This is a genomic window from Sphingomonas sp. NPDC079357, assembly GCF_044901155.1.
Taxonomy (GTDB): Bacteria; Pseudomonadota; Alphaproteobacteria; order Sphingomonadales; family Sphingomonadaceae; genus Sphingomonas.
This window is the reverse complement of record NZ_JBJDOM010000001.1, coordinates 960,824-1,076,166: the sequence shown is the minus strand read 5'-3', so window position 1 is coordinate 1,076,166 and position 115,343 is coordinate 960,824. Positions and strand designations below refer to the sequence as shown.

The following is a 115,343-nucleotide window of genomic DNA, read 5'->3' as shown; positions in this document are numbered from 1 at the left end:
GCCACGCCCGGAGGAAGGAAGAAGCGGGGCCCCGGGTCAAGCCCGGGACGACGCAGAATGGGGAAGGTGAGGACAACCAAGCGGCATAGTGAATAATTACCCCTGCTTGGCGAGCCACTCCTCCAGCCACTTGATCGTGTACGCCCCTTCGCGGAACTCGGGATCATCCAGCAGCGCCTGATGCAGCGGGATGGTGGTCTTCATCCCCTCGATCACGAACTCCTCCAGCGCGCGACGCAGACGTCGCAGCGCGCCCTCGCGGGTGGTGCCGTAAACGATCAGCTTGGCGATCATGCTGTCGTAATAGGGCGGCACCTTATAGCCCGCGTACAGCCCCGAATCGACGCGCACATGCATCCCGCCCGGCGCGTGATACTGCTTCACCAGCCCCGGCGACGGCGCGAAGGTGCGCGGGTCCTCGGCGTTGATGCGACATTCGATCGCATGGCCGCGAAACACCACGTCTTCCTGACGCAGCGTCAGCGGGTGCCCCTCGGCGACGCGGATCTGCTCGCGCACCAGATCGAGCCCGGTGATCGCCTCGGTCACCGGATGCTCGACCTGCAGCCGGGTGTTCATCTCGATGAAGTAGAACTCGCCGTTTTCCCACAGGAACTCGATCGTCCCCGCGCCGCGATACGCCATGTCGGCCATCGCCTTGGCGACGATCCCGCCCATCCGCTCGCGCTCCTCCGCGGTGATGACGGGTGAGGGGGCCTCCTCGACGACCTTCTGGTGGCGGCGCTGGAGCGAACAGTCACGCTCTCCGAGATGGATCGCATGGCCGTTGCCGTCACCGAACACCTGGAACTCGATGTGCCGAGGGTTGCCGAGGTATTTTTCCATGTAGACGGTCGCGTCGCCGAACGCCGCCTTCGCCTCGCTGCCCGCCTGCTGCATCAGCGTCTCGAGCTGGTCGGCTGATTGGCACACCTTCATGCCGCGCCCGCCGCCGCCGCTCGCGGCCTTGATGATCACTGGATAGCCGATCTCTTCGGCGAGCGCCTGCGCCTCTGCGACGTCGCTGATCGCGCCGTCCGAGCCCGGCACCAGCGGCAACCCGAGCGCGCCGGCCGTGCGCTTGGCCTCCACCTTGTCGCCCATCACGCGGATGTGCTCCGGTTTCGGCCCGACGAAGATCAGGTTATGCAGCTCGACGATCTCGGCGAACTTGGCGTTCTCGCTGAGGAAGCCATAGCCGGGATGGATCGCGTCCGCGCCGCTGATCTCGGCCGCCGAGATGATGTTCGGAATGTTGAGGTAACTGTCCGCCGCGGCGGGCGGCCCAATACAGATCGCCTCGTCCGCGAGCCGCACGTGCATCGCATCGGCGTCAGCGGTCGAGTGCACCGCGACGGTCTTGATGCCCATTTCGTGGCACGCGCGGTGGATGCGCAGCGCGATCTCGCCGCGGTTGGCGATCAGCAGTTTCTTGATCTGCGGCATCCGCTTACTCGACCACCACCAGCGGCTGGTCGAACTCGACCGGCTGGCCGTTGTCGACCAGGATCGCCTTGACCACGCCCGCCGACGGCGCGGTGATCGGGTTCATCACCTTCATCGCCTCGACGATCAGCAGCGTGTCGCCTGCCGCGACGCTCTGCCCGACGCTGGAGAACGGCTTCGCGCCCGGCTCGGCGGCGAGATAGACGGTGCCGACCATCGGTGAGCGCACCGCATTAACGTCGGACGCCGCCGACGGCCCCGCGACATCGACCTGCGGCGCGGCCGGCGCTGCCGGTGCGGCAGGCGCCGGTGCGTAATGCACCGCCGGCGCGGCGCTGACCGCCGCCGCCTTGCGCGCGACGCGGATCTTGCGATCGCCGTCCTCGACCTCGATCTCGGTCAGCTGCGTGGTATCCAGCAGCTCGGCGAGCTGGCGAACCAGATCGACATCGACCTGCATCGACCCGCTATTGTGTGAAATGTCAGCCATTGAACCCCGATTATCCCTGACCTTTGGTCGCGGCTCCTGTCAGAAGCGGGCCGCGGCTTCAAGCGCGAGCTGGTACGACAGTGCGCCGAAACCGGCAATGCTGCCCTTCGCGGCGCGCCCCACGAACGACGTGTGGCGGAATTCCTCGCGCGTGTGCGGGTTCGACAGATGCACCTCGATCACCGGCGTTTTGATCGCCTTGATCGCGTCGTGGATCGCGATCGAGGTATGCGTGAACGCCCCGGCGTTGAGCAGCACCGCGCGCGCATCATGCGCCTGCGCCTCGTGCAGCCAGTCGAGCAGATGTCCCTCGTGGTTGGATTGGCGCATGTCGATCGCCAGCCCCAGCTCGCGCGCGCGATCCTCCAGCGCGCCAGCGATATCGTCCAGCGTGTCGTAGCCATAGATGTCGGGCTCGCGCATGCCGAGCAGGTTCAGGTTCGGTCCGTTGAGGACATAGACAATGTCGGTCATCGCCGCGCACCATCGCACCCGGCGCGGAGCCGCGCAACATTGCCCCCCGGCATCCGCGCGCCTAGATGGGCCGGATGGCACATACTGACGGCACCATCACCATTTCCGTGAACGGCGAGCACAAGCGCGTGACCGCCGGGATCACCCTCGCCGCGCTGGCGGAGTCGCTCGGGCTGGTGCCCGAGAAGGTGGCGGTCGAGCGCAATCTCGAGGTCGTGCCGCGCTCGACACTGACGCAGGTGGTGGTCGAGGATGGCGACGAGCTGGAGATCGTCCATTTCGTCGGCGGTGGCGATCATGTGCAGCCGATCGCGGACGATACATGGACGGTCGCGGGCCGGACGTTCCGCTCGCGACTGATCGTCGGCACCGGCAAGTACAAGGACTTTGCCCAGAACGCCGCTGCGGTGGCCGCCTCGGGTGCGGAGATCGTCACGGTGGCCGTGCGCCGCGTCAACGTCAGCGATCCCAGTGCGCCGATGCTGACCGACTATATCGATCCGCAGAAGGTCACCTATCTCCCCAACACCGCCGGCTGTTTCTCGGCCGAGGACGCGATCCGTACGCTGCGGCTGGCGCGCGAGGCGGGCGGTTGGGACCTCGTCAAGCTGGAGGTGCTGGGCGAGGCGCGCACGCTCTATCCGAACATGCGCGAGACGCTGAAGGCGACCGAGGTGCTGGTCCGCGAAGGCTTCAAGCCGATGGTCTATTGCGTCGACGATCCGATCGCCGCGAAGCAGCTTGAAGAGGCCGGCGCGGTGGCGATCATGCCGCTCGGTGCGCCGATCGGCTCGGGGCTCGGCATCCAGAATCAGGTGACGATCCGGCTGATCGTCGAGGGCGCGAACGTGCCGGTGCTGGTCGATGCCGGGGTCGGGCAGGCGAGCGATGCGGCGGTGGCGATGGAGCTGGGTTGCGACGGCGTGCTGATGAACACGGCGATCGCCGAGGCCAAGGATCCGGTGCTGATGGCCGCGGCGATGAAGGCCGCGGTCGAGGGCGGGCGGATGAGCTATCGCGCCGGCCGAATGGGCAAGCGCCGCTACGCCGACCCCTCGAGTCCGCTGTCCGGATTGATCTGAAACTAGGTTTGTCCTGCCGTTACGGAACTGTGTTATCGCAGCACCGTTCTATCGTCACAGGGTTTCGAACAAGGAGATCGACGATGGGCGAGCTGACCGACAAGATCAAGGGCAACGTCAACGAGGCGATCGGCAAGGTTAAGGAAGCCGTTGGCGATCACAACCGCGATCCGAATCTCGCCGCCGAAGGCAAGGCCCAGCAGGCCGAAGGCAAGGGCGAGCAGTTCAAGGGCAAGGTCAAGGGCGCGCTCGGCGACGACATCTGACCTGATCAACGCCTAAAACGAACAATAGGCCGCTTTGTGAACAACGAAGCGGCCTTTTGTTATTCGTCATCCCAGACCTGATTCGGGATCCCGCTTCTTCTTTCTGAGTCGAAAGAAAGCGGGCCCCGGATCAAATCCGGGGCGACGGCACATATTTCCTGTAATTGCGAGCATAGCGAAGGAATCCAGTGCCGGACCAAGGCGCCCAGCATTGCTTCGCTACGCTCGGAACGACGAACCGGCGCTAACCCCGGCCACTCCACAGTCCCACGCCGACCCCGACCGCCGCCATTGCCAGCAGCGTCGCGACGATCATCAACAGACCATCACGCACTGTGATCGCCAGTCCGAAGGCCGCAATCGCCAGCATCGGTATGGTGGTCGCGAGCGGAAGCAATTCGAGCGGCGGCACCGCGCACGCCAGCACCATGACCCCGATCGCCGCCACCCGCACGAATGGCCCGCGCGTCAGCGCCGGCAGGCGGCCATGGAACCAGCGATCCATGAACCGCGCGACACCTCGTGTCTTGTCGACCGCCTTGCGGACCTTGCTTGACGACACCGCGCGTCGTCGCACGAAGCCGGGCAGCCACAAATGCGCGCGGCCCAGCGCCATCTGCACCGCGATCAGCATGATGATCGCGGCCATGGCGGTCGGCAGGCCGGGAATGCTGCCGATCGGCGAAATGTCGATCAGCGGCATGACGATCAGGAACGGCCCAAAGCCACGCGCGCCCAGCGATTCGACGACATCGCCGACCGCCACCTCGTCTCGATCGTCCGCCAACGCACTGATTGCGTCGAGGATGTCGCCGACGCTGTGAGGTTCATCCGCCATCGCCGATCAACCGACCGGCGCGGCGCAGGTTGCCTTCCGCGGGTGAACGGAAGGCCCGGACGGCTTATGCCTGCGACGCCGCCACCGCGCCCGCCTTCTGGAACAGCTCCGCCAGCTCGCCGGCCTCGTACATCTCCATCATGATGTCCGACCCACCGACGAACTCGCCGCCGACATAGAGCTGCGGGATCGTCGGCCAGTCCGAATAGCCCTTGATGCCCTGACGGATCGCCTGATCCTGCAGCACGTCGACGCTCTCGAACTGCACGCCCAGCCGCTCGAGGATCGCGATCGCGCGGCTCGAAAAGCCGCACTGCGGAAACAAGGGCGAGCCCTTCATGAACAGCACCACCGGGTTGCTCTTCACCAGCGCGTCGATGCGGGCGTTGGTATCGTCGGTCATATCGTCTTCCTTGCGAATTCGGTCGTGCGTTACCCGCTTACTTCGGAACGGCGGTCGTCAACTGCAAGGCGTGGAGCACGCCGCCCATCCGTCCGCCCAGCGCGGCATAGACCGCCTGATGCTGTTTGACCCGCGGCATTCCCGCGAACGACGCCGCCACGACGCGCGCCGACCAATGGTCACCGTCGCCGGCCAGATCGGTCATCTCGACCTCGGCATCAGGGATGCCGGCCTTGATCAGCGCGGCGATCTCGCTTCCTTCCATCGGCATCCGCGTTACTCCGGCTGCATCAGCTGGCGGCGCGCCTCGATGGTCTGCTCCGCCAGCGCCTGCCGAACCGCCGCCTCGTCGACGTCGACGTTCGCCGCGGTCAGGTCGCCATAGACCTTGCGGACCACGTCCTCATCGCCGGCTTCCTCGAAATCGGCCTGCACCACCGCCTTGGCATAAGCGTCGGTTTCGGCAGGGGTGAGCTGCATCAGCTGCGCCGCCCACTGCCCGACCAGCCGGTTGCGGCGCGCGATGATGCGGAACGCCACTTCCTCGTCGCGGGCGAACTTGGCCTCGAACGCGCGTTCACGATCGTCGAAAAGGGTCATGCTGGCTCCAATGCTCTATGAGCGATGGATAGTGCGCGCCCCGCCGACATTCAACGTCACGCCTGGGCAACCCCGCTCAATCGGCGACGCGCACCACCAGCTTGCCGATTGCGCTGCGCTGACCCAGCCGGGCGATCGCCGCGCCGCCCTGTTCGAGCGGGAAAACTTCGGTGACGCGCGGTGCGATTCGGCCGGCTTCCCACAGGTCGAGCAGGTGAAGGATATGCGCGCGATTGGCCGCCGGCTCGCGCCCGGCGAACGCGCCCCAGAACACCCCGCACACGTCGCAGCTCTTCAGCAATGTCAGGTTGAGCGGCAGCTTGGGGATGCCGGCCGGGAAGCCGACCACCAGATAGCGCCCCTCCCAGCCGATCGCGCGCAACGCCGGCTCGGCATAATCGCCGCCGACCGCGTCGTAGATGACCTGAAAACCGTGCGCGCCGCCGGCCTGTTTGAATCGCTCCGCCAGCGCCTTCGAGGACGGCTTGTCGAATGGCGCGTGCGGGTAGACGATCACCTCGTCGGCACCGGCCGCGCGCACCGCCTGCGCCTTGTCCTCGCTCGAGACCGCGCCGACCACCTGCGCGCCGAACGCCTTGGCCAGCTCGACCGCCGCCAGCCCGACGCCGCCCGCCGCGCCGAGCACCAGCACGCGGTCGCCGGTCTTCACGCGCCCGCGGTCGACCAACGCATGGATGCTGGTGGCATAGGTGAGCAGCAGCGCCGCGCCTTCCTCGAACCCACGCCCGTCGGGTAGCGGATACAACGCATCGGCGGAGATGGCGCGTCGTTCGGCGAGTCCGCCCATCAGCACCGTGCCCATCACGCGGTCACCGACGCGCCATTGTGTCACGCCCGCGCCGATCTCGGTGACGATGCCGGCGATATCACCGCCGGGCGCGAAGGGGCGGGGTGGCTGGAATTGGTAGCGGTCCTCGATCACCAGCACGTCGGGATAGTTGATCGAGCACGCCTTGATCGCGACCACCACCTCGCCCGGTCCCGCGACCGGATCGGGCAGCTCGCCGACTTCCAGAGTTTCAGGTCCGCCCGACGCCCTCGACAGCAAAGCCCGCATGTGCCGCATCTCTCCTGATCCAGGGCCGCTCGTTATCGAGCCGCTCCTCGAATTTCGAAATCGCGGTATCCTTTGCCAGCGTCAGCCCGACCTCGTCCAGCCCTTCCATCAGGCAGCGACGACGAAAGGCGTCCAGCTCGAACGGGAAGCGGTCCTGATAGGGGGTGGTGACGGTCATCGTCTCCAGATCGATCGTGACCGGATCGGGCTCTGTCGAGTTTTGGGCCACCTCGATCAGCCGGTCGACCGCTTCCTGCGGCAACACGACCGCGACGATGCCGTTCTTGAACGCATTGCCCGAGAAAATGTCGGAGAAGCTCGGCGCGATCACCGCCTTGATGCCCATGTCGCCCAGCGCCCAGGCGGCATGTTCGCGGCTCGATCCGCAGCCGAAATTGTCGCCCGCGATCAGGATCGGCGCGCCGGCGTAAGCCGGATCGTCGAAGATGTTGCCCGGCTGCGCGCGCACCGTCTCGAAGGCGCCCTTGCCAAGTCCCGAGCGCTTGATCGTCTTCAGCCAATGCGCCGGGATGATGACGTCGGTGTCGATATTCTTGGCACCCCACGGATAAGCGGTGCCCGAGACGCGCGTGACCGGCTCCATCAGCGCGCCGGACGGCTGGCCGGGATCGCGGGGCGCGCGATCGCGGCATAGGCGGCGACCCCGCTCAGCACCGAGCCGGCGATCAGGAAAACGAATACCTTCTTCATGACGCGTCCCCTTATCCTCAACCCATCAGTTCGCGCACGTCGGCGAGCCGTCCGGTGACTGCCGCCGCCGCCGCCATTGCCGGCGACAACAAATGGGTGCGGGCGCCAGGTCCTTGACGTCCCACGAAATTTCTATTGCTGGTCGAGGCGCAGCGCTCGCCCGGCGGCACCTTGTCGGGGTTCATCGCCAGACACATCGAGCAGCCCGGCTCGCGCCATTCGAACCCCGCCTCGGTGAAGATGCGGTCGAGCCCCTCGGCCTCGGCCTGCCGCTTGACCAGCCCCGAGCCCGGCACGACCATCGCGCGCACGCCGTCGGCGACGTGCCGCCCGCTCGCCACCCCGGCGGCGGCGCGGAGGTCCTCGATCCGGCTGTTGGTGCAGCTGCCGATGAAGACATGCTGGACCGACACGTCCTGCATCCGCATCCCCGGGGTCAGCCCCATGTAATCGAGCGACTTCTGCGCCGCCTCGCGCTTCGAGGGATCGGCGAAGCTGTCAGGGGCGGGGACGAAGCCGGTGATCGGCACGACATCCTCGGGGCTGGTGCCCCAGGTCAGCGACGGCGCGATGTCGGCGGCGTTGAGCACCACGCTCTTGTCGTAGCGCGCGCCCGCATCGCTCGGCAGCGTCCGCCACCAAGCGACCGCCTTGTCCCAGTCGGCGCCCTGCGGCGCGAGCGGACGACCCTTGAGGTAGGCAAACGTCGTCTCGTCGGGCGCGATCATCCCGGCGCGCGCGCCGCCCTCGATCGACATGTTGGCGACCGTCAGCCGGCCCTCGACCGACAGGTTGCGAATCACCTCGCCGGTGAATTCAATGACATGGCCGGTCCCGCCGGCCGCGCCGATCCTGCCGATAATCGCGAGCACGACGTCCTTGGCACTGACCCCGAAGCCGAGCGTACCGTCGACGCGCACTTCCATCGTCTTCGACGGCGACAGGATCAGCGTCTGGGTGGCCAGCACATGCTCGACCTCGCTGGTGCCGATCCCGAACGCGAGCGCGCCCAGCGCGCCATGCGCCGAGGTATGGCTGTCGCCGCACACCATCGTCGTGCCGGGCAAGGTGAAGCCCTGTTCCGGCCCTACGACATGGACGATGCCCTGCTTGGCCGACAGCGCGTCGATATAGGGCACACCGAACGCGGCGACGTTCTCGCGCAGCGCCCCCAGTTGCTCGGCGCTTTCGCGGTCGGCGATCGGCAGCTCGTGGCCGTTCGCATCGACGCGCGCGGTGGTCGGCAGATTGTGATCCGGCACCGCGAGCGTCAAATCAGGGCGCCGCACCCGCCGCCCGGCGGCGCGCAGCCCCTCGAACGCCTGCGGGCTGGTCACCTCATGGACGAGGTGTCGATCGATATAGATCAGGCAGGAACCATCGTCGCGACGCTCGACCACGTGAGCGTCCCAGACCTTCTCGTACAATGTGCGGGGAGTGGAGGACATGATCCGCGGCTGTTAACCGAAAAGCATCGCGCGTCCAAGTTCACGCGTAACAAAATGGCGCGAAGTATCAGGCGCGACGATCCTCCGTCACCGTACCGATTGCCGCGATCTCCGCCTCATGCGCGTCTTCACGGAAAGTCTCAGTCAAAGCAGCATCTTCCCACGCGCGCATCGCGGGCTGTTCCAGCATCCGTTCGACCGAGCGAGCACCCACCGCACTGACAACGATGCCATAGCTTCGCACCCGAAGACGACGGGCGCGAAGAAGGCATCCACCGCACCGAAGCGTTCGCCCGCGAGGAACGGCCCGCCGAAGCGCGCGAGTCCTTCGCCCCACAGTTCCGCCAGCCGCGCGACATCGCGTGCGAGTCGCGGCGACGTGTCGTGCGGCGTCACGCGCTGCCCGACCGTCATCGTCCGCACGCCCCGTAGCGCGCCGAACCCGCCGTGCATCTCGGCGGCGGCGCACATCGCCCAGGCGCGCGCGGCTGGATCGTCCGGCCACACGCCGTCGTGCCGCTCACCCAGATAGAGTGCGATGCCGAGCGAGTCCCACACCGTCCGCTCGCCGTCGATCAGCACCGGCACCTGACCCGTCGGCGAAAAGGCGCGAAAGGCGTCGTAATTGTCCATCGCCGCGAACGGCTCGACGCGATCCTCGAACGCAATGCCGAGCGTGGTCATCAGCACTCACGGGCGCAGCGACCAGCTTGAATAATTCCGGTTCGCGGTGATGAGCGTATAGGCCATCCGCGTCAGACCACGTAATGCGCCGCCGTCTTCGCCGCGACCTCGTCCGCGGTCACGCCGGGCGCCAGCTCGATCAACCGAAACGGCGAGTCATGGTCTGGGCGCTGGAACACCGCCAGATCGGTGACGATCATGTCGACGACGTTCTTCCCCGTCAGCGGCAGCGAACAGGCCGGCAGGAACTTCGGGCTGCCGTCCTTGGAGACATGCTCCATCACGACGATGATCTTCTTGACGCCCGCGACCAGATCCATCGCGCCGCCCATGCCCTTGATCATCTTGCCGGGGATCATCCAGTTGGCGATGTCGCCGCCCTCGGACACTTCCATCGCGCCCAGCACGGTCAGGTCGATATGCCCGCCGCGGATCATCGCGAAGCTCTGCTCGCTGCCGAAATAGGCGGACGAGGGTAGCTCGCTGATCGTCTGCTTGCCGGCGTTGATCAGGTCGGGGTCGACCTCGTCGTCATAGGGGAACGGCCCGATCCCCAGCATCCCGTTCTCGGACTGGAGCGTCACGGTCATGCCATCGGGGATGTTGTTCGCGACCAGCGTCGGGATACCGATGCCGAGGTTGACGTAATAGCCGTCCTTCAGCTCGCGCGCGGCGCGCGCCGCCATGCCGTTACGATCCCAGCCCTTCACTTCCTGCGACATCAGTTCAGGCTCCCGTCCTGGATGGTGGTGATCTCGGTCGCCTGCTCGCGCAATTGCGCGCTCAGCCCGGCGACGATCGCCTGCAATGCCTCGTCCTCGGTCATGCCATAGGTGCCGGCATAGGCGCGCGCGGCGTGACGGATCGTATCGGCCATCAGATAGCCGAAGACTTCCGCCTCGCCCAGCACGCCGGCGTTGATCCACACCGATGCGCCCGCGCCATCGGTGACCCAGATCCGCGCGACCTCCGCCGAACGGTCGGTCAGCACGTCGCCATGCTCCAGCGAGATCGCGCCTTGGGGCTCGTCGGTCATGGCACGTCCTTCCAGCGTTTGTCGGCCGGGAAGGTCTCGTCCCAGCCACTGCCGAGCCCGGTGCCGTAGACCGGGTTGGGCAACACAAACCAGCCATTGCCCCAGCGAGCCTCGATCGGCGCGACCGCGGTCAGCATCCGCCGCCCAATCGCGGGGGCGGGGCCGGGCGGGTTGAACAGGTCCGCGAAATCGCCAAGCTGGTCGCCGGCCAGCGCGACGACGCAATATTTCGCTGCGATCGCCGCGCGCCGCCCGTCCTTGCCCGACTTGCCGTCGGCATCGCCCTTCAGGAACAGCGTCTCGCCGTGGCGGAACTCCCCGAGCCCGGCATTGGCGAGCGCCTGCGCGGTCGCCTCGGCATTGCCGATCGAACGGTTGGTGTTGATGACCATCGTCACCCCCATCGCACGCAGCGCATGGAATGCCGCCACCGCGCCCGGCACCGCGGCCACCCGCGTTGCGCCGGCCTTCTCCCAGCGCTCCCAGCGCTGCTGGTCGAAGCCGCGTGCAGTCTGCGCATCGTCATATTCGTAGCCGAGGTTGAGCACCGCGGTTTCGTCCATGTCGAGCACCACCGCGGGGGGCAGCGTGCCGCACGGCAGCGTCTCGGCGCTCGCCGCGGTCGCGCCCGGTGCGAGCACTGCCGACGCCGGCCAGCGCGGCAGCGTGCCGGCGGGGCGCTGCGACGGCAGCCGTCCGCGCCGGTCGCGCGCACTGGCCAGCACGTCGCGGACATAGCGGACCATGCCGTTATACGCCTGTTCGGACAGCGCCGCCGCCTCGCCCGAGCCATAGAGCCACGCCATCGCCGGCGGCACGCCCGGTGGCGCGGGCGGGTCGACCGCAGGCGGCGGCGCGCTCGGCCGCCCGAGCAGCACCTGTCGCTGCGCCGCGCAGCCGCCGAGCGTCGCGGCGAGCGCCAGCAGGACGCCCGCGTGCTTCACGCCGCTTGCACGCGCGGGCGGGTGGTGCGGAACTCGATCTTCTTCTCGTACGGCGCGCCGACGATCATCCGCTTCACATAGATGCCGGGCAGATGGATGTGATCGGGGTCGAGCGTGCCGACCGGCACCACTTCCTCGACCTCGGCGACGCAGATCTTCCCCGCGGTCGCCATCGGCTGGTTGAAATTGCGCGCGGTCTTGCGGAAGATCAGATTGCCGCTCTCGTCGGCCTTCCAGCCCTTGATGATCGACAGATCGGCGCGGATGCCGCGTTCGAGGATATAGTCCTCGCCGTCGAAGACCTTCACTTCCTTGCCATCGGCCACCTGCGTGCCGACGCCGGTCTTTGTGTAGAAGCCGGGGATGCCCGCGCCGCCCGCGCGACACCGCTCCGCCAGCGTGCCCTGCGGGCAGAATTCCACCTCCAGCTCGCCAGACAGGAATTGCCGCTCGAACTCCTTGTTCTCGCCGACATAGGAGGAGATCATCTTTTTCACCTGCCGCGTGCGCAGCAGCTTGCCGAGCCCTTCGCCATCGACGCCGGCGTTGTTGCTCGCGATCGTCAGGTCCCTGGTGCCCGCCTCGCGGATCGCGTCGATCAACCGCTCGGGAATGCCGCACAGTCCGAACCCGCCGGCGCAGATCGTCATCCCGTCGAACAGCAGCCCGTCCAGCGCGGCGGCGGCATCGTCGTACACCTTGTTGACCACGGCTTGCTCTCCGGTCCGGCCTCGAATGTCGCGCGCCCGGTGCCCCGTGTCGCGCACCCACGCTCCTTAGCGCCGCGCTGGGCGAAGGCAACGACAACCCTCATCCTCCCCTGCAAGGGGAGGGGGACCACCCGCAGGGTGGTGGAGGGGTTGCCCCACGCGGCGCCGTCTCAAACCTCAGCACCCCTCCGTCAGCCTTTCAGGCTGCCACAGCACGGGGTCGGATCGTCCACAGGACGATCCTCGACCATGCGGGGCATGGTCGACCCCATGCTCCTTGCAGGGGAGGATGAACCTCCGACCATCAACCCCCTTGCGGCCCCACCACCACACGATAGGTTGCGCGCCCATGACAAGCCTTAGAACCGGCGGCCGAATTCTGGTCGACCAGCTCGTCGCACAGGGCTGCGACCGCGTGTTCACCGTGCCGGGGGAGAGTTTCCTCGCGGTGCTCGACGCGCTCCACGACACGCCCGCGATCGAGGTGGTGACGTGCCGGCAGGAGGGCGGGGCGGCGTTCATGGCCTGTGCCGACGGCACGCTGACGCACCGCCCCGGCGTCGCCTTCGTCACCCGCGGGCCGGGCGCGACCAATGCCGCGATCGGCGTCCATGTCGCGCATCAGGATTCGCAGCCGATGATCCTGTTCATCGGCGACGTCGATCGCGGCACCCGCGACCGCGAGGCGTTTCAGGAGATCGATTTCGCGGCGATGTTCGCGCCCTTGTGCAAATGGGCGGCGCGGATCGACGATGCGCGGCGCATCCCCGAATATGTCGCGCGCGCCTATGCCACCGCGGTCAGCGGGCGGCCCGGCCCGGTCGTGCTCGCGCTCCCCGAGGACATGCTGCTCGATGCGGTCGAGGCGACCGATCGCGCACGCGTCGACCGCGTGGCGCAGGACGTCGATGCCGATACGCTCGACCGGCTGCGCGACCTGCTCGCCACTGCCGAACGCCCGCTCGCGATCGTCGGCGGGGCAGGGTGGGACACCGCCGCCGCGGCCAACGCCTTCGCCGACTGGGCGACGCGCGCGGGCGTGCCGGTCGCCGCCGCCTTCCGCCGACAGGATGCGATCGCCAACGACTGTCCGGCCTATGCCGGCAACCTCGGTTATGGCCCCAACCCCGCGCTGGTCGCGCGCGTCCGTGATGCCGATCTGCTGCTCGTCGTCGGCGCGCGGCTGGGGGAGGCGACCACCGATGGCTATGCGCTCGTCACCCCCGATCATCCCGGCCAGCGGCTGGTGCACGTCCACCCGGATCCGGCGGAATTGCACCGCGTCTATGCCACCGATCTCGCGATCTGCGCCGGCATGGCGGAGTTCGCCGAGGCTTTGGTCCCGCTCGACGGCGGCGCGCATCCGCATGCCGCCGAGGCGCGCCGCGATTACGAGGCATGGACGGTGCCGCAGCCGCGCGACGGCGTCGCGCTCGATCTCGGCCCGTGCGTCGCGGCGATGCGCGAGGCGCTGCCCGCCGACACGATCATCTGCAACGGCGCGGGCAATTTCTCGGGCTGGTGGCATCGCTACTGGCGCTATGCCGGGCCGGGAACGCAGCTCGCGCCGACCGCTGGCGCGATGGGCTATGGCCTGCCCGCCGCAGTCGCCGCCGCATTGCGCAAACCGGGGCGCAGCGTCGTCGCCGTGGCCGGCGATGGCGACTTCCTGATGAACGGGCAGGAACTCGCCACGGCGGTCCAGCATCATGCCGACCTGCTCGTGATCGTCGTCGACAACGGCACCTATGGCACGATCCGGATGCACCAGGAGCGTGAGTACCCCGATCGCCCCGCCGCGACCCGGCTCCGCAACCCCGACTTCGCCGCGCTCGCCCGCGCCTATGGCGCGACCGCCGAGACGGTCGAGCATACCGCCGACTTCGCGCCCGCGCTCGACCGGCTGCGCGCCGTCGCGGGCGTGCGGCTGCTCCATTGCCGCACCGATATCGAGCAGATCACCCCCGCCACGACGCTGACCGCGATCAAGCAGCGCACGCTGTAAGGAATAACCCGAACCAGCCCGTCGCCAGCTATTGACTACAGACGTAATCGAGATGATTACAGCTGTAGTCAATAAGCCTGACGAGGGAGCGAGTCGTGGTCGAACGGATCAGCGATGCCGAACATGCGGTCATGGAGGTGCTGTGGGACGAAAGCCCGCTCACCGCACAGGATGTGGCCGAGCGGGTGGACCCGGAACGCGGCTGGAGCGCCGCCACCGTCAAGACCCTGCTCGGGCGGCTGCTCGGCAAGGAAGCGGTGCGCCACGAGGTCGACGGCCGCCGCTATCTCTACAGCCCGGCGGTGCGCCGCGAGGAGTATGTCGCGCGTGAGTCCGACCGGCTGATCGACCGGCTGTTCGGCGGCCGGCTGACCCCGCTGGTCGCGCACCTCGCCGAGCGCGATGCGCTCAGCGATCAGGACATCAGCGAGATCGAGGCGCTGCTCAAGGCGCTCAAGCAATGATTGGCTGGGCGATCGAAGCGATGCTGGCATCGGCGCTGCTGATGCTGGCGGTGCTGGTCCTGCGCGGACCGGTTCGCACCGCGTTCGGCGCGCGCGTCGCCTACGCGCTCTGGGCGCTGCCCGCGCTGCGAATGGTGATGCCGCCGCTGCCCGCGGGCTGGCGCGGCGAGGCGCTGCCTATGCTGCCGTCGCCGGAGCCGATCGTCATCATGCTCGGCGACCCGGTCGCGACCCTCCCGGTCGAGACCACGCACACCGCGCTCGGCTGGCCGCCGGTCGCGCTGGGATTGTGGCTCGGCGGCGCCGCGCTGCTGCTCACATGGCAGGCGGTCGGCTATCTCCGCTTCCGCTACAACGTGTTGCGGCTCGGAATCGCGGTCGATCGCGTCGGCTCGATCACCGTCGTGCAGAGCGCCGCGACCGACGGCCCGCTCGCCTTCGGGGTGTTCGACCGCGTGGTCGCCTTCCCGCGTGACTTCGCGGCGCGCTTCGACCCCGAGGAACGCGCGCTCGCGCTCGAACACGAGCTTGGTCACCACGCGCGCGGCGATCTGGTCGCCAATTGGGTCGCGCTGGCGGTGCTCGCGCTCCACTGGTTCAACCCGCTGGCGTGGACGGCCTTCCGCAAGTTCCGCGCCGATCAGGAAATGGCCAATGACGCGCGCGTACTGACGCGCACCGGCGGCGCGGCGCGCCACGCCTATGGCTGTGCGATCGTCAAGGCCGCGCATGGTCGCGCGGTGTCGCCCGCCTGCCACCTCAACACCGTCAAGGATCTGAAAGGAAGACTGAAGATGCTCGGCAAGGAGAAAGCCACGCGCGCGCAGACCGCGACCGGCGGCGTGGCGATCATGGCGCTGGCGATCGGTGGCCTCGCCTTCACCGCCTCGGGCACGCAGGCCGCCGAGCGCGTCCGCGCCGGGATGGAGGATGCGACGGGGATTGAGATGACCATGCCGGAAATGCCCGAGACCCCCGAAACGCCCGGCGTGCCCGACATGGCGATCGAACCGGGCACCCGCCATATCAGCGTGCAGACGGACAAGGGCCCACACACCACGGTCATCGTCACCAAAGACGGCCGCACCACAACCTACACCGGGGACGCGGCCGAACGGTATCTCGCCGCCAACCCTGCGCCGGTGCCGCCAGCGCCGCCGGCGCCGCCGGTGCCCGCCACCGGGCCGATGCCGCCCGTCCCGCCGATGCCGCCGGTCCCGCCGGTGCCAAATGAAGCCGACGTGGCGGCGCTGGACGTGCACGCCGCAGAACTGGGCCGCTCCGCGGCGCATCTGGCGGCAATCGACGCCGCGCGCCTGCAGCGGCAGGCCGCGCTGCTCCAGCGCAACGCCGCCTTCGACTCGGCGCGCATCGAGCGGCAGGCCGCGGCGATGGCGCGGCAGGCGGCGCGGATGGATGCGATGCGGGTGCGGCTCGATGCGGACCATCTGCGCCGCCAGTCGCTGCGCACCGCGCTGGCCGGTCTGGAAAGCGCCCGCGCCGGGCTGGCGATCAATCGCGATCTCTCGGACGCGCAGCGCGCCGAAGCGCTGGCGTCCATCGACAGCGAACTCGTCAAGATGCGCCGCCGCATCGCCGAGCGCGACTGAGCCAGCCCCTCCCACCGTCATCCCGGCCTTGAGCCGGGATCCCGCTTCTTTCCCCGGCTGCCAAGAAGAAGCGGGCCCCCGGCTCGAGGCCGGGGCGACGGATGGGGGGCCGTCCACCCTTGCACCCACCGCGCACCGCCGCCATGTGAAGCACAGATGGCAGACGAGCTTCCCACCGGCGTGGCCGTGACGCTGGAACCGTTGGTGACGCGCGTTCTCGCTCCCAATGCCAGCGCCTACACCTACACCGGTACGCAGACGCACCTCGTCGGCATCGACGACCTCGCGATCATCGACCCCGGTCCCGCCGATGACGCGCACCACGCCGCGCTCATGCGCGCGATCGCCGACCGCCCGGTCCGCGCGATCCTCATCACCCACCACCACCGCGATCATTCCCCCGCCGCGCGCCGCCTCGCCGCCGCTACGGGCGCGCCGATCGTCGGGTGCGCGCCGCTGGTCGTCCGCGACGCGGGCGAGCAGGCCGACGTCGCCTTCGACGCCGATTACGCCCCCGATCACGTGCTGACCGACGGCGAGCAGGTCAGCGGGGAAGGCTGGACTCTTCAGGCGCTCGCCACGCCCGGCCACACCGCCAACCACCTCGCCTTTGCGCTGCCCGAAACTAACGCGCTGTTCTCCGGCGATCATGTGATGGGCTGGGCGACCAGTGTCGTCTCGCCCCCCGACGGCGATATGGGCGACTATATGGCCAGCCTCGAAAAGCTGCTGCTGCGCGACGACCGCATCTATTATCCCGGCCATGGCAAAGCGGTCGAGCGCCCGCAGCGGCTGGTGCGCGGGATGCTCGGCCACCGCAAGCAGCGCGAGGGCCAGATCCTGCGGCTGCTCCGCGAGGGGCCGCAGCCGATCGCGGCGATGGTGGCGCGGATGTACGTCGGGCTCGACGCGCGATTGCTCGGTGCGGCGTCGCGCTCGGTGCTCGCGCATCTGATCGATCTCGCACGGCGCGGGCTGGTGGTGGAGGAGGGGGACATATGGCGGAGCATCTGACCGGGCTCGGCAAGCTGCTGGTGTCGCTGGCGATCGCCACTGCGATCCTCGTCGCGACCTTCGTCGGCTATCGTTACTTCACCGAGAAATACACCGTCGCCACCGATGCGAGCGGCGTCGCGGTCGCGCGCGTCGTCGCCGGGCGTTTGTATGGCAGCAACGAACTGCGCGTCAGCCATCTCTCCGGCACCGTCCAGTCGACCGCCTCCGCCACGCGGATGTTCGGCTGGCTCAAATATGTCCGCGTCATCAAGGCGCCGTATGACGTCGACTATTTCGTGCCGCTGGGCAGCCTGCGCCCGCGCGACTTCCGCTACGACGAGCGCCGCCGCCGATTGTTGGTCGAGGTGCCCGACGTCACGGTCGGCGCGCCCAATATCGACGAGAGCCGCGTGACGATCGACACAACCACCGGCGTCCTTCCCCCGCGCGGCGCGATGGCCGAGTTGCAGAAGAAGGTCTCCGCCAAGGCCACCGACGTCGTCGCCGCCAAGGCGCGCGAGCCCGACAACATCGCCAAGGCACGCGAGAACGCCCGCGACGCCCTCGAACGGCTGTTCGAGGGCACGTTGGAAGCGGCCAATCTGCCGGTCAACGTCGAGGTCCGCTTCGCCGGCGAGGCCCGCCCCGACAACCGCGACCAATGGGACCTGACCCGCTCGCTGGAGGAAGTGCTCGGCAACGCGCGTTAGGTCGGCGATAGGCCTTTTCCTAAATCGGGGATGACGGCTAAGCGTTCCTGCTGATCCTCACCCCGTTCGTGCTGAGCTCGTCGAAGCACGTGCCCCAAGCGAAACGCCCGCAACACGCACGTCGACAAGCTCAGTGCGAACGGCTGCATGATCGGCACGCTCCACTCCCGCGCATCGTTCCGCTTGATTGCGCCACCCGCACAGGCCATCTGCTGCGACATGGAACAGCCGACGAACCTGACGGGCCTCGACCTGCGCGCCGAGATCGACCGCCTCCGCAAGGAGCGCAACGCCGTGATCCTCGCGCATTATTATCAAAAGCCCGAGATTCAGGACCTCGCGGACTTCGTCGGCGACAGCCTCGATCTCAGCCGCAAGGCGCAGGCGACCGACGCCGATGTCATCGCCTTCTGTGGCGTGCGCTTCATGGCCGAGACCGCCAAGATCCTCTCGCCGCACAAGACGGTGATCCTCCCCGACATGGATGCCGGGTGCAGTCTGGAGGACAGCTGCCCGCCCGATCAGTTCGCCGCGTTCCGTGCGCAGCACCCCGATGCGATCGCGCTCACCTACATCAACTGTTCGGCGGCGGTGAAGGCGCTCAGCGACGTCATCGTCACCTCCTCCTCGGCCGAGACGATCCTGTCGAAGATCCCGCCCGAGCAGAAGATCATCTTCGGCCCCGACCGCAACCTCGGCGGCTACCTCGCGCGCAAGACCGGGCGGGACCTGATCCTGTGGCCGGGCGTGTGCATCGTCCACGAGGCGTTCAGCGAAACCGAATTGCTCAAGCTGCGCGCGCAGCACCCGACCGCACCGATCGCCGCGCACCCGGAATGTCCGGCGGTGATCCTCGACCATGCCGATTACGTCGGTTCGACGCGCGGTATCCTCGACTATGCGATGGCGATGCCGGGCGACACGCTGATCGTCGCCACCGAGCCGCACATCATCCACCAGATGGAGAAGGCGCTGCCGGGCAAGACCTTCATCGGCGCGCCCGGCGCGGACGGAAACTGCAATTGCAACATTTGTCCATACATGGCGCTCAACACGCTCGAAAAGCTCTACGTCGCGCTGCGTGACCTGACCCCCCGCATCGAGATGGACGAGGGGTTGCGCGTGCAGGCCAAGAAGAGCCTCGACGCGATGCTGGAGATGGCGAGCACGACGGTCGGGCAGGGTGATCTCGGCCCAGCGAAAGTGACCGGCGACTGACAACCGCCGTCGCCCCTGCGCAGGCAGGGGCCATGTCTATTCCGTCACGGGTAACGCCGACCCGACATCTGGCGCGTCTGTGTCAAATCGCACACTCTGACGACCAAGCCGGAGGCTCCTGCGACAATCCGCGCATCACCTCGCAAACATCCACGACGCCTTGCGCACCACTCCGGCAAACATCCGCCTCCCATTTCAGCAACTTGACGCCTTGGCATCACTCGCGCCCCGCGTTTTCGCGCAACCTTCGCCAACATCCGCCGCGGCGCTTCCTATCCCCGGCTGCCGCCGCTACGTTGGTCACCGATGAAACGTCTGTTCCCGCTCGCGCTCGCCCCGATCGTCCTCGCCGCCGCCCCCGCCGCCGATCCGTACCTCTGGCTGGAGGACATCGAAGGCCCTCGCGCGCTCCAGCAGGTCAGGGCATGGAACGCCGAAACCGAGGCGCTGCTCGCCAAAAGCCCGCGCTATGAACAGGATCGCGCCCGCGCCCGGGCGATCCTCGACGACGAGGCACAGATCGCCGACGTCGATACGGTGCTTGGCGATCGGGTCACAAACCTTTGGCGCGATGCGAAAAATCCGCGCGGGCTTTGGCGCGTCGCGGCGCTCGCCGACTATCAATCCGGCAAGCCGAACTGGCGGACGCTGATCGACGTCGACGCCCTCGGCAAGGCCGAGGGCAAGAGCTGGGTGTGGCACGGCGCCAGCTGTCTGGAGCCCGATTACGCGCGCTGTCTCGTCCGGCTCAGCCCCGGCGGCACTGACGCGCAGGTGGTGCGCGAATTCGACCTGACCACCGGCCGTTTCGTCGACGACGGCTTCGTCCTACCCGAGGCGAAGAGCGACGTCGTGTGGGTGAACCGCGACACGTTGCTGGTCGCAACCGACTGGGGCGCCGGCGCGCTCACCACCTCGGGCTATCCGCGCATCGCAAAATTATGGAGGCGCGGCACGCCCTTAGCGGCGGCGACGACCGTCCATGAGTCGCCGGCCAGCGCGGTGCAGGTCGGCGCGGCGGCGTTCGTTGACGCCACCCGCCGCTGGCCGATGGTCAGTGTCGGGCATACCTTTTTCGAGCGCGAATTGCTCGTGCAGGCGGCCGACGGCAAGTTCATCCCGCTCGGCCTTCCCAAGGGCGCCGACGTCACCGACGTGATTGGCGCGCGCGTGGTCGCGAAGCTCAACAAGCCCGCCGACGGCTTCCCGGCCGGCGCGCTGGTCGCCTGGTCGCTCCCCGACATCATCGCGGGGCGACACCCCAAGGGTGAGCTGGTGATGGCGCCGGACGCGACGCAGGCTATCGAGGAAGTTTCCGCCAGCGACAATGTGTTGTGGGTCAAGCTGCTCGACGACGTCTCGGGCCGGCTGCTCGCCTTGCAGCGACAGGCGGACGGGCGTTGGACGCAAACGTCGGTGGCGCTGCCCGGCAACAGCACGCTCCACCTCGGCGCGACCACGGGCAAGAGCGATGAGGCGTTCGTCACGGTCGAGGGGATGCTCACCCCGCCGACGCTCTATGCCGTGCGCACGGGCATGAAGCCACGCGCGGTACAGGCGCTTCCGGCACGGTTCGACGCGACGAAATATAATGTGGTGCAACGCTTTGCGAGGTCGCGCGACGGCACGCGCGTACCCTATTTCCTCGTCACGAAGAAGGGCGCGACCGCACCGGCTCCGGCGTTGATCCACGCTTATGGCGGGTTCCGCAGCGCGCAGACGCCGACCTATCTCACCGAGCAGCCGTATCGCGCCGGTCCGTTAGCGCTGTTCTGGGTGGAGCAGGGTGGGGCCTATGTGCTCGCCAATCTGCGCGGCGGCGGCGAATATGGGCCGCGCTGGCATCAGGCCGGGCTGCGCGAGAAGCGCCAGAACGTATTCGACGACCTCCATGCGGTCGGCGACGATCTGGTCCGTACCGGTGTGTCGATCAAAGGAAAGATCGCGATTTCAGGACGTTCGAACGGCGGATTGCTGGTCGGGGTGGCGATGCAACAGCGGCCCGACCTGTACGGCGCGGTGATTGCGGGGTCGCCGCTGGAGGATATGCAGCGCTATTCGCATCTGTCCGCGGGGGCGTCGTGGATCGATGAATATGGCGATCCCGATAACGCGGCCGACTGGGCGTTCATCCGCCGCTACTCACCGTATCAGAACGTGAAGGCGGGTGTCCGCTATCCCCCTGTGTTCTTTTACCTTTCGACCAAGGACGACCGGGTGCATCCGGGGCATGCGCGCAAGCTGGCGGCGTTGCTCAAGCAGAACGGGAACACCGTTTACTTTCACGAATATCTGGAGGGCGGGCATTCGGTTGGGGCCGATCACGCCGAGGATGCGCGGCGTGCGGCGCTGCTGAATGCGTTCCTGGGACGCGAATTGATGCGAAAATAGCCTAGACGGTGCGCTCGTCGGCGAGCGTACAGGCGGTGCCGGTTTCGATCTGTACCGTCGTATGGCCGATACCGAAGCGTTCGTGCAGCAGCGCCTGCACGTCCTCCAGAAACGCGTCGCCCGGATGCCCGGCCGGGATGCGCAGATGCGCCGTCAGGCTCGGTTCGGTGGTCGACATCGGCCAGATGTGGAGGTCGTGCACGGCCTCGACGCCGGGCAACGCTTCGAGCGCTTCCTTGACCCGATCATAGTCGATCCCGCGCGGTACCGCCGACAGCGACATTTCGACCGTCTCGCGCAGCAGCCCCCAGGTCTGCCAGAAGATCACCACCGCGATGACGAGGCTGACGAGCGGGTCGATCCACGCCGCGCCGGTCAGCCAGATGACGACCCCGGCGGCGACCACGCCAGCGGAGACCAGCGCGTCGGCGAGCATGTGCAGATAGGCGCCGCGCACGTTGACGTCACCCTTGCGCCCGCGCGCGAACAGCCAGGCGGTGATCGCATTGACGACGATGCCGAGCGCGGCGACGGCGGACACGGTCAACCCCGGCACTGCCGGAGCGGAGCCGAAGCGGTGCACTGCCTCCCACGCGATCGCGCCGATCGCGACCAGCAGCAGCAGCGCGTTGGCGAGCGCGGCGAGGATCGTCGATCCCTTCAGCCCGTAGGTAAAGCGCTTCGACGGCGCGGTTCGGGCCAGTGCTGCCCCGCCCCACGCCACCGCCAGTCCGAGAACATCGGACAGATTGTGCCCCGCGTCGGCGAGCAGCGCGACCGAGTCGAACATCCAGCCGGCCACGCCTTCCGCGACGACGTAGATGAGGTTGAGCGCGATCCCGATCGCGAACACATGATCCCAGCGCTCCGGCGGGGTGGCATGTGCATGGGAATGGCCGTGATCATGGTCGTGCCCGTGATCGTGACGGTGGTGGTGATGGTGGTGCCCGTGACCCATGCGCGGGCTCTACCATCAGCCTCAGAAGGGCGACAGTCGGTTAGTATGGGCTGCTTGCGGAGATCGGAGTTGTCACCCCTCGCCCAATGCGTGCCGTCACCCCGGCGAAGGCCGGGGTCCAGTTGGGAAGGTCCATGTAACTAGGCGTGATGCGCCTCATCAGCGTCCCCCAACTGGGCCCCGGCCTTCGCCGGGGTGACGACGTTTGGGGGTAAGCGGGAATTGGCGACCGAGCCTAGCGCCGCGTGCCGAACCAGATGACGTGGGTCGCGCCCTTGCCGTTTTCGCGCGCGCGGACCTTGACCTCGTCGACCGCGAAGCCGCTGTCGGCGAAGCGACGAGCAAAGCGCGGGTCGGGTGCGGCCGACCAGACCGCCAGCACGCCGCCGGGCCGCAAGGCCGCACGCGCCGCAGCCAGTCCACGCGGGCCGTAAAGACCATCGTTGGCGGGGCGGGTCAGCCCGTCCGGGCCGTTGTCGACATCGAGCAGGATCGCGTCATAGCGTCCGCCGCCCGCGGCGATTGCTGCGCCGACATCGCCCATGTGCAGCGTCACGCGCGGATCGTCGAGGCATCCGTCGGTCAGCGCCGCCATCGGGCCGCGCGCCCATTCGATGATGCCGGGGACCAGCTCAGCGACCGTGACCTTCGCCTCCGCACCCAGTCGGGCGAGCACCGCGCGCAGCGTGAAGCCCATGCCGTAGCCGCCGATCAGCAGGTGCGGCGCGGAACGGTCAGCCAACCGGTCGCAGGTCATCGTGCCGAGCGCGACTTCCGAGCCGCTCATCCGCGTGCTCATCAATTCGTTGCGCTCAAGCACGATCATGAAGTCGGCACCGCGACGGAACAGCCGCAACGGCGGTCCGTCCGGTACCTCCGCAACCCCGAGCAGTTCGGGGCGGATCACTTCTTCTGGCGGGCCTTGCGCGCGGCGTAGCGCGCGTCGCGCGCCGCCTTCATCTCGGCCGCGGTCGGCATGACCGGTGGGCGCTTGGCGGCAGCGGCAGCTTCGGCTGCGGCAGCCTCTTCGGCAGCAGCCTGCGCACGCGCCTCTTCCTTGGCGGCCTTTTCAGCGGCGATCGCCGCCTTGCGCTGCTCGCGCTTCTCGGCCTCCGCAGCTTCCTTGGCCTCGCGCGCGGCGAGACGGGCGGCGACCTCTGCAGGATCGGGGGCGGCCTTGTTCTTCAACGCCTCGAGGGCGCGTGCCTTGGCGTCGCGGGCGGCGGCGGCGCGCTGGTTGAAGTCCGGGGCCTTGTAACCTGCCATGCTGCGAAATTCTCCTTGGGGAACGACAACGCCGAAACCGGCGCAAAGCACAACGGCCCCGCATCGCTGCGGAGCCGTCGAAAAGCCGATAAAGCAAAATACTAGACCAGCCGCATCCGAATATACGAGCCGGGGGTCATTCGCGCAACCGCTTTATCGGACGCCGTCCACCGCCAGCCGCCCCAGCGCCGGATCGTCGGTGAAGAACGAGTCGATGCCGAGCGCGATGTAGCGGCGCATCTCGGCGACCGACCCGGCGTCATGGCGCGCGTCCGGCCCGGCGGTGCTGCGGAAGTCGGCGGCAAGGAAGCGGTTCTCGGGACGGAAGGTCCAGGGGCAGACCTCAAGGCCGCCGGCATGGGCGTCTTTGACCAGCGACGTCGGTGCGGCGAGCCGTCCGTCGTCGGCGAGCGGGATCAGCATCCGCGTGTTCGGCGCGACGATATCGGCATAACGCGCCATCTCGCGCAGGCCGGCGGGCGACACCATCGTCCGGTAATCGAGCGCGCCGCCGGCCTTGACCACGTCGGCGGGCTTCTGCGCCGGATCGCCGATCAGCTGGACGAGGCGGACGTTGCCGCCTTTCGGCAGCTTGCCGCGGACATAGCGCAGGTTGGCGACCTCGAACGACTGCAATTGCACCGGCGCGCGCCGGGTGTAGGCGTGCGCGGCGAGCACGGCGAGGAAGCGGTCCTCCACCGGCAGGCCGATTCCGGCGAAATAGGTCGAATGCTTCAATTCGGGCACCAGCCCGATCGTCCGCCCGCGCGCCGCCGCCTCGGCCGCGGCGAAGTCAATGACCTCGTCGAAGGAGACGATCTGGAAATGACCGTCATAGCTGCGGCTTTCGGGACGGATCGCGCCGAGCCGTTCCTTCGCGCGGAGCGTCTTCAGCTCGGTGAGGGTAAAGTCTTCGGTGAACCAGCCGGTCTGCGCCTCACCATCGATCGTCTTCGTCGTGCGGCGTGCGGCGAATTCGGGATGGTCGGCAACATCGGTCGTCTCGGCGATGTTGTTCTCGTGCCGCGCGACCAGCACGCCGTCCTTCGTCGGGACCAGATCGGGCTCGATAAAGTCGGCGCCGTCCGCAATCGCCTTGGCATAGGCGCCAAGCGTGTGTTCGGGGCGCAACGCCGAGGCGCCACGGTGTGCGAACACCAGCGGCTTCTTCGCGGGCGACGCCGCGCCGGCGGTGGAAGCCACCCCCAGCGCGATCGCGGAGCCGAGCGCGGCGCGGCGGGTCATCACGCTCAGAAGCCCGCGCTGAGCGTGACGAACGCCTGACGCGGCGCGAGCGGGAAGAAATTGTACGTCCCCGATGCCGCGCCGACGCTGATCGTCGAATAGGCTTTCTTGTCGGTGATGTTGGTGACGTTGAGGCTGACGTTCAGCTTCTTCGCCAGGCCCTCGCCCGACAGCGGCATGTCGAAGCCGATGCGACCCGACAGGGTGAAATAGCCCGGCACCTTCAGATCGTTCGTGAACGTGGCATAGCGACGACCGATATAGTCGCCGATCAGCTGCAGCTCCACCCCGTCGCCGTTGAGCGTGGCCACGGTCTTGTTGAGCCAGTCGGGCGAGCCGGGGACCTTCTTGCCGGCGGTCGGCACGACGGTCTGCGCTGCGCCGACCGTGTAGTTATCGGCGTAGCGCGAATTGTTGTACGACAGTGCATTGTAGAGCGAGAAGCGATCGCCGAAGCGCAGCGTCGCCGCCGCATCGACGCCGTCGGTCTTCACGCTGCCGACGTTGGCGATAATCGGTGCGCCGCTGATGATCGCGGTGATCGTCGTGGTCGGGCTGATCGCCAGCAGTCGGTTCGAGAAGTCGACGTGATAATAGCTGATCTGGCCCTCGAACCCGGTCAGCGGCCCGAGATCGAGCGCGCGGCGGGTGCGGATACCGGCTTCATAGGTCCAGCTCGTCTCCGGCTTGGTGTTGTCCTTGAAGAACTCGAACAACGTCTGGCTGCCGAGCGCGAACGGCGACAGGCCGGCGGCGGCGCTGGTCTGGAATTGGCGGATGTTCTTCTGCGCGTTGACGAAGACCTGTTCGTGGTCGGTCGCGTCCCACAGCACGCCGACCTGCGGCAGGAACCATTCGTCGGTGTTGATCCGCCCGACCGGCAGCTCGCGCGAGCCGGTGAACGAGCCCGGGATCGGCTGCACCGGTACGCGCTGGCGTGCGTGCTGGAAGGTGCTCTTGAACCCGGCCTGGAGCGTCAGCGTGGGGATGATCTTCCATGCGTCCTGGATGTGCGCCTGGATCTCGGTCACGCGGATCTCGCTGCCATATTGCGTGATGAGCGGATCGGCGAGGTCGCGCGGGCGCTCATAGGGCGAGGACGGATTGTTGACGTCGAGCGCGTACCAGCGGCGATAGGCGGACGAGCTTTGATGCTCGTACCAGCCGCCCAACTCGATCGTGTGGTTGCCGAGTTCGGCGCGCAGCGTCGAGATGCCGCCGACGCGGTCGATGCGATATTCGGTGGTGCGCGTCGCGAGGCCGGAGCCGCCGAAGATCGTCGACAGCCGTGCGAGGTTGGTCGCCGAGGTCGGGCTGCTGCCCGCGACGCCAGGGTAATAGAAGGAGAAGAGCTGCGGCAGCCCGGCGACAGTGATCGGGCCGGCGACGATCCCGACGCCGTCATTGTGGTGGAAGTAGGCCTGGTTGGAGAAGGTCACGAGGTCGGTGACGTTCCAGTCGTACTTGAGATAGCCGAGATAATCGGTGCGCAGCGCGGCGCTGTAGTAATTGCTGTAGTTCGCGCCGGACGCCGCATAGCTGGCGGCGTTGTTGTACGGCAGCTGGTTGGCGAGATACGCCTGCATACCCTTGAAATTGGGATAGAGGAACGGGCGGATGTACGGCTGGTACGTCTGGGTCGCGGAGACGACGGTCGCGTCTTCGTTGGGCTCGGCCTTGTCCGAATAGGCAAAATAGGCGGTCAGCTTGCCGGTCGCATCGTCGTGGACGAGCTTGGCGTTGGCCTGCCAGCCCTTCTGATAGCCCTCGAAGTCCCACGCCCGCGCGCGCTGGCGCACGCCGGAGACGTAGAAGCGCGTGTTCTGGCCGATGTCGCCGCTGTCGAGGCGGACGTAGCTGCGCATCGCCTCGTAGCTGCCGACGGTCTGTGCCGCCGAGATGCCGAACTCGGGCTTCGGATCGCTGGTGAAGGTATCGATCGTGCCGCCGAGGTTGCTGGTCGAGGCGGTGCCGAGGTCGCCCGCGCCCGAGGCGAGCACCACGCGGCCGACATTCTCCGAAATCGCCGCGCGCTGCGGGCTGAGGCCGTTGTAATTGCCGTAATTCTGATCGCCGAGCGGCACACCGTCGAGCGTGTAGCCGAGCTGCTGTGCGTTGAAGCCGTGGACGAACAGCGAAATGTTCTGCTCGTTGTTGCCCCACGGATCGGCGGTCAGATAGGTGACGCCGGGCAGCGTCTGGAGCGCCTTGAGCGGGCTGATGCCGGGCAATACCTTCTGGATGTCGACATTGGTGATCTGCGTCACCGCACGCGTGGCGGCGCCGGTGACGATGATGTCTTCGCCGGTCGTTTCGGCGGCGGTCTGGCCGTCTTCGGCGACGTCGGTCCGCGGTGCGGCGGGCGGGGTATTGGCGGCGAGGGCCGGGGTGGCGGTAACGGCGAACAGTGCACTGCCAGCGAGCAGCATCGAACGAAGCATGAGATACTTTCCCCAGGTCGCCTGCCCCTTTGCGGTGCGGCGTTGCCCGTCCCCTGCGCGCAAGTCTTTGCGACTGCGTGACTATTTGGTTTCTGTTTGATTACTGGAACCCGGGGCTGCCGCCGCCGCTCACGCCATGCGATTGCGTCCGCGCATCACCGACGCGCTATGGCCGACCATCGCGGCTGGGGTGCGCCTTGCGACCGTGTCGAGCATGATCCAGTCGTTGCGGACGCGCTCCGCCTCGATCGTCAGCGCCATATAGCCACGGCGCGCGGTGTCGCACCATTTCAGCTCCGGGTTGGTGCGCACCAGATCGGCCGCGATACGGCGCGGGTCGTCGGCAGTGCCGCTTTCGAAGCCGGGCGAGGTGACGCTGTGCCCCGCAAACTCGACCGCGGCGGCGTGACCGTCCTGTGCGAGGTCATACGCCCAGGCGTTATGGCTATCGCCCGAGATCAGCACCGTGCTGCCGCCAAGGTGCTGCACCTGCCGAAGGAAGCGCGCGCGGGCGGCGGGGTAGCCGCCCCAATTGTCGAAGTTGAACGGCAGCCCGGCCTTTGCGGCGGCGATCCCCTCGGTAACGTAGCGGTTGGGCGTGGCGGAGACCCATGTCTCCGCATCTGCAGGCATCATCGTCTGCCCCATGATCGTCCCGAACCCGACGACCTGCCAGCGCCGCCCGCTGCGCACCGAGGCGGCCAGTGCGTGATTCAGCCAGCTTTCCTGCTGCCAGCCCATCATCGTCGCGCCTGGATCCTGCCACGCGCCGTCGCGGAAGGCACGCAGCGCGGCGGCGGGGTCGGCGGTCCTGAACAACGCGTCGAGATCGGGCTGCTGCGTGCGGCCCAGCAGCCGTGTCTCGGTGCGGAACAGGGTGGCCAGCGCGCCGATATCGTAGCTTTTCCACGGCTCGTCGGACACCGGCATCCACTCGCGATAGGCCTGGATCGAGGCGGCACGGCGCTGGTTCCAGTCGCCCTCGCTCGCCGCGTCGTGGTTCTGCGCGCCGCCCTCCCAGCTGTCGTTGGCGCTTTCGTGATCATCCCATTGCGCGATCATGGGAAGCCGCGCGTGGAGCGCCTGAAGATCGGCGTCGGTGCGGTAGCTGGCGAACCGCTGGCGGTAATCGTCCAGATGGATCGTCTCGCCGAGCGGCTGCGGCTCGCGGCCAGCGATCAGCCGGCTGGTCGCGGGATAATGATCGGGTGCATATTCGTAAAAATAGTCGCCGAGATGGATCGCGCAGTCCAGGTCGTCGCGCGCGGCGGCGTGAGCGTAGGCATTGAAGAACCCGAAGCCCAGGTTCGAGCAGGAGAAGATCGCCGCACGCCACGGGCGAACGCCATCGGCGGGCAGGGTGCGCGTGCGCCCGACCGGCGAGCGCGTGCCGTCCGGCGCGACGAAGCGGAACCAGTACCAGCGCGCGGGCGCCAGACCGTCGGCGGTGAGCTTGACGGTCCAGTCGCGCCACGGGCCGGTGATCTGCGCACCAACCACGCGCGCGCCGCGCATGTCGGGATGTTCGGAAATCTCGGCGGTGACCTCGCCAGCGGCAGACATGACGCAGCGCGTCCAGAGCAGCACCGAGTCCGCACCGGGTTCGCCGCTGGCGACCGAATGGGTGAAGCCGCGCAGCGGACCGGCGGCGGCGAGCAACGGCGCGGCGGTCAGCGCACCGGCACCGACGAGCAGGGAGCGGCGGGAAACGAACACGGGCGAACCTCATTGTCTGCGTTGACCGGACGACGCAGCGGATGGGCGTGCTTTGTGGAGGCTTGATGACAAAGGGTTTCGTGCCGAACTTTTAGCGATGGCGCAGGGGCTTGGCGGCGCTGCGATGCGTTGCCGCACTTCCGTTACGTGACCCGAGGTGAACCGGCGTGCCCCGATTTCTGATCGCGCAGAGCGAAACTCCCGACGAGCGCGCGGCCCGGCGGGCGCATACCGGGCAAAGCTCGGGCGAGAGCTATGCGGATACGCTGCATCAAATGAAGCCGGATGCGACGATCGAGATCTGTCAGCCCGCCGACGATGACTCGCCAGTCTTCACCGCAGAGCAACTGGCGACCTTCGACGCCATCTTCCTGACCGGCTCGCCGCTGCACGTCTATGACGATACGCCCGCGGTGCGGCGGCAGTTGGCGTTCATGCGTGCGATCTTTGCCGCGGGAACGCCGTCGTTCGGGTCATGCGCCGGGTTGCAGGTCGCCGTCGCGGCGGCGGGTGGGACGGTACGGAAGATGCCCGAGCGAATGGAAGCAGGCTTCTCGCGGCGGATCGTCGCCACCGACGACGGGCGCGATCACCCTTTGCTCGCCGGGCGCCCGCCGACCTGGGACGCGCCGGCGATCCACGGCGACGAGGTCGAAACACTGCCGCCCGGGGCGACGCGGCTGGCCGGTAATGCGGTGACCCGCATCCAGGCCGCCGAGATCCGCCACGACAAGGGCGTATTCTGGGGCGTACAATATCATCCCGAACTGTCGCTGAGCGAGATTGCGATCGCGCTGCGCCGGCAGGCGGACGGGCTGGTCGAGGCGGGGCTTGCGGAGACGCCGGCCGAAGTCGAGGAACGCGCCGATCTGATCGCCGCGCTTCACGACGAACCCGAGCGGCGCTCGCTCCGCTGGCGGTTGGGGGTGGACGGCGAACTGGCGGATACCGATGCGCGTCGACGGGAGATCGCGAATTTCCTCGACGCGCTGCCGTCGATCGACCGGCGCGGCGCGCGATAACGGTCGCGCAGCTAAGGCGAGGGGGCTGCCCTTTCCCCGACGCCGCGGCAACGGTCCGAGCAGTATTTGACCGCCTCCCAGTCGCGCGCCCATTTCTTGCGCCAGGCGAAGGGGCGGTGGCAGCTCGCGCAGATCTTCTCGGGCAGATGCGGTTTCTTGTGCGGCATGCCGGCTGAACCCGTTTGGCGCGGGGTCCGATCCGTGCCAGCGTGCGCCGAGCCAAAATAGCGAGGGGATGCAGGATGATAGCCACCGAGACGATGCGGCCGGGGCGCCGGGCGGTGCTGGCCGGCCTGGCAGGCGCGGCGCTGACCGGCTTTGCCGAGGCCGCGCCGAGCGTCACGCTACGGCGGCTGACGCCTGCCTTCGACCGTATCGTCAGGCCGGGCACGACGATCGAGGTGATCGCCACCGGCATCAAATGGGCCGAGGGACCGGTTTGGGTGCCACGGGACGGCGGCTATCTGCTGTTCTCCGACCCGCCCGCCAATATCGTCCGGCGCTGGTCGCGGCGCAGCGGGGTGGCGACGTTCCTTTCACCGTCGGGTGCGCCCGATCCCGACCGCACGATCCTGCGTGAGCCGGGCGCCAACGGGCTGACGCTCGATCGCACCGGGCAGTTGCTGATCGCAAACAGTGGCGGACGGTCGATTGACCGGGTCGATCTGCGGACGCGCGCCCGCACGGTGTTGGTCGATCGCTACAAGGGGAAGAGGTTCAATAGTCCCAACGACATGCATGTCGCGCGCGACGGTGCGATCTGGTTTACCGACCCGCCCTATGGTCTGGCGGGTGACGATCGGTCACCGGCCAAGGAGCAGGCCGTCAATGGCGTCTATCGCTGGCGCGACGGTGGCGAAGCGGTGCTGGTCGACGGATCGCTGACCCGGCCCAACGGCATCGCCTTGTCCCCGGACGAGCGGCGCCTGTACGTCGCGGTATCCGACGCGGCCGATCCGCGGGTGATCGCCTATGACCTGGGGCGCGACGGAATGCCGCGCGCCTCGCGCGTGCTGGTGTCGGCAAAGGCGTGGGCCGATCAGGGCAAGCCGGGGTTGCCCGACGGGATGAAGGTGGCGCGCGACGGGACATTGGTCTGTTCGATGCCCGGCGGGATCATGTTCCTTACCCCGGAAGGCGAGCCGATCGGCCTGATCGAGACGATCACGTCGGCTGCCAACGCCGCGTTCGGAGAGGGCGGGGCGGCGCTGTACATCACCAACAACGACCGCGTCCTGCGCCTACCGTTGCGTCCGGGATGGCAGCGATGACGGATCGTTCTTGATCTCCCACTGAATCGGTGTAGTTTAAGCGGGAGGGTGGCGCCCTGTCACCGACCATGAAGGGGATGTGCGTTGATGAAGAAGATCGTTGCTGGCATGTCCGCGCTGGCGCTGGCGCTCTCGCTGGCGGCGTGCGGATCGAAGACCGACACCGCCAATGACACCGCGATCAATGCCGAACTGGGCAACGACGTGGCGCTGAACGAAACGCTGCCCGCCGACGAGAACCTGTCGGATCCGGGCGCTCTGCCGCTCAACACCGCCGATGGCAACGTCGTGGGCGCCGCGACCACCAACGCCCTCTGACCACTTCGCGGGCGGCCCGCCTCGGCGCCGCCCGCCTTTCCTTACCGTCTGGAGTTGCTCCCTAGACGAAACTGGTCCGGTGCCCTCCGGCGGCACCGGGCCTTTTGTATGGGTGCGGCTCTAGATCCCTGTACCGACAGGTCAGATCGCGGCTGGTTCGACGAGCGGCGCATCCTCTTGCGCCGGCAGCGCGGGCTCGGTCGCCGCGATCCAGCCGCCGCCCAGCACGCGATCACCGGCATAGAGCACCGCCGCCTGACCGGGCGCAACGCCATATTCGGGCGCGTCGAACACCAGTTGGTCGCCCGTCATTCGCGCCGGCACCGGCTTCGCCATCGAACGGACCTTGGCCGTCAGCGGACCGTCCAACGGGCCCAGGATGTTGAGGCGCTCGAGTCGCGCCGCCGCGACCGCCAGCGCCGCGCGCGGGCCGACCACGACGCGCTGCGTATCGGGCTCCAGTCGGACGACATAGAGCGGTTCGGGCGTGCCACCGATCTCCAGCCCGCGGCGCTGCCCGACGGTGTAGTGGACCAGCCCGCGATGCGCGCCGAGCTTGCGCCCCGCCAGATCGACGATGTCGCCGCCCATCGCCGCCTCGGGGCGCAGCTTCTTGACCAGCGAGGCATAATCGCCATCGGGGACGAAGCAGATGTCCTGGCTGTCAGGTTTGTCGGCGACCAGCAGTGCGAGTTCGGCGGCGAGTTCGCGCACCCGCGGCTTGGGCAAGCCGCCAAGCGGAAAGCGGATGAAGTCGAGCTGTGCCTGCGTGGTCGCGAACAGGAAATAGCTTTGGTCGCGCGCCGGGTCCGCGGCCCGGTGCAGTTCGGCGCCGGCCGGTCCCATGACGCGGCGCACATAATGGCCCGTCGCGAGGCAATCCGCGCCGAGATCGCGCGCCAGTGCCAGCAGGTCGGTGAATTTCGGCCCCATGTTGCACTGGACGCAGGGGATCGGGGTGCGGCCGGCGAGATATTCGTCGGCAAAGGCGTCGACGACGTTCGCGCGAAAGCTGCTCTCGTGATCGAATACGTAATGGGCGATGCCGAGCTTGTCGCACACCGCGCGGGCGTCGCGGATGTCGCGGCCGGCGCAGCACGCCCCGGCGCGCTTGGTGGCTTCGCCATGATCGTAGAGCTGGAGCGTGACGCCGATCACCTCCGCGCCCGGCTGACGCGCGGCGAGCGCCGCCACGACCGAGCTGTCGACTCCGCCCGACATCGCCACGACGATGCGTCGCGCACCCGGCGCGAGCTGGAATTCACCGCTGTCCATGATGTGGGCAGCATACAGCCGCGACCCCACCGCCGTAAACCGAAATGAACGAACCGTTTCTTCCGACTTTACCGGGCCTTCAGACCATATTGGCTATGTCGAACGAATGACAGCCGAAACTCCTCCGCCCGATGCGCCGCTGCTGTGCAACCTGCGCGCGCGCCAGTTCGCCTCGCGTACCGCGCAAGTCGCACGCACGCTGGAGGAGCCGGCCCCATCGCAGGGCGGCGCCTTCAACGCCACTGCCGCGGCAGCACTCAACACCTGGAAGCGGTCGTGAACAGGTCGTTTACCGAACCGCTTTAGGAGCCGTTCAATCCATCGCCGTTACGCGCAAGTTACGACATGGAATGGGGTCGCGGCCCCGAACCGAGGTTTGGAATGATCGAACAACAAGAAAATTGTCGCCCTGCCAAGGTCATCGGTCCGCTGGGGGAGCCGCTGACGCTGGATACGCTGCCGCCGTCGGACACGACGCGCTGGGTGGTTCGCCGCAAGGCGGAGGTGGTTGCCGCGGTTAACGGCGGCCTGCTCAGCGTCGACGACGTGTGCGCCCGCTATGGCCTGACGGTGGAGGAATTCGCCGGATGGCAGCGCGCGATCGACCGGTCCGGGATGCCCGGACTACGCGTCACCCGCATCCAGCATTACAAGTCGCTGTACGAACGCCAGCAGAAGTTCTGACCCTCCCCGGCCATCGTCCCGCGCCGGCACAGAGGCGCGGGACGGGGCTGCAAAACCCTCGTCACATTATGGATTACGCGCCCGGAACAATGTGCCGGCCTCGTGAGTAATTCCCACCAGAGCAGCCACTCCGGGCGCATCTGAGGGGAGTATTATCATGGGTATCATTCTGTGGCTTATCATTGGCGGCGTTATCGGCTGGCTGGCCAGCATGATCATGCGCACTGACGCGCAGCAGGGTATCTTCCTCAACATCGTGGTCGGCATCGTCGGCGCGTTCCTCGGCGGCCTGATCTTCTCGGGTGGGTCGATCAACAATGCGCCGCTGACGATCTATTCGTTCCTCGTTTCGCTGTTGGGTGCGGTCGTGCTGCTGGCGATCGTCAATCTGGCTCGTCGCGGTCGCGTGCGTTAATCGCATCAGCGACGACGCCTCGACAAAAAGGCGGCCGTCCGGTGATCCGGGCGGCCGCTTTTGTTTGTCCTATTTCAGCAGGAACCGGACGTTGACGCTGGCGGAGACGTCCGTTTCGCCGGGCAACACGACGGTTTCCGCGTCCGACTGGACCGCAGCGCGCGCCATCATCGGCATGGGGCGGGGGCGGTCGCCGCCATTCTCGCCGGCTTCGTTGATCGCGACGATCCGCGCCACCGACAGGCCCGCAGCCTTGGCATAGAGTTCGGCGCGCGCCCGCGCCTTGGCGATCGCCTGCGTCCGCGCCTCGTCCAGCGCGGCTTCGGGATCGGAAAGCGACAGGTTCGGGCCATCGATTTGATTGGCCCCGGCGCGCACCAGCGCGTCAAGCACCGCGCCCGCCCGGGCGATGTCGCGGAAGCGAATGGCGACCGAATTGGTCGCCTGATAGCCGGTCACGACCGGGGGCTTGCCATCCTGATAGCGATATTGCGGGGACAGCGCGACGTTGCTGGTCGACAGGTCCCGCGCGGCAAGCCCCGCGGCCTTCAAGGCCTTGATGACAGCATCCATCCGCCGGGCATTCTCCGAGAGTGCGTCAGCGGCGAGCGGCGCCTGTGTCACGACGCCCGCAGTGATCGTCGCAAGGTCCGGCGTGCGCGAGACGCGGCCCGTCGCAGTGACGTCGAGCACGGTCCCGTCCGGCACCACCGTCGCCATCGGCAGCGCGACCTGCGCCGCGGCCGGCAGCGCCAGCACGGCGGCGGCAGACAGCATCAGCGCGGGCAACATTCGAGTCATGCGAAAAAACTCCCTTAATCCAAGTAAGAAGCCGTTTGCCTGCATGCGTCGGAATGCAAGATGAACGGGACAGGCCGTTGCAACCACGGTAAGAGGCGCCCCAACCGCGCACCGCTTGTCACGGTGACGTATGCGTGTAATACACGTCGGGGCGCGAAAGGGGAATCATGACGTACCAGGGCGGGGAGATGCAGGGCGAACAGCTGGTGCTGGAGGATCGCTCACCACGCACGCGGCGTCGCTGGCTGCTGGTCGGCGGGCTGGTGGCGCTGATCGCCGCGGGCATCGCCTGGTACGTGTTCCGGTCGAAGGGTGAGCAAGCGCCGCCTGCCACTGCCGCCAGCCAGGCACCGGCGGTGACGGTGATCGTCCCCGGGGCGCAGTCGGTCGCGCGGATTATCAATGCGACGGGCACGCTGGCGGCAACCCGCGAAATGCCGGTCGGTGTCGCGGGCGAGGGCGGTATGGTCAGCCGCGTGCTGGTCGAGCCCGGTCAATGGGTGCGCGCCGGGCAGGTGCTGGCGACGATCGACCGTTCGGTGCAGGCGCAGACCGCGCAATCGCTGGCGGCGCAGATCAATGTCGCCAAATCCGACCTGACGCTGGCGCAGGCCGAGCTGGAGCGCGCGCAGAGCCTCGTCGATCGCGGCTTCATTTCCAAGGCGGACGTCCAGCGCCGCATCGCGACCCGCGACGCCGCGCGCGCGCGGTTGCAGGTGGCGCAGGCGACGCTGTCCGAGCAGCGCGCGCGCAACGCACGGCTCGACATTCGGGCGCCGGCCGCCGGGCTGATCCTGACGCGCGGCGTCGAGCCGGGACAGATCGTCAGCTCGGGGTCGGGGATGCTGTTCCGCATGGCCAAGGGCGGTGAGATGGAGATGCGGGCGCAGCTCGCCGAGGGTGATTTGCAGGCCGTGCGGGTCGGCTCGCCCGCGCAGGTGGTGCCGGTCGGCGATACGCGCGCGTTCCCCGGCAGCGTCTGGCAGGTCGCGCCGGTAATCGATCCGCAAACGCGGCAGGGGATCGCGCGCATCAAGCTGTCCTATGACCCGGCGCTGCGCCCCGGCGGCTTCGCGAGTGCGACGATCACCGCGGGGGGTGCGCGCCAGCCGGAACTCCCGCAATCCGCCCTGCTGAGCGACGAGAAGGGCAATTACGTCTATATCGTCGACGCGCAAAACAAGGTCGAGCGACGCGCGGTGACGTTGGGCACGGTGGCCGAGGATCGGGTCGCTGTCGCCAGCGGGCTGAACGGCGACGAGCGCGTGGTGCAATCGGCGGGCGCGTTCCTGAACCCCGGACAGATGGTGAAGCCGCAGCGCGCCAAGCCGACCGCCGCGCGATAAGAGGACGGGACGTCATGGGCTTTCGCAACATTTCCGCCTGGTCGATCCGCAACCCGGTGCCGTCGATCGTCCTGTTCCTGATGCTGACGGTCGCGGGGATCGTCAGCTTCGTGCGGATGGACATCAACGAACAGCCCGACATCGACTTCCCGATCGTCTCGATCGACATCACGCAGCCAGGCGCGGCACCCAGTGAGCTGGAGACGCAGGTCACGCAGCGCGTCGAGGCGGCGGTGCGCTCGCTGGAGGGGATCGACGAGATCCAGTCGTTCGTGTCCGAGGGCACGTCGACGACGATCGTCCAGCTCGATATCGGCACCCCGATCGACCGCGCGGTGAACGAGGCGCGCGACGCGATCACACAGATCCGCGGTAACCTGCCCGAGGGGATCCTCGAGCCGCAGGTCGCGCGGGTGAAGATCAACGACAACGACCTCGGTAGCTATACCGCGGTCGGCACCGACATGACGCTGGAACAGCTCAGCTGGTACATCGACAATACGGTGACGAAGGAGCTGATGTCGGTACCCGGCATGGGCGGGGTGACGCGCAACGGCGGGGTCAGCCGCGAGATCCGCGTGATCCTCGACCCCGCGCGGCTCGCCGCGCAGGGGCTGACCGCCAGCCAGATCAATGCGCAACTGCGGCAGGTGAACCTCAACGCACCGGGCGGACGTGCCGAGATCGCTGGTGCCGAACAATCGGTGCGCGTGCTGGGCAATGCGCGTACCGCCTATGAACTGGGGCAGTTGCAGATCAACGTCGGCAACGGGCGTACCGTCCGGCTGTCCGATGTCGCGACGGTGCGCGACCTGTATGCCGAGCAGCGCTCCGCCGCATCGGTGGATGGTCGTCAGGCGCTGTCGTTCGATTTCACGCGCGCCAAGGGCTATTCGGACGTCACCGTCTTCCGCGAGGCGAAGGCGAAGCTGGAGGCGCTGGAGAAGCGCAATCCGCAGGTCCGCTTCAAGATGCGGCTCGACGGGTCGAAATATCCGCTGGAGCAGTTCAAGACCGCGATCCACGCGATGATCGAGGGCGCGATCCTCGCGGTGATCGTCGTGTTCCTGTTCCTGCGCGACTGGCGCGCGACGATCATCTCGGCGCTGGCGATCCCGCTGTCGGCGATCCCGGCGTTCTGGTTCATGGATCTGATGGGCTTCACGCTCAACAACATGACGATGCTCGCGCTCAGCCTGGTGGCGGGCGTGCTGGTCGATGACGCGATCGTGGAGATCGAGAACATCGTCCGGCACATGCGGATGGGCAAGAGCGCGTATCAGGCGTCGATCGACGCCGCCGACGAGATCGGGCTGGCGGTGCTGGCGACGACGATGGCGATCGTCGCGGTGTTCCTGCCGGTCGGGCTGATGCCGGGGATTGCCGGACAGTTCTTCAAGAATTTCGGTCTGACCGTCGTCGCGGCGGTGCTGATGAGCCTCGCGGTCGCGCGGCTCATCACCCCGATGGTCGCGGCCTATTTCCTCAAGGCCGGCGGGCATGTCGAACATGGCGGCGGCTGGTTGCTCGATACCTATCAGAAGCTGCTGATCTGGACGCTCGACAGCACCCGCGCGGTGCGCGCGCGCGCCAAGGGCGGGGTGCATCGCGTCGTCGGTTACTGGCGCGACCACCGGGTGTGGATGATCGGAGCGGGCGTGGTGGCGTTCGTGGCGACGATCGCGATGTTCGCGACCTCGCCGCTGACCTTCCAGCCGGCACGCGACATGCCGCGCTCGACCGTGACGATCACGATGCCGCCGGGCAGCACGTTACAGACGACGCAGGGCGTGGTCGACCAGGTCTATGCCGTGCTCAGCAAGCAGCCGGAGGTGGAGAGCATCTACACCCGGACGCTGGTGGGCTCGGGTCGCGTCACCGCGCAGCTGCGCGAGAAGCGCAACAAGACCTCGACCGAGTTCGAGCGCGCGCTGGCGCCCGAATTGTCGAAGATCGCCGACGCGCGGGTCAATTTCCAGTCGCAATTCGGCTGGGGCGACAACAACCGCGACGTCTCGATCACGCTGGGCGGCGACGATCCGGTGGTGCTGCGGCAGGCGGCCGACCGGCTGGTCAAGGAGATGGGGACGGTGCCGGGGCTGCTCGCGCCGCGCATCGCGGGCGATCTGAACCGGCCGGAGATCATCATCAAGCCGCGGCTCGACCTCGCCGCCAGCCTTGGGGTGACGACCTCGGCGCTGTCGAACGCGATCCGCATCGCGACGATCGGCGACATTGACCAGAACAGCGCGCGCTTCTCGCTCAACGACCGGCAGATCCCGATCCGCGTCGCGCTGGAGCAGAGTTCGCGCTCGCGGCTGGCGACGATCCAGAACCTGCCGGTGCAGACGCTGACCGGTGGATCGGTGCCGCTGAGCGTCGTCGCGGAGATCGGCTTCGGCTCGGGACCGACGCGCATCCAGCGCATCAACCAGCAGCGTCAGCTGACGATTGGCGCGGACCTGAGCCCCGGCCAGACGATCAGCGTGATGCTGCCCAAGGTGAAGCAGCTGCCGGCGATGAAGAACCTGCCGCTGGGGGTTGGCGAGCTGAGCGTCGGGCAGGCCAAGTGGCAGATGGAGATGCTGCAGAACTTCATCGTCGCGGTGGTGGCGGGCGTGTTCCTTGTCTTCTCGGTGCTGGTGCTGCTGTATCGCCGGTTGCTGCCGCCGCTGGTCAACATGGCGTCGCTGACGCTCGCGCCGCTCGGCGGGTTGATCGCGCTGCGGCTGACCGGCAATCCGCTGTCGATGCCGGTGTTCATCGGCTTGCTGATGCTGCTGGGGATCGTCGCGAAGAACTCGATCCTGCTGATCGATTTCGCGCTGGAGGAGATGCAGGCGGGCGTGCCGTCCTACGACGCGATCGTCGACGCCGGGCACAAGCGCGCGCAGCCGATCGTGATGACCACTGTCGCGATGGTCGCGGGCATGGTGCCGACCGCGCTGTCACTGTCGGGGGACGGGGCGTCGCGCGCGCCGATGGGGATCGTGGTGATCGGCGGGTTGATCGTCTCGACCGTGCTGACGTTGCTAATCGTGCCGGCGGCCTTCTCGCTGGCGATCGGGGTCGAGCGGCGCGTCGGGCCGTGGCTGGGACGGCGGTTACTGACCTATCGTCCCGGCGACGAGGGTCCGGTGATCGAGCACGCTCCGCATGATGCGATCGGTGCGCCGCATGGTCGGATCCCGTTCCGGGGTGAGGGATCGCATCCGGCGGAGTAGCAGGACTGCGTGCGGATACACTGGCGCGGCCGCTGTGGGCAGGGCAGCTTTGCATTCGACAGACATGGACCCCTGCCTGCGCAGGGGCGACGGACCCGGTGGGTTCGTCATCGCGAGCGTGGCGACGCAATGACGAAGGTCGCTTGAACTTCGCGGGCGATCGGGGATTGTTACGGGGATGATCGTCCGCGCCGCCCCTCCGCCTGCCGCCCTCGTCCGGATGCGGCGGCTTGCGGGGCTGTTGCTGGTGGTGATGGCGGCGGCGTTCTTCGTCTCACGCGCGCTGGAGCCGCGGCATCCGGCCTGGGGGTTCGTCCGCGCCTTCGCCGAGGCGGCGATGGTCGGCGGGCTGGCGGACTGGTTCGCGGTGACTGCGCTGTTCCGCCATCCGCTGGGGCTGCCGATCCCGCATACCGCGATCATCCCGCGCAACAAGGACCGGATCGGCGACCAGCTCGCGCAATTCCTGCGCGAGTATTTTCTGATACCCGCGGTGGTCGCGCGGCGAATGCAGCGGATCGACGTCGCTGCGGCGGCTGGACGCTGGCTCGCCAACCCGCGCGGGGCGGGGGGCAGTAGGCTGACGCGCGGCATCTCGCGGCTCGCGACCGAGGTGTTGCAGGCGCTCGATCAGGAGCGCCTTGGCGGAATGGTGCGCGCGATGATGGTGACTCGCGTGCGCGAGACCGAGCTGTCGCCAATGCTGGGGCGCGCGCTGGCGGCGGCGATGGCGGAGGAGCGGCATCGCCCGGTAATCGACGCGCTGGTGCGCTGGATGCGCGGTGCGCTGGCGTCGAACGAGCATCTGATCCGCGCGATGGTTCATGACCGCGCCGGCACGGTGCTGCGCTGGACCGGGCTGGACGAGACGCTGGCCAACAAGATCATCGACGGGCTCGACAAACTGGTCGCGGAGATGGCTGACAATCCCGAGCATCCGCTGCGCCTGAAGGTCGAGGAGGCGATGGCGAGCGTCGCCGAGCGACTCCAGCACGATCCCGAAATGCGCGCGCGGGTGGAGACGGTGAAGATCGAGCTGCTCGAAAACCCGGCGATGCAGGACTGGATCAACGGATTGTGGGAGCAGGCGCGCGCCGCGATGCTGCGCGCCGCCCGCGATCCCGATGCGCTGATGGCGGGCAAGCTGGGCGAGGCGCTGCACCAACTGGGCGCAACCCTTCAGGACGATCCGCGACTGGGACGGATCATCAACCGCTTCGTGCGCCGCGCGGCAGTAGGCGCGGCGGCGGATTACGGCGACGCGATCGTGCGGCTGGTGTCGGAGACGGTGCGCGGCTGGGATGCACAGACGGTGACGCAGCGACTCGAAAATGCCGTCGGCAAGGACCTGCAGTTCATCCGCATCAACGGCACGCTCGTCGGGGGGCTGGTCGGTGTGGTGATCCACAGCGTGGACGTGCTTTTGTGAGTGAACGATCACAAAAGTGGTACGCGCGCGGAACGATTGCAGCGCTGGGCGCTTGTGAGCAGATGAGCTTTGCCGCATGGATCGACCGATGAGTGCGGCTGCCGACTTCAGCATGGATCGCGACGGCGCTTCGGGCGACGCGCAGGTGTTGCGCGTTACCGGCGATCTGTCGCTGGCGCGGCTCGGCGATCTGCCGAATCGGCTGGAGAAGCAGCAAGGGCAGGTGTCGGTCGTCGACCTGTCCGCCGTCGAGCGGATCGACACGATTGGCGCGTGGGTGATCCACCGCTTCGCGCGCGAGCACGACGCACGGATCGAGGGGCTGAGCGGCGACGGTCAGAACCTGCTTGAACAGGTGCAGGCCGCCGATCAGCCCGTGCAGATGCGCCCGCAATCGCGCTCTGCGTTCGGGCGCGTGCTGGCGGAGATCGGGGAGTCGACCGCCAATTCGGCGCGCACCGCGCTCGGACTGCTGGGGTTCATGGGCGAGACGGTGATCGCGTTCGGTGGCGTCATCCGCCATCCAAGCCGCTTTCGGTTCAATGCCACGGTGCAACGCTTCGAGGTGGTGGGCGTATCGGCGCTGGGAATCATCGGACTGATGAGTTTCCTGATCGGGGTGGTGATCGCGCAGCAGGGTGCGGTGCAGTTGCGCCAGTTCGGCGCGGAAGCGTTCACGATCAATCTGGTCGGGCGCATCTCAATGCGCGAGCTGGGCGTGCTGATGACCGCGATCATGGTTGCCGGGCGGTCCGGATCGGCGTTCGCGGCGCAATTGGGCACGATGAAGCTGACCGAAGAAATCGACGCGATGCGCACGATCGGCGTCTCACCGATGGAGGCGTTGGTGCTGCCGCGCACGATCGCGGCGATCGTGCTGATGCCGCTGCTCGGCTTCTACGCCGCGGTACTCTCGGTGTTGGGCGGGTGCGTGTTGTGCTGGTTCGCGCTCGACATCCCGCCGATCGCCTTCGTCGCGCGGATTCGTGAAGTCGTGCCGATCACCGACGTGTTCGTCGGGCTGATCAAGGCGCCGGTGTTCGGCGCGATCATCGCCGTAGCCGGCTGTTTTCAGGGGATGCAGGTGAAGGGCGATGCCGAGCAGGTAGGGCTCAAGACGACGTCGGCGGTGGTGCAGGCGATCTTCATGGTAATCGTCGTCGATGCGTTCTTCGCGGTCTTCTTTGAACAGATCGGCTGGATCTGATGCCGCAACACAACGCCAGCCGGCCCGACGATGCGCCGATCATCAAGGTGACCGGGCTCCGCAACGAGTTCGGCGATCAGGTTATCCACGACAATCTCGATCTCGAGGTGCGGCGTGGCGAGATCCTGGGCGTGGTCGGCGGCTCGGGCACCGGCAAGTCGGTGCTGATGCGCTCGATCATCGGGCTGCAATCGCCGACCCAGGGCGAAGTCGAAGTGTTCGGCGAGCCGACGCTCGACCGCAGCGAGCATGACACGGTCGAAATCCGCAAGCGCTGGGGCGTGTTGTTCCAGGGCGGCGCGCTGTTCTCGACGCTGACCGTCGCCGAGAACGTGCAGGTGCCGCTGCGCGAATTCTACCCCGATCTCGACCTCGCGCTGCTTGACGAAATTGCCTCGTACAAGGTGGTGATGACCGGATTGCCGGCCGACGCCGGGCCGAAGTTTCCCGCCGAATTGTCGGGGGGCATGAAGAAACGCGCCGGGCTGGCGCGCGCGCTGGCGCTCGATCCCGAGTTGCTGTTCCTAGACGAACCGACCGCCGGGCTCGACCCGATCGGCGCGGCGGCGTTCGATGATCTGACCAAGGCGCTCCAGAAGACGCTCGGGCTGACCGTGTTCCTCATCACCCACGATCTCGACACGCTGTACGCGATCTGCGACCGCGTCGCGGTGCTGGCCGACAAGCGGGTGATCGCAGTCGGGACGATCGACGAACTGCTGGCGCTGGATCATCCTTGGATTCAGGAATATTTCAACGGTCCGCGCGGCCGGGCGGCGGTCGCCTCGCAGGAGCGGAGCGCCGCAAGCGATGCCGCCGCGCACCCGACCGAGGTGGCGCAGTGGCAAAGCGGCCAGCGCTCGCAGGGCGGCATGGCGGACGATTATGCGCGCGGCGCGGATATGGCGGATCACGGCAGGTCGGCCGGCGTCACCGGGTCGGGCGAGAGGGGCTGAAAAATGGAAACGCGTTCGAACCATGTCCTCGTTGGCGCGGTGGTGCTGATCCTGCTGGCGCTGGTCGCGGTCTTCACGGTGTGGATTGCGCGGATCGGCGGCACCAAGGAGCGCGATTACGACATTTTCTTCCGCCAGGCGGTCGACGGTCTGGCGAAGGGATCGTCGGTGACCTTTTCGGGCGTGCCGTCGGGGCAGGTGAAGACCATCTCGCTGTGGAAGCCCGACCCGCAATATGTCCGAGTCCGGATCAGCGTGAACGAGGACACTCCGATCCTGCGCGGCACGACCGCGACGATCCAGGGCAGCTTCACCGGCACCAGCACGGTCAGCCTTGACGGTGCAAGCAAGGGCGCGCAGCCGATCACCTGCCCTGAAGGCGATGCCGCCAAGAGCGTCTGTCCGCTGGGCGTGCCGGTGATCCCGACCAAGACCGGCGGCATCGGCGCAATTCTCAACTCCGCGCCGCAGCTGCTGGAGCGGCTGTCAACGTTGACCGAGCGCCTGACGGGGATGCTGAGCGACCGCAACCAGGCGTCGATCGCGGGTATCCTCGACAACACGAACCGGCTGACCGACGCGCTCGCCGATCGCGGCCCGGAGATCGCCGCGACGCTGGCGCAGACCCGCATCGCGATCCAGCAGGCGGGCAACGCCGCCGAGCAGATCGGTGCGCTGGCGCAGACCACCAACGGCGTGCTGGCGAACGACGTCCAGCCGGCGATGGCCAATCTCAACAAGGCGATCACCTCTGCGCAGCAGAGCGCGGACACGCTCAATGCCGCGATCGGCGATGCGCGGCCAGGCCTGACGACCTTCAGCAAGCAGACAATCCCGCAGGTCAACCAATTGGTGCGCGACCTGCGCGTGACCGCCTCGTCGCTGAAGTCGATCAGCGAGCGGGTCGAGCAGGGTGGCGCCAGCTCGCTGGTGGGGCAGCCGGCGCTGCCGGACTATAAGGGGAAGTGATCGTGCGTGCTTTGGCGAACAAGCTTCTGATCGTCGCGGCGCTGGTGCCGCTGGCTGGCTGCATCCGCTTCGGCGCAACCCCGCCGCCGTCACTGCTGACGATCGCGCCTCAGGCGCAGCCGGAGGCGGGGGCGGTGCAGAACTCCGCGACCGGCCGCGCGATCGTGATCGAGGTGCCGGCAGTGCCGCAGGCGATCGCGGGAACGCGCGTGCCGGTGCAGGCGACCGACACGTCGCTCGCCTACGTCAAGGATGCGCAATGGGCCGAGCCGCCGGCGCGGCTGTTCGCGCGACTGCTATCCGATACGCTGACCGCGCGCGCGAAGATGGTGGTGTTGTCGCCCGCGCAATCCTTCGATGCGCCGAGCGCTTCGCTGGGCGGCGAGTTGCGGACGTTCGGGGTCGACGCGGTGCAGCGTCAGGCGGTCGTGACCTATGATGCATCGTACACCCCGGCCGGCGCCCCGACGGTCGAGAAGCGGCGCTTCGAGGCGCGCGTGCCAGTCGGCGAGATCAAGGCGGATCAGGCGGGGGCTGCGCTCAGTCAGGCCGCCAATCAGGTCGCGCAGCAGGTGTCCGACTGGGTCGGCGCGCAGCGGTAGGACAGCCGGCCCGGACGCGAGCCCGCGGGATCTGCGGTTTCCCACAGCCGGTCCGAGCGGACCTGCGCCCACGCTCGGTCTACCCGTCATCCCAAATTGTGCTTCGTCTCGGGCTGGTGCAGCGAAACGCGACGCCACGGCGTAAAGCCGGAGCAGTGGGCGACATCAGGCCCTCGTCACCTCATGGTATCCGCCGCACTTCCAGCGGCACTTCGCAGACCTCGATCCCGCCACCGCCGATCGTCGGCGCGGGCGGGTTCTCGCGCCGACGGATCATCGCTGCGAAGCGCGGATTGTCGGCGGCGCGATACTGGAAGTGCGGGCGCTCCGCCGCCGGCATGTCGCTGGCCAGCCGCATCTCGACGATGGGGGTGCGTTCTGCCGCATCGGCGTAAAAGCCCATCGGCGCATCGCTCCGCGGGAGCGATGACAAATTTTGCATCCCGGCGATAATCCGCCCCACCAACGCATAATTGCGATCGAGTCGCCGCGCCGACTGACCGATTGGCGTCGACATCTCCGCGCCCGATCCGGTCATCGGGTCGGCATCGCGCGCGACGTTGACCATGCCGTAACAATGCGTCAGCCACGCATGGCCACGCCCGTCGCTGGCGACCGGCCAGCCGTCGGCGGTGATCCCGGAGACGGCGGAATGGGGATCGGCGCGTGTCAGCGTCTGCGCGGGGGCGAAACGAGCAATCTCGAACTCGGGGGCGAGGCGGGCGGGGACATTAGCCGGCAAGGGCTTCTTTTCGCTGGCATCCCCCCATTGCGCGACCCAGTTTTCCTGCACGCGATAGACGCTGAGTCCGTCCCACCAGTGTGCGCGCGCCAGCTTGCGGATGCTGGCGACATGCAGCGGCGCATAATCGGGCGCGAGCCGGATCACGACCGTGCGATCGCCCTTCAGCCGCATCACGAGCAGTTCGTCATCGGGGATGGCGCGCCAGTCTCGCTCGATCGGTTCATGCGGGGCAGGGATCGCGGCGGCGGGTGCCTGGGCAAGCAGAAGCAGGGCGGCAAGCGTCGACATGCGCGCATCGTGACCCATCACCGCAGGCAAGGCAATCGACCCGCTTGCGCAATGTGGCGACTGCGACTAGGACCGCCATTCCAAGCATGCGGAGCGGTGGCCGAGTGGTCGAAGGCGCTCGCCTGGAAAGTGAGTATACGTCAAAAGCGTATCGAGGGTTCGAATCCCTCCCGCTCCGCCACTCAGTCCAATTAATTTTAGCTAGCGCGAAAATGCTGAGGAAATTCGCGCGGTTCTGCGGATAAGTCGAACGGGCCTGTACCTCGGAGATCTTGACCGCCGGCCGGCAGCCCGGCTTGTGCGGCTTCTTTCTCCGCCGCCCGGAGCAGCAGTACGGTTGCTGTCAGACGTGACGCACCGATCCTCCGAGCGCTAAAGCTAACGTGTCCTTCAAAGGGGTGAGGAACGCCACTTGAGCTGTCGGTGCTGCGAAATTGCCTCGCCTGGGTTCAGGATTAAGGCCGCTCGACTGCCCGCGGGCGGGCAGTCAGGGCACAAACTTGCGGCGAACGCGCCCGGGGCGTTTGTTTTGACAGAGCCTTCCCATCCGTATCAAAGTCGTCCGCGGACGCCAAAGAAGAAGGCGCGTCCAGAATATTCATAGAAGTTTGGTACATTCCGCAGATCGTTGAAGCGCTTGACCGCTTGGCCAAGCAGGTTCGATCCCTGCACATAGGCGGTCAGGTTACTGGTCACGTCATAGGAGAGCGTTGCCGAAACTTCGTGATACGGATCTTCCTTCACCGGCAGATAGGCGAGATTGCCCGACTGCGCATAGGTGAAGCGCGACTGGAAGGTGTACGACACCTGCGCGCCGATGCCGTGGTTCTCGTAGAACAGCTTGCCGTTTGCGGAGAAGGGGATTGCACCTGGCAGATCGGTGGTCACGTCACCCGAGGTCGCGCGCGAGTGATTGTAGGTCAGGTTTGCCTGCACGCCGAAGCCGTTGTCGAGGAAATACTGGCCGCCGACCTCGAGGCCGTAGACGTTGGCACTGTCGCCGTTGCGCACCTGATATTCGACGAAGTTGAAGTTCTGGACCTGGTTGGCCGGCTGCGCGGTCGGCGTGATCACGACGTCGACCGGCACGGTCGAGACGAAGTTGGTGATATGCTTGTAGAAGGCCGCCGCGGTCAGCGCGAGGCGGTTGGACGGGTAATACTCGAGCGACACGTCCAGCTGATTCGCCTCGGTCGGCTTCAGGTTCGGGTTGCCTGCGTCATAGATGATGTACGTCCCCGATTGTGCCGAGGTCGCGTCCTTTGCCGGCGACAGTTCGGCGAAGGTCGGGCGTGAGATCGCCTGCGACGCTGCGAGCCGCAGCCGCAGCCCGTCCGACAGGTCATAGGCAAAATTGGCAGCGGGCAATAGCCGCAGATAGTCGCCGCCGCCGGTGATCGGCTCCACGGGGTTGAAGCCGACCGCGTTGTCCTGCGTCCCCGCGCGCGGAATGATCGTGGCGATCGACGCGCCATAGCCGACCGAGGAGACTTTCGTCGCCACCAGTCGCCCGCCGATGTCGGCTCGCCAGCGCGCGCCCTCCAGATTGAACTGGACATAGCCGGCCCAGGTCCGCTCGCGGATGCGGTATGAGGCCGGAAGGTCGTCCTGGATGATTTGCGTCGAATAGCCGGCCGGGTAGGGCGACAGCGAACAGCCCGGGATCGTCGCGCCGCTCGCATCGAGGCAGCTGTTCGGGTTCAGGATCGCCGGGTTGTTGTCGGCGCGCGGCAGCGCGGCCAGATAAGTGTCAATATCGAAATAGGGGAAGTTGCGCGGGAAATTGCCGCGCCGCTTCTGCAGAATGTCCTCGCGCCCCGGCTTGACCACATCCGCGCCGATCTGGCCGAAGGTAAACGGATAGCCGCAGTAATTGCACGACGTCGTATATTGGTTGTCGACGGTCGTCACGTCCTTGTGCCGGTCGGTCCATGCGACGCCGAAGCCGATCGCCTTGAAAACGCCGTTGTCGACGCGGTACTCGCCGTCCATCTTCAGGCTCTTGATATCGTCGCTGATATCCTGGCCCTGGATGCCGATGTAGTGGGCGCGGAAGTCGTCGTTGGTCGCCTGGTCGAGGGTCCGGCCGCCCGGCAGCGTGATCGCGAGATCCGGCAGCCCGTTGTCGCGCGCCGCAAACGCCGCCGACGCGCCGGGGATGCCCGCCACGACGAAGCGGTTGCGCCCGCCGGTATTGTTGGTCGCCTTCCCGTAATAACCGTCAAACGCCAGCTTCAGCTGGTCGAGGGGTCGCCAGTCGACGCGCCCGCCGATCTGCCACGTCTGACTCTGGCGGGGCTCGTCGGTGGTCAGCACCTCCGCGACCATGTCGTTCTTGGTGAACCCGGTGACGACGTTGTTCTTGTCGACCGAGATCGACGTCGGGTCCCAGCGCGGCGTGCCGTCATCGCCGAGCGGGTTGAGGTAATTGGAGGAGCGGTAATTGTGCTGGCTTACGTCGAAATGACTGTAGATGCCGTCAACCGTGATCTCGAAGTTGCTCGATGGCTTCCACTGGAAGGCGCCAGCGGCGCCGATCCGCTCGCGCTCGCCGGCGACATAGCCGACGCTGTAATAATCGGGCCAGATATACGCCGGGCCGTTCGGATCGCTGTCGACCCGCCCGTCGCGATTGAAGTCGATGCCATAGCCCGCCTCCGTCCCGTCGGTGATCGAATACTCGCCGAGATTGTCGGTGCGGAACTTGTACTTGTTGTAGCTGGCGCCGAGCAGGATCCCCATCGTATTGTCGGCGAAGGTGGTGCTGACAACGCCGCTCAGCTTGTACCCGCCCTTGTCGACCAGATCGTTATACTGCCCCTCGATTGCGGCCGAGGCGTGGAAGCCGGGCCGGTCGAGCGGGCGGGCGGTGCGCAGGTCGACGTTGCCGCCGATGCTGCCCTCCAGCTCGGAGGCGCGCACCGCCTTCTTCACTTCGGCGCCCGAGATGATCTCGGAGGGAAGCACGTCGAACTGGAACGAGCGGTCGGTGCCGTCGGTCGGCAGGATACGCCCGTTCAGCGTGGTGATTGCGAAATTGGAGCCGAGCCCGCGCACGGTGATGTCGCGCCCTTCGCCGCGCCCGTCGCGACCCACCGTCACGCCGGGGATATTGGCAAGCGCCTCCGCAACGTTGCGGTTGGGAAACTTGCCGAGCTCTTCGGCGGAGATCGCGTCGACGATCGTGTCCGCGTTGCGCTTGGCCTGGATCGACCGCAACAGGCTGCCGCGGACTCCGCGTACGACGACTTCGGTCGGGGCGGCAGGCTCACCAGTTTCCCCGGGTTGCTGGCCGGGATCGGAGAGGATCGCCTGCGGATCCGGGGAGGCGGTGGAGGAGCGCTGCGCCGGATCGATTGATGCGCCCGCGTCCTGCGCGGCGGCCTGCCCGGCGACGAGCATCGCGACCAGGCTGACCCCGGTCAGCGCGGCCTTGTGCCAGCGGATTGGTTGCGTCATCGCTACTCTCCTGATGCCTCGCATGTCATGCGAAATATTGCGGCTTGGTATCTTTCGTTTCGTATTGCTGTCAAACAGAAAAGAAACGAAACTTGACTGCCAGTTGTCGCGGTGGGGGCGCGCTGATATGGGTTACGCTCCAGGGAGGGTCACATGTCCACGGTTCGGGACACCAGCGGCAGACGTCAGCAGATCAGCGCCATGGTGCGTGAGCGCGGCAGCGTGCAGGTCGCACCTCTGGCGGAGCGGTTCGGCGTTTCCATGCAGACCATTCGCAAGGACCTGCATTTCCTCGCGAAACGGGGCGTTGCGGAACGGTCCTATGGCGGTGCGATCGTCGCCGACGCGGTCAACGTGATCGCCGAGCCGCCAGTAGAGGCAAAACGCGCGAGCCATGTCGACGAGAAAGCGCGAATCGGCGCGCTTGCGGCGGCAATGGTGCAGCCGGGAGACTCGGTGGTGCTCGATTCCGGCACCACGACGTTGCAGATCGCGCATCATCTGCCCGATCATGAGGACATCACCGTCCTCACCAACGATCTCGACATCCTGAGCACGCTGGCCCGCAAGGAGCGCATCCGGGTGGTGATGCTGGGCGGGACGCTGCGGCGGCGCAATCGCGCCTTCTACGGCGCGCAGACTGAAAGCGCGCTCGACGATCTGCATGTCGACAAGCTGTTCCTCGGGGTCGACGGCTTTGACATCGAGCGCGGCATCACCACTCACTACGAGCCCGAGGCGATGCTCAATCGCAAGATGGTGAAGGCGGCGCGACAGGTGATCGCAGTTACCGACCGTTCGAAGTTCGGGCGCGTTTGCCTGCACCGTATCCTCAACGTTGCCGAGATTGACGACCTGGTCATCGACGACACCGCGCCCGAGGGAATGCAGGCTGCCGCCGATCGGCTGGGCTTCCGCCTCCACGTTGCCTGACTGGCGATGCAAATGACGCCGTCACCCTGGATCAAGTCCGGGGCGACGGTGAGGATCGGTGAAGCTTGCACCGGCAAGAGAGGGAGAAAGCTTGCGGCAGCGAGGACGGGTAAGACCTACGACCGCTGCTTCAGACGAAAGAACCGCTGCGCGTTCTGCCAGTAGATTTTGTCGATTACCGCACGCGGCAGGTTGAGCCCGATCGCATCTGCGTTGATCGCATCGACGCGCTGCGCGTGCGAGGTCGCCAGATATCGCCAGTCGGCGCGCCAGACCCTGTCGGCTTCCCTGGCGAAGTCGTTGGTCGCGGGCGGATTCTGCGCGCGCGCGGCCGGATCGGGCGGGCTGTCAGTCAGGTCGGTGCCATACAGGATCCGGTCCTGATATTTAACGAAGAATGCGCGCACCTTGGCCGGGTTGGCGTTCGACTGGACCTGCAGGTTTGAGAGCCGGGCGGCGAGGTCGACGACGGTGTTCGGATAGGCGTCGAAGAAGCGCGCCAACTCGTCAACGCTCCACTCCAGACTGGCCATGTGTGCGCCGTCGAACGCCAGTTTGGGATGACGCGCGACGAAGCGGTCGCGCGCCGCCATCAGCGCCTCGTAGCTCGGCTCCTCCGGGTGCAGGTACATGTAATATTCGGGATGCGCCTTGAAATAGGCGCGGTCGTTGTCAGTCGTCATCTGGTCGAGCGGCAGCCAGCAATTCTTCGGTTCGGCCTGGTGCGCGATCAGCGGAATGTTGCGCTGTTCGAGATGCGCCATCACGCCATCGAAGCGCGGATCGTCAAGGAAGACGCGCTTGCCCCCTGGATCGGTAGCGACCATGCCGATGTTCTTCCACACCTTCACCGCGATCGCACCGCGCGCGAAGGCCGCGTCGAGGTGGGCGATCGTGCGTTCGGTCCAGCCCGGCGTGCCGAACCCGTTCATCGAAAAGGTTGTGGCGTAGCGGAAATCGACCGGGTCGACGGCGCGCATCGCACGCGCGATCGTCGCCTGCTGCGCGAGCGGAGGGAAGTCGGGATAATCGACGTTGATCGACAGCACTTCGAAACGGTCGCGCCTCGCCAGCGCCAGGAAGCGCTTGTCCTCGATATTGGCATGGAAATGAGCATCGAACTTGGCGACCCGTGCGAAGTCGGCCTCGGTATAATGTGCGCTGGTCGACGCTGCACCGGCCAGCAGGAAGGCCGCGATCACCCCCATGTCACTCTCCTCATATTTAGTAACGAAAGAAAACGCGCGTTAAGGTTGCGCTTTTTGTTTGCGCGTCCGCTGCGGTTGGTGCAAGTTCTTTCTTGCCGGACCGGCGGCGCGCAGCGTCGACGGGTCGCGAAGGAGAGAATGCGTCATGTCGTCCAGCACCGTTACGCGCCGCTCGATGCTCGCCCGCCTGATGATGGGCGGCGCGGCGGTGACGCTGCCGGACTGGGGCGGCGCGGTTTGGGCGGCGGCGCCCGCCGGGCTGCGGCTGACCGATGGCACGCTGACGATCGACTATGATCGTGCGATGCGCGCGCAGCTGTCGTTCGGCGGCAAGGCGATCACGTCGCGCGGTGCACCAGAGGCGCTGTTCGTCAGCGGACGGCCGCTCGGCACCTTCCTGCTGATCGACCATGCCGAAACCCCGGTAGCGGGCGCGCATGGCAGGGGGCGGCAGCATCGTCTGCGCGCCACCGCCGGCGGGCAGGTCGAGCAGACCATCGCCGTAACCTTCCTCGACGCCTATCCGGGCCTCGCCTTGTACGAGGTCAGCTATCGCAACACCGGCAGCGCGCCGCTGGCGGTGTCGGGCTGGCGGGTCGCGACGCACGACCTGCTCGCGCATCGGGACGGCGCCTGGACCTTTGCCGGAGCCTCCTATCCGGATCGGCGCGACTGGATCCAGAAGGTCGGGCCCGGTTTCGATCAGCGAAACTTCATGGGCATGAACGCGTCCGATTATGGTGGGGGCACCCCGGTCGCGGTGGTGTGGCGGCGCGATGTCGGGCTGGCGGTCGGCCATGTCGAGACCAGCCCGCGGCAGGTGGCCCTGCCGGTCGCTGTTCAACCGGCGGCGACGCGGCTGGGGCTGACCGGCAATCAAACCGCCCTGCTTACGCCCGGCGCGACATTGACGCTGCCATTCTCGTTCCTGATGGCACACGAAGGCGATCATTTCAGACCCCTCGACGCCTATCGCCGCCTGATGGCAGAGCGCGGCGTGGCGGCGCCGTCGATTCCCGAATCGAGCTATGGACCGATCTGGTGCGCCTGGGGTTATGAGCGCAATTTTACGCTCGATCAGGTCTATGGCACCTTGCCCAAGGCGAAGGCGCTGGGCTTCGAGTGGGCGGTGCTTGACGACGGCTGGCAGACCGCGGAGGGCGACTGGAAGCTCAATCCGGCCAAATTCCCGCGCGGCGACAAGGATATGCGCGCCTTCACCGACCGGATCAAGGCGGACGGGATGCGCCCGCGACTGTGGCTCGCGCCGCTCGCGGTCGATCCGGGCACCGATTTGCTTCGCGATCATGCCGACATGCTGCTGCTCGACCGCAACGGGTCCGCGCAGAATGTAAGCTTCTGGAATGCCTTTACGCTTTGCCCGGCCTATCAGCCGACCGTCGACTATTTCCGTGCGCTGGTGCGGCGGATCATGGTCGACTGGGGCTATGACGGGCTGAAGCTCGATGGCCAGCATCTCAACGGCGTCGCGCCCTGCTACAATCCCGCACATCGTCACGAACGGCCTGAGGAATCGAGCGAAAAGCTGCAGGATTTCTGGAAGGCGATCCATGACGAGGCGATCGCGGCCAACCCGGAGGCGGTGGTCGAATTGTGCCCGTGCGGCGACAGCTTCGCCTTCCACAACCTGCCCGCCACTAACAACACCCCGGCGTCGGACCCGCTGTCATCATGGCAGATCCGTTTAAAAGGCAAGACCTTCAAGGCGCTGATGGGGGCATCCGCACCCTATGCCGGCGACCATGTCGAGCTGAGCGACGGCGGCGACGACTTCGCCTCCACCTACGGCATCGGCGCGATCCCCTCGACCAAGTTCACCTGGCCGAAGGACACGCCCAGGCCGATGGAGAAGCTGCCCACGGGCGGCTTCGTCCTGACCCCGGCCAAGGAGGCTTTGTGGGGCAAATGGGTGGCGCTTTACCGCGAGCACATGCTGTCCAAGAGCCGCTATCTCGGCGGACTGTATGACATCGGCTTCGACAAGCCAGAGGCGCATGCGATCGAAAAGGACGGCGTGCTCCACTACGCCTTCTACGCCGATCGCTGGTCGGGACCGATCGCGCTGCGCGGGCTGGGCGAGGGCGACTACACGCTCGTCGACGGCTTCTCGGGCAAGCCGCTCGGCACCGCGTCCCGTTCGCGCTCGACGATTCAGGCGGCGTTCGATCGGTTTCTTCTGCTGCGCGCCACGCCGGCCGGGCGGGGTGTCGCATGAGCGGCGCGACGAAGGCGGGGCGAGGCTGGCTATTCAATGCGCTCACCACCGTCGCGCTCTGGGGCGTCTGGGGTGCGTTCTCCGGTCTGTCGCCGCAGCGCGGCTTCCCGGAGACGCTCGTCTACATCGTCTGGGCGCTGACGATGGTGCCGCCCGCGCTGGTCGTGCTGGCGCAGGCGGGCTGGCGGCTCGACCGTTCACCGCGCGCGATCGCCTACGGGCTCGCGGTCGGGCTGCTCGGTGCGGGCGGGCAGATGCTGCTCTTCTACGCGGTCGCGCGCGGGCCAGCCTATCTGATCTTCCCGATCATCTCGCTGTCGCCGGTGGTGACGATCGCGCTGTCGTTCCTGTTGATGGGGGAGCGGACCGGGCGGCTCGGTGCGCTCGGAATCGTGCTCGCGCTGCTCGCTCTGCCCACCTTCGACTTCGCGCCCGGCGCGGCGGGCGCCTCCGCGGCGTGGCTGCTGCCCGCGGTGCTGGTGATGCTGTGCTGGGGGGTGCAGGCCTATTTCATGAAGGCCGCGAACCACGTCATGTCGGCCGAGAGCATCTTCGTCTACATGACGATCGCGGCGCTCGCGCTGGCGCCGGTCGCCTGGGCGATGACCGACACCGCACGGCCGATCAACTGGGGGCTGGACGGACCGGGGCTCGCAGCGGCGATCCAGGTGCTCAATGCCATCGGCGCGCTGACGCTGGTCTTCGCCTTCCGCTATGGCAAGGCGATCATCGTCGCGCCGCTCGCCAATGCCGGAGCGCCGCTTGTCACCGCATTGATCTCGCTGGCGGTGCTTCACGTCATGCCCGGTCCGCTCAAGGCGTTCGGGATCGTGCTGGCGCTGACCGCCTCGCTGCTGCTGGCGATCGAGCCCGATACCGTCGACCCGGATACCGAACCGGAGCCCGTCGCGGCCTGAGGTTCGACGGACAACGTTTCAATTCTTGATCGGCGAGCGACGGATGGTCGGTCGCGAAAGGAGCTGCACGTGCATATTCTTCTGGATCTGGTGAGGCGGCACAAGGCGGGCGAGCGCGTCGGCGTGACCTCGGTCTGCTCCGCCCACCCGCTGGTGATCGAAGCCGCGTTGCGCCACGCTTCGGCGACCGGCCAGCCCTTCGCGCTGGTGGAGGCGACGTCGAACCAGGTCAATCAGGACGGCGGCTATACGGGCATGGTGCCCGCCGACTTCCGCACGTTCGTCGAAGCGATTGCTGAGAAGGTCGGCTTTCCTGTCGCGAGGCTGGTACTGGGTGGTGACCATCTCGGGCCGAACGCCTGGACCGCGCTGTCGGCCGCCGAGGCCATGGCGAAGGCGAAGGTGATGGTGGCCGATTACGTTCGCGCCGGCTTCGGCAAGATCCACCTCGATTGCTCCATGAGCTGCGCCGACGACCCCGTGCCGCTGCCCGAACGGACGATCGCCGAACGCGCCGCCGGGCTCTGCCGCGCGGCCGAGGACGCCTTCGACGGCGCGGCGGCGGACGCGCCGGTCTACGTCATCGGCACCGAGGTGCCCGTGCCGGGCGGCGCGGCGGAGGATCTCGAGGAGCTGACGGTCACCACGCCGGAGGCGGCGATCGCGACGGTCGACATGCATCGCGCGCTGTTCGAGTCAGCCGGGCTGGGCGAGGCATGGGCGCGGGTGATCGCCACCGTGGTGCAGCCGGGTGTCGAATTCGATCACGACAAGGTCGTCGATTATCGTCCCGATCGCGCCGTGGCGCTGAGCGAGGCGATCGAACCCGTCGATCATCTTGTCTACGAAGCACATTCGACCGATTACCAGACCCCGGCCGCGCTCGCGGCACTGGTCCGCGACCATTTCGCGATCCTGAAGGTCGGCCCCGGCGTCACCTTCGCGCTGCGCGAGGCGCTCTGGGCGCTCGACGCGATCGAGCGCGAGACCGTCGACGGGGCGGCGCGGGCGAACCTCCGCGCGGTGACGCTGGAGCGGCTGCACGCCGAGCCGAAGAACTGGGCGAAATACTATCACGCGACCGGCCGGGCGCTTGACCTCCAGCTTCAGTACAGCCTGTCGGACCGCATCCGCTACTACTGGCCCGATACTGCGATCGCGACGGCGCAGGAGCGGCTGTTCGCCAATCTGCGCGACACCCCGCCGCCGCTGCCGCTGCTCAGCCAGTATCTGCCGACCGCCTACACCGCGGTGCGCAATGGCCGCGCGACGCTCGATCCCTCCGAGCTGGTGATGGCGCATGTCGCCGCCACGCTCGACGCCTATCACGGAGCCTGTTTTCCCCATGACTGATACCATGATCGCCGTGCCCCATCCGGATGAGGACATCAGCTGGACGCGTCGCGAGATCGCGCAGCAGCCGGCGACGCTGCGCGCGACGCAAGCACTGCTCCATGCCGCACGCGAGGAGATCATCGCGTTTCTCGCCCCGTTGCTTGCTCAGCCCGAGCTGCGGGTCATCCTGACTGGCGCCGGAACGTCCGCCTTCATCGGAGAGTGTCTGGCGCCGTGCCTGTCGCATCATCTCGGCCGGACGGTCGAGGCGATCGCCACCACCGATATCGTCAGCGCGCCGCGCCTCCATCTGCGCGGCGACAAGCCCGTCTTGCTGGTCTCGTTCGGCCGCTCTGGCAGCAGCCCGGAGAGCGTCGCGGCGGTCGATCTGGTCGACCGGATGGTCGGCGAGGCGCATCACCTGATCGTCACCTGCAACGCGGCGGGTGAGCTCGCGCGGCGTGGCGGCGATCGCACGCACGTGATGGTACTGCCCGAGGAGACGCACGATCGCAGCTTCGCGATGACTTCGAGCTTCAGCGCGATGATGCTGGCGGCGCTCTCGACGCTCGGCGGCATCGACGCGCTGGAGGCTCGCGTGCCTGCGATCACCGCGGGCGTGGCCGACATGCTGACGCGCGCAGAGCCGGTCGTCGCAGAGCTGGCGACGCGCGGCTTCGAGCGGGTCGTGTATCTCGGCAGCGGTGTCTTCCAGGGGCTGGCGCGCGAGGCAGCGCTAAAGCTGATGGAGTTGAGCGACGGCGCGGTGGTGACCGCGTTCGACAGTGCGCTCGGTTTCCGTCACGGTCCCAAGACGATTATCACCAACCGCACGCTGGCGGTGGTGTTCGTCTCGAACGATCCGCTGACCCGCCGCTACGATCTCGACATCGTCGCCGAGCTGCGCGGCGATGCACAGGCGGGAGCGGTGGTCGTGATCTCGGCCGGACCGGACGACGACGCGACGATCACGGTCGACGGCCTCGCCGAAGCCGCCGATGCAGATCTGCTGTTCCCGTTCATCGTGCCCGCGCAACTGTTCGCGCTGCATGTCTCGGAAGCGCTCGGCCTGACTCCAGACCGGCCGAATGCGAGCGGCACCGTCAATCGCGTGGTGCAGGGCGTGCGGATCCACGTCGTCGAGGCATGAGCACCGTTTTCTATCTCGGCGTCGACGGCGGCGGGACCAAGACCGAGTTCGTCTGCATCGATGGCGCAGGGGAGGTTCGCGCGCGGGCGGTGACCGGCACGACCTACCATCTTGAGGTCGGCGTGACGGAGGCGTTGCGGCGCATCGAACAGGGTGTGGCGGCGATCGGCGCGGACCTGGCGATCACCCCCGGAGAGTTGGCCCACGTCTTTCTCGGGCTACCCGCTTATGGCGAGGATCGTATTGTCGATCCGCAGCTTCACGAGGGCGTCCGCGCGGTGCTCGGCCACGCACGTTACCGCTGCGACAATGACATGGTGTGCGGCTGGGCCGGATCGCTGGCGTGCGCGGACGGGATAAACGTCGTCGCGGGGACCGGCTCGATCGCGTACGGCGAGCGTGGCGGACAGCGCGCACGCACCGGCGGCTGGGGGGAGGTATTCGGCGACGAGGGCTCGGCCTATTGGATCGCGCAGCGTGGGCTCGCAACCTTCTCGCGAATGAGCGACGGGCGGCTGCCGATCGGGGCGTTGTACGGGCTCATTCGTGACGATCTGGCGCTCTCCACCGATCTTGAAGTGTGTGAGAGGGTGATGGGCGCACGGGGCATGGCGCGCGGCGAGATTGCCGCTTTGGCCGCGGTGGTGTCGCGAGCGGCGGAAGCAGGCGACGATGCGGCCCACGCGATCCTCTCGGCGGCGGCGGCGGAGCTGGTGCTGCTCGCAACCAGCCTGCGCGATCGGCTGGGCTTTGCCGCGCAGGAGACGGTGCCGGTGTCATGGTCGGGCGGGGTGCTCGCCAATCAGCCGATCGTCCGTGCGGCGTTCACCGCCGGGCTGACAGACGCCGGCCTGACGTCGGTGACGCCGCGCCACCCACCCGGTTACGGCGCTGCGCTTTACGCCCGGCATCTCGCGCGCGAGCACGAGCGAGTATCATCATCTTAAAACGATATGTTTCGCTTTCGCGCGAAATGTTAAAATCATATATTTATCGCTTGCGAATCAGTGCGTTTAGTTCATTTTAGTTGTCACAATCGCGCGATCCGAAAAGCGGACGCCGACAACAGGGGAGTTGGGGGATGAAGCGAACGCATCTTCGTGCCGGACTGGCGGCGGGCACCGCTTTGGCATTGGTGACCAGTTGCGGCGCCGCGCTGGCTCAGGAAGCCCCGGTCACGGTTTCAACCGGGCCGGCCGGCGCGGGCGCCGATGCCGGGGACATTGCCGGTGATAGCGATGTCGTGGTGACGGGCGTGCGAAAGGCGCTTGAAACCGCCGCTCGCAAGAAGCGCAATGCGGATACCGTGGTCGACTCGATCACCGCTACCGACATCGGCGCATTTCCCGACAAATCGGTCGCCGAAGCCTTGCAGCGCGTGCCGGGCGTCACCGTCATCCGCTCGGCCGCCAAAGACGACGTGATGCATTATTCGGCGGAGCCGTCGGGAATCGTGATCCGCGGGCTCCAGCAGGTGCGTTCCGAGTTCAACGGCCGGGACACCTTCTCTGCCACCTCCGGCTATGGCCTGTCGTGGAACGATATCTCGCCCGAGCTGATGGCGGGAGTCGACACTTACAAGAACCAGACCGCCGAAATGATCGAGGGCGGGATCGCCGGGACGGTCAACCTGCGCACGCGGCTGCCATTCGATCAGAGCGGGCAGGTCCTCGCGCTGAGCGCCACACAAAATTACGGCGACAAGTCGCAGCGCGCGACGCCCGACCTGTCGGGGCTCTATTCCAACCGCTTCATCACCGGGATCGGTGAGTTCGGTATCCTCGCCAACGTCGCCTACTCACACGTCATCACCAACTCGCGCGGCGTGACGCTGCCGCGAATGATGCCATTCGCCCCCGGCACGTACGAGGCCGGGAAGACGACCTATATTCCTTCCGGAATCGGCTTCTCCGACACCAATTACGATCGCGAGCGCTTCGGCGTGTCGCTCGCGGGGCAGTGGAAGAGCAACGACGGACGACTGGTCGCGACCGGGCAGTTCAACCGATCGCAATATGATACGACCTGGGTCGAGCATCAGGCGCTCAGCTATTGGGCATGGGTCGATCCGGCCAGCACCAACCATTCGACGGTCTGGACCGACGCCAGCATCCTTCAGCCGCCCGACGCACCGGGGCTGGGGTTCAACGAGGCGGGTGGAGGAACCCCGTTCACCTTCCGCGACGACGGGTTGTTCCAGAAAGGCGTCATCACCGGGTCGCGCGGCGGCTGGGGCTATGGCGCGATCGACTGGGCGACCGGCGACCGCTACGTGCCCGGCTCGACCGATCAGTATGGCGTGCTGCCCAACGGCCTGCCGCTGTTCCAGCCGTGTCTCAATTCCGACGTCAGCCACGGCAATCAGCCGTGCCGCGCGGGCGCGCCGATCGACGTCGCCACGCGATATTCGCACGAGAAGCGCGTCGTTGAGGATGCTGCGTTCAACCTGTCGTGGCAGGCGGGCGACCGGCTGACCTTCACCGCCGACTATCAGCACGTGAAGGCGACCAACTATAATTACGACATTACCTTCAACCAGCGCACCTATGCCGATGTCGCGCTCGACCTGACCGGCCGCTATCCGAGAATGACGTTGCTGTCGCCGTCGGGGTACAATCAGATTGGCGACCAGCCGTTTGGCGACCCGCGCAATTATCAGCCGGCCTCGGCAATGGACCATATCACTGACAGTGAGGGGCAGCTCGACGCCTTCCGGCTCGATGGAGTCTATGCGCTTGGGTCGCCATGGCTGTCGGAGATCCATTTTGGCGGGCGCTTCGCCAACCGCCGACAGGAGCATCGCTGGTCGCTGTATAATTGGGCGAGCATTACCTCCGACTGGGGCGTCAACCCGGCCGACTCGGCGTTCCTGACCAGCGGACCGACCTACAACGCCGACGGATCGGTGCGCTTCCGCGGCTATGAGCCCGGTTTCTGGGAGTCGCTGAGCTACGGGCAGGACCTGCTCGGAGGCGGCTTGCTCGGCACGTCGCCGCTGGTGTTCATGCGCTCCGACATCCTCGCTGACCCCAGCCAGACGTTCAGCCGCTTTAGCGCCACCGCGCAGAGCCAGGGCGGTGCAATCGCTTCCTCGTCGTGGAACCCGATCTGCTCGCGGCCGGACGAGATCGAAGGGTCGTGCTTCACGGCCGGCGAATTGCTGTCGGTGCGCGAGCGGACCAGATCGGCATATGTCATGGCCAAGTTCGGGGGCGAGAGCGCCGACGTCGCCGGGATCAACATCACCGGCAACGTCGGTGTGCGATGGGTGAACATCCGCAATCAGAGCGCAGGCGCGCTCAATTATGCGGTGGCGTTCACCGAGTCCGACCTCAATTGCGTGCCCTTGACCCCCGAGGCGATCGCCGCGCTCCAGCCGGGGCAGTTCGCGGTGACGCCGGGCTGCCTTGCCGCGGGCTCGACCGAGGATCGCGCCTTCGCCAGTGGCGGGAGCACGCCGTCGACGGTGCGCGTCGATCATAATTACTGGCTGCCCAGCTTCAATCTTCGCGCCGGGCTTGGCAACGAATGGTTCGTCCGCTTTGCCGCCTCGCGCGCGATCTCCAAGCCCGACATCGGACTGCTCAAGAATTTCACGGTTCTCAAGCGCTCGTTCGTGCCACAAAGCGAGATCCGGCAGGGCAATCCCAATCTGATCCTCGGACCCGACGGGCAACCGACCGGGCTACGCTATGGCTACACCGCGACCGCGGGCAATCCGCGCCTCAAGCCGGTCAGTGCCGACCAGCTCGACCTGTCGATCGAAAAATATGACGGCAGCATCGGCTCGCTGAGCGCCGCAGCCTTCTACAAGAAATTTCACGACTATATTCAGAACGGCATCTTCTCGGTGCCTATCGAGAACAACGGCGTGACGCGCGATGTGGTGGTGACCGGGCCGACCAACGGCGACGGTGCGTCGATCTACGGCTTCGAACTGGCGTTCCAGCGCTATTTCGACTTCCTGCCCAAGCCGTTCGACGGGCTGGGCATCCAGACAAACTATACCCGCATCTTCAACAAGGGCGTCAAGAACGCCAATCTGGTTGTCGACACGGTGGGCGGTGACAGCACGGTGGCGCGATCGGCGCTGACCGGGCAGATCCAGGTCGACCGGCTGGAGAACATGTCCGACCATGCGCTCAACGCGATCCTGTTCTACGAAAAGGGGCCGCTCGGCGCGCGCGTGGCGTACAACTGGCGGTCGCGTTACCTCAACTCGGTCAATGATTGCTGCCTGGGCTTTCCGGTGTGGAACAAGTCGGAAGGCTTCCTCGACGCCTCGCTGCGATTTGCGATCACGCCGAACCTCGAGTTCAACCTGCAGGGATCGAACCTGCTCAACACCAAGATCCGCATGGAGGCGCAGGTGAGCGGACCGACCAATGAAGATCCGAGCCGCCCGGTCAAATATCTGCCCGGTGGCTGGTTCGAGCAGGATCGCCGCTTCCAGTTCGGCGTCCGCGCAAAGTTCTGAGTGTTGATCCTGCCGCCGCCGCACGCTGGAAGGACGCGATGCAAAGGATTGTGATCCTCGGCGGAGGTGCCGCCGGCTGGATGGCGGCGGCGTGCGTGGCGCGGGTGCTGGGCGCACCGGATCGTACGATCACGCTGGTTGAATCGGCGGCGATCGGTACCATCGGAGTCGGCGAGGCAACGATCCCGATGATCGAGAGCTTCCACCGGATCCTCGGGCTGTCGGCGGTCGACGTGCTGCGCGCGACCGGGGCGACGTTCAAGCTCGGGATCGAGTTCGTCGACTGGACGCGGCTCGGCGACCGGTACTTCCATCCGTTCGGCGCGCTCGGCGCTGATCTGAACGGGATCGGCTTCGTCCAGCACTGGCTGCGGCATCGTGGCGGCGGAGGAACGAGTGCGCTGCGCGATTATAGCGCCGAGGCGCAGGCCGCCGCAGCCGGCAGGTTCGGGATGGTGCAGCCGACCTCCCCGGACGCCGCCCCGCCACTGCAATTCGCTTATCATTTCGATGCGACGCTCTATGCCGCGATGTTGCGCCGTTATGCCGAGGGTCTCGGCGTAGTGCGGGTTGAAGGCGTGGTAGACGCGGTACGGCGCGAGGCGGAGAGCGGTGACGTCGCGGCGTTGCGGCTTGCCGACGGGCGCGACGTCGCCGGCGATTTTTTCCTCGACTGTTCGGGATTTGCGGGCGTCCTGATCGAGGGCGAGCTGGCTGCGGGATATGACGATTGGAGCGAGTGGCTGCCGTGCAATCGCGCGCTTGCGGTGACGAGCCCGGCTTTGTCGCCGCTGCCGCCGTTTACCCGTGCCACGGCGCTGGAGGCCGGCTGGCAATGGCGCATCCCGCTGCGCCACCGCACCGGCAATGGTCACGTTTTCTGCGACACCTTCGTCGACGAGGACGCGGCAGCGACACGATTGTGCACCGCGATCGGCGACCCCGATGCAACGCCGCGCGCGCTGCGCTTCACCACCGGGCGGCGGCGGCGCGCATGGGTGCGCAACGTCGTCGCGCTCGGACTGGCGAGCGGCTTTGTCGAGCCGCTGGAGAGCACCTCGATCTTCATGATCCAGTCCGCGCTCGCCAAGCTGATGACGCTGTTCCCGCGCGAGGGCCGCGTCAGCGCGCGCGTGGTCGATCAGTATAACGCGATGATCGCGACCGAGTGGGAGCGTGTCCGCGACTTCATCGTCGCGCATTACAAGGTCACCGCGCGCGACGATACGCCGTTCTGGCGGCATTGCCGGTCGATGGCAGTGCCGAAATCGCTCGCCGAACGGCTCGCGCTGTTTGAGGAGGACGGCGTGTTCGTCGAACAGCCGCACGACCTGTTCAAGGAAGCCAATTGGGTCGCGGTGCTGGCGGGGCAGGGCATGATCCCGCGCCGTCATCACCCGGTCGCCGCGATTGCCCCGCTGCCGGCGCTCGACGCGCAACTGGCGCGGATGCGCGCGACCATCAAGGCGCAGGTCGCCGCGCTGCCCGATCACGACACTTATCTGGCGCGCTGCGTCGCCTGACGTTTCGAGGAATTTGCGATGCGCCTTTCACGCCTGACCCTGCCTGCGCTGGCTCTGCTGGCGGCTTCAACTGCCGCTCATGCCGCGCCCGATCCGCTTGCCCCTGCCGGACGCTGGACATTACCCGATCGCACGGCGGCGCGGACTCCGCCGATGGGCTGGAGCTCGTGGAACGCCTTCCGCACAGAGGTTGACGAGGCCAAGGTGCTCGGCGCGGCTCAGACGTTGGTCGATAGCGGGCTGGCGCGGCTCGGCTATCGCTACGTCAACGTCGATGACGGCTGGTGGCTGAAGCGGCGGACCGACGACGGACGGCTGCTGGTCCGCACGGCGATCTTCCCGTCAGCGGCGGTGCCGGGCGGCGACAGCAGCTTCCGACCTTTCACCGATCGGCTGCACGCGATGGGGCTGAAAGCTGGTCTCTACAGCGACATCGGCCGCAATGCCTGTTCGCAGGCCTATGACCTTCAATCGCCCAACCTGCCCGAAGGTACGACCGCGGAGCGCGAGGTCGGATTGTACGGGCATGTCGATCAGGACATCGCGCTGTTCTTCCGCGATTGGGGATTCGATTACCTCAAGGTCGATGCGTGCGGCATCAACGTCTATGCAGCGGGTGCGCCAATAGTGGTGCAGAACAACTATCGCGCCTTTCCGCCGTTGATTGACCAGGCGTCCATCAACCGCACCGACGTGCCGCAGGTCCGCTCGCTATACGCCAACGTCGCCGCGGCGATCCGCCGCTATGCGCCCGACGGTGACGCGATCCTGTCGCTGTGCACCTGGGGCAGCGCCGATGTGCGCCGCTGGGGCAAGGAGGTCGGCCATCTGTGGAGGACCAGTCAGGACATCACCCCCAGCTGGACGCGGATGCTTCACAATTTCGACAGCGCGTCGACCCGCGCGCTCTATGCCAAGCCGGGAGCGTGGAACGATCCGGACATGCTGTTCATCGGGCACGGCGACTTCGATGCCAGGCATCTGACCGAGGCGCGGTCACACTTCGCGCTTTGGGCGATCATCAACGCGCCCTTGTTTATCGGCTACGACCTGCGCGGCGCGCCCAAGAGCCTGATGGACATCTGGAGCAATGCGGACATCGTCCGCGTCAATCAGGACGCGGGCGGGCACCAGGGGGTGATCGCTTATGCGTCCGACGACGTGCAGACGATCGTCAAGACGCTGAGCAACGGTCACAAGGCTGTCGTGCTGTTCAATCGCGGGCTCGCGCCGGCGACGATGGAGCTGACCGCGGTGCAGATGAAGCTGGCCCCGGATGCGCCGATTACGCTGCGCGACCTGTGGACGGGCAAGACGCTGCCCGTGTTCACCGGCGAGACGCGCTTCGACCTCGCGCCGCGTGAGACGCGGATTTTCGAGGTGTCGGGGACGCGGCGGCTGCGCGACGGCATGTACCTGTCCGAGGTGCCCGGCGACGTGAACGTCGCGGTCGACGGGATCATCGAGCCCGAGCCCGACCCGGTGGTGCACCGCATGATGGGGCAGTGGAGCGGGACACGCGATACCGGCGAACGCCCGGTTTATGCAGGCTGGGGCGGGGCGCAGGCCGATGCAACGCCTTATGATCAGACGTTGCAGATCGCCGGGCGGAGCTTCGACACTGGGCTGGGTGTGCTCGCCGGGTCGCGGCTGGAGGTGCGCAACACGCGTGCCGCGACGCGGGTCGAGGCGCTGGTCGGGGTCGATGACTCGACCCGCAACACGCGCGATGCGGTCGAATTCCTGATTTATGGCGACGGTCGGTTGCTCGCGCGTAGCGGGGCGCGGCGGTTCGGCACCGCGGCCACGTCCCTGTCCGCCGATGTGCGCGGGGTGAAGGTGATCGAGTTGGTCACGCGCGCCGACCGGCGAACCAGCGACCTGCCGATCATCACGACCTGGGGCGAGGCGGCGCTGCGCGGCGGAGCGGCGCGATGATCGCGTTTGCCGCTATGCTGCTGGCGACCCTGCAGACTGCCACCTTCACACCGAGCGAGGCAGAGATCGCCAATCCCGAACGCGGCTTTTATCGCGCCGGTGAGCGCGACCTGGCCGCGCTCGACCAAGCGTCACTCGCCCGCGTCTATGCGGGCGGCGAGCGGCTGGTCTATGCGCGGATCGACCTGTCGAAGTATCGCAACGGGCCGATCGCAGCGCGCGATCTTGACCGGCTGGTGCGCGGCTTCGCGGCGGCGCGCGCCGCGGGGATCAAGCTGATCGTCCGCGCCGTCTACAATTATCCGCGCGGCGAGACCGACTATCATCAGGCGCAGGACGCGCCTCTGCCGGTGGTGCGCGCGCATCTGGCGCAACTGAAGCCGGTGTTCGCGGCTAATGCCGATGTGATCGCCTTTGTGCAGGCGGGGTTCATCGGGGCTTGGGGCGAGTGGCATTCGTCGTCGAACGGCCTGACCAGCGCGCCCAATCGACGCACAGTGCGCGATGCGCTGCTGGCGGCGGTGCCGGAAACGCGGTCGATCCAGTTCCGCTACCCGCCCGACCTGATCGCGTGGGGACCGCTGCCGCGGGTCGGCTTCCACAATGACTGCTTCATGGCGAGCCAGACCGATGTCGGGACATTTTCCGAGGACCTTGGGCAACGCACGCGCGAGCAGGCAGCGATGGCCCGGCTGACCGCTGAGGCGCCGTTCGGAGGGGAGACGTGCAACCCGGCAGACGATCCCGGCGCAATCCCGCGCACCAGCTGTGCGGCAATCCTGGACGAGGGCGCGCGGTACCACCTGAGCTACCTCAACGCCGATTATTACCGCCGACTGTTTCATGATCGCTGGACCGCGGGCGGGTGTATGGCCGAGGTGCGGCGGCGGCTCGGCTATCGTTTCGCACTTGTCAGCGCGTCGATCGTGCCGCGTGGGCGGCCGGGAGGCGATTGGCACGGGATCGTGACAATCCGCAACGAAGGTTGGGCGCGACTGTCGAATGCAAGGACACTTGAAATCGTGTTGATCGATAGCGTCAACGGGACTCTCCGTCGCATTCCAGTTCGGTCGGTTGATCCGAGAGAGTGGTTGCCAGGCACGGCAACCAAAGTCGCTTTCGCCACTCGCCTTCCGCCAGATCTTGCGGGGGGGAAATATGCCGTGGCGCTGGCCCTACCAGACGAAGCATCAACGCTACACGATGATCCGCGTTTTGCGATCCGTTTCGCCAATCACGATCTGGATGAAATCGGGCAAAGGTGGGAGCAGCGCACTGGTGTTTTCCGGGTCGGATTAGATCTAATGATCGAGCCGTGAGGGTGTTTGAGAGTCGGGCTCTGTCGAACCAAATGCACCGGCTGGTCATCGGGTGATGGTGGGGTAGGGCAGGGGCATGCCTCGCCCGCGCAAGCCAGCCTCGCCGTTCCGCTACCTCAACGCGTCGCCGGAGGTGATCCGGCTGGTGGTGCTGATGTACGCGCGCTTTCCGCTAAGTCTGCGAAACGTCGAGGATCTACCGTGCCGCCATGAACGAGCTGGGCAACGCCGAGAAGCAGGAGGTTGGCCGCTGGGCGAACAACCGGGTGGAAAACAGCCACCTGCCGTTCGGTCGGCGAGAGCGGGCGATGCAGCGCTTCCGGCAGATGAAGACGCTGCAGAAGTTCGCTTCCGTCCACGCCAACGTCCACAATCACTTCAGCCTGGAACGCCACCTCATCGACCGACAGACTTATCGGGAACGACGCTCCGCCGCACTGGCGGAGTGGCAGGCGCTCGTCAGCTGAACGTTGTCGTCAAAAATCGAAATGCATCGTGTGGAGACGGGTTCGCATTAGACTGACAGCACCCTTCAGCGCGAACGCGATCTGCTCTTCCGTGTACCTCGACTTCTTCATGTCCCGGCTCCCCGCCCGCAGGCGTTAAAGGGCCGGGAAACTCTCACTTAAACCGGATGAAAAAACAGGGAGGACGTCAATCAGCGCGCCCGTGTGAATCCTTCTTCGACTCAGGCCAGCCGGAAAACGCTCCATGCGCAACGGGCGGAGCCGACACCACGAGATGTCTGCCTCCGCCCGTCCCGTGATCAGCGCATGAACCGCAAGCCGACGAAGAACGTCCGCCCGATCACGTCAAAGACGCCCGCCTGATAACTGTAATCGAAGTTCGCACCGCCCGCCTCGGCACCCGGGATGCGCGGCGGCTTGCGGTCAAAGGCGTTATTCATTCCGCCTGAGAGATCGAGATGCTTGTTCAGGCGGACATAGGCGAAGAAGTCGTTGTAGAAGATGTTTGGCGTGTAGATCGGGTCGTATTTATCCTCCGTGATGGTCGTCGACGGGCGCATCGGGGAGAAGTGGCGCAGCGTCCAGGTCGCGCCCCAGCCTTCGTGCGTGTAGCTGGTGCGCACCACGCCCTTCCACGTCGGGCTGCCGAATACGCCGCGATATTCGGTACGCGTATCGAGATCGGTCGGATCCAGCGTGTAGCGCCGGTTCAGCAGCCGCGCATAATTCGCGGTGATCGACAGCCTGCCCGCATTCGCGCCCAGTCCCAGCCGGTTAAGATCCAGCGAATAGACCAGCCCCAGATCGATGCCGCGGGTAAGGTACTGCGCGAGGTTCAGCTTCTGGGTGATCACCGACTTGAGGTTGTTGCCCGAATCGCGCGTGACCAGCGAGCAGAAGATATTGGTCAGCGACGGCTGATCGACGCACTTGTTGATGATCGTTTGCGCACTGAAGGCGTCGATCGCGTTGCGCAGGTCGATATCAAAGTAATCGACACTGAACGACAGGCCGGGGATGAAGCGCGGCTCAATCACGGCACCCACCGTCAGGGTGTGCGCCGTCTCCGGCTTCAGCGCCAGATTGCCCTTGGAGACGATGTCGCGATAGACCCAGTAAGTGGAGCGATCGGTCGGCGCGAGCTTTGCGCAATTGGCGGCGGTATATTGGGTGCGGTTGATCCGGTTCGCCAGATTGTAGCTGTTGCACGGATCGTTGATCCACATGCCGGCGATGCTGCTGGCGGTGAAGAGCTCGCCGATATTGGGCGCGCGGACGGCCTGGCCATAGGTGGCACGAAAGCGGATGTCCTGGATCGGCGCCCATTCGCCGCCCGTCTTCCACGTCGTCGTCCGGCCCGCTGTGCTGTAATCAGAGAGGCGGACCGCGCCGTCGATCGACAGGCTGTTGAAGAACGGCGTCGCGCGCAGGAGCGGGACGTGCACCTCGCCAAAGGTTTCCTTCACGTCGTAATTGCCGACCAGCGGCGTCTGCGTCTGACCCAGCGTCGCATCGTAGCGCGGGCTGTTGGGGTCATATTCGGCAGAGACGCCGATATCGTTACGCTCCTTGCGATATTCCGCGCCGACCACCACCTGTACCGCGCCGCCGGGCAGGTCGAAAAGTCCGCCCGAGATGTAGGCGGAAGCAACCTGTTGCGTCATCGCCGACTTCGCCCAGCTCGACGTGTACCGAATGTAGTTGATCATCGCTGGCGTGAGCTGCACGAACGGATTGATCGCTACGCAGCCATTGCCCGGTTCGTCGAGCGTGCTGCGGCACACCGCATTGCCGTTTGCATCGGTCGTCGAATCCAGGCCCAGAGTCCAGCGCGGATTGGACGTCGTATTAAAGTCGCGAGACTGCTGTTCCGAGCGGCCATAGGAATAATAAGCGGCATAGTTCCAAGGGTGCCCGAGCAGCCGGAAATCGCCCTCTGCGCCGATGACGCCCTGGAATGTCTTGCGTCGGTACTGGGCTTCCGGCGTGCCGACCTCCATCACGCGGCGCGCGAAGTTGATGCCGCCAGCCGGCACCGTCCCGCCGGCCGCCGCGCGCATCTGCGCGGTGATGAACGGACTGTCCGACGGCACCACGTCATAGCCGAAGCCGGTCAACGGCGCGTAAGCGGCGTTTGCGGTGTTGCGCGAGAAGCTGGCATTGCCGAACAGACGGAATGCGTCGCTGACATCATAATGCGTGGAGATGCGCGATGAGAAGCGCTCCGACGGCACCGACAGCAGCCAGCCGTCATAGCGTCCGTGGTATTCGCCGCCGTTGCCCGCCAGCAGCGTGCCGAGTGCCTGACCCGGGTTGGCAAGGTCGATCTTGACCGGGTTCAGCAAGCCTTCAGGGCCAAGGTTCGGCGCGCGCAACGTGCCGTTCGCCGCCACCGCATAGAGTTGCTTGTTCAGGATGACCTGCGCCGAGTCCGACGAGTAGATGCTGTAGTTGCCGTCGTAGATCTTGAATTTCTCGGTGCTTTTGGTCCGCGCGTAATAGGGAAAGCCTCGTGCCGTCCATGGGCGATCGGCGCCGCTGATCCCCTCGGGTTGATTGTCGTAAAAGGCGTAGAAGGTCACGTTCCCGCGGCCCTCGGCAAAATTCTGGCCGGCCAGCAGGTCAAAGCCATATTGCTGCATGTCGTTGCGCGTCGACGCATTGTAACGAAAGTTCGACTCCAGCCCGCTATAATTCTTTTTCAGGATGAAGTTCGCGACGCCCGCGACGGCATCCGCGCCGTACAAAGCGGACGCGCCACCCGTGACCACCTCGACACGTTCGACCAGGCTGGACGGGATGTTGCTCAGATCGACCGCCGACGTTCCGGGGATAGCCGGAACCACCCGGCGGCTATCGACCAGCACGAGCGTCCGCTGCGTACCCATGCCGCGCAAGTCGAGCGCGTTGATGCCGGCATTTCCTGCAAGGTTGCTGGTCTGGTTGGTCTGCGTGACCGCCAGTGAGGGCAGCTGATTCACCACGTCGATGATTTGCTGCGATCCGACCGTAAGGATATCGGCAGCGGTGACGATCGCGACAGGCGCGGGACTGTCCTTGATGCCCCGGCGAATTCGCGACCCGGTGACGACGATATCGGTCGGTTCGCTATCGACCGTTGCCTCCTTCGCCTTCGACTCCGACACCTTTGCGGCCTGCGCGTAGGAAAGCTGCGGAAAAGTTACGGCCCCCAGCAGCAACGCTATCCGCATGCCCTTCAAACCAGCTGTCATGTTTCCCCCTCCGTCTATAGTATCTGGTATACGAAACTGAACGTTATCTTAAGTCAAGTTGAGCAATGTCATTACTGAGGTGGAACAGAACATCTTGGCTGGGGTGTGGGATTTGGGTGACACTGCGTGGCGGGCGGGCCGAGCCGGACCTCGCCTCGCGTGCCGAGATGGTCGGGCATTGGTGCTTCCCGCACAGGCGGCGGGGGACCGCCAGTGGCGAGCGTGTGGTCTCGGGCGATCGCCGATTCGAGGTCGTCAGTGCGATCTCTGCACACGCGACCGGCCGGCTGACGATCGACGGCAGGCGCGACCAGCCCAGTGGTCGCGACATGTGCGATGCTGCCCGACCCGGAGGCATCTTGCCTCACCGAAATGCCCTGCCACTGCAGAGCCCTGAAAGTACTTTACCGCATTTTTACAGTTGTGGTGCGGGCTTTGCTGGCGTCCGTTTCGACGGGAAGCGCGGAAGGCCGGGATTGGTATGGTGGCAGGGGTGGAGGCGTTTCGCCCAGAAGATATCGGACGAAATACTCGCGAAGCTTCAGCCAGAAATACGGCTGGAACACGTTGTGTGACGTGTTCGGCAGGACGACGACATCGACGTCACGGCCTTTGGAGATCAACTCACTGGCAAGACGGAAGCTCTCCGTCACCGGGACATTGTCGTCGATGTCGCCATGCACCAGCAGGAGTTTGCCGACCAGATTGCCTGCGACCGAAAAGTTGGAATTGCGCTCCCACATCTCCGGAGAGGCGAGGCCCATCGACGCCTCGGGCCACCATGCCTTGTCGAGTCGCAGGTCATGATTGCCGGCGCCGGCCACGGCGACCTTGAAGAATTGTGGGCGGCGCAGGATGAAGCGCGCGGCGTCATAGCCGCCCGCAGAAATCCCGAACACGCCGACCTTGTCGAGATCGATATAGGGGTAGCGCGCGGCCATCTGGCGGATCATCGCGATATGATCGTCCAGGCCGACCTCGCCCAGATTCTGATAGGCAGGCAGCCGGAAAGCCTGACCGCGACCCGACGTGCCGCGGGCATCGATGCTGACGACGAGCGCACCCAGCTGCGCGACGCTGGCCGGGGCCGATCGCACCGTCGCTTGCCAGCTTTGTGGGACAATATGGTTCGTCGGCCCGGTATAGGCGAAATCGATGATCGGATAACGACGCGTCGGATCGAAATTGGCCGGTCGCCAGATCATGCCGTGCAGCGGCGTCTTGCCATCGGCCGCGAGTCCGCGGAACGGCTCGGGCGTCGTGAAGCCGTTCGCCGACATGCCAGCGGGATCGGCCTTGCCCAACGTCGCGACGATCCGGCCATCCGTGGCAGACCGCAACAGGGTGATTGTCGGCGTGGTCGGGCTCGACATCGTGTCGACGAACCATTGCGCGTCAGGCGAGATCTGGGTGTCATGGTCGAGCGGTTCGGGGGTCAACAGTACGGGCTGCGACCCGTCGAGTGTTACACGGTAGAGGGCGCGAAAATAGGGGTTCCGATCCGCTTCCCGCCCGTTGCCGGTCAGGAGCAGCGTGCGCGCCGCGCCGGGAATCCGCGTCACGCCAGTCACTTCCCATTTTCCGACGGTCAGCGGCTGGCCGCCGTCGGGATCATCGGGGCGCACGAGGTAAAGCTGCGCCCAGCCGCTGCGCTCCGATACGACCAGCTCCCCGCCCAGATCGTCGGCCGGCATCATCTGCGTGGCGGTGACGGTGACGAGCGGCTTGACCGCCTCGCGCGCGACGACGGTCGCCGTGCCGGTTGCCGGATCGGCCCGGAAGATCTCCAGCCTGGCATAGCCGCGTTCGGTCCGCTGCGACCGGACGAACCTGCCGGTCCAGCCATAAGTGGGCTCGGCCGGATAGAGCAGCGCTTCGGCGGGGATCGCGAGCGGGACGAGCCTGGCCTCACCCTTGCTCAGCGCCTGTTCGACGTTGACGGTGTACAGCGTCACCTGTGGCAGCGAGGCGGCCCCGGCCAGCGGATAGATGTAGCGGAAACTGCGCGGCAGGAGCCCGCCCGGATTCTGCTGGGTCATCGTCAGCGGGGCCACGCCGTGCGTATCCAGCCGGAAGGTCGCGACGTAACGGCCGTCGTCGGACCAGCGCACCGACACCGGCATTTTCGGCTCTTCGGTGCCTTGCTTCAGGATTTCGGACAGCAACGGCAGCGTTTGCCCGTACCGCCGTTCACGGTCGCCATCGCTGGTCAGCGCGACCTCGCGGCCCGAACGACGATCGCGCGCGATAAGATTATAGCCGCGCGCCAGGATCTCGAACCGACCATCGGGGGAGCGTGCACCCTCTCCGTCCGGCGGCTCGGCTGGCCCTTCCGTGAGGATGCCAGCTTTGTCGAGCGACCAGTGCTTGTCCATGAAGGTGAAGTGAAGCGTGTCGTCGACATAACGCGGCGAGTCGAGCTGCACGGACCATGGATCGACCCTTTTGCTCAAGGTCCGCGACAGCATTTCGGCGAGGGTGGCTTCCTTGAACCGAAAGCGCGTCGAACCGGTGCGCAGATCCACGATGCAGATGTCGCGCTTGCCGTAAAAGCCGGGGCGATAGATCAGCCATTGCCCATCCGCGGTGAAGATCGGCTGGAGATCGGCATTTATCGATAGCCGCTCATTCCCGATCCCCAGCGCCTTGTCCGCCAGTACATATCGCTCGGCAAGGGTGGGCCGGGCATGAGCGGTGGGCCGGGGATAGGCTGCGCGAGCCGCCGGGCGCGCGGCGATGCCCGACTCGACCAGAAGGATCGCAACCGCCAACGCCGCCCTATGAACGCCTGAACGCACCTTACGCCTCCACATATTTTCGTATCCTATATACGAAATTGTGCATCCAGCAAAAGTTGGCGTTGGGCGTTACGTGACACTCCGCTTCCATTCCGCAGATCGTCGGTAGGGTGGGGCTTAGAGCAGTTTCCAATCGGGCCGGGGTCATGCCCCGCTGGCGCAAGCCAGCCTGGCCGCTCCGCTATTTCAACTCGTCGCCTGACGTGATCCGGCTGGTGGTGCTTGGTGTACGTGCGCTTTCCGCTGAGCCTGCGGAACGTCGAGGATCTGCTGTTCGGGCGCGGGATCGATATTTGCCACGAGACGGTCAGGCTGTGGTGGAACAGGTTTGGTCCGCTGTTCGCCGGTGACATCCGCCGGCAGCGGTTAGGCCGAATGCGAGGGTCTGCAACGGGTCAGGCGGTGGGGGATCGCCAGCGTACTTTGGCGGCCGATGGGGCGGCACTCGTGGAGTGAATACACCCCACCGCACCCGCGCACCGGAACCCGGGTGCACTGGTGTGCGCAATGCCGCCGCGCGAGGCTGATCCCGCGAACCGGCCGCATGGTGCAACCAGGCATAGATGTGAGCCAACCGGCTTGATCCGGTACTCACGGCGAGACTGACTGCCGGGCTGGATGATCCTGCCGCAGCGAGAAAGACGCGAACCGGGTGCGACACAACGTCGGTTGTTGCTCCCAAGCACCATTGCCAAACACTTTCTCACCGCCTAGCCTGCATTCGAATGCAAACGGAGAGAGATCGTGCGCCATCTGAAGACGGGTATGGAGTCGGCGACGCGGGCTGAGCACAACCGCGCGGTCCGGGATACGGTGGAATCGATCCTGGCCGATATCGAGGCGCGCGGAGATGACGCAGTGCGGGAATTGTCGGTCCGCTTCGACAAATGGGATCGCGACAGCTATCGTCTGACCGCTGCCGAGATCCAGGCTTGTATCGACCAGCTGAACCCGCAGGATCTTCGCGATATCGAATTCGCGCAGACGCAGGTCCGCAACTTCGCGCAGATCCAGCGCGGGAGCATGACCGACGTCGAGGTGGAAACGCTGCCTGGTGTCGTGCTGGGCCATCGGAACATCCCGCTCAACGCCGCCGGATGCTATGTGCCTGGCGGAAAGTATCCTTTGCTCGCCAGTGCGCACATGAGCGTCATCACCGCCAAGGTTGCCGGTGTGAAGCGCGTTGCGACCTGCGCGCCGCCGTTCAACGGCAAGCCGGCGCCTGCGATCGTGGCCGCGCAGGCGATGGCCGGTGCGGACGAAATCTATTGCCTGGGCGGGATCCAGGCGGTGGCGGCCATGGGCCTTGGGACGCAGTCGATCGCGCCGGTCGATATTCTGGTCGGTCCCGGCAACGCCTTCGTCGCGGAGGCCAAGCGCCAGCTGTTCGGCCGGGTCGGGATCGATCTCTTCGCCGGCCCGACCGAGACATTGGTCATCGCCGACGAGGATGGCGCGGATGGCGAATTGTGCGCAACCGACCTGCTGGGGCAGGCGGAGCATGGTCCGGACAGCCCGGCGATCCTGCTGACGACATCGGAGAAGCTGGCACGCGCGACGATCGCCGAGATCGAGCGACTGCTTTCCATCCTGCCCACCGCCGATCACGCGCGCAAGGCGTGGGAGGCGTATGGCGAGGTCATCGTCGCGGACTCGGATGCCGAGATGGTGCGGATCGCCGACGAGATCGCCTCCGAACATGTGCAGGTGATGACCCGCGATCCGGATTATTTCCTGACGAACATGACCAACTATGGCGCGCTGTTCCTTGGGCCGCGCACCAACGTCGCATACGGCGACAAGGTGATCGGCACCAATCACACGCTGCCGACGCGCAAGGCGGCGCGCTACACGGGGGGGTTGTGGGTCGGCAAGTTTCTCAAGACGTGTACCTACCAGCGCATCACCGATGACGCGGCCTCGGCGATGATCGGCGAGTACTGCAGCCGCCTCTGCGCGCTCGAGGGCTTTGCTGGCCACGGCGAGCAGGCCAACGTCCGCGTGCGCCGTTATGGCGGCCGCAACGTGCCCTATGCCGGGCGGGCCGAACCGGTCGTCGAACCGGCATGATGCTTCCACGCACGCCGTCGTTCCGGCTCGATGGTCGTCGTGCGCTGGTGACCGGGGCGGGGCGGGGCATCGGCGTCGCGCTGGCGGCGGCGTTGGCAGATGCAGGCGCAGACGTCGTTCTCGTTTCACGAACCGTGGGCGAGGTCGAGGCGGCCGCGGAGGCAATCCGCGCGACCGGCGCGCATGCGACGGCGGCGATACTCGATGTCGGGGACGCCGCGGCGGTGGCGGCTTTCTTCGATGGCGAGAAACCGTTCGATATTCTCGTCAACAATGCCGGCACCAACCGGCCCAAGCCGATGCAGGCGGTAGAGCCGGACGACTACGATGCCGTCATGGGTCTCAACGTCCGGGCAGCATTCTTCGTCTCGCAGGCGTGCGTACGGCGAATGATCGGCGGCGGCGTTCGTGGCGCGCTGATCCATATCGGCAGCCAGATGGGACATGTCGGAGGCCCGAACCGCTCGCTCTATTGCGCATCCAAATGGGCGCTGGAGGGGATGAGCAAGGCGTTCGCGCTCGATCTGGCCACATTCGGCATCCGCTCGAACACGATCGCGCCAACCTTCATCGAGACGCCGATGACGAAGCCCTTCTTCGAGGACGCCGCCTTTCGCGCCAGCGTGCTCGACAGGATCAAGCTCGGGCGGCTCGGCACGGTCGAGGACCTGATGGGGGCAGTCGTCTATCTCGCCTCGGACGCCGCGACGCTGGTCACCGGCACCAGCCTGATCGTCGATGGCGGATGGACCGCCGATTGATATCTGCTTTGAAGGAATCCGATCATGGCTGACCGTATCCTGACCACCCACGTCGGCTCGCTCCCGCGCAGCGCGGCGGTAACCGAGTTGATCTTCGCGCATGAGCAGGGCGACGCGGTCGATGCAGCCCGGTTCAACGAGGTGCTGACCGAGGCGGTCGACGCCTGTGTCGAACGACAGGTGGCCTGCGGGGTAGACGTGGTGTCGGATGGCGAGATGGCGAAAATCTCCTACGCCACGTACATCAAGGATCGCATCACCGGCTTCGATGGCGACAGTCCGCGCACGCCGCCCGCCGATCTGGAGGCGTTCCCTTCGTTTCTGAAGCGGCAGGCGTCGAGCGGCGGCACCCCGACCTATCGCCGTCCATGCTGCGTCGGCCCGATCGCGCCCAAGACGCTGGCACCGCTGACCGATGACCTGCGGCGGTTGGAAACGGCGCTTGCGGCGCATCCGTCGGCCGGAAGCTTCATGAATGCCGCTTCGCCGGGCGTCATCGCCTTGTTCCAGCCGAACCGGCATTATGCCACTCAGGACGACTATCTGGAGGCGCTGGCCGAGGCGATGCGCCCGGAATATGAAGCGATCGTCGCGGCGGGCCATGTCCTGCAACTCGACAGCCCTGACCTGGGGCTCGGGCGGCACATGATGTACAAGGACCGCAGCGATGACGACTATCTGTCGCTGATCGCGCGCCATGTCGAGGTGTTGAACCACGCGCTGCGCAACGTTCCCGCCGACCGCGTGCGCATGCATGTCTGCTGGGGAAATTACGAGGGACCGCATCACTGCGATGTCGAAATGCGGACGATCCTGCCGGTGTTGATGACCGCGAAGCCGCAGGGCTTGCTCTTCGAAACATCCAATCCCCGTCACCAGCACGACTGGCAGGCGTTCCGTGATCTTGCCGCGCTGATCCCCGAGGATCGCGTCCTCATCCCCGGCGTGATCGATTCCACCACCAATTTTGTCGAGCATCCCGAAGTGGTGGCGCAGCGGATCGAGCAATTCGCGGCGCTTGTCGGCCGGGAACGGGTGATCGCCGGCACGGACTGCGGCTTTTCGACCTTTGCCGGCTTCGGCGCGGTCGACCCCGAAATCGTCTATGCCAAGCTGGCCACGCTGGCCGAGGGGGCGGCGCGCGCCAGCGCGCGATTGTGGCGCGCGGCATGAGCGACACGCTGAAGCAGCGGCTGGCGGCTGGCGAGACGATCGTCGGTACGTTCGTGAAGACGCCATCGCCGATCATCGTCGAGGTGCTTGCACTGACGGAGCTCGATTGCCTGTGTCTCGATGCCGAGCATGCGCCGTTCGACCGGCTGGCGATCGACCATTGCGTCATGGCGGCACGGGCAGGACAGATGGACGTGCTGGTCCGCATCCCCGCAGTGACGCCGGAGCACGTGCTGAACGCCCTCGACTGCGGAGCCACGGGGTTGGTCGCGCCGCACATTCGCAGCGTCGCCGAGGCACAGGCGCTTGTGTTAATGGCACAATACGGGCGTGGCGGGCGCGGTTATGCCGGGTCGTCGCGCGCGGCGGGCTACACCACCCGCCCGATGGCGGCGCATCTGGCGGGGTCGGCGGCGCGGACGGTCGTCGTCGCGCAGATCGAGGATCCCGAGGCGGTCGATGCCATCGATGCCATCGCTGCCGTGCCGGGACTGGACGCGCTGTTCGTGGGGCGCGTCGACCTGACCGTCGCCTACGGCGCGGACTCTCAGGACGATCCGCGCGTGTTGGCAGCGGTCGAGGCGGTCTGCGCCGCCGGGCGCCGTCACGGCGTGCCGGTCGGGATGTTCCTGGCCCGGTCGTCGGACATTCCGCATTGGCGTGCGCAGGGGGCGACGTTCTTCCTGCTCGGGTCCGACCATGGCTTTATCCTGTCGGGTGCGGCGGCGCTGGCGACGGCGGCGCGTGGCTGATCGCTCAGGCGCGACGCCCCGGAAGCAACGGCGCGCGGTGCGTTTCGGGGAGCCACAGCCAGATCAGCGCGGCGAGCGTGAAGGCCACCGCCGCGCTCCCCATCGTCACGCCCAGCCCGAAGCGGGCAGCGAGTGATCCGGTCACCAGCGGCGCAAAGAATGACACCAGTCGTCCCCAGTTGAAGATCGACGCCGCCGTCGACTTCAGGTGGACCGGGTACAGCTCGGTCAGCCACGGTCCCCAGATGACGCTGGCGGACAGCATGAAACCGTAGGCGACGCCGATCCAGCCGAGCAGCCGCGCGTCGGTCTCGACATGCAGGTAGAGCAGGATCGCGACCGCCGCAGCGAGGAACCCCAGTGCGTTGAAGCGTCGCCCGAAGCGATCCCCGGCCCAACCCCATACGAAGCCGCCGACGATATTGGCGCCGAACTGCCATGCGACCAGCGACCCCATCGCCGCGGGATCGAGCCCGCGCACATCGCGCAGGTACGTCGTCAGCCAGCCACTATAGGCTTGGTAGCCAAAGAAGTTCAGGCCCGTCAGCGCGGCCAGCGCGATTGTTCGCGCACGCAAGCCCGGGGCGAAGAGATCAAGCACCGGCAGCCGCGCCGAACGGTCCCCGGTCCGTCCGCGCGCATCGACGCTGCGCGGTATCAGCACCAGCGCGAGCCCGGCGAGCAGGATCGGCGGCAACCCGCCCGCGATCAGCAATGTGCGCCAGTCGCCGTCCGCCCAGCCGCTGGCGAGCCCCAGTACCGTGATCGCGCTGGAGAAGATCGCGTTGATGAGGCTGGCGAGCCGCCCCGCGACCGTCGGCGCGAACAATCCGACGTAGATGCCGACGACGATCGGAAAGATCCCGCCCATGAACAGGCCCAGCACCACACGCTGCGCCAGATAGGCGGCGTAGTTGTCGACCCAGCTCCCGGCGATCAGCGTTGCGCCATAGCCGAGCATGACGATCGCCAGCATTGCCCGGCGTCCGTGACGATCGGCGAGTTGTCCGATCACGACCGCCCCCACCAGCGCCCCGGCGCCCTGCGCGGAATAGCCCGATCCCGCCTGCGTCAGCGTCAGCCCGAGCGAATCGCGCATGAACGGGCGCAGCACGTCCACGCTGTTCCACGCCCAGCTGTAGAAGAATTCCGCGACCATCAGGAACGCGAACGCGATGACCGCCCGCACCAGCGGCGGGCGTGCGGTCGCAGCGGATTCGGGACCGGCCACCGGCGTGACCCCGGCGAGTGCGGCCTCGGCCGCCGGCACACTGGCGGCGGCCACGCGCGTCAGTACCGGACGCCGAGGCGCACGCCATAGACGCGCGGCGGGCCGTAGGATTGCTGGATGCGCTGATTGTTGCCGACCGTCGAGCTGTAGAGAACCGCCTGCTTTGTCAGGTTCGTCCCGAACGCCTCGACATACAGCTTCGTCGACGACGACGTCCAGCGCAGGTTGGCATCGAGCAGCGCATAGGCCTTCTGCCGGTCGATCGCCGTGTTATAGTCGGTCGAATAGTAAGCGCTGGAATAGAGCATGTTGACCGCCGGCGTGATCCGCGCCCCGCTCGCCATGTCCAGGTCGTAATAGACGCTGGCCGTCCCCTTGAAGGTCGGCGACATCGGTACGTCCTTGCCCGCCAGGTTCGTGGTCAGCGGATCGCCGTTCGCGGCGGTGTAGAACGGATTTGGGCGCGTATAGGCGGTGAACTTCGCGTCCAGCAGCGCGCCGGTCAGGTCGACGTGGAGACCGTCGACCGGCAGGGTGCGCAGCTCGATCTCCGCGCCATAGCTGCGCGCCGCGCCCGCGCTGGCGTAATAGGACAGGTTGGTGCGCTGATCGAGGATCGTGATCTGCAGATCCTTGTAGTCGTTGTAGAAGGCCGACAAATTCAGGATCATGCGCCCGTTCATCAGCGTGTTCTTGCTGCCGACCTCATAGGCGGTCACCGTCTGCGGTGCATAGGAGAACGGGATCGCAGCGTTCGATGAATTGTTGTTGATGCCGCCCGACGAGAAGCCCGTCGATACCGTGCCGTACAGCATCATCTTGCGATTGGGGGTGTACTCGACGCCACCTCTCCAGGTCACCTTGTTGAACGTCGGCTCGCCGGTCGCGCGCGCCGCGGTCTGCGTGCTGAAATCGAACGTCCCCGCCGGCGCGGTGAAGTTGGTGATGACATAGCCCTTGCTCTCGTCCGAATAACGGACGCCGCCGATGATCTTCAGCGTTTCGGGCACGATCGCGAAGCTGGCCTGTCCGTAAGCGGCATAGGCCTTGGTGTTGATATCGGTGCGCGATTGCGTGCCGCGCGTCGCGGAGGTCGTGTAGACCTGCTGGTAGTATTCGGTGATCTTGTCATGGAAGTAATAGCCACCGACGATCCATTCGAAGCGCGACGAACCCGCCGAGGCGAGCTGCACCTCCTGCGTGAGCGAGGTGGTGTAGGTGTTCGCCGCCTGCAATCCCGACGCTGCGAAGCCGCCCGACCGGCCGGCGGCGGGGAACACGACATTGGTCTGGTCGAGATCGGCGCTCCGATAAGCGTGGAAATCGGTGTAGCCGGTGATCGATCGCAGCGTGGCAAAACCGAGATTGAAGGCGATCGAGCCGCTGCCATACGCCTGATCGAGTTGTTCGAACGGCTTGTAATCCCATGAGTTGGTATAGGGATCGTCGGTGACCGATACACCGATATCGACGCCGTTCACGATGTTGCTGCCGTTGCGTGCGCTCGGGTTGACCGCATACGGCTGCCCGTTGATCGAGCGTAGCCCGGTCGCCGGGTTGATGAGCGTGCCGCCGACCCGGTAACCATAGGCACCGCCACCGGTATTGTCGCGCTTCCAGTAGCCGCCGCGTGCGTCGATCTGGATGTCGGGTGTCAGCGCGATCGCGATCGAGCCGCGCAGCGCGGTCTGATCCTCGTCGAGCAGACGGAAGCCCTGCGTGGAGCGGACATAACCGTCGTGCTGGCTGTGATAGGCGGCGACGCGCAGTTGCACCGCATCGCTGACGGGCACGTTCAGGTAGCTGTCAAACTGGTACAAATCGTAATTGCCGATCGTGCCGTTCACGCCAGCCTCGAACTTCGTCGTCGGGGCGTTGGTCGTCACGCTCAGATTGCCGCCGAAGGTGTTGCGGCCATACAGCGTCCCCTGCGGCCCGCGCTGCACCTCGACGCGGGCGACGTCGAACAGCGGGATGCTCTGCTGCTGTGTCCGGCTCTGGTAGATGCCGTCGAGGTAGAAGCCGATCACCGGATCGCTCTGGGCGCTCACCAGCTGCGTGCGCACGCCGCGGATTGCGGGGAAAGAGTCGGAGCCCTGCTGTCCCCACGTCAGGCCGGGCGACAGCAATTGCAGGCGGCTGGCGTCGGTAATCCGGACGCGGTCCAGGTCGGCCGCGCCGATCGCAGTCACCGAAAGCGGTACGTCCTGCAGCCGCTCGGTCCGGCGCTGGGCGGTAACAACGATGTCGCCCAGTGCGCCGGTCGATGCGTTTTCCGAGGCAGCACTGGCGGGCGTGTCGGCGGCGGCGGGCGATTGTTCGGCCGATCCGGCGGGCGCGTCGACCGGGGCCGTCTGCGCGGCGGCGGGCACCGCAAGCGCCGCCGCCAGAATCGTCAACGAAATGCCGCTTGCTACCCGCCTGGTCATGCCCGTCCCCTTGTGTGAATGACGGATCACGCCGCCGTTTCACAAAAGCTATCGGTGCATCCGAATGCTGTCCACACAAATGTGCATCCGAATGCAGGGCGGGACCGGTTCAGATGCGCGCCGACTGGCCCGGTACGAACGCGCCGACGAACGAGCGGCGCTCGGCGGGCAACGACGGATCCTCGATCCGCTCCATCAACATCTGCACCGCGGCTTCGGTCATCCGACGCACCGGCTGCCGGATCGACGTGACCTGATAGCTCATCCAGCCGGCCGGCTCGGACCCGTCGAAGCCGACGATCGAAATGTCGTCGGGCACCTTCAAGTCGAGATCGAAGCGGCACCCGTCGATGGCGCCAATGGCCATCACATCACTGACGCAGATCACCGCGTCCAGCGACGGCGTTGACCGCGACAGGGTGGCGACCGCGTCGCGCCCGCTGGCGTAGCTGAAATCGCCGCGAACGACCGGCGTGTCGGTGATCCCGGCTTCGCTCAGTCGTTGGAGTGCGGCTTGCCGCCGTTCCTCGCCGACGGCGCTGTCTTCCGGCCCGGCGATCACGGCGAACCGGCGATGCCCCGCAGCCAGTAACCGGTCTACAAGGTCACGCTCGCCTGCGGCGGAATCACACCAGACACTTGGCGTCAGATTCTCGCCCGCGGTTCGATTGTAGAGGACCATCGGGATACCGTGCCGCCGAATACCCGCAATCTGGTCGTTATCAAGACGCGCGGCGGAGATGATGCCGTCGACATCGTGCCGCCAAACCTGCTCCAGGATCGAGTCGATCTCGCTCTCTGCCGTCAGGGCGAACAGCAGCACCCGAATGTCGCGGTCGGTCAGGCGACGGCTCAACTCGGCCAACACCTCGGGATAATGGAGGTTGGTGAGGCGCGAGATGAACACCGCGACCAGGTTGGTTCGGCGGGTAATCAGCGCCTGCGCCAGCGCATTGGGGCGATAGCCGAGTTCGGTCGCGGCCTTCATCACCTTCTCGCGCGTCGCCGCGGCAATGCTGCCGCCGGGCGCGAAGCAGCGCGACACCGCCGATTGCGACACGCCCGCCAGCCGCGCGACGTCGTAGGAAGTGGCGCGGCGCACGCTGCCGAACGCCACTGGCGTGTCGGTATCACCGGCCTTCACGCTTTTCTTGCCTGACCTGGCCACCTAACCCCCGTGACATGTGAATTCGAATTCAATAAGCATCCGTCACGCCATGTTGTGGCTTGCAAGAGGAGGACGGAATGGCCGACGCGGCACCGAAAGGGTTTGAGCAGACCACAGTCTATGTCAAGGCACCGGCACGTGACTCGATCGGCGACCAGCAGGGCGTAGCGGGGCTGGTCGAGGGCATTCTGGCTGACGTGCGCGCGCGCGGTGACGCGGCGGTGCGCGAATATTCGCGGAAATTCGATAACGCCGATCTGGACGTTTTCGAGGTGTCGATGGCCGATCGCGAGGCTGCCGTCGCCGAACTCGATCCGCAAACGCGCGCCGACACCGAATTCGCCATCGCCAACGTCCGCCGCTTCGCCGAGGCACAGCTGTCGACGATCCTGCCGCTCGAGGTGGAGCCGTTGCCCGGGCTGCATCTCGGGCACCGCGTCATCCCGATCGACCGTGTCGGCGCCTATGTGCCCGGCGGCCGCTTCCCGCTGCTGTCGGCGCCGATCATGACGATCGTGCCGGGCAAGGTCGCGGGGTGCCGGGAGGTGGTCGCCTGCCTGCCGCCCAACGCACATCGCGCGATGATCGCGGGGTGCCATATGTCCGGCGCCGACCGCATCTTCCGCATCGGCGGCGCGCAGGCGATCGCGGCGATGGCGTTTGGCACCGAGAGCGTGCCGCAGGTCAACAAGATCGTCGGTCCCGGCAATGCCTTCGTCAACGAGGCCAAGCGACAGGTGTTCGGGCCGGTGGGGATCGACCAGCTCGCCGGCCCGTCCGAGATCTTCGTGCTTGCCGACGCCAGCGGCGACCCGCGGCTGATCGCGACCGATCTGCTCGCGCAGGCCGAGCATGACGTTCGCACCCGTGTCGGTCTCATCACCACCGATCGCGCGGTCGCCGAGCAGACCGCCGCCGAAGTGACCCGCCAGCTCGAGACGCTGGAGACGGCCGGGATCGCGGGCACCAGCTGGGCCGATTACGGCGAGATCGTGCTGTGCGCCGACGAGCCGGCGATGATCGCCTATTCCGACCATGTCGCGGCCGAGCATCTCCAGGTCCATACGCAGGATGCGCACGGGCTGGCCGCGAAGCTGCGCAACTACGGCTCGCTGTTCATCGGCGAGAACGCCAGCGTGGTTTATTCGGACAAGACGGTCGGCACCAACCACACGCTGCCGACCATGGGAGCGGGGCGCTACACCGGCGGGTTGTGGGTCGGCAGCTACGTGAAGATCGCCACGCACCAATGGCTGGACGACGAAGCGGTGCTGAAGGTCGGGCCGCCCGCCACCCGGCAGAGCGCCAGCGAGGGGCTGGACGGGCACATGAAGGCGGCGAAGGTCCGCGTCGACCGGCTCCACCAGGCCGCCGCGACCGTCGCGTGACGGCGGACGGGCGGTCCCGCGCTTGGACCGCCCGGCACCGGGGTCAGCGCCGCGCAGCCTCGGCGGGGACGAACGACGGGTCGATCGCGGGCGGCACCGCGATCGGCGGCGCGGCGATCCGCGACGGCAGCGTCTCGCGCTGGCTGAGCCAGATCAGCGCCGCCGCCCCGAACGCCGCCGCCGCCGACGCCATCGCCGCGGTCAGGCCGTAGCGGTCGGCGAGGAAGCCGGTGATGAGCGGCGCGAAGAAGCTGATGATCCGCCCCCAGTTGAAGATCGACGCGGCGGTAGAGCGGAGATGCGGCGGATACAATTCCGCCAGCCATGGTCCCCAGATCACGCTCGAACACAGCATCGCGCCATAGATCAGCCCGACGATCCGGAATAGCAGCAGGCTGGTCGGCATCGCCAGGTAGACGAGGATCGCGACCGACGCGATCAGGAAGCCGGTCGCGTTGAAGCGCCGGCCGAAGCGGTCGGCGGCCCAGCCCCAGGCGAAGCCGCCGGCGATGTTGCCGGCGAACTGCCACGCGACCAGATTGCCCGCCACCGCGGCCGACAGCCCGCGCGTATCGGTCAGGTACGTCGTCAGCCACCCGCTATATGCCTGATAGCCGAAGAAATTGAGCCCGGTCATCGTCGCCAGCAGCAACGTCTGGCGCCGGACCGTGGGGTGGAACAACTCGCGCACCGGCAGCTTCGCCGCGCGGACGGCATGGCGATCGACGCTGGAGCCCGCCGGGATCAGCACCAGCATCACCACCGCCAGCACCAGCGGCGGCACGCCGCCCAGCCACAGCAGTAGATGCCAGTCGTGCCCGCCCAAAGCGCCGAGCGCCAGCCCCAGCGCAACGATCGAAAAGCTGAAGCACGCGTTGAGCGTCCCCGCAACGCGTCCCCGCAACCGCTCCTCGAACAGATTGACGTAGATGCTGACCCCGACCGGAAAGATGCCGCCGGTGAACAGCCCGAGCGCGAAGCGCTGTACCAGCAATTGTGGATAGCTGGCGACCAGCAGCCCGGCGAGCAGCGACACGCCGTACCCCGTGATGATCGTGGCCAGGATGCGGCGACGGCCGAAGCGATCGGCCAGCTGTCCGATCAGCACCGCACCGATCAGCGCGCCCGCGCCCTGTGCGGAATAGGTCGACCCTGCCTGTACCAATGTCAGTCCCAGCGCCGACCGCTGGAAGGGACGCAGTACGTCGACGCTGTTCCATGCCCAGCCGTACAGGAACTCGCCGATCATCAAGGCGGCGAAAATCGCCCTGCGGCGCGCGCGCGTCAGCGGCGCCGCCGCGGCGGTCGGTGCGGGTTCGTCACGGTCGATCATGGGCAGCCTCCGCAGCAAGTAGATTGCATCCGCATGCGTTTGTAAAGTGGTTCAAATGAGAGCCGGGAGCGATCGTTTGCGCCGAGCGTCCGTACGACGCGACAACAATCGTATGCTTACGCCGCGGTGAGAGCCATATTTGTTAACTGAGCCCTTGCTCAATTATGCATTCGCATGCATCCATGAGGTGGGTCCGTTCCGTACGGGACGGCGGGGAGGGCGGTGGCCCGCAACATGGAGGACGAGGGGATGAGCGACATGCACTGGCTTCGGACCGCATCGGTCATGGCGATGATGGCGGCTGCGACGCCCGCTTTTGCGCAGGAGAGCGCCGTCTCCGCGTCCGGCAACACCGCTGCGACCCAGCAATCCTCTTCGTCGACCGACCAGACCGGCGACGTGGTGCAAGGTGACATCGTCGTCACCGCGCAACGCCGCGCCGAGCGACTGCTCGATGTGCCGATCTCGATCACCGCCGTCAGCGGCGCCGACCTGCAACGCCTGCACGCCGACAACGTCAGCCGGCTGGAGTTCATCGCACCGGGCTTCACTTGGGGCAGCCAGGGTTCCGACTCGTTTCCCGCGATTCGCGGCGTCCGCACCAGCCTGGTCAGCGCGCAGAACGACCCGGTCATCGGCTTCTACATCGACGGCATCTACCAGAGCCGCACCCAGCAGCAGAGCATTCCGCTGTTCGACATCGCGCGGGTCGAGGTGCAGCGCGGGCCGCAGGGGACGCTCTACGGTCGCAACACGTTCGGCGGCAACCTGAGCGTCGTCACCGCGTCACCCACCGACAAGTACGAGGGCGCGCTGAACGCGGACTTCGGCAACTACAATTCGCAGCGTATCGACGGTTTCGTCAACGTGCCGCTCGGCGACACGCTCGCGCTGCGCGTCGCGGGAGTCTATCAGGACCACGACGGCTATGTCCGCAGCACGTCGGGCGTCGAGATGGCCGACCTGAAGGAATATGCCGGCCGTGCCTCGCTGAAGTGGACCCCGGACAGCCGGCTGGAGGTCGAACTGCACGGCGGCATCTGGCGGCGCGACGATGCCGGTGCTGGCTCCTATGGCTACAAGGTCGCCGGGACGCTGATCGACCCGAGCACCGGCTATCAGTCGATCAATGGCGTGCCCTATGCCGTGAACCCGTCGGTGAAGAACGGCTCGGTGCTGGTCAACGGGGTGGACATCGGTGTGGCGGTGACCCCCGGACCCTATACCAACGACTGGGACTACCAGCCGTTCGAACATATCCGCGAGGACTACGCCTCGGGCACGATCAGCTACGACGTCGGCCCGGCGACCGTGCGGTCGATCACCGGCTACACCTTCTTCCGCGCACACCGCAGCGCCGACAACGACCAGAGCAGCGTCGTCTTCCAGGCCCCTGCGATCGGCTTCGGTTCGGGTCAGCAGGAACCGAACACGCGCGCACGGACCTTCACGCAGGAACTGCAACTGGTGTCGAACAGCACCGAACCGTTCCAGTGGATCGTCGGCGGCTATTACCTCCACGACGACATCTTCGAGACCTATCAGCAGAAGATCGACGCGCCCAACTCGGTCGTCCCCGGCTTTCGTGCCGATGCGGCGCTCAAGACCGATGCCTACGCCGCTTACGCGCAGGGCACCTATGCGATCGTTCCCGACACACTGAAGCTGATCGGCGGCATCCGCTATTCCCATGAGAGGAAGGCGTTCGATTTCGCCGATTTTGCCGACGGCATCCCCAATACCTACACCTTCACGACGCCATACAGCGTTACCTCAGGCGCTCCGTCGTTCAGCAGCGTCACGTGGCGCGCGGGCGTGCAATATACCCCCAGCCGTCGCACGATGGTCTATGCCACGGCGTCGACCGGCTTCGCCTCGGGCGGCGTCAACGACACGGGTGGCAGCAGTGCGATTCCGAACTCCTACGCCCCCCAGAAGGTCAATGCCTATGAGGTGGGAATCAAGAACCAGTTCCTGGGCGGCCGCGTCCAGACCGAGTTGGCACTCTATTACAACAAATACACCGACCTCCAGATCAACGTGTACACGCCGCTCGTGTCCTATTTCGGCAGCGCCGGGCGCGCGCGCAGCTATGGCGGCGAAGTGACGCTGCGCACGCTGCCGCTGCCCAATTTGCACCTCGATGCGACGGCCGCCTATCTGAACGCGGAATACACGCGTTACATCAGCGGCAACAACTTCTTCGGGGCGTCGAACGGGGCGGACCCGGTCTCGCTTGATCTCGCTGGACGTCGCATCCCGCAGTCGCCGCGGTTGAAGACGACCGTCGCCGTCTATTACGACCTGGACATGGGGGATGCGGGTACGATCGCGCCCTACGCCAACTGGCTGCATTCCAGCAGCTACTTCACGACCGACTATAACACCGCGATCGACTTCCAGCGCGGTTACGACAAGTTCGACGTGTCGCTGCGCTGGACCGAGGCACGCGGGCGTTTCTACGTCGAGGGCTATGGCAACAACATCACCGACCAGGCGGTGTTGCTCAGCGCGGTCGTGGGTCGTGCGCAGCGCGTGCAGGTGTCCTACGGTCCGCCTGCCACTTACGGCATCCGCGCCGGTGTGAAGTTCTGAGGCGCTACAGATCGGGGACGGGGCGGCTGCCCGCACCGTCCTCGATCGCGGCACCCAGCGTGAACAACACCGCCTCCTCATCGGCGGGGGCCAGCAGTTCGACCGACAGCGGCATGCCGCGCGCGGTCCGCCCGACCGGCAGCGCGAGCGCGGGCCAGCCGCTACATGCCGCAAGTTCCGGCGCCCACCCGCCCTTGGGATTGTCCATCGACCGCGGCAGCACCGCCGAGGGCGCGTACAGCAGTGCGTCGTAACCGCCGTCCGCGACGATCGCCGCCAGCGCCGATCGCAACGCCTTATGACGCTGGAGGATCGTCGCGCGCACCGCGGGGCTGCGCGGCGCGGCGCGCGCGCGCAGAACGGCGTCATACTCGCGAAGATAGTGTCCGCCCGCGATCAGGTCGGGCAGCGAGGCGGGAGCGGTCCCGGGATGGAAGGCGGTGCGAAGATATCGATCGAAGGCCGGCCCGAATTCCTCATCGACGATGTGATCGCCGCCGGGGATCAGGTCAGCGGGAAGGTCCGGCGCCTGCTCCACGGCCACCCCGGCCGCGTGCAAGGCAGCTGCCGCACGATCGATGCCGTCAGGCGCGGGACCCGGCAACTGCCAGAGGATGCCGACCCGCATCCCCGCTGCGGGGCGACCACCGGACGGGTCGCGGGCGGCAAGGAGAGCGAACATCGTCGCGGCATCGGCCACGCTGCGCGTGATCGTGCCGACCGTGTCGGTCGACGGCGCGAGGGGCGCGACCCCGTCGGTCGCGATCGCGCCCCAGGTGGGACGCAGCCCGACCAGCCCGTTATAGGCGGCGGGGACGCGGATCGAGCCGCCGGTGTCGGTCCCGAGCCCCGCCAGCGCATACCCTGCCGCAACCGCGACCGCGGTACCGCCGCTTGACCCGCCCGAGGTCGCCGTCGGCGCAAACGGATTGCGGGTGTCGCCGCCCAGCGAACTGCGCGAGCGGATCTCGAACGAGAATTCGGACAGGTTGGTCTTGCCGACGACCACCGCTCCCGCGTCGACCAGCGTGGCCAGCGCCGGAGCGGTACGCCATGGCATCGCATCGGCCAGCGCGCGGCATCCCGAGCTGGTCGGCGTGCCGAGCAGGTCGATATTGTCCTTCACGACGATTGGCACGCCGTGCAACGGGCCGGGCGCGGCGCCGTCGCGTCGCGCGCGATCGCGGTCGCGCGCGACATCCGTAGCATCGGGCATGACGCGCAGCATCGCGGCGAGCGCAACACCCGCCCGATCCAGCGCCGCGATCCTTGCCAGACCGGCGGCGACCGCCGCGACGGACCCGGTCCGTCCCGCCGCGCAAGCCGCCAGGAACGCCTGTATGTCGTCCCGCCGCGCGCCCATCGCTCCGCCGCGCTCAGCCGGCTGCGCGTTGCAGCGCCGCCAACTTCACCTGCGCCAGCATCGACAGCTCGTCATAGACGGCCCATTCGTCGATGATCTTGCCGTCGCGGATGTGGAAGTGCGTGACGCCCATCACGAACAGCGGGTGGCCGGTCGGCGCACCGAGCGGGCCGTAGCCGAGATGATGCCCGTCCAGCGTCCAGCGCACCGCATATTTGGTTCCGCCTTCCTCACTCTCGACCGAGCAGATGTGCTGCGGCACATAATAACCGTCCGGGATCAGCGCGATCAGCCGCATCGTCTGCTGCAACACCGCTGCGACGCCGTAATATTCGCGCATCAGCGGGCCGTGCCACTGGCAATTAGGGGCGTACAGATCGTGAATGCGCCCGAACATCCGCTTATTGTAGATGTGGTGCAGGTCGCGCAGCAGCTGCGCCTCGCCGTCATTGTGCGCGATCGATGTGTCCGCTTCGGTTTCCGGCGGATATTGCCCCAGCAGTCGACGGTTCTCGACCACCTCCATGATCGGCTCGCCCGCCTCGAACTTGCGCACCGCAATGTCCTGCGCATAGGCGTGCGGATCGAGCCCGAGCTGAATCACCGGCCCCATGTTGTCGCGGACGATCCACTCCTTGTAGATCTTGTTCTCCAGGATCATGCAGTCCGCCACCGTGCGGGTCAGGAAGGTGCGCCCGGTCGGCTTCCCGTACATGCCATATTGCGAATGGCGCCCCTGACCGTGCGTCATGTGGCTGGTGTAGAAGCCGTCCTGGTCATCGCCGCGCCAGATCACCTGCTGCGCCAGCCCGCGCCGGTCGGGGAATTCTACCAGTCGCTGGATCGTGTCGCGGATATGCGTCTCGCGATCATACATCGTCCCCATTGTCGTATAGGCGACGCAATTGTGGGTGTAGTGGGTGTAGATCAACCCGACGTCGCGCTCGTCCCAGATCCGGTGCGTACAGCGGACGATATAGTCGACGATATCGGTGTAGATCGGATCAAAGCCCCGCATCCCCTGCACACGTTCGCGATCGGTCGGCACCAGTTCGGTGAAATCCCGGCGCTCCACCTGCAGCACCGTGCCGGTCGCGCTGTCTTTCCGGGTCGCGGCGGCGTTGCCGCCGGACGGCGCGGGCGTGTCGGTCTTCGTCATGTCGTCTCCTGTACGAAACGGGGAAGCGGGGAGGGGGGCGGCATCGCCGGCATGATCGACCCGCGCCAGCCATGTCGCAACCTGCGCAGCGACGTGGGCGGGCGACTCGAGCGGTGCGAAATGACCTACCCCGTCGATCAGCGTCAGCACGGCGTCGGGCAGGCCATCGGCCAGCTCGTGCTGCACCGCTGGCGGACACAAGGCGTCCTGCGAGCCGCCGATCACCAGTGCGGGCATGGTCAATTGCCCTAGCCGCCCGCGCTTGTCGGTGCGCGCGCATGCCAGTCGTTCCTGCGCGGCATGCTTGTCCGGGCCGATCGCAGCCGCCATCGCGTCCAGCAACGCGCGCAGGTCGTTGTCCGCGCGGTGGTCCGGTCCGATCGCGCGAGGCCAGATCGCCTCGACAGCGGCTGCGGGCGGGCCGGGGTGCGGGGGCGCCCGCTCGTCGCGCGCGCGTGCGTTGCTGTTCACCAGCGCCAGGCCGCGCACGCGGTCGGGGGCCAACAGCGCCATTTCCAATGCGACCAGCCCGCCCAGCGAGAAGCCGAGCAAAGCGAAGTGCGCCGGCGCACGCGCCAGCAATGCGGTGGCAACCGCCGCCGGCTGGCCGCCGTCGACCGGCAGTACCGTCATCTCGCGCCCCGCCAGCCGCGCGATCAGCGGTGCGAACAGTCGCTCGTCGCACAGCGTCCCCGGCAGCAGCACCAGCGGAATCGCGGCCGGCCTGTCGAAGCGCATGGTCGGGGTACGATCGAGGGATGTCACGCGCTCGCCAGTGCCTCCTTGCATGCGGGTCGCAGCTGGTCTAGCTGTTCTGCATTCGGATGCAAGATCATTTACCGCGACGGGAGATGGACGTGAACTGGACTGAGGAAGCCATGAAAGGCCGCCTGGTGCGCTATGCCGATCTGGTGCCGTGCCGCACCGCCTTCATCGATACCCGCACGCCGGGATCGACCGAGAAGGAGAACTTCACGATCATCGGTGCGGGTGTGTCGGAAAGCGCCGACCAGCACGTCCACATCACCGAACGCCACGGGTTCAACATCGGCGCCGCGCGTCAGCCGTTCGGGTGTGTCAATTCTCAGCACAGCCACGACACCGCGGAGGTTTTCGTCGTCCACTCCGGGCACTGGCGGCTGCCTTTCGGCCCCAACAAGGAAGACGGCTCGATCGACATCGGCCCCGGCGACGTCGCGTCGGTGCCGATCCACATGTTCCGCGGCTTCGAAAAGCTGGACGAGGGTGTCGGCTTCCTCTTCACCGTGCTGGGGGAGGACGATCCCGGCAAGGTCACCTGGGCACCCGCGGTGTTCGAGGCCGCGGCGGATCACGGGCTGAAGCTTGCCAAGGGTGGCCGCCTGATCGACACGTCGCAGGGTGACTACGTCCTGCAGAACGTCGAACTGGCCGATGCCACCGGAGACGACACCGTCGCCGCGTTGAAGACACCGCCGATCGAAAAACTGTTAGAGTGCGTGGTCCCGGCGGACGCGATGGCCGGTAATCCAGCGTCACCCCTGGCACGCGATGGCGTGGAAGAGGCACCGATCATTACCCCTGTCGCCACGAACGACGGCTTCCCGGCGGGGCCGATCGCCGGCTGGTGGCCGCATGGCTTCAACCTGCGCCGCCTGACCATGGCAACCGGCGCCTATATTCCTCTCCACGCCCGATCCGAAGTCGAAGTTATCTTCGTTCACGAAGGAACGCTGGAAGTCAGTTGGCAAGGTGGCGCGATCATGATGGGAGCCGGAGATACTTTAAGCGTACCCGTCGGACTGCCTCACGCCTTTCGCAATACTTCGTCGGTCGACCTTGTGGCGTTTTTTGTTCGTGGTGGCGACTCTCCCGCGATGCCAAGTTTCAGTAGCTGATGATCGTCGCTCTACCTTCTTTTTGGGTGGAGACTTCGGCAAGTCTCGGGCGGTTGAGGTGTGCGGCGAGCAATCGAACACCGTCAAGTTGGATGCACCTGCGTGTAATCAGGTGAGGGTAAGGCGGACCACGCCCCGCCCGCGCGAGCCAGCCTCGCCGTTCAGCTATCTCAACTCGCCGCCCGAGGTGATCCGGCCGTTGGTGCTCATGTACATGCGCTTTTGGCTGAGCCTGCGAAACGTCGAGGACAGGTCACTCACTGACAGTTCCTCGGCCGCAAATGAATGAATCTTACCTCGACCGCGAAAGCTATTTGACAAGTTCTGAGCCTGGCCCGCCAAACACCTACGTCAAGTGGTGAAAGGTCTGCTTCAAAACTCGCATCCGGCCGATCACCTCTGGGAGCGACGTACCCGTCTCCGCCTGATTTAGCGCACACGCGATCGGCTCCGACCACAACTCCGAAATCTGCTCTGACTATCCTATACTTAGCTCGACCCGCTCAAGCGCGACATTGTCGTCGACTCGCGCCACGCGGATCGTGTGCTTGCCGGGGCTAACGGTGCCAAGATCCGCCGTCAGCACGACGACATTGTCGCGCACCGCCGCGGCCCACGCCTGTTTCGGGGGCGTATCCTGCGCGCCGCCGGTGGCTTCCAGCCGCGCTTGCAGGATCTGCGCAGGGCCGCCGTCCAGCGCCACCGCGACGCGCACGCCCTTGCCCCCCGTGGTGTCGAGCGTGGGGGCGAGATGCAGCGCGAGGTGGGCGACCCCGCCGCTGTCGAGCGTCACGTCGTAGTCGAGCGCGATCTGGTCCTCGGCGCGGGTCGCGGCGCGGCCCTGTGGCAGCGCGACCATCGCGCCCTGTGTCCTGCCGAGATGCGGGATCGCGGTCCAGCGCAGCCCGCGCGCGCCGCGCGTCCGGCTGAACGCGGTCGCCTCCATCGATACGATCCCCTTGCGACCGGCCGTCGGCGCGACGAAGCGCGGCTGGCGCGAGCGTTCAGACAGCGGCGTGTCCGCGGCGACACGGGTGATGCTGGGCATGGATTGCTGCGTGGGATCGTTCCACGTGACGTAGCTCATGTGGACCTGCGCCATCATGCCGTCCCACTTGCCGCCGTTGATTGCGTGATATTGTCGGGTCAGCTCGGCGTCGCGGCGGAAGGTCGCCTCGACCTGATCGGCGAAGTAGTTCGCGCGCGGGTCGTTGCTGCTGGTCAGCCGCTGGTTCCACGCCGCGGCGTAATAGAGCCGGTAGAGGTTCGCCATCGCCGCGACGGGATGTTCGACCAACTGGAAATACGCGTTGAGCTGGTCGGGTGACAGCGTCGCGCGTGCCGCAAGCATCCGCCGCTCCAGATCGTCCCATTCGGCGACCATCGCACCGAACGGACCGCCGTCGAGTTCGGTCGTGGTGACGCCACCGAGCGGGAAGCTGTTCTGGTCGATCAACTCGGGCTTCCGCCGCGCGGCATAGCGGCTGTAGTCGGTGACGATCGCGCCGATCGCCGCCGCCTGCGCCGCGCCGAACGTCGCCGTCGCCCAGTCGCGCGGATAGTCGGCCAGCGCCTGCGGGGTCATCGCCTCCGGATTCCACGCCATCTTCAGGAAGAAGCCGAGCGGATATTCCATCGGCTTGATGTCGCCGACGTTGACGATCCACATCGTCTGCACCCCGCCGCGATAGGCGAGATCCATCTGTTGCCAGACCTTCTCGATCTGGTTGGTGTTGATCCATTTGTAGTTGCGCGGCACGCCGACGTAATCGAAGTGATAATAGATGCCGTAACCGCCTTTGCGCGGGGCGGCACCGGCATCGGGCAGGCGACGGATCTGCCCCCAATTGTCGTCCGAGAACAACAGGGTGACATCGTCGGGCACCTTCATGCCCTTGTCGTAATAATCCTGCACTTCCTTGTAGAGCGCCCACACCTGTGGCGTCTCGCTGGCGGGGCGCTGCGTGACCTCGGCGATGATCGCGCGCTGATCCGCAACGACGCGTTCGAGCAATTCGGTCGCGGTGCCCTCCGCCATTGCCTCGTCGCCGTCACCGCGCATCCCGACGGTGACGACCGACTCATAGCCCTTGCCATCCCCCTTCGACATCATCCGCTCGATGCCACCCCGCCAGAAGGTGCGCAGGTTGGCGGTGTTCTTCGTATAGTCCCACGCGCCGCCGCGCGTCGGGTCTTCCTTGTGGCGATGCCACTCCGCCTGCGCGCGCAGCATCGGTTCGTGGTGCGAATTGCCCATCACCACGCCCATCGCGTCCGCCAGCACCATGCTTTTCGGATCGTCGTCGGCGAACGCCTTGCCCCACATCGCGGGCCACAGATAATTGCCCTTCATGCGGAGCAGCAGCTCGAAGACGTGCGCGTACATCGCCGAATTGACGCCGCCGAACTTCTTGATTGCCCAGCCCTTCAGGCAGGGGTCCTCGTCGTTGATGAAGAAGCCGCGGTAGCGAACCTTCGGCTGGTCGCGGTGCGAGCCGGCGGGGAACAGCACCTCCTTGCGGCGCGCGACCGGCACGTCGGCGAACCAGTGCCACGGCGAGACGCCGATCCGTTCCGACACGTCATAGCTGCCGAACACCGCGCCGCGCCGGTCGGCGCCAACGATCACCAGCGCGCGCGGCACGTTCGGCCATGGACGGTCGACGACGATCTGACGAAAGGCTTCCCACTCGCCGCGCAGGTCGTCGGCGGCGATCTTGCCGGCCGCGACCAGCGCATCGATCGTTGCGCTCTGCCCGAGCACGCCGATGAGGACGACCGGGCCGCTTGCGCCGTCGACCCGTTGGCGGACGGGTTTCGCGCGCGTGCCCGCAACGCGGGCAAGATCATCGGCGAGACTGGCGGCGACGCGTTGGACCGCGCTGTCCGCCTCATGATCGACGATGACGGCAGCAACCCGGCTGCCCTGAATCAGCGGAAAGGCGGTGCGGGGATCGGGTGCCGCCGCATTCTGGCCCGCCGCGAGGCCGCGCGCGGGAACGGCGGCCAGCATTGCGCTGAAGGTCGCCGCGCCGAGCATCGCGCGCCGGGAGACCGCATCGTCGATCGCGCTCATAACGAGGTGTTCCTGTTTGTTCGGGCCGATCGCAAACCTTCCTCGTCACCCCGGACCTGATCCGTGGTCCCGCTTCTCACCTCCGTCGGTAAGAAGCGGGACCACGGATCAGGGCTCTCCCGAGCGTGTCGAGGATCCGGGGTGTCGACGCTCCTAGAACGTCCCGCGCAGGCCGATCAGGAACTGGCGACCGGGCTTGTACTGCGTGAAGGTGGCGTTCTCGAACTGAAAGTACGAGCGCAGCGTCGCATCGGTGAAGTTGGCGACGTTGAAGGTCAACTGCGGCGCACCGGGGATGCCGAGCAGCTTGTCGAGATCAAACGACGACGAGAAATCGTAGGTCGTATAGTCCGTCCCGTACAGCGCCGCCGCCGGAATACCGTTCTGCGCCGCGCCGCTGTTCTGCGATCCCTGCCGCGACGTGGTCGAGACACGCAGCATCACGCCGTGCTTTTCGTAATAGCCGGTGATGTTGTACGTGAACGGCGCGACACCGAACGCCACCGCCGGGCCATCGCTGCGCTGGTCGACGATCGTGGCATTGGCGTTGAAGCCGAAGCCGGTCACGCCGATCATCCGGGTCAGGAAGTCGAGCGGCTGCACCCACTGGAACTCAAGCCCGTTGATCGTCAGCTTGTTGGGCACGTTGACCTGCGACGTCACCTGCACCTGCGCCGCGGTCGGCCCGCCACGCGAGTTGATCGCAATCTGCTGCGTCGGGTTCAGCGTGTCGTAGGTGATGCCGTATTGCGCCAGGTTCGAGAACGGCACCGTGTTGATCTGGGTGGTGGTGAAGCCTTCGATCGACTTGCGGAACGCGTTGAAGCTGACGACGCCCTCGCGGCCGGTGTAATATTCGAAGCCGAGGTCGAGGTTGGTCGACAGATACGGCGCCAGGGCCGGGTTGCCGATCGACGCCTGATCCGCCGACGGCGCACCGAAGTTCACGCCCGGCAGCTGCGCCGAAGGATCGGGGCGGGTCATCGTGCGCGAACCCGCGACACGCACCACCGCATGTTCGCCGATGTCATAGGCGAAGGTCGCCGCCGGCAGCCACTTGGCATAGACGTTGCGGGTCGAGACGATATTGACGATGTTCGGGTAGCGGCTGCCGTCCGGCAGCGATGCGCCGTTCGCGCCGGTGTTGCGCGGATCGGGCAGCGAGACGCGGCCCGCGATCGTCTGGATCGTGTTGACGTAGCGGATGCCGACGTTGAACCGCAGCATGTTGTCGCCGACTTCCTGTGCGCCATTGACGGTGGCGAAGGCCGACTTGACGACTTCACGGATCAGGCCGCCGCTGGCGCCGGTCGTCGAACCGCCGCTCTCCGGCGCATTGTCGTGATACTGCTGATAGTTGGTCGCGGCGGCGAACGCCGGGAAGTCGACAGTGACGAAGCCGGCCGGGCCCGGACGCAGGTAGGTGGGTGCGGCGCTGTTGGGCACCAGCGACCCGCCATAGGTCAGCGGCCCGGTGACCCCGGCGCTCGATCCGGTGCCGAGCCCCGGATAGGTCGGATAGCCTGCCGGCGCGGCGCCGGGCGCGTTGAGCCCTTCGCACGGCGGCTGGGTGTTCGGCGACGGCAGCGTCACGCTCGGATTGTTGCCGCAAACCGCGTTCTGATAGGCCTGCGTATTGTCGAAGCCGCTGATGCGGCGCGACACGTCGTCATAGGCGCCGCCGACCTTGAGGTTCAGCGACTTGTCGCCCCACATCAGATCGCCGCGGAAGCCCTTGTTCTCGTTGACGCGGCGCTCGTCGTTCACGCTGACGCGGCTGCCGGTGTACCAGCCGAAGTTGTTCGGATCGTTGAGGTCCAGCCCGCTGGTGATCGTCGGGATGCCGCCATCGTTCGAGTAAGTGACGGTGTTGCCGACGCCCAGGGGCGTGGTCATGCCGACGGTCGGGTTCTCACGATGGAAGGTCGAACGCGCGTAATTGCCCTGCAGCGTCAGCTTCAGGCGGTCCGAGATCTCCCATTCGCCGCCCGGATTGACGCTGAACAACTTGGTGGTCTCGGTATACGGACGGAATTCGTTGAAGAACTGCGCATTGGCGAAGGTGCCGCCGGTGACGGTGCAGCCCGCGCTGCAATCCGACTTGTCGAAGGTCAGGTTGGTCGGGATGATCGCGCCGTTGCGCACGATCCACGCCATGTTCTCGCGGATCAGCTCGTTCTTCTTATAGCCGTACAGGCCGTCGATGTAGAAATGCAGCGTGTCGGACGGCTGCCATTCGGCGCTGACGATCGCGTTGACGCGGTCACGCGGGCCGCGGATGCTGGTGAAGCGGCCAAGGCGCGGCAGCAGGCCGTTGTCGATCTGCTGGATCGTCGCGCCGGGATTGTTGGCGAGCAGGAAGGCGCGGTCGATCGTCGTGCCGGCGACCAGCCCGGCGCCCGCGCCGACCGGCACCGTCGCCGGGATCGTCCAGTTGCCGCCGCCGGTGGTGTTGCAGCCCGTGCTTGCGCCGCACTGCGCCGCGGTCAGCGCCGGGTTGGTATAGCCAATCGTCTCGAAGCCGCGCGTATCGGTGAACAGCCGCTGTGCCGACACGCCCGCGAGGATGCCGAACGTCTCGTTACGCCAGCTGCCGATCAGCGAGCCGCGGGCGCCGATCCGGTCCTCGGGCGACTGCTTCGTGCCTTGGATGTTATAGGCGAGGAACCCGGTCTGGCGATCGAACGGGCGTGCCGAGCGCAGGTCGATGTTACCCGCCGCGCCGCCTTCGAGCAGGTCGGCGGTATAGCTCTTGTTGACCGTCAGCTTGGTGAACAGGTCGGTCGGGAAGAAGCTGAGGTCGACCGAGCGGTCGGTGCCCTGCGCGTCGGTCGCGCCCGATGACGCCACCGCGATCGTCGCGCCGTTCAGCGTGACGTTGGTGAAGTTCGAGCCGAGGCCGCGGATCGCGACGTTGGTGCCTTCGCCGGTGACGTCGCGCGTGATCGTGATACCGGGGATGCGGTTGAACGACTCGGCGATGTTGGTGTCGGGGAACTTGCCGATATCCTCGGCGAAGATCGAGTCGGTGAAGCCGGTCGAGGCGCGCTTCGAGTCGGTCGCCTTGGCCAGCGACGAGCGATAGCCGGTGACGACGATATCTTCTGCAACGGTGCCCTGCGTGGCGTCGGTCTGCGGCAGCGGCGGGGTGGCCGGGCCGTTGTCCTGCCCGTCGGCGGGGGCGGTGGTCGCGGTGGGCGGCAGCGCCTGCGCCGACGCGTCTGCCGAAACCGCAGCGCCCAGCACGGTCGCGCTCAACAGCAGCGCGCGGGTGGCGCGAGCGAAATGGCGGCTCTTCATCTTGTTCAATCCTCTCCCTCGATGCGTCCTCTTCGGGAGCGCCTCGATCATTCCACGTCCGTTCCCGGACCCCATCAGACGATTGCCGGCGGAACGGTCGACTGCCGTTCCTGCCGCAAGCCCGGGGTCAGGCGACTGATAGCGCTAACTTCCTATGGTATGCCTTACCTGTCAACTCGTTTTTGGCCTGACACACGTCAGGCTGTGCCGAGTGCGAGCCGGCACGAGACAGGGCGGTTGACGGGGTAGTGGAGTGGCGCGAAGGGTGGGGCCGTCTTCGTAGGCTACTTCAAGAGAACGCTACCAAAATATTGGCCTGACCATTCACTCAGCGTCGGTGCACATGGTCGTGGGTCGCGGCGCGAACCAGGTTGCTGAAGATCAAGCGAACCAGATCGACCTGCCGGTTGCTCCCGGTCTTGAGGAACACCTGCTTTAGATAGCCGCGCGCGGTTCCCAGCTTGACGTGGAGCGACTGCGCCGCGGCGGCCAGCGTCTGCCCGGATGCCAGCAGGCACGTCAGCTCGGTTTCGACGCGCGACAGCCGGAACAGCTTGCACACAGGTTCGGCAAGCTGGTGAATGTCGAGCCCCGGATCGACGAAGAACAGCAACGCGCCATCCTCATCCGACTGTTCGGACGCCGGCATCGACGCGAAGGAGGTCACCAGCGGCGGCCCGCCATCGCGGTGCAGCATCAGCAGCGGCACGTCCGCGCCGTTTTGCGACAGCACACAGCCGATCGCGGTGGACAGGGCCGCCGCGTCGGCGCGGTCGGTTGCCTGCACCTGGCCGCGATGTTCGCGGATGCCGTCGTGCCGGTCCATCAGCGATCGCGCGGTATCGTTGGCGAAGACGATATGCCCGTCGCCCGACAGCAGCACGATCCCGATCGCCACCAGGTTCAGCCCGATCTCGATCCCTGCGATCCGGCGCTGCGCCGCCCGCGCGGTTTCCCACAGCCGGAAGTACGCCGCGACGCTGGGCCATTCGCGCAGGCAGCGGTCCTCAATCGCGCGCCGCGCCTCGTCGTCGGGCGATCGGAAGACGAGATTGACGAACGCGCCGGGCTGTCCCGGCATCCGCTGGACCGGGATCACCAGTGCCGAGCCGGGATGCTCGGTCGACAGGTGGTCGCACCAGATTGGGGCGGGCGCGTGATGGCCGAAGCCGGTTTCGATCCGGTCGGCGATCTGTACCAGCGCGGCGCAAATGTCGTGGTCTAGTCCCTCGGCGACGATACAGCGGGACGCGCCCTGTTCGTGCGTGCCGGTCAGCGCCCAGGCCTCCGCGCCAAGCGCCCGAGCGAAATGGCCGGTGACGAGTGCGACATCGTCGGCCGTGGCCAGCGCGTCTTCATGCATGTCACCGAAAGTAAACCGCGCGATGCGTTCCGCCCGCCGTTCCTGTATCGAATGCCGCACGCTCTCTCCGTCGCGTTCCGCCAACGGATCGGCGCGCGCAACGGCTCCGCGAAAGAGCATGGGCAGATCTTTGTCTGCCAACAATGCACTACCTCTCCACTGTCATCCCCGATTCCACCGCCGGGTTTCGATTGTTGTACGCCAACTGGCGGGCAAGTCATTCGATCCAGGCTATCCCGTTTTGAAACAAGGGGAAATATTCACGAGGGGCACCCCCCTCATTTGGGGGTGGCCGCTATTGCCGAATGGGAGGAACGGTCGCCCGCGAAGGGGGGGAATGGTGAATGAATGATTAACGGTATTCCCGATTCGGCTCGGTCCGCAGGATTGCCGGGCTCGAAAAAACCGCCGGCTCAACCGGCCAACAAGGGATGCCTCACCATGAAATCGCGTCTTCTGATCGCCGCATCGATCCCCGTCCTGGCGTGGAACGCCCCCGCCTTCGCCCAAACCACCGAGCCCGGCAGCACCTATACCACCACCAACACCAACAGTTCGACCAACGACAGCAACAACACCGCGACGACCACCCAGACCGACTCGTCGGATCGTTCGTGGACCGACAATTCGAACCGTTCGTCGATGGACAATTCGAACAATTCCCGCACCAACAATTCCATGAACGACAGCAACAATACCGCCACGTCGACTTCGAACTGGAGCGACCAGTCGGACCGCTCGTCCACCGACAATTCCAATAACTCCCGCACGAACACCACCACGAACACCGACAGCAGCGGCGCCTCGGGTGCGCAGGTCGCGGCGAACAACGGCAGTAGCGCGACCGACAGCCGCAACCAGTCGACCACCAACACCAGCACCGACAATGCCGACCGGTCGACGACCGACAATTCGAACCGCTCGACCACCGACAATTCGAACCGTTCGACGGCGACCAGCACGACCAACTCGTCGGCCAGCGGGGCGCAGGTCGCGGCCAACAACGGCAGCACCGCCACCGACAACCGCAATCAATCGACCACCAACACCGACAATGCCGACCGGTCGTATACCTATAATGACAATGCCGATCGCTCGACGGTGAACAACGACAATTCCAACCGGTCGACCACCAACACGTCGACCACCACATCCGCTTCGGGCGCGCAGGTCGCGAACAACGGCGGTGGCTCGGCGACCGACAGTCGTGACCAGTCGAACAATTCGCGCATGACGAGCACGAATACCGACAATTCTGCGAGCGGCGCGCAGGTCGCGGCCAGTGGTGGCGGCAACGCCAGCGACAGCCGCAACCAGTCGACCAATACGAGCACCACGACCACATCGGCGTCGGGCGCTCAGGTCGCCTCGAATGGCAGCGGCTCGGCAACCGACAGCCGCAACCAGTCGACCACCGACAATTCTGATAACTCGAACCGTTCGCGGACCAGCTCGGCGAGCGGCGCCCAGGTCGCGAACAACGGCAGCGGTTCGGCCACGGACAGCCGTAACCAGTCCACGACCGACAATTCGGACAATTCGAACCGCTCACGGACCAGTTCGGCCAGCGGCGCGCAGGTTGCCGCCAACAATGGCGACGCCACCGACAGCCGCAATCAGTCGACCAACGACAATTCGGATCGTCGCAACACCGCCAGCAACACGGGCCGCGGCTCGGTCGCGACCAACGGCGATGCCAGCTACGCCGACAACTCGATGCGCAGCACGGGCACGGCATCGGCGGGAACCGGCGCGGCCTCGACCTCGAACGTCTTCGGGGCCAGCGCGGTGGTCTCCTCCGCGACGCTCGCCAGCTACGTCACCGGCGTGCGGGTCGACTATAACCAGACCCCGGGCGGCGCGACCAATTCGGTCAATAATAGCCTGACCACGGGCGACGGCGCGTTCCAGAACCTTGCCGGGCTGCAATCGCTCAACATGAACACCGGTGCGGGCGCATCGCAGAATTCGGCGGTGAACGTCAGCGTCGCCGCCGGCACGATCAACCTCGGCGGCGGTCAATAAGACCAGGGAGCGGGGAGGGGTGGCGGTGCCGCCCCTCCTCCTTTTCCGTCGTTCGATCGGGAGATCGGGACATGCATATCCTTTTCATTGGCCCGGCCCTGCTCGCCGCCGCCGTGCCGGTCGCGGCAGCGGCCCAGACCGCGCCATCGGTCGATGCCAATCCGTTCGGTGCCGCGGCACCCGTCGACAATGCACAGCTTGGCGCGGTCACTGGTCAGGCGGATCTGTCGCAGGTGATCCGCGCGCAGAACACCAGCACGGTCAGCGGCAACAGCGTGAACGGCCATTCGGAAACCGGGACGATCAGCTTCGATCCCAGTTCCTTCCAGAACCTCAACGGCCTGTCGTTGCTCAGCGCGAACACCGGAAACAATGTTTCCATCAATTCGTCGCTCAACGTAAACGTCGCGATCAACCAGTAACGATGCGCGACCCACTCCGTCTTGGCCGGTGGATGCCGGCGGCGCTGCTGGCGACCGCCGGCTGTACCGCGATGCCGTTGCCCGAGGGCGGGACAGTCACAAACTTTTCGCCGACGCTTAACTTCGCCGTTCCCGTCACCAGCCTGATCGGGCGTCGGTTCGAGACGGTGGTGCGCCAGCAATATGACTTCAGCTGCGGATCGGCGGCGCTCGCGACGCTGCTGCGCTTTCATTACGACGATCCGCAGAACGAGCAGAGCGTGTTTCTCGGCATGTTCCGCGACGGCGATCAGGCGCAGATCCGGCGGCTCGGCTTCTCGCTGCTCGACATGAAACGTTATCTCGCGGCGCGCGGCGTCGCGGCGGACGGCTTCAAGGTCAGCATCGCGCAGATCGCGAAGGCGCGTGTGCCCGGCATCGCATTGATCGACTTCGACGGCTACCGCCACTTTGTCGTGGTAAAGGGGATCGACGATCAGACGCTGTTGCTCGGCGACCCCTCGCTGGGATTACGCCGCGAGACGATCGGGCGGTTCGCCAGGCAATGGAACGGCGTGTTCTTCGTCATCAGCGGGCGCGACGCGGTCGGGCAGTCGCATTTCAACATGCCCGTCGATCTGGCGCGCGCGCCGCATGGTCGCCCGTTCCTGTCCGCCGATCCGCTGGAAAGCGCGCAGCTCGCGCTCACCCGCCCGCGCCTGGGAGAGTTCTGACATGTCGATCGCGTTGCTGATCGCCGCGGCGCTGGCCGCCGCTCCCGAGCCGGTCGCCGCCGACGCCCCGGTGCGGGTGCCCGATCGCGAGCTGGCGACGATGCGGGGCGGCCTGATGCTTCCCAACGGCCTGAACGTCGCGATCGGCATCGACATCCAGACGCGGATCGACGGCGTGCTGGCGCTGCACACGATCTTTTCGAGCGAGGCGCAGGGCGTGCGCGTCTTCACCGACGGGCGAACCAGTCCCAGTCAGTTGCCCGGCACCGTCACCGTCGAGACGGGAGACCAGAGTTGGCCGACGGTTTCGGTGTCGCGGACGCCGACCGGCACCACCGTCACCGCGCCTGCCGCCGGTGCGCCCGCCAGCGTCAACATTGTCTCCGGCCCGACGACCGGCTGGCTTGACGCGTCGGGGCAGACGCCGGTGCCGGTGGTCGCGAACGGCCCGGCGGTCGATGCCAGTTCGGGGAGCATCCGGCTGACCAGCGACGAACGCGGCAGCCAGGTGCAATTGCTGACCCCGACCACCGAGATCCGGCATCTGGTCGGGCAGGCGACCGGAGCGGTCATCTCGAACACCGCCAACGATCGCGTCATCGACACCGTCAGCACCGTCAACGTCAACCTCGTCGGATTGCCCGCCGGGCTGATGAATGGAATGTTGCTGGTCAATCGGATCGCGACCGAGGCTGCGGGTCCGCGATGAGCCAAATGGGAAGGGAACAACATTGATGCGACCGGCGGCCCCCAGTGCATTTCTTTCCCTCGGCCTGATCGCCGTTCCGGCGGCGGCGCAGCAGCCCGTCTCACCTGCCACGGCGGCGGTGCCGGCCGCCGTGGATGATCGCGACGAGCTGCGCCGCACGCTCGCCGTCGAGCGGCAGGAACTGGACCGCCAGCAGCGGGCGCTCGACGAACAGCGCGCCCGGATCGACCGGCTGGAGGCGCGACTGTCCGGGGGCGGCGTGACGGGGGCGCAGGTCGCGCAGACCGCGCTGCCGCCGGGTGGCGTGCCGCTCCCGGCCTCACCGCCGCCCGCGCCGCCGTCCGCCGGTACGCAGGTGCAGACGGTCGGCGAGGCGCCTTCCGACCAGCGTCAGGTGCAGGTGGCGGTGCTGTCGGAGCAGGGCGGCATCATCACCAGGGCGGGGCGTGCGACGGTCGAGGTCAATTTCGAATATGCGCGCGCCGACCGCAATCAGGTGGTGTTCCGCGGCGTGCAGATCCCGGAGGCGGTGCTGATCGGCGTCTTCGACATCAACCAGAGCCGCCAGGACGTGCTGACGGTCGGGACGGTCGGGCGGCTCGGGCTGACCAGCCGGCTGGAGATCAACGGGCGGCTGCCGTTCGTCTACCGCTCCGACAAGTCGGTGCTCGCGCCGGTCGCCAACCCGTCCGAACCGAACGCCGGTCAGCTCGATCGTCCGGTCAGCGGGGCCAATATCGGCGATATCGACTTCGGCCTCCGGTACCAGTTTACCGACGGGACCAACGGCGCGCCCTATCTGATCGCGGGTGTGCAGGCAGTGGCACCAACCGGCACCGATCCGTTCCGTGTGCCGCGTGACGCGCTCGGCAATGCGCTGAAGGGCGCAACGGGGGCGGGATTCTGGGCCGTAACACCGAACCTGACCGCGATCTTGCCCAGCGATCCGGCGGTTTTGTTCGCGACTCTGGGCTACACGTACAACTTCGCGCGCGACATAAACCGCCAGATTGGCGCCACGTACATCGAACGCGTCGCACCGGGCAGCCAGCCCTCGGCCAGCGCCGGCATCGCTATTGCCTTGAATCCGCGCACATCTATCAGCTTCGGCTATGCCCAGACATGGGCGCTGGGCACAAAAACCCGCGTCCGTGCCCTCAACCAAACCACGCAGGAACTCAGCGACCCCGTCACCGCCCTCAGCCGCGACCTCCAGATCGGACGCCTGCTTTTCGGCGTCAGCTATCGCACCTCGCCGACCACGACGCTCAACTGGAACGTCGAGGTCGGCGCGACCGACGATGCCGCCGATGTGCGGACGACGCTCCGTATCCCGTTCACATTCAATGCCTATTGAGGCGCTCCCTTACGCCGCACGTGCGAGCGGGACGGGCGCCTGCGCAACGTCGAAGCGCGCGATCTGGCTGCCGAGTGCGCCAGCCTGCGCCTCCAGCTTGCGGGTGACCGCGGTCACTTCCTCGACCATCGCGGCGTTCTGCTGCGTAGTGCCGTCGATCTGCGCCAGTGCAAGATCGATCTGACGCAGACCCTCCGCCTGCGCGGAGGCATTGCTAGCGATATGAGACACTTGCGTAGTGATCGCGCCGATCTGCGTCGTGATCCGGTCGAGCGCGCCGCCGGTGTCGTTGACGAGCCGCACGCCGTCTTCGACCTGCTGACTGCTCAGCACGATCCGCTGCCGAACATCGGTCGCTGCGTCGGAACAGCGTCCGGCAAGCGCGCGCACCTCGCTGGCGACGACCGCGAAGCCCTTGCCGGCATCGCCGGCGCGCGCCGCCTCAACGCCCGCGTTGAGCGCCAGAAGATTGGTCTGAAAGGCAATTCCGTCGATCACCGCGATGATCTCCGAGATTTCGTTTGACGCCTGCTCCAGGCGCCCCATTGCCGCGACCGCCTCACGCACGACCTGCGCGCCGTTGCGCGCTTCACCATGGACGCGGTGCATCGCTTCCTGCGCACTGGCGGCGCCGGTCGCGGCATTGTTCACGGTGTCGGCAATCGCGCTCATCGCCGCAGCGGTTTCCTCAAGGCTCGCCGCCTGTTGCTCGGTGCGGCACGACAGGTCGTCGGAGGCCTGCGTCAGTTCGGCGGTGAAGCGATAGACCGTTTCGCTGCCGGTGCTGATTCCCAGCAGAGCGTCATGGATCGACGACACGGCGCGATCGAAATCCCTTTCCAGCGCCGCGTAGCTGGCCGGCAGCGTCTGCCCGAGCCGCTGGGTCAGGCGACCGTCGGCAAGCGCGGCAAGCTGCTTGGCAAGCGTATCGACGACTTGCTGCTGCTCGGCATCGGCGCGCGTCTTGGCTTCGCCCGCGTCGCGAAAGACGACCAGCGCCTTTGCCATCGCGCCTATCTCGTCGCGACGCTCGGTGCCGGGCACCGCGACATCCAGCCGTCCGTCTGCCAGCTCGGTCATCGCGCGGCGCATCTCACCGAGCGGGCGGAACATCTTGCGCGTCGCCGCGAGACAGGCGAGCGCGGCGCAGAGCGTTACCAGCACCGCGACGATCGCGATGCTGCGCTGGACCGCGTGAACGCTGGCGAGGAAGTCGGCGGCCGGGATTCCGACATAGAGGATGCCGACGACCGCGCCATTCGCATCCTTGATCGGATCATAGGCGGTGAAATAGTTTGTGCCCAGAATATCGGCGCGCCCGCGATAGTTGCGCCCTTCGCGCAGCACGGTCTGGCGCACCGCCGCGCTCGTCAGCTTGGTGCCCGTCGCGCGGCTGCCGTCCTTGTTTTTGACGTTGGTGGCGATGCGGGTGTCACCGCGGAAGATCGTCGCGGTGCCGCCCACCAGTTCCTTGACCCGATCAACGGCGCTGTGATCGCCGTTGAGGACGTGACCGTCGATCGATAGCAGATCCCCGTCCACAGCGGCCGTGCGCCCGTGGCGCTGGAGCACGCTCCACGCGACCCGCATATTGGCTTCCTGGCGCTCGGTTGCGCTGCGCTCGGCATTGATCGCCAGCACGGTGGCGGTGACAGCGGCCGTTACGAGCGACAAGAGGCAGAGCGATAATGCGATGAGCCATGTCACCTTCGCGGAGAGACTGAGATCGCGAATTCGTGCTGCCACTCCCGGCATGTGACGCTTCCAATTTGCTGTTGATCGCTCATCGCCTGGCTGGCGGATAGCTGGGCACATGAAGGAAAAGCGTTAATTTACAGGAACCAAGGGCGGCCCGCTGAGAACCCGGCCCCGGAAGCGGACGGGCCGATCCGTATGACGCGGCTGTTGCAGCGCTTCCCCGCTTGAGCTTGATTGCGCGCCCGATCCGACCATCGATGCCGCGCGGCACATCGCGTGCTACGGTGACCCGGCGCAGGTGACGACGCGAGTCCGCGATGTTCAACCCGGCGAAGCGGTCGACGGAGTGACCGAAAAGCGACGGCCCCGCCCAGCCATTCTACATCAATGGATGTAGAGTTCGCGAGCCCTCGGTTGAAAGAAGGTCAGGTCTTTGACCGCAGGCCACAAAATTCGCAATAAATTGAAATCCTTGCACCGTCTTGTCGGAGTATTTAGTTGCACGGGAGCGACCCGCGACGTGTGGGCGGTGACAGGAGAAGATATGAAGGCGTTGATCGCAATGACGACCCTGGCGCTGGCGCTGGGAACGACGGCGTCGCCCGCGCGCCTGCTGGCGGCGGATGCCGCCTCGGTCGTCCGGCAGCTGGAGGTCGTGCGCGCAATCGACGGTTATCCCGCGCCAAAGGTTCGCGCGGTGGCACGCTCGGCGTATCTGCTCGCCTATTTCAAGGACGAGACACATTCGCTGCATTTCGCGACGTCAGCCGACGGTTACACCTTTACCGACGTGAATGACGGCGCGCCGGTGCTGTCCGGGCGCGCAGTCGCCGACCAGAAGGGTATCCGCGATCCGCACATCATGCGCGGGCCGGACGGCGACTTCTATATGTCAATGACCGACCTCCACATTTTTGCGAAGCGCGAGGGGCTGCGCGCCACCGACTGGGAGCGGCCGGAGAAGGATTACGGCTGGGGCAACAACCGCAACCTGATCCTGATGAAGAGCCATGACCTGCTGCACTGGACGCTGGCGAAGGTGGATGTCAGCGCCTTGTTCCCGGCCTTTGCGCAGGCGGGCAATGCTTGGGCGCCGGAGACGATCTGGAACCCGGCGCGCAAGCGGATGATGGTGTATTTCACGACGCGGATCGGCAATGGGCCGAACTTCATGGTGCAGTCGCTCGCCAACCCCACCTTCACGACGCTGACCACCGAGCCCAAGCAGATCCTGCACTATCCGCGCCCGGCGGTGAACACGATCGACGCCGACATCACCAGGGTCGGTGACCGCTACCGCATGTTCTATGTCGCGCACGAGCAACCCGGGAGTATCCGCCAGGCAGTGTCGCGGCGGATCGACGGCGGCTATGTCTACGACGCGCGGAAGATCGATCCCGAGACGGTCGCGGCAGAGGCACCGAACCTGTGGAAGCGGTACGGCACCAACACCTATGTGCTGATGTACGACGTGTTCGGGACGAAGCCGAACAACATGGGTTTCGCCGAGACGACCGATTTCAAGACGTTCCGCAATGTCGGGCGCTTCAACGATCCGGGTTCGCGCATGAAGACGACGAACTTTACCGCGCCAAAGCATGGCACGGTGATGGCGATCACGCCCGAGGAGGCGGCGCGGCTGCGAGGGTATTTCTCAGCGCGGTGAGAGCGACGGAAGGGTGACAGGATGGTGCTTCGTCGTCATCCTGCTTTCAAGGACATAGCGGGAGAGGAAGATGGACAGCGCAGCACGTGGTTTGTGGCGGGGACTAACCTTGGCGGGCGCAGCGATGCTTGCGGTGCCGCCTGCCGCCGCGCAAGCCGCCGACACCTACACCCCTGCGCCCGCCAATCTCGCGGCACGCGAATGGTTTCAGGACGCCAAGTTCGGCATCTTCCTTCACTGGGGACTATATAGCGAACTGGGTGGTACCGGATCGTCGGGCGGTGCCGAGTGGATCATGCAGGACAACAAGATCCCGGCCGCCAAGTACGAGCGGCTCGCCAAGTTCTTCTATCCGCAAAAGTTCGATGCCGACGCCTGGGTGCGCTCGTTCAAGGATGCCGGCGCGCGTTATATCGTCATCACCAGCAAGCATCACGACGGCTTCGCGATGTTCGACAGCAAGGTGTCGCCGTATAACGTCGTGAAGGCGACGCCGTTCAAGCGCGATCCGATTGGTGAACTGGCGGCGGCGTGCCGGCGGCAGGGCGTGAAGCTGTTTTTCTATTATTCACAGCTCGACTGGCACCACCCCGATTATTTTCCGCGCGGTCGCACCGGCCAGTCGGCGGGACGGCCGGAATCGGGCAATTGGGACAAGTATCTCGACTATCAGGACGCGCAGTTGCGCGAGTTGCTGACGCAATATGGTTCGATCGGCGGGATCTGGTTCGACGGCTGGTGGGATCAGGAGAAGACGCCGCTGCGCGACCGCTGGCGGCTGGAGCGCACCTACAAGCTGATCCACCAGCTTCAGCCCGGCGCGCTGATCGTCAACAACCACCATCACGCGCCGTTCGCAGGCGAGGATTATCAAACGTTTGAGCGCGACCTGCCCGGCGAGAACAAGACCGGGTTCAGCGGTACCGCGACGATCGGTCGACTGCCGCTGGAGACCGCCGAGACAATGAACGGCAGCTGGGGGTTCAACCTGACCGATGACCAGTACAAGTCGCCCAAGACACTGGTGCAGACGCTGGTCGGGGCGGCGGGGCGGAACGCCAATTTCCTGCTCAACACCGGGCCGATGCCCAATGGCGAGATCCAGCCAGAGAATCTTTCGACATTTCATGCGATTGGCGCGTGGCTGAAGGTCAATGGCGCAAGCATCTACGGAACGCGTGGCGGCCCGGTGCCGGCGGGCGCATGGGGCGTCACCACGCAGAAGGACAAGACGGTCTATGTCCATCTGCTGCGCGCGCATGACGGGCGGGTCGTGCTGCCGATGAAGGCGCAGGTTGCCGCGGCGCGGTTGCTTGATGGCGGTTCGAGGGTTGCGGTCGCGCGGCAGGCAGATCGCCTTGAAATCTCAGGGTTACCGCCGCTTGGGGAAAGCTGGGATCAGGTGGTCGAACTGACGTTGCGCTGAGACTTGGTCGATCGCGGCGGGGGCGGCATAAGCAAATTTATGGCTGCGTTCGATGATTCCGCCGATCCTGCGCTGGGCGCTGCATGCAACCGCCTTGCCGCCTGGGTCGAACCCTTGCCGGCGGGGATCGTGATCGACCCGGCATCGGGACTGAGCGAGGCGGATTTGGCGTTGATATTGCGGCATCTTCACGCGACGCGACATGGCGCGTCGGGTGGGGATGGGCGCGCAGCCGGGCGGTCCTCGGTGCCGTTGACGGCGCGGGATTGAGGGCGGTGGCGCAGCGTAGCGAGAAGCAGAAGATGCTGGCCGGCGAGTCCTATCACGCGGGCGACGCAGAATTAATCGCGGACCATCAGGCGGCGCTGGCGTGGATGGAGCGCTACAATGCGGCGGCGGCGCGGTCGGCGGCGGAGCGGCGCGCGATCCTGCGCGAACAGCTGGCGGCGGTGGGCGAGGGGGCGGTGATCCGGCCGCCGTTTCATTGCGATTACGGGTATAACATTCGCCTCGGGGACGATGTCTTCCTCAATTATAGCTGCATCATTCTCGATGTGGTGGCGGTCACGATCGGAACAGGAACGCAGATCGGGCCCGCGGTGCAACTTCTGACCGCCGATCATCCGCGCGACCCGGCGGCGCGTGCGACCGGTGCGGAATGGGGGCGGCCGATCACGATCGGACGCAACGTGTGGATCGGGGGCGGGGCGCTGATCCTGCCCGGCGTTACCATCGGCGACGATGCGATCATCGGCGCAGGCAGCGTGGTGACGCGCGACGTGCGCGCGGGCGCGACGGTTGCGGGCAATCCGGCACGCGAGCGGCGCGGGACGGTCGTGCCGGCGGGTTGACCCACTCTCGTCCCCGGTTATTGTCTGACATAACCGGGAGAGAGACGAATGACCTTACTTGCCGCCGGGCGAGCTGGCGCGACCGTTGCGCTGCGGACCGCCCTTGCCCTGGCATGGGCAGCGCTGCCGGTAACAACCGCCGCCGCCGCCCCGCGCGGTTCCGATGCGCCGCTGCTGCTGCCCGACATGCCGCTCCACGATCCGTGGATCGTCGCCGATCGCGCCACGCGCACCTACTGGCTGTTCACCCGCAACGAGCGAAAGCTGACCGGTGACAAACGGTTGGGGATCATGGCCTATCGCAGCCGTGACCTGAAGCATTGGCAGCGGCCGGTGATGGTCTTCACGCTGCCCGAGGATAGCTGGGCGAACGACGGGGCATGGGCGCCGGAGGTGCATCGCTGGAAGGGGCGATGGTATCTGTTCTCGACCTTCTACAACGATGCCTTGAAGCTGCCGGAGGAGAACGGCCGGCAGCCGGTGCGGCGTTCGACCTTGCTCGCCTCGTCGCCCACACTTGGCGGGCCGTATCGGCTGGAGCGCGGCGGGGCGCCGATCGTCGATGCCGCGCAGATGACGCTCGACGGCTCGCTGCACGTCGATCGTAACGGCAAGCCGTGGATGGTCTATGCGCACGAATGGGTGCAGGTCGGCGACGGCACGATCGAAGCGGTGCCACTCGACGACCGGCTCGGCGCAGCGGGGCCGCCGAAACTGCTGTTTCGTGCCTCGGATGCGCCATGGGCAAAGCGCGCCGATCCGGCCGACGTGAAGGGCGGCAACGTCACCGACGGACCGGAGCTGTTCCGCACGCGCACCGGCACGCTGCTGATGCTGTGGTCGAGCTACGACCGGCGCGGTTACGTCCAGTCGCTCGCGCGGTCGAAGAGCGGCGCGATCGCGGGGCCGTGGGAGCAATTGCCGCCGCTGGTGCGCGGGGACAGCGGGCACGGGATGCTGTTCCGCACCTTCACGGGCAAGCTGACGATGGTGCTTCACCGCCCGTTCGAAAAGGCGCGCGGCAAATTGTATGCAATGCGCGATCTGGGCGACACGATCGCGGTCGAGCGCGAACTGACCGAGTTGGACGGCGAGACGCGACCGGTGGTCACGGCGGCGGGGGATTAGGTCTACGATCGCATCCCTCTCCTCCCTGATCCCGGATCAAGTCCGGGGCGACGGAGGAGGGGAAGAAATAGCTGTCAGTCAATATTTGACCGCGTAATCCTTGCGGAAATCCTGTCCGGCGAAGGCACGGCGCATCGTCCATGGCTGGGGCGGGGCGGTCCAGTAAGCGTGATCGGCGGGCAGGCCGAGCGCGATCAGGCTTTCCGAGGCGATATACATGCTGCCGGCGTTGGAATAGACGTCGCCGAGCGTCGGCTGGTGGCGCGCGAAGCCGATCGTCAGGAAGCCGTCGGCGTTGAAGTTGCTCGGATCGGCAAATACGCGCCGCTGTGCCGCCATCGTCGCGGCGCGCACCTGCCCCGGCGGCAAGCTGTCGGGCAATTGCCCGCGCCACGCCAGATGCCCAAGTGGCTGGTGCACCGCGGTGCGATAGGTGAGCGAACGGCCGATCGCGGCATAACTGCCGTCGGGGGCGATCATCCGCTCGAGATGCTCGGCATAACGCTGCTCGCGTTTCACCGCGCGTGCCAGTTCCTCGGCGGGGCGGAGGTTGTTGAAGCTGGGCTTGCCGGCCGCGAGGGTAGCGAGGATCTGCACCAGCATCGGGTGAATGACGTAGCTGTTGTAATAATCATAGTGGAAGCGCTCCCCATCGCCGTACCAGCCATCGCCGACATACCATTCGAGCAATTTCTTGATCGTGAGGTCGACGCGCATCGGATCCCAGTCCTCGTCGATCGCGAACAGGAACGCCTCGTTCATCGCCGCGAACAGCAGCCAGTTCTGATAGGGCGGGGAGATACGGCGCAGCCCCTTGATCTCCGCGACGATCCGCGCCTTGGTCTTTGCGTCGAGCGGCTTCCACAGCGCATCGGGCGCTCGCAGCAGCGCGCTGGTGAAGTAAGCGGAATCGACCAAAGCCTGTCCGTGACCGCGCCACAGCAGATAATCGGGGCTCTTCGGATTGACCGCATGGGTATAGCTTTCCAGCGCCTGCGCGCGGAGCCGGGCGCGGAGCCGTCCTTCACCGCTGGCGTCGTCGGGGAGCGCGAGCCACGGCGCGATGCCGTCGATCAGTCGCCCGAACGCTTCGAGATAGGCGACACCGGGGTTGCGGCCGTCCCATGTCGGGCTGAGCTCCGGCGTCCATTCGGCGCGGAGGCGGCCACGCGCCATGCGTCCCAACACGGGCTCGGCCATCCGGCGCAGCAGCGTGAGCGCGTCGGCGCGATCGGCCGGGCCGTCGGGAAGCGGTGTCTCGGCCGCCCCTGTTTGCGCATCGGCGGCGGTGGTCGCCAGACCAGCCGCTGTCAGTGCGCCAGCCAGCACCGTGCGTCGATCCACCTGCATCGTCATTGCCCTGCCTTGGGTATTGTGAAATCGAGCGCGGCGCCTTTGGCGTAATCGTCCCATTGCGCGCGCGTGCGAAAATCGCCCTCGCCGTGGCTCCAGGCCGATCCCGAATAATAGACGAACGGCGTGTCCGGCGTGACGCGGAGCAGCACCAACTGGTTGTCGGCGTCGGCGCGCACCTCGGCGATCATCCGTGGGTCGACGCGGATCGCGATCGCCATGCGGCCGTGGCCGGGATCGTCCGGACCCCACCATGACAGCAGCCCACGTGCGCGATCGACGGTCAGCTCGCCCGCGCCCTGCCCGGTGGTGCGCTTGCCGATGCCGATCCCGACCAGCAGCGGCCCGGCACGGTCTGAGGAGAGGGTCGACACCATCCGCGTGAAGTGCGTGCCGAGCGGCAATGTGAAGCGGCGCGTCTCCCACACCTTGCGCACGGTATCGACCGGCCAGGGCGCGTAATCGACCGAGAAGTCGGCGCGGTCGCCGCCGCTGGCGAGGATGCGGTGGCGGACGAAGTTGCGCGAGGTCCACAACTTGTTGTCGTGCCAGATGCCCAGCCCGCCCGCGCCGCGCGTGGTGCCGACATTGTAGAAGTCGATCCCCTCGCCATGATAGGCGTGCTGGTCGCCGGTGCGCAGCTGTCGGTCGGCGAACGGCCAGCGGACGTTCTTGCCCCAGCTGTCGATCCCCGAACCCGACGGCGGCTCGGCCGCCTCCAGCGCATGGCCGTAGATGCGGTGCGCGGTGCGGTCGTTTTCCCACAGCAGATCGTCGTAGCGATAGCCGGCAAGCAGCGCGACCGCGCGCGGCGTGCGGTCGGGGGGCGGCGAGAGCGGTGAGGCGACCGGCAGCGGTGGTGTTTCCGCCTGCTGCGCGAGCGCGGGTGCGCCAGTCAGCAGCCACCACACCGCCGCTGCGGCAATACGCCGGCCGGATTTCATGCGCTCCGCTCCTTTCGTCATGTTGTACGATAACCTAAAGGATCATATCAATCTTGCCAAGGCGCCCTATTGCGTGTGGGGCTTCGTGGGCGACCTTGATATAGAAGGCAAATGACCAAGAGCATGTCGCTGGCCGATGCCCTGTACATGAAGCTGGAAGCGCGGATCCGCTCCGGCGAGATGCCGCCCGGCGCCCGTCTGCCGACGCAGAAGGAGATCGCCGAGGACGAGAAGGTCAGCCGTACCGTGGTGCGCGAGGCGGTTGCGCGGCTGGAGGCGCACGGGATCGCGATCGCCCGGCAGGGCTCGGGCGTGTTCGTGTCCGACGATGCGCGGTATCAGGCGTTTCAGATCACGCGGCAGGACATGAGCGAGCTGGCCGATGTGATCCGGCTGCTCGAGGTGCGTTTGTCGGTCGAGTCGGAGATGGCCGCCTTTGCCGCCGCCCGGCGCACGCTGACCGACATCTCCGCGATGCGCGCGGCGCTGCGCGACATGGCGGCGGTGGCCGACGATCCGGTCGCCTCGGCGGCGGCGGACACGCGCTTCCACACCGCGATCGCGCGCGCGACGCAGAACGAGACCTTCGTCAAGCTGATCGACTTCCTCGGCGTGCGGCTGGTGCCGCCGCGCAACCTGTATCTGCGCGACCAGCCTCCCGAAGCGCAGCGCGCTTATGTCGAGAAGGTGCGTGCCGAGCATGAGGCGATCGTCGATGCGATCGTGCGGATGAACCCGGCGGGCGCGCGCGACGCCGCGCGGCACCACATGCAGGAGAGTCTGAGCCGGCATACCGAGCTGAGCGAGGCGGCCGGATTGCCGCGCGACGGGTGAAGCAAGCGGATTGACGCGCTCCCAAAGTTGTATGATAACCCGATTCATAAGCCGCGATCAGCGGCGCAACAGGAGGGGTTATCGTGGGCAGGTCGTTGTTCATCGGCATGGCGTCGGCACATGCCATCGCATTGGCGCTGATGGCGGCTCCCGCCGCAGCGCAGACCGAACCGGCCGCGCCGGCCGCCGCCCCCGCCAGCTACCCCCAGGCCCCCGCCGACGCGACGAGCGAAGACATCGTCGTCACCGGTTTCCGTCGCAGCCTTGCCGAAGCGCTGGAGCTGAAACGCGAGGCGGTCGGCATTCGCGACTCGATCGTTGCGGAAGACATCGGCAAATTCCCCGAGGCCAACGTCGCGGACTCGATGCAGCGCATTCCGGGCGTGATCCTCAGCCGCGACGGC

Annotated in this window: 92 protein-coding genes, 1 tRNA gene and 1 pseudogene (2 of these 94 running past the window's edge); 52 read left to right on the top strand and 42 right to left on the bottom strand. The window is 66.5% G+C overall.

Annotation, left to right across the window (positions count from 1 at the left end; all coding sequences use genetic code 11):
* The 4 genes from ACI2JO_RS04955 to aroQ form a co-directional block, all read right to left on the bottom strand.
* On the bottom strand, window positions 1-5 hold the beginning of the coding sequence (locus ACI2JO_RS04955) for a GIY-YIG nuclease family protein (protein WP_404720327.1). 283 nt of this gene lie to the left of the window's left edge; the window shows 5 of its 288 coding nt (coding positions 1-5); it begins with the start codon at window positions 3-5; the stop codon falls past the left edge of the window.
* A gap of 91 nt (window positions 6-96) precedes the next feature.
* Window positions 97-1,446, bottom strand: coding sequence for an acetyl-CoA carboxylase biotin carboxylase subunit (accC, locus tag ACI2JO_RS04950; RefSeq protein ID WP_404719608.1), 1,350 nt, complete (start codon window positions 1,444-1,446; stop codon window positions 97-99).
* A gap of 4 nt (window positions 1,447-1,450) precedes the next feature.
* Window positions 1,451-1,936 (bottom strand): acetyl-CoA carboxylase biotin carboxyl carrier protein, encoded by a 486-nt coding sequence (gene accB, locus ACI2JO_RS04945; protein WP_404719607.1) that lies wholly within the window; start codon window positions 1,934-1,936, stop codon window positions 1,451-1,453.
* A gap of 39 nt (window positions 1,937-1,975) precedes the next feature.
* Window positions 1,976-2,410, bottom strand: coding sequence for a type II 3-dehydroquinate dehydratase (gene aroQ / locus ACI2JO_RS04940; RefSeq protein ID WP_404719606.1), 435 nt, complete (start codon window positions 2,408-2,410; stop codon window positions 1,976-1,978).
* Between the two features lie 74 nt (window positions 2,411-2,484).
* Here aroQ and thiS point away from each other — a divergent pair, with 74 nt between their 5' ends.
* Entirely contained in the window at window positions 2,485-3,492 is a 1,008-nt protein-coding gene (gene thiS, locus ACI2JO_RS04935; RefSeq protein WP_404719605.1) for a sulfur carrier protein ThiS, read from the top strand.
* An 83-nt stretch (window positions 3,493-3,575) separates the two neighbouring features.
* Window positions 3,576-3,758, top strand: a complete 183-nt coding sequence (locus ACI2JO_RS04930; protein WP_184040035.1) for a CsbD family protein — start codon at window positions 3,576-3,578, stop codon at window positions 3,756-3,758.
* A gap of 244 nt (window positions 3,759-4,002) precedes the next feature.
* On the opposite strand, the gene ACI2JO_RS04925 is transcribed toward ACI2JO_RS04930, so the two are convergent.
* From ACI2JO_RS04925 to ACI2JO_RS04870, 12 genes and pseudogenes are all read right to left on the bottom strand, one after another.
* On the bottom strand, window positions 4,003-4,596 hold the full coding sequence (locus tag ACI2JO_RS04925) for an exopolysaccharide biosynthesis protein (protein ID WP_404719604.1): 594 nt from the start codon (window positions 4,594-4,596) through the stop codon (window positions 4,003-4,005).
* Window positions 4,597-4,660: 64 nt separating this feature from the next.
* Complete coding sequence (grxD, locus tag ACI2JO_RS04920; protein WP_404719603.1) at window positions 4,661-4,999, bottom strand: Grx4 family monothiol glutaredoxin; 339 nt, start codon at window positions 4,997-4,999, stop codon at window positions 4,661-4,663.
* A gap of 37 nt (window positions 5,000-5,036) precedes the next feature.
* A complete protein-coding gene (locus ACI2JO_RS04915; RefSeq protein ID WP_404719602.1) occupies window positions 5,037-5,270 on the bottom strand; it encodes a BolA family protein in 234 nt (77 codons plus the stop codon).
* A gap of 5 nt (window positions 5,271-5,275) precedes the next feature.
* Window positions 5,276-5,599: a DUF1476 domain-containing protein gene (locus tag ACI2JO_RS04910; RefSeq protein ID WP_404719601.1), complete on the bottom strand. Its 324-nt coding sequence runs from the start codon at window positions 5,597-5,599 to the stop codon at window positions 5,276-5,278.
* A gap of 76 nt (window positions 5,600-5,675) precedes the next feature.
* Window positions 5,676-6,677, bottom strand: a complete 1,002-nt coding sequence (locus tag ACI2JO_RS04905) for an NADPH:quinone oxidoreductase family protein (RefSeq protein ID WP_404719600.1) — start codon at window positions 6,675-6,677, stop codon at window positions 5,676-5,678.
* Window positions 6,640-7,281: a 3-isopropylmalate dehydratase small subunit gene (gene leuD, locus ACI2JO_RS04900; RefSeq protein WP_404719599.1), complete on the bottom strand. Its 642-nt coding sequence runs from the start codon at window positions 7,279-7,281 to the stop codon at window positions 6,640-6,642. Before leuD ends, ACI2JO_RS04905 begins: the two co-directional genes overlap by 38 nt.
* A gap of 124 nt (window positions 7,282-7,405) precedes the next feature.
* Window positions 7,406-8,836 carry a 3-isopropylmalate dehydratase large subunit gene (gene leuC, locus ACI2JO_RS04895; RefSeq protein ID WP_404719598.1) on the bottom strand — a complete coding sequence of 477 codons (1,431 nt, stop codon included), beginning with the start codon at window positions 8,834-8,836 and terminating at the stop codon, window positions 7,406-7,408.
* Between the two features lie 67 nt (window positions 8,837-8,903).
* A pseudogene (locus ACI2JO_RS04890) lies at window positions 8,904-9,526 on the bottom strand (glutathione S-transferase N-terminal domain-containing protein).
* A 65-nt stretch (window positions 9,527-9,591) separates the two neighbouring features.
* The gene (locus ACI2JO_RS04885) at window positions 9,592-10,242 is read right to left on the bottom strand and encodes a 3-oxoacid CoA-transferase subunit B (RefSeq protein WP_404719597.1); all 651 of its coding nucleotides are present in this window, start codon (window positions 10,240-10,242) and stop codon (window positions 9,592-9,594) included.
* Entirely contained in the window at window positions 10,242-10,556 is a 315-nt protein-coding gene (locus ACI2JO_RS04880; protein ID WP_404719596.1) for a DUF5076 domain-containing protein, read from the bottom strand. The genes ACI2JO_RS04885 and ACI2JO_RS04880 overlap by 1 nt, the downstream gene beginning before the upstream one ends.
* Window positions 10,553-11,500 carry an HAD family acid phosphatase gene (locus ACI2JO_RS04875; RefSeq protein ID WP_404719595.1) on the bottom strand — a complete coding sequence of 316 codons (948 nt, stop codon included), beginning with the start codon at window positions 11,498-11,500 and terminating at the stop codon, window positions 10,553-10,555. The genes ACI2JO_RS04880 and ACI2JO_RS04875 overlap by 4 nt, the downstream gene beginning before the upstream one ends.
* A complete protein-coding gene (locus ACI2JO_RS04870) occupies window positions 11,497-12,210 on the bottom strand; it encodes a CoA transferase subunit A (RefSeq protein ID WP_404720326.1) in 714 nt (237 codons plus the stop codon). The genes ACI2JO_RS04875 and ACI2JO_RS04870 overlap by 4 nt, the downstream gene beginning before the upstream one ends.
* Before the next feature lie 349 nt (window positions 12,211-12,559).
* Here ACI2JO_RS04870 and ACI2JO_RS04865 point away from each other — a divergent pair, with 349 nt between their 5' ends.
* From ACI2JO_RS04865 to ACI2JO_RS04835, 7 genes are all read left to right on the top strand, one after another.
* Complete coding sequence (locus tag ACI2JO_RS04865; protein ID WP_404719594.1) at window positions 12,560-14,215, top strand: thiamine pyrophosphate-binding protein; 1,656 nt, start codon at window positions 12,560-12,562, stop codon at window positions 14,213-14,215.
* A 95-nt stretch (window positions 14,216-14,310) separates the two neighbouring features.
* Complete coding sequence (locus ACI2JO_RS04860) at window positions 14,311-14,679, top strand: BlaI/MecI/CopY family transcriptional regulator (protein WP_404719593.1); 369 nt, start codon at window positions 14,311-14,313, stop codon at window positions 14,677-14,679.
* Window positions 14,676-16,289, top strand: coding sequence for a M56 family metallopeptidase (locus ACI2JO_RS04855; RefSeq protein WP_404719592.1), 1,614 nt, complete (start codon window positions 14,676-14,678; stop codon window positions 16,287-16,289). Before ACI2JO_RS04860 ends, ACI2JO_RS04855 begins: the two co-directional genes overlap by 4 nt.
* A 156-nt stretch (window positions 16,290-16,445) precedes the next feature.
* Window positions 16,446-17,303 carry an MBL fold metallo-hydrolase gene (locus ACI2JO_RS04850; protein WP_404719591.1) on the top strand — a complete coding sequence of 286 codons (858 nt, stop codon included), beginning with the start codon at window positions 16,446-16,448 and terminating at the stop codon, window positions 17,301-17,303.
* Window positions 17,288-17,995, top strand: coding sequence for a DUF4230 domain-containing protein (locus tag ACI2JO_RS04845; protein ID WP_404719590.1), 708 nt, complete (start codon window positions 17,288-17,290; stop codon window positions 17,993-17,995). The genes ACI2JO_RS04850 and ACI2JO_RS04845 overlap by 16 nt, the downstream gene beginning before the upstream one ends.
* A 219-nt stretch (window positions 17,996-18,214) precedes the next feature.
* Window positions 18,215-19,213, top strand: coding sequence for a quinolinate synthase NadA (gene nadA / locus ACI2JO_RS04840; protein WP_404720325.1), 999 nt, complete (start codon window positions 18,215-18,217; stop codon window positions 19,211-19,213).
* A gap of 306 nt (window positions 19,214-19,519) precedes the next feature.
* Complete coding sequence (locus tag ACI2JO_RS04835; RefSeq protein ID WP_404719589.1) at window positions 19,520-21,604, top strand: prolyl oligopeptidase family protein; 2,085 nt, start codon at window positions 19,520-19,522, stop codon at window positions 21,602-21,604.
* A gap of 1 nt (window position 21,605) precedes the next feature.
* On the opposite strand, the gene ACI2JO_RS04830 is transcribed toward ACI2JO_RS04835, so the two are convergent.
* The 6 genes from ACI2JO_RS04830 to ACI2JO_RS04805 all read right to left on the bottom strand — a co-directional run bounded on the left by ACI2JO_RS04830 (window position 21,606) and on the right by ACI2JO_RS04805 (window position 29,230).
* Window positions 21,606-22,562, bottom strand: coding sequence for a cation diffusion facilitator family transporter (locus tag ACI2JO_RS04830; RefSeq protein WP_404719588.1), 957 nt, complete (start codon window positions 22,560-22,562; stop codon window positions 21,606-21,608).
* Between the two features lie 235 nt (window positions 22,563-22,797).
* The gene (locus ACI2JO_RS04825) at window positions 22,798-23,469 is read right to left on the bottom strand and encodes a spermidine synthase (protein WP_404719587.1); all 672 of its coding nucleotides are present in this window, start codon (window positions 23,467-23,469) and stop codon (window positions 22,798-22,800) included.
* A complete protein-coding gene (locus ACI2JO_RS04820) occupies window positions 23,466-23,828 on the bottom strand; it encodes a DUF6481 family protein (RefSeq protein WP_028966862.1) in 363 nt (120 codons plus the stop codon). The genes ACI2JO_RS04825 and ACI2JO_RS04820 overlap by 4 nt, the downstream gene beginning before the upstream one ends.
* 153 nt (window positions 23,829-23,981) lie before the next feature.
* Window positions 23,982-25,073, bottom strand: coding sequence for a glycerophosphodiester phosphodiesterase (locus ACI2JO_RS04815; RefSeq protein ID WP_404719586.1), 1,092 nt, complete (start codon window positions 25,071-25,073; stop codon window positions 23,982-23,984).
* A gap of 5 nt (window positions 25,074-25,078) precedes the next feature.
* The gene (locus tag ACI2JO_RS04810; RefSeq protein ID WP_404719585.1) at window positions 25,079-27,514 is read right to left on the bottom strand and encodes a TonB-dependent receptor; all 2,436 of its coding nucleotides are present in this window, start codon (window positions 27,512-27,514) and stop codon (window positions 25,079-25,081) included.
* Between the two features lie 129 nt (window positions 27,515-27,643).
* Complete coding sequence (locus ACI2JO_RS04805) at window positions 27,644-29,230, bottom strand: alkaline phosphatase D family protein (RefSeq protein WP_404719584.1); 1,587 nt, start codon at window positions 29,228-29,230, stop codon at window positions 27,644-27,646.
* Window positions 29,231-29,397: 167 nt separating this feature from the next.
* Between ACI2JO_RS04805 and ACI2JO_RS04800 the strand changes: the two genes are divergently transcribed.
* Complete coding sequence (locus ACI2JO_RS04800) at window positions 29,398-30,252, top strand: type 1 glutamine amidotransferase (protein WP_404719583.1); 855 nt, start codon at window positions 29,398-29,400, stop codon at window positions 30,250-30,252.
* A gap of 11 nt (window positions 30,253-30,263) precedes the next feature.
* Here the strand turns inward: ACI2JO_RS04800 and ACI2JO_RS04795 are convergent, their stop codons facing one another.
* A complete protein-coding gene (locus tag ACI2JO_RS04795) occupies window positions 30,264-30,419 on the bottom strand; it encodes a DUF2256 domain-containing protein (RefSeq protein WP_404719582.1) in 156 nt (51 codons plus the stop codon).
* A gap of 75 nt (window positions 30,420-30,494) precedes the next feature.
* Here ACI2JO_RS04795 and ACI2JO_RS04790 point away from each other — a divergent pair, with 75 nt between their 5' ends.
* Both ACI2JO_RS04790 and ACI2JO_RS04785 read left to right on the top strand, forming a co-directional pair.
* On the top strand, window positions 30,495-31,523 hold the full coding sequence (locus ACI2JO_RS04790; RefSeq protein WP_404719581.1) for an SMP-30/gluconolactonase/LRE family protein: 1,029 nt from the start codon (window positions 30,495-30,497) through the stop codon (window positions 31,521-31,523).
* 87 nt (window positions 31,524-31,610) lie between these two features.
* Window positions 31,611-31,841: a hypothetical protein gene (locus ACI2JO_RS04785; protein ID WP_404719580.1), complete on the top strand. Its 231-nt coding sequence runs from the start codon at window positions 31,611-31,613 to the stop codon at window positions 31,839-31,841.
* A 141-nt stretch (window positions 31,842-31,982) separates the two neighbouring features.
* Here the strand turns inward: ACI2JO_RS04785 and mnmA are convergent, their stop codons facing one another.
* Window positions 31,983-33,116, bottom strand: coding sequence for a tRNA 2-thiouridine(34) synthase MnmA (mnmA, locus tag ACI2JO_RS04780; protein ID WP_404719579.1), 1,134 nt, complete (start codon window positions 33,114-33,116; stop codon window positions 31,983-31,985).
* Window positions 33,117-33,222: 106 nt separating this feature from the next.
* Here mnmA and ACI2JO_RS04775 point away from each other — a divergent pair, with 106 nt between their 5' ends.
* From ACI2JO_RS04775 to ACI2JO_RS04765, 3 genes are all read left to right on the top strand, one after another.
* Window positions 33,223-33,396 (top strand): hypothetical protein, encoded by a 174-nt coding sequence (locus tag ACI2JO_RS04775; RefSeq protein ID WP_404719578.1) that lies wholly within the window; start codon window positions 33,223-33,225, stop codon window positions 33,394-33,396.
* 101 nt (window positions 33,397-33,497) lie between these two features.
* Window positions 33,498-33,800 carry a DUF1153 domain-containing protein gene (locus tag ACI2JO_RS04770; RefSeq protein ID WP_404719577.1) on the top strand — a complete coding sequence of 101 codons (303 nt, stop codon included), beginning with the start codon at window positions 33,498-33,500 and terminating at the stop codon, window positions 33,798-33,800.
* Window positions 33,801-33,957: 157 nt separating this feature from the next.
* Entirely contained in the window at window positions 33,958-34,215 is a 258-nt protein-coding gene (locus ACI2JO_RS04765; RefSeq protein ID WP_159758412.1) for a GlsB/YeaQ/YmgE family stress response membrane protein, read from the top strand.
* Between the two features lie 69 nt (window positions 34,216-34,284).
* Here the strand turns inward: ACI2JO_RS04765 and ACI2JO_RS04760 are convergent, their stop codons facing one another.
* Window positions 34,285-35,016 carry an SIMPL domain-containing protein gene (locus ACI2JO_RS04760; protein WP_404719576.1) on the bottom strand — a complete coding sequence of 244 codons (732 nt, stop codon included), beginning with the start codon at window positions 35,014-35,016 and terminating at the stop codon, window positions 34,285-34,287.
* Window positions 35,017-35,183: 167 nt separating this feature from the next.
* Between ACI2JO_RS04760 and ACI2JO_RS04755 the strand changes: the two genes are divergently transcribed.
* The 7 genes from ACI2JO_RS04755 to ACI2JO_RS04725 all read left to right on the top strand — a co-directional run bounded on the left by ACI2JO_RS04755 (window position 35,184) and on the right by ACI2JO_RS04725 (window position 44,749).
* Window positions 35,184-36,362: an efflux RND transporter periplasmic adaptor subunit gene (locus tag ACI2JO_RS04755; RefSeq protein ID WP_404719575.1), complete on the top strand. Its 1,179-nt coding sequence runs from the start codon at window positions 35,184-35,186 to the stop codon at window positions 36,360-36,362.
* 14 nt (window positions 36,363-36,376) lie between these two features.
* Window positions 36,377-39,586, top strand: coding sequence for an efflux RND transporter permease subunit (locus tag ACI2JO_RS04750; RefSeq protein ID WP_404719574.1), 3,210 nt, complete (start codon window positions 36,377-36,379; stop codon window positions 39,584-39,586).
* Between the two features lie 178 nt (window positions 39,587-39,764).
* Entirely contained in the window at window positions 39,765-41,015 is a 1,251-nt protein-coding gene (locus ACI2JO_RS04745) for a DUF445 domain-containing protein (protein ID WP_404719573.1), read from the top strand.
* An 88-nt stretch (window positions 41,016-41,103) separates the two neighbouring features.
* A complete protein-coding gene (locus ACI2JO_RS04740; protein WP_404719572.1) occupies window positions 41,104-42,222 on the top strand; it encodes an MlaE family lipid ABC transporter permease subunit in 1,119 nt (372 codons plus the stop codon).
* On the top strand, window positions 42,222-43,178 hold the full coding sequence (locus tag ACI2JO_RS04735) for an ABC transporter ATP-binding protein (protein ID WP_404719571.1): 957 nt from the start codon (window positions 42,222-42,224) through the stop codon (window positions 43,176-43,178). The genes ACI2JO_RS04740 and ACI2JO_RS04735 overlap by 1 nt, the downstream gene beginning before the upstream one ends.
* Window positions 43,179-43,181: 3 nt before the next feature.
* Window positions 43,182-44,147: an MlaD family protein gene (locus ACI2JO_RS04730; RefSeq protein ID WP_404719570.1), complete on the top strand. Its 966-nt coding sequence runs from the start codon at window positions 43,182-43,184 to the stop codon at window positions 44,145-44,147.
* Window positions 44,148-44,158: 11 nt separating this feature from the next.
* Entirely contained in the window at window positions 44,159-44,749 is a 591-nt protein-coding gene (locus tag ACI2JO_RS04725; protein ID WP_404719569.1) for an ABC-type transport auxiliary lipoprotein family protein, read from the top strand.
* A 181-nt stretch (window positions 44,750-44,930) separates the two neighbouring features.
* Here ACI2JO_RS04725 and ACI2JO_RS04720 read toward each other — a convergent pair whose 3' ends face one another.
* Entirely contained in the window at window positions 44,931-45,782 is an 852-nt protein-coding gene (locus ACI2JO_RS04720) for a peptidylprolyl isomerase (RefSeq protein ID WP_404719568.1), read from the bottom strand.
* A gap of 90 nt (window positions 45,783-45,872) precedes the next feature.
* On the opposite strand from ACI2JO_RS04720, the gene ACI2JO_RS04715 reads away from it, so the two are divergent.
* Window positions 45,873-45,963: transfer RNA gene (locus ACI2JO_RS04715), tRNA-Ser, on the top strand.
* Window positions 45,964-46,334: 371 nt separating this feature from the next.
* On the opposite strand, the gene ACI2JO_RS04710 is transcribed toward ACI2JO_RS04715, so the two are convergent.
* The gene (locus tag ACI2JO_RS04710) at window positions 46,335-49,241 is read right to left on the bottom strand and encodes a TonB-dependent receptor (protein WP_404719567.1); all 2,907 of its coding nucleotides are present in this window, start codon (window positions 49,239-49,241) and stop codon (window positions 46,335-46,337) included.
* 153 nt (window positions 49,242-49,394) lie between these two features.
* On the opposite strand from ACI2JO_RS04710, the gene agaR reads away from it, so the two are divergent.
* On the top strand, window positions 49,395-50,174 hold the full coding sequence (gene agaR / locus ACI2JO_RS04705) for a transcriptional repressor AgaR (RefSeq protein WP_404719566.1): 780 nt from the start codon (window positions 49,395-49,397) through the stop codon (window positions 50,172-50,174).
* Window positions 50,175-50,290: 116 nt separating this feature from the next.
* Here the strand turns inward: agaR and ACI2JO_RS04700 are convergent, their stop codons facing one another.
* Window positions 50,291-51,382, bottom strand: coding sequence for an amidohydrolase family protein (locus ACI2JO_RS04700; RefSeq protein ID WP_404719565.1), 1,092 nt, complete (start codon window positions 51,380-51,382; stop codon window positions 50,291-50,293).
* A 145-nt stretch (window positions 51,383-51,527) separates the two neighbouring features.
* On the opposite strand from ACI2JO_RS04700, the gene ACI2JO_RS04695 reads away from it, so the two are divergent.
* From ACI2JO_RS04695 to ACI2JO_RS04650, 10 genes are all read left to right on the top strand, one after another.
* Window positions 51,528-53,618, top strand: a complete 2,091-nt coding sequence (locus ACI2JO_RS04695; protein WP_404719564.1) for a glycoside hydrolase family 36 protein — start codon at window positions 51,528-51,530, stop codon at window positions 53,616-53,618.
* Window positions 53,615-54,535 carry an EamA family transporter gene (locus tag ACI2JO_RS04690; RefSeq protein WP_404719563.1) on the top strand — a complete coding sequence of 307 codons (921 nt, stop codon included), beginning with the start codon at window positions 53,615-53,617 and terminating at the stop codon, window positions 54,533-54,535. Before ACI2JO_RS04695 ends, ACI2JO_RS04690 begins: the two co-directional genes overlap by 4 nt.
* 69 nt (window positions 54,536-54,604) lie before the next feature.
* Complete coding sequence (locus ACI2JO_RS04685; RefSeq protein ID WP_404719562.1) at window positions 54,605-55,888, top strand: D-tagatose-bisphosphate aldolase, class II, non-catalytic subunit; 1,284 nt, start codon at window positions 54,605-54,607, stop codon at window positions 55,886-55,888.
* Window positions 55,881-57,020, top strand: a complete 1,140-nt coding sequence (locus ACI2JO_RS04680; protein ID WP_404719561.1) for an SIS domain-containing protein — start codon at window positions 55,881-55,883, stop codon at window positions 57,018-57,020. The genes ACI2JO_RS04685 and ACI2JO_RS04680 overlap by 8 nt, the downstream gene beginning before the upstream one ends.
* Window positions 57,017-57,967, top strand: coding sequence for an N-acetylglucosamine kinase (locus tag ACI2JO_RS04675; protein ID WP_404719560.1), 951 nt, complete (start codon window positions 57,017-57,019; stop codon window positions 57,965-57,967). Before ACI2JO_RS04680 ends, ACI2JO_RS04675 begins: the two co-directional genes overlap by 4 nt.
* Window positions 57,968-58,101: 134 nt before the next feature.
* Complete coding sequence (locus ACI2JO_RS04670; protein WP_404719559.1) at window positions 58,102-61,497, top strand: TonB-dependent receptor; 3,396 nt, start codon at window positions 58,102-58,104, stop codon at window positions 61,495-61,497.
* A 38-nt stretch (window positions 61,498-61,535) separates the two neighbouring features.
* A complete protein-coding gene (locus ACI2JO_RS04665; protein WP_404719558.1) occupies window positions 61,536-63,020 on the top strand; it encodes a tryptophan halogenase family protein in 1,485 nt (494 codons plus the stop codon).
* A gap of 18 nt (window positions 63,021-63,038) precedes the next feature.
* Window positions 63,039-64,958: an NPCBM/NEW2 domain-containing protein gene (locus ACI2JO_RS04660; RefSeq protein WP_404719557.1), complete on the top strand. Its 1,920-nt coding sequence runs from the start codon at window positions 63,039-63,041 to the stop codon at window positions 64,956-64,958.
* The gene (locus tag ACI2JO_RS04655; RefSeq protein WP_404719556.1) at window positions 64,955-66,277 is read left to right on the top strand and encodes a DUF4832 domain-containing protein; all 1,323 of its coding nucleotides are present in this window, start codon (window positions 64,955-64,957) and stop codon (window positions 66,275-66,277) included. Before ACI2JO_RS04660 ends, ACI2JO_RS04655 begins: the two co-directional genes overlap by 4 nt.
* 209 nt (window positions 66,278-66,486) lie before the next feature.
* Window positions 66,487-66,744, top strand: a complete 258-nt coding sequence (locus tag ACI2JO_RS04650; protein ID WP_404719555.1) for a DDE-type integrase/transposase/recombinase — start codon at window positions 66,487-66,489, stop codon at window positions 66,742-66,744.
* Window positions 66,745-67,043: 299 nt separating this feature from the next.
* On the opposite strand, the gene ACI2JO_RS04645 is transcribed toward ACI2JO_RS04650, so the two are convergent.
* A complete protein-coding gene (locus ACI2JO_RS04645; RefSeq protein ID WP_404719554.1) occupies window positions 67,044-69,977 on the bottom strand; it encodes a TonB-dependent receptor plug domain-containing protein in 2,934 nt (977 codons plus the stop codon).
* A 404-nt stretch (window positions 69,978-70,381) separates the two neighbouring features.
* Window positions 70,382-72,748: a prolyl oligopeptidase family serine peptidase gene (locus ACI2JO_RS04640; RefSeq protein WP_404719553.1), complete on the bottom strand. Its 2,367-nt coding sequence runs from the start codon at window positions 72,746-72,748 to the stop codon at window positions 70,382-70,384.
* Between the two features lie 768 nt (window positions 72,749-73,516).
* On the opposite strand from ACI2JO_RS04640, the gene hisD (ACI2JO_RS04635) reads away from it, so the two are divergent.
* From hisD (ACI2JO_RS04635) to ACI2JO_RS04620, 4 genes are read left to right on the top strand one after another with little or no spacing between them, the layout of a single operon-like run.
* Window positions 73,517-74,845 carry a histidinol dehydrogenase gene (hisD, locus tag ACI2JO_RS04635; protein ID WP_404720324.1) on the top strand — a complete coding sequence of 443 codons (1,329 nt, stop codon included), beginning with the start codon at window positions 73,517-73,519 and terminating at the stop codon, window positions 74,843-74,845.
* On the top strand, window positions 74,842-75,606 hold the full coding sequence (locus ACI2JO_RS04630; protein WP_404719552.1) for an SDR family NAD(P)-dependent oxidoreductase: 765 nt from the start codon (window positions 74,842-74,844) through the stop codon (window positions 75,604-75,606). Before hisD (ACI2JO_RS04635) ends, ACI2JO_RS04630 begins: the two co-directional genes overlap by 4 nt.
* 24 nt (window positions 75,607-75,630) lie before the next feature.
* Window positions 75,631-76,779, top strand: a complete 1,149-nt coding sequence (locus ACI2JO_RS04625) for a cobalamin-independent methionine synthase II family protein (protein ID WP_404719551.1) — start codon at window positions 75,631-75,633, stop codon at window positions 76,777-76,779.
* Window positions 76,776-77,531 (top strand): HpcH/HpaI aldolase/citrate lyase family protein, encoded by a 756-nt coding sequence (locus ACI2JO_RS04620; protein ID WP_404719550.1) that lies wholly within the window; start codon window positions 76,776-76,778, stop codon window positions 77,529-77,531. Before ACI2JO_RS04625 ends, ACI2JO_RS04620 begins: the two co-directional genes overlap by 4 nt.
* A gap of 4 nt (window positions 77,532-77,535) precedes the next feature.
* Here ACI2JO_RS04620 and ACI2JO_RS04615 read toward each other — a convergent pair whose 3' ends face one another.
* From ACI2JO_RS04615 to ACI2JO_RS04605, 3 genes are all read right to left on the bottom strand, one after another.
* Window positions 77,536-78,816, bottom strand: a complete 1,281-nt coding sequence (locus ACI2JO_RS04615) for an MFS transporter (RefSeq protein WP_404719549.1) — start codon at window positions 78,814-78,816, stop codon at window positions 77,536-77,538.
* A 5-nt stretch (window positions 78,817-78,821) separates the two neighbouring features.
* Window positions 78,822-81,191 carry a TonB-dependent receptor gene (locus ACI2JO_RS04610; RefSeq protein WP_404719548.1) on the bottom strand — a complete coding sequence of 790 codons (2,370 nt, stop codon included), beginning with the start codon at window positions 81,189-81,191 and terminating at the stop codon, window positions 78,822-78,824.
* A 109-nt stretch (window positions 81,192-81,300) separates the two neighbouring features.
* Window positions 81,301-82,335, bottom strand: a complete 1,035-nt coding sequence (locus ACI2JO_RS04605; RefSeq protein WP_404719547.1) for a LacI family DNA-binding transcriptional regulator — start codon at window positions 82,333-82,335, stop codon at window positions 81,301-81,303.
* Window positions 82,336-82,436: 101 nt separating this feature from the next.
* On the opposite strand from ACI2JO_RS04605, the gene hisD (ACI2JO_RS04600) reads away from it, so the two are divergent.
* The gene (gene hisD / locus ACI2JO_RS04600) at window positions 82,437-83,747 is read left to right on the top strand and encodes a histidinol dehydrogenase (protein ID WP_404719546.1); all 1,311 of its coding nucleotides are present in this window, start codon (window positions 82,437-82,439) and stop codon (window positions 83,745-83,747) included.
* 43 nt (window positions 83,748-83,790) lie between these two features.
* On the opposite strand, the gene ACI2JO_RS04595 is transcribed toward hisD (ACI2JO_RS04600), so the two are convergent.
* Window positions 83,791-85,080: an MFS transporter gene (locus ACI2JO_RS04595; protein ID WP_404719545.1), complete on the bottom strand. Its 1,290-nt coding sequence runs from the start codon at window positions 85,078-85,080 to the stop codon at window positions 83,791-83,793.
* A 222-nt stretch (window positions 85,081-85,302) separates the two neighbouring features.
* On the opposite strand from ACI2JO_RS04595, the gene ACI2JO_RS04590 reads away from it, so the two are divergent.
* On the top strand, window positions 85,303-87,675 hold the full coding sequence (locus ACI2JO_RS04590) for a TonB-dependent receptor (RefSeq protein WP_404719544.1): 2,373 nt from the start codon (window positions 85,303-85,305) through the stop codon (window positions 87,673-87,675).
* 4 nt (window positions 87,676-87,679) lie between these two features.
* Here the strand turns inward: ACI2JO_RS04590 and ACI2JO_RS04585 are convergent, their stop codons facing one another.
* Window positions 87,680-89,038, bottom strand: coding sequence for an amidase (locus tag ACI2JO_RS04585; protein ID WP_404719543.1), 1,359 nt, complete (start codon window positions 89,036-89,038; stop codon window positions 87,680-87,682).
* A 13-nt stretch (window positions 89,039-89,051) separates the two neighbouring features.
* Complete coding sequence (locus ACI2JO_RS04580) at window positions 89,052-90,962, bottom strand: alpha/beta fold hydrolase (protein ID WP_404719542.1); 1,911 nt, start codon at window positions 90,960-90,962, stop codon at window positions 89,052-89,054.
* Window positions 90,963-91,054: 92 nt separating this feature from the next.
* On the opposite strand from ACI2JO_RS04580, the gene ACI2JO_RS04575 reads away from it, so the two are divergent.
* Window positions 91,055-92,074, top strand: coding sequence for a cupin domain-containing protein (locus ACI2JO_RS04575; RefSeq protein ID WP_404719541.1), 1,020 nt, complete (start codon window positions 91,055-91,057; stop codon window positions 92,072-92,074).
* A gap of 478 nt (window positions 92,075-92,552) precedes the next feature.
* On the opposite strand, the gene ACI2JO_RS04570 is transcribed toward ACI2JO_RS04575, so the two are convergent.
* The 3 genes from ACI2JO_RS04570 to ACI2JO_RS04560 all read right to left on the bottom strand — a co-directional run bounded on the left by ACI2JO_RS04570 (window position 92,553) and on the right by ACI2JO_RS04560 (window position 99,933).
* Window positions 92,553-95,150 (bottom strand): glycosyl hydrolase 115 family protein, encoded by a 2,598-nt coding sequence (locus ACI2JO_RS04570; protein ID WP_404719540.1) that lies wholly within the window; start codon window positions 95,148-95,150, stop codon window positions 92,553-92,555.
* A 153-nt stretch (window positions 95,151-95,303) separates the two neighbouring features.
* Window positions 95,304-98,450 carry a TonB-dependent receptor gene (locus ACI2JO_RS04565; RefSeq protein ID WP_404719539.1) on the bottom strand — a complete coding sequence of 1,049 codons (3,147 nt, stop codon included), beginning with the start codon at window positions 98,448-98,450 and terminating at the stop codon, window positions 95,304-95,306.
* Window positions 98,451-98,778: 328 nt separating this feature from the next.
* Window positions 98,779-99,933, bottom strand: coding sequence for a helix-turn-helix transcriptional regulator (locus ACI2JO_RS04560; RefSeq protein WP_404719538.1), 1,155 nt, complete (start codon window positions 99,931-99,933; stop codon window positions 98,779-98,781).
* Between the two features lie 321 nt (window positions 99,934-100,254).
* Between ACI2JO_RS04560 and ACI2JO_RS04555 the strand changes: the two genes are divergently transcribed.
* From ACI2JO_RS04555 to ACI2JO_RS04535, 5 genes are all read left to right on the top strand, one after another.
* The gene (locus ACI2JO_RS04555; RefSeq protein ID WP_404719537.1) at window positions 100,255-101,838 is read left to right on the top strand and encodes a beta strand repeat-containing protein; all 1,584 of its coding nucleotides are present in this window, start codon (window positions 100,255-100,257) and stop codon (window positions 101,836-101,838) included.
* Window positions 101,839-101,909: 71 nt separating this feature from the next.
* Window positions 101,910-102,260, top strand: coding sequence for a hypothetical protein (locus ACI2JO_RS04550; protein WP_404719536.1), 351 nt, complete (start codon window positions 101,910-101,912; stop codon window positions 102,258-102,260).
* Window positions 102,261-102,262: 2 nt separating this feature from the next.
* Window positions 102,263-102,973 carry a C39 family peptidase gene (locus tag ACI2JO_RS04545; protein ID WP_404719535.1) on the top strand — a complete coding sequence of 237 codons (711 nt, stop codon included), beginning with the start codon at window positions 102,263-102,265 and terminating at the stop codon, window positions 102,971-102,973.
* 1 nt (window position 102,974) lies between these two features.
* Complete coding sequence (locus tag ACI2JO_RS04540) at window positions 102,975-103,682, top strand: hypothetical protein (RefSeq protein ID WP_404719534.1); 708 nt, start codon at window positions 102,975-102,977, stop codon at window positions 103,680-103,682.
* Window positions 103,683-103,707: 25 nt separating this feature from the next.
* Window positions 103,708-105,039: a hypothetical protein gene (locus ACI2JO_RS04535; RefSeq protein WP_404719533.1), complete on the top strand. Its 1,332-nt coding sequence runs from the start codon at window positions 103,708-103,710 to the stop codon at window positions 105,037-105,039.
* A 9-nt stretch (window positions 105,040-105,048) separates the two neighbouring features.
* Here the strand turns inward: ACI2JO_RS04535 and ACI2JO_RS04530 are convergent, their stop codons facing one another.
* Window positions 105,049-106,713 carry a methyl-accepting chemotaxis protein gene (locus tag ACI2JO_RS04530; RefSeq protein WP_404719532.1) on the bottom strand — a complete coding sequence of 555 codons (1,665 nt, stop codon included), beginning with the start codon at window positions 106,711-106,713 and terminating at the stop codon, window positions 105,049-105,051.
* 568 nt (window positions 106,714-107,281) lie between these two features.
* On the opposite strand from ACI2JO_RS04530, the gene ACI2JO_RS04525 reads away from it, so the two are divergent.
* The 4 genes from ACI2JO_RS04525 (at window position 107,282) to ACI2JO_RS04510 (ending at window position 111,808) form a co-directional block, all read left to right on the top strand.
* A complete protein-coding gene (locus tag ACI2JO_RS04525; protein ID WP_404719531.1) occupies window positions 107,282-108,403 on the top strand; it encodes a glycoside hydrolase family 43 protein in 1,122 nt (373 codons plus the stop codon).
* Window positions 108,404-108,473: 70 nt separating this feature from the next.
* Window positions 108,474-109,829 (top strand): alpha-L-fucosidase, encoded by a 1,356-nt coding sequence (locus ACI2JO_RS04520; RefSeq protein ID WP_404719530.1) that lies wholly within the window; start codon window positions 108,474-108,476, stop codon window positions 109,827-109,829.
* A gap of 275 nt (window positions 109,830-110,104) precedes the next feature.
* The gene (locus tag ACI2JO_RS04515; RefSeq protein WP_404719529.1) at window positions 110,105-110,680 is read left to right on the top strand and encodes a sugar O-acetyltransferase; all 576 of its coding nucleotides are present in this window, start codon (window positions 110,105-110,107) and stop codon (window positions 110,678-110,680) included.
* A 48-nt stretch (window positions 110,681-110,728) separates the two neighbouring features.
* A complete protein-coding gene (locus ACI2JO_RS04510) occupies window positions 110,729-111,808 on the top strand; it encodes a glycoside hydrolase family 43 protein (RefSeq protein WP_404719528.1) in 1,080 nt (359 codons plus the stop codon).
* Window positions 111,809-111,886: 78 nt separating this feature from the next.
* Here the strand turns inward: ACI2JO_RS04510 and ACI2JO_RS04505 are convergent, their stop codons facing one another.
* On the bottom strand, window positions 111,887-113,164 hold the full coding sequence (locus tag ACI2JO_RS04505) for a DUF2264 domain-containing protein (RefSeq protein ID WP_404719527.1): 1,278 nt from the start codon (window positions 113,162-113,164) through the stop codon (window positions 111,887-111,889).
* Complete coding sequence (locus ACI2JO_RS04500) at window positions 113,161-114,105, bottom strand: DUF4861 family protein (RefSeq protein WP_404719526.1); 945 nt, start codon at window positions 114,103-114,105, stop codon at window positions 113,161-113,163. The genes ACI2JO_RS04505 and ACI2JO_RS04500 overlap by 4 nt, the downstream gene beginning before the upstream one ends.
* Window positions 114,106-114,216: 111 nt before the next feature.
* On the opposite strand from ACI2JO_RS04500, the gene ACI2JO_RS04495 reads away from it, so the two are divergent.
* Window positions 114,217-114,939, top strand: a complete 723-nt coding sequence (locus tag ACI2JO_RS04495) for a FadR/GntR family transcriptional regulator (RefSeq protein WP_404719525.1) — start codon at window positions 114,217-114,219, stop codon at window positions 114,937-114,939.
* Between the two features lie 83 nt (window positions 114,940-115,022).
* Window positions 115,023-115,343, top strand: the 5' end (the start) of a protein-coding gene (locus ACI2JO_RS04490) for a TonB-dependent receptor (protein WP_404719524.1). Its footprint extends 2,622 nt past the window's final position; only the first 321 of its 2,943 coding nucleotides appear in the window; its start codon is at window positions 115,023-115,025; the stop codon falls past the right edge of the window.

What these genes read in the sequence shown, in the direction of transcription:
- ACI2JO_RS04810 (WP_404719585.1), bottom strand. Translation starts at nt 27,514, where the DNA reads ATGCTTCGTTCGATGCTGCTCGCTGGCAGTGCACTGTTCGCCGTTACC.
- ACI2JO_RS04555 (WP_404719537.1), top strand. Translation starts at nt 100,255, where the DNA reads ATGAAATCGCGTCTTCTGATCGCCGCATCGATCCCCGTCCTGGCGTGG.
- accB (WP_404719607.1), bottom strand. Translation starts at nt 1,936, where the DNA reads ATGGCTGACATTTCACACAATAGCGGGTCGATGCAGGTCGATGTCGAT.
- ACI2JO_RS04570 (WP_404719540.1), bottom strand. Translation starts at nt 95,150, where the DNA reads ATGAGCGCGATCGACGATGCGGTCTCCCGGCGCGCGATGCTCGGCGCG.
- ACI2JO_RS04690 (WP_404719563.1), top strand. Translation starts at nt 53,615, where the DNA reads ATGAGCGGCGCGACGAAGGCGGGGCGAGGCTGGCTATTCAATGCGCTC.
- ACI2JO_RS04910 (WP_404719601.1), bottom strand. Translation starts at nt 5,599, where the DNA reads ATGACCCTTTTCGACGATCGTGAACGCGCGTTCGAGGCCAAGTTCGCC.
- ACI2JO_RS04880 (WP_404719596.1), bottom strand. Translation starts at nt 10,556, where the DNA reads ATGACCGACGAGCCCCAAGGCGCGATCTCGCTGGAGCATGGCGACGTG.
- ACI2JO_RS04520 (WP_404719530.1), top strand. Translation starts at nt 108,474, where the DNA reads ATGGACAGCGCAGCACGTGGTTTGTGGCGGGGACTAACCTTGGCGGGC.
- ACI2JO_RS04550 (WP_404719536.1), top strand. Translation starts at nt 101,910, where the DNA reads ATGCATATCCTTTTCATTGGCCCGGCCCTGCTCGCCGCCGCCGTGCCG.
- ACI2JO_RS04930 (WP_184040035.1), top strand. Translation starts at nt 3,576, where the DNA reads ATGGGCGAGCTGACCGACAAGATCAAGGGCAACGTCAACGAGGCGATC.
- ACI2JO_RS04845 (WP_404719590.1), top strand. Translation starts at nt 17,288, where the DNA reads ATGGCGGAGCATCTGACCGGGCTCGGCAAGCTGCTGGTGTCGCTGGCG.
- ACI2JO_RS04545 (WP_404719535.1), top strand. Translation starts at nt 102,263, where the DNA reads ATGCGCGACCCACTCCGTCTTGGCCGGTGGATGCCGGCGGCGCTGCTG.
- ACI2JO_RS04655 (WP_404719556.1), top strand. Translation starts at nt 64,955, where the DNA reads ATGATCGCGTTTGCCGCTATGCTGCTGGCGACCCTGCAGACTGCCACC.
- ACI2JO_RS04630 (WP_404719552.1), top strand. Translation starts at nt 74,842, where the DNA reads ATGATGCTTCCACGCACGCCGTCGTTCCGGCTCGATGGTCGTCGTGCG.
- ACI2JO_RS04785 (WP_404719580.1), top strand. Translation starts at nt 31,611, where the DNA reads ATGAAGAAGATCGTTGCTGGCATGTCCGCGCTGGCGCTGGCGCTCTCG.
- ACI2JO_RS04760 (WP_404719576.1), bottom strand. Translation starts at nt 35,016, where the DNA reads ATGACTCGAATGTTGCCCGCGCTGATGCTGTCTGCCGCCGCCGTGCTG.
- ACI2JO_RS04565 (WP_404719539.1), bottom strand. Translation starts at nt 98,450, where the DNA reads ATGAAGAGCCGCCATTTCGCTCGCGCCACCCGCGCGCTGCTGTTGAGC.
- ACI2JO_RS04775 (WP_404719578.1), top strand. Translation starts at nt 33,223, where the DNA reads ATGACAGCCGAAACTCCTCCGCCCGATGCGCCGCTGCTGTGCAACCTG.
- grxD (WP_404719603.1), bottom strand. Translation starts at nt 4,999, where the DNA reads ATGACCGACGATACCAACGCCCGCATCGACGCGCTGGTGAAGAGCAAC.
- ACI2JO_RS04675 (WP_404719560.1), top strand. Translation starts at nt 57,017, where the DNA reads ATGAGCACCGTTTTCTATCTCGGCGTCGACGGCGGCGGGACCAAGACC.
- ACI2JO_RS04850 (WP_404719591.1), top strand. Translation starts at nt 16,446, where the DNA reads ATGGCAGACGAGCTTCCCACCGGCGTGGCCGTGACGCTGGAACCGTTG.
- ACI2JO_RS04765 (WP_159758412.1), top strand. Translation starts at nt 33,958, where the DNA reads ATGGGTATCATTCTGTGGCTTATCATTGGCGGCGTTATCGGCTGGCTG.
- ACI2JO_RS04625 (WP_404719551.1), top strand. Translation starts at nt 75,631, where the DNA reads ATGGCTGACCGTATCCTGACCACCCACGTCGGCTCGCTCCCGCGCAGC.
- ACI2JO_RS04560 (WP_404719538.1), bottom strand. Translation starts at nt 99,933, where the DNA reads ATGCTCTTTCGCGGAGCCGTTGCGCGCGCCGATCCGTTGGCGGAACGC.
- ACI2JO_RS04750 (WP_404719574.1), top strand. Translation starts at nt 36,377, where the DNA reads ATGGGCTTTCGCAACATTTCCGCCTGGTCGATCCGCAACCCGGTGCCG.
- ACI2JO_RS04855 (WP_404719592.1), top strand. Translation starts at nt 14,676, where the DNA reads ATGATTGGCTGGGCGATCGAAGCGATGCTGGCATCGGCGCTGCTGATG.
- agaR (WP_404719566.1), top strand. Translation starts at nt 49,395, where the DNA reads ATGTCCACGGTTCGGGACACCAGCGGCAGACGTCAGCAGATCAGCGCC.
- ACI2JO_RS04770 (WP_404719577.1), top strand. Translation starts at nt 33,498, where the DNA reads ATGATCGAACAACAAGAAAATTGTCGCCCTGCCAAGGTCATCGGTCCG.
- accC (WP_404719608.1), bottom strand. Translation starts at nt 1,446, where the DNA reads ATGCCGCAGATCAAGAAACTGCTGATCGCCAACCGCGGCGAGATCGCG.
- ACI2JO_RS04815 (WP_404719586.1), bottom strand. Translation starts at nt 25,073, where the DNA reads ATGACCCGCCGCGCCGCGCTCGGCTCCGCGATCGCGCTGGGGGTGGCT.
- ACI2JO_RS04700 (WP_404719565.1), bottom strand. Translation starts at nt 51,382, where the DNA reads ATGGGGGTGATCGCGGCCTTCCTGCTGGCCGGTGCAGCGTCGACCAGC.
- ACI2JO_RS04865 (WP_404719594.1), top strand. Translation starts at nt 12,560, where the DNA reads ATGACAAGCCTTAGAACCGGCGGCCGAATTCTGGTCGACCAGCTCGTC.
- ACI2JO_RS04925 (WP_404719604.1), bottom strand. Translation starts at nt 4,596, where the DNA reads ATGGCGGATGAACCTCACAGCGTCGGCGACATCCTCGACGCAATCAGT.
- ACI2JO_RS04535 (WP_404719533.1), top strand. Translation starts at nt 103,708, where the DNA reads ATGCGACCGGCGGCCCCCAGTGCATTTCTTTCCCTCGGCCTGATCGCC.
- ACI2JO_RS04755 (WP_404719575.1), top strand. Translation starts at nt 35,184, where the DNA reads ATGACGTACCAGGGCGGGGAGATGCAGGGCGAACAGCTGGTGCTGGAG.
- ACI2JO_RS04525 (WP_404719531.1), top strand. Translation starts at nt 107,282, where the DNA reads ATGAAGGCGTTGATCGCAATGACGACCCTGGCGCTGGCGCTGGGAACG.
- hisD (WP_404719546.1), top strand. Translation starts at nt 82,437, where the DNA reads ATGGCCGACGCGGCACCGAAAGGGTTTGAGCAGACCACAGTCTATGTC.
- aroQ (WP_404719606.1), bottom strand. Translation starts at nt 2,410, where the DNA reads ATGACCGACATTGTCTATGTCCTCAACGGACCGAACCTGAACCTGCTC.
- ACI2JO_RS04795 (WP_404719582.1), bottom strand. Translation starts at nt 30,419, where the DNA reads ATGCCGCACAAGAAACCGCATCTGCCCGAGAAGATCTGCGCGAGCTGC.
- ACI2JO_RS04830 (WP_404719588.1), bottom strand. Translation starts at nt 22,562, where the DNA reads ATGGGTCACGGGCACCACCATCACCACCACCGTCACGATCACGGGCAC.
- ACI2JO_RS04665 (WP_404719558.1), top strand. Translation starts at nt 61,536, where the DNA reads ATGCAAAGGATTGTGATCCTCGGCGGAGGTGCCGCCGGCTGGATGGCG.
- ACI2JO_RS04670 (WP_404719559.1), top strand. Translation starts at nt 58,102, where the DNA reads ATGAAGCGAACGCATCTTCGTGCCGGACTGGCGGCGGGCACCGCTTTG.
- mnmA (WP_404719579.1), bottom strand. Translation starts at nt 33,116, where the DNA reads ATGGACAGCGGTGAATTCCAGCTCGCGCCGGGTGCGCGACGCATCGTC.
- ACI2JO_RS04645 (WP_404719554.1), bottom strand. Translation starts at nt 69,977, where the DNA reads ATGACAGCTGGTTTGAAGGGCATGCGGATAGCGTTGCTGCTGGGGGCC.
- ACI2JO_RS04500 (WP_404719526.1), bottom strand. Translation starts at nt 114,105, where the DNA reads ATGAAATCCGGCCGGCGTATTGCCGCAGCGGCGGTGTGGTGGCTGCTG.
- leuD (WP_404719599.1), bottom strand. Translation starts at nt 7,281, where the DNA reads ATGGAGCCGGTCACGCGCGTCTCGGGCACCGCTTATCCGTGGGGTGCC.
- ACI2JO_RS04660 (WP_404719557.1), top strand. Translation starts at nt 63,039, where the DNA reads ATGCGCCTTTCACGCCTGACCCTGCCTGCGCTGGCTCTGCTGGCGGCT.
- ACI2JO_RS04510 (WP_404719528.1), top strand. Translation starts at nt 110,729, where the DNA reads ATGACCTTACTTGCCGCCGGGCGAGCTGGCGCGACCGTTGCGCTGCGG.
- nadA (WP_404720325.1), top strand. Translation starts at nt 18,215, where the DNA reads ATGGAACAGCCGACGAACCTGACGGGCCTCGACCTGCGCGCCGAGATC.
- ACI2JO_RS04585 (WP_404719543.1), bottom strand. Translation starts at nt 89,038, where the DNA reads ATGGGCGCGCGGCGGGACGACATACAGGCGTTCCTGGCGGCTTGCGCG.
- ACI2JO_RS04620 (WP_404719550.1), top strand. Translation starts at nt 76,776, where the DNA reads ATGAGCGACACGCTGAAGCAGCGGCTGGCGGCTGGCGAGACGATCGTC.
- ACI2JO_RS04540 (WP_404719534.1), top strand. Translation starts at nt 102,975, where the DNA reads ATGTCGATCGCGTTGCTGATCGCCGCGGCGCTGGCCGCCGCTCCCGAG.
- thiS (WP_404719605.1), top strand. Translation starts at nt 2,485, where the DNA reads ATGGCACATACTGACGGCACCATCACCATTTCCGTGAACGGCGAGCAC.
- ACI2JO_RS04885 (WP_404719597.1), bottom strand. Translation starts at nt 10,242, where the DNA reads ATGTCGCAGGAAGTGAAGGGCTGGGATCGTAACGGCATGGCGGCGCGC.
- ACI2JO_RS04650 (WP_404719555.1), top strand. Translation starts at nt 66,487, where the DNA reads ATGAACGAGCTGGGCAACGCCGAGAAGCAGGAGGTTGGCCGCTGGGCG.
- ACI2JO_RS04720 (WP_404719568.1), bottom strand. Translation starts at nt 45,782, where the DNA reads ATGTCGACGCTTGCCGCCCTGCTTCTGCTTGCCCAGGCACCCGCCGCC.
- ACI2JO_RS04495 (WP_404719525.1), top strand. Translation starts at nt 114,217, where the DNA reads ATGACCAAGAGCATGTCGCTGGCCGATGCCCTGTACATGAAGCTGGAA.
- ACI2JO_RS04915 (WP_404719602.1), bottom strand. Translation starts at nt 5,270, where the DNA reads ATGCCGATGGAAGGAAGCGAGATCGCCGCGCTGATCAAGGCCGGCATC.
- ACI2JO_RS04745 (WP_404719573.1), top strand. Translation starts at nt 39,765, where the DNA reads ATGATCGTCCGCGCCGCCCCTCCGCCTGCCGCCCTCGTCCGGATGCGG.
- ACI2JO_RS04790 (WP_404719581.1), top strand. Translation starts at nt 30,495, where the DNA reads ATGATAGCCACCGAGACGATGCGGCCGGGGCGCCGGGCGGTGCTGGCC.
- ACI2JO_RS04740 (WP_404719572.1), top strand. Translation starts at nt 41,104, where the DNA reads ATGAGTGCGGCTGCCGACTTCAGCATGGATCGCGACGGCGCTTCGGGC.
- ACI2JO_RS04505 (WP_404719527.1), bottom strand. Translation starts at nt 113,164, where the DNA reads ATGACGATGCAGGTGGATCGACGCACGGTGCTGGCTGGCGCACTGACA.
- leuC (WP_404719598.1), bottom strand. Translation starts at nt 8,836, where the DNA reads ATGTCCTCCACTCCCCGCACATTGTACGAGAAGGTCTGGGACGCTCAC.
- ACI2JO_RS04695 (WP_404719564.1), top strand. Translation starts at nt 51,528, where the DNA reads ATGTCGTCCAGCACCGTTACGCGCCGCTCGATGCTCGCCCGCCTGATG.
- ACI2JO_RS04820 (WP_028966862.1), bottom strand. Translation starts at nt 23,828, where the DNA reads ATGGCAGGTTACAAGGCCCCGGACTTCAACCAGCGCGCCGCCGCCGCC.
- ACI2JO_RS04595 (WP_404719545.1), bottom strand. Translation starts at nt 85,080, where the DNA reads ATGATCGACCGTGACGAACCCGCACCGACCGCCGCGGCGGCGCCGCTG.
- ACI2JO_RS04730 (WP_404719570.1), top strand. Translation starts at nt 43,182, where the DNA reads ATGGAAACGCGTTCGAACCATGTCCTCGTTGGCGCGGTGGTGCTGATC.
- ACI2JO_RS04610 (WP_404719548.1), bottom strand. Translation starts at nt 81,191, where the DNA reads ATGACCAGGCGGGTAGCAAGCGGCATTTCGTTGACGATTCTGGCGGCG.
- ACI2JO_RS04710 (WP_404719567.1), bottom strand. Translation starts at nt 49,241, where the DNA reads ATGACGCAACCAATCCGCTGGCACAAGGCCGCGCTGACCGGGGTCAGC.
- ACI2JO_RS04905 (WP_404719600.1), bottom strand. Translation starts at nt 6,677, where the DNA reads ATGCGGGCTTTGCTGTCGAGGGCGTCGGGCGGACCTGAAACTCTGGAA.
- ACI2JO_RS04680 (WP_404719561.1), top strand. Translation starts at nt 55,881, where the DNA reads ATGACTGATACCATGATCGCCGTGCCCCATCCGGATGAGGACATCAGC.
- ACI2JO_RS04735 (WP_404719571.1), top strand. Translation starts at nt 42,222, where the DNA reads ATGCCGCAACACAACGCCAGCCGGCCCGACGATGCGCCGATCATCAAG.
- ACI2JO_RS04835 (WP_404719589.1), top strand. Translation starts at nt 19,520, where the DNA reads ATGAAACGTCTGTTCCCGCTCGCGCTCGCCCCGATCGTCCTCGCCGCC.